The following is a 115,343-nucleotide window of genomic DNA, read 5'->3' as shown; positions in this document are numbered from 1 at the left end:
GAGGAACACCTCGATCGCGATCCGGGTGAAGCTCGCATCGGTCTTGTCGAAGGCCTCGTCGAGCACCACGGTGCCGAATGTCGGGATGCCCGATGACTGATCGGCCAGTTGATAGCGCAGGGCCGCCGCCAGGCAGAAGATGACGAGCTTCTGCCGCTGCCCGCCGGACAGGCCGGCCGAGGACTCGTAGATATCGGTCCGGTTGCCGGCCCCGTCTGACTCGATCGCCACGAAGGTGACGTGCCGGCGGGTGTCGAGCACGGCATCGCGCCATCTGCGGTTCTCGGCATCACCCAGGCGCGCGATCACCCGCTCCATCAACGCGAATTTCTCCTCGGCCGCCGGGCCGTCGAGTTGTTCGCCGTAGCCCCCGGCGATCTTCCCCAGGTCCCCGATGAAGGTCTTGACCTCGGTCGAGCGGACCTCGCGCGGTTCGATCCGCAGATACCGGTCGGTGTCGAACTGACTGCCCGCCAGCGATTCGTTGACCGGTTCGATGCGCTTGCGGATCTCGCCCGGCGCCCGGGTGATCTGATTGCGCAGTTGGCCGATCTGCTTCATCGACTGCTCCGCCAGCATCTCCTTGAACCTGGCTTCGAACACCGGCAGATTGTCGGTCACCAGCTGGGCGCGCAGGGCGGCGAACACGGCACGGTCCGCGACTTCGGCACCGGCCTCCGGCAGGGCCGCCGGCCACTGTTTCTGGAAGGAGGTCGCGCCCTGGGCGAATCCCGTCTCGGCCGACCCCTTGGCCTGCTGGGCCGTGGCGGAGCGGGCGAAGAGCTCATCGGCGACCTGTTTGGCGCGCGCGTCGAGCTCGTCGACCTCCAGCCGACGCTTCTGTGCGAACAGCAGACCACGGGCCTCCTGCGCCTCCTCGGCTGGCAGCTCACCGGCCACCTGGGCCCTGTCCCTGGCCCGCTGCAGGGTCCGTTTGAGTTCGCCCTGGCGCCGCACCAGGGTCTCGACCCCGACCTCGAGGTCCCTGGCCAGGGCACGGGCCTGCGCCAGCCTGGCCGTCAGTTCCGTCTCCCTGGCCTGCGCCTGAGCCAGCTCGGGGTTCTCCCGGCCCAGGGTGGCCAGCGAATCCTGCAGCCCGGCCATGGTCTCCTCGATCCCGGCCGCGTCGATGTGCTCCCAGTCCGTCTGGCGGATTTCGTCGGCGAAATTCAGGCGCTTGACCACCTCGCCCTCGAGCGCCACGAGGTCGGTGTAGCGGGCCTCGGCGGCCGCCAGCTCCTTGTCGATCCTGGCCAGTTCGGCACCCAGGCGCACGACCTTGTCATCGGCGGAGAAGCCCAGCAGCCAGCGCGCGGCATCGTCGATCCGGTACCGGTCGTCCTTGACGAAACGGTCCCCGCCGAACTTCACCTGGCCGGCCGCCGTGACGCCGCGGTCCACTGCATCAAGGGCATCGGCGTCGGCCACACAGCTGAAGTCGTAGCGTTCGGCCAGGGTCGCGGCCAACCAGCCGCGGTAGCGCTCATCGGCTTTCAGCTCGATCTTGTGGACCAGGGAGTCCGGATCGGCCACGGCACCGGGTGCCGCCCGCCCGGCGGAAACGACCTGCAATTCGATGCGCGCGCCCAGATGGTTGGCGTCCATCGCCCGGCGCACCGCCGAGGCCCGTTCAGGGCCGGTCAGCAGGGTCAGCGCCAGGGGCCGCAGCACGCGTTCCACCGCTCCGGTCCACTCCCGCTCCTGGGCGCGCACCTCCATCAGCTCGGCGGCGAACGGCAGGTCCACCGGCTCCAGGCCCGACTGCTCCGCAATGAGTTCACGCGCGGCGATCAGCCGACTGCCCAGGTTCGAGGAACTGGCCCTGGCCACATCGAGCTCGCGCTGCAGGCCCGCGCGCTGTTCGCGCAGATCACGGCGGGTCGCTGCGGCCTCGTTCGCGCGCTCGCGCCGGGCATCGCGGTCGGCCGCCAGGGCGGCATCGTCGAGCAGCCCCGCTTTGAGTTCCTCGTATTCGCCTTCGCTGGTCGGGAAGAACTCGATCCCGGCGGCCGCCGCATGACGGGCCAGCAGGGCCCACTGGCGCCCCGCGGTGTCCGCCTGCGCGCGCAGTGCCTCGATCCGGCCGGTCAGCACCTCGATCCGCGCGCCGCCCAGGTCCTGCATCTGCGCGTGCGCGGTATCGCGCTCCTCCTGCAGACGGGTCTCGTCACGGTCGGCCGCCACGCGCTCCTCGCGCCGGTCGTTGAGTTTCCGGGTGACCTCGGCCAGGTGGTCGGCGGCCAGCTCGGCCCTGACCACCTCGGTGATCGGGTCGAGTGCCGCGCGCAGGGATTCGAGCCGGGTCAGCTCGGCGCCCGCGGCCTCCCAGTCCTGGGCCAGGGTCTGCAGGGCCTCGAGGACCTCCAATTGTCTGCGGGCCTCGACCACGGAGCCGTGGGCCTCCGAGAGCGCGGAGAACTGGGCCACCGCGGCCTCGGCGATGGCGAAGGTCTTGGGGCGTTCGAGCATGAATTCGCGGAACAGCCCGTCGAGGCTCGCGAAGTTCTTCGCGGCCATGGTGCGGTGCCACAGTTCCACCGCCTCGTCGCGGTGCAGGCCCAGGGGCCGCAGCACGCGGGCGACGAAGGCCGAGTGCTTCTCCAACACCGCGGACTTGCCGTAGGCCTTGCGCAACGCGCGGATGTCGATGCCCGTGCGGGTGTATTCGGCGAAGTCGGTGATGTGCGCGTCCTCGCGCAGCAGGATCCCGACCTCCTTGATATCGCCGTTCGAACTGCCCGAGGCGGACAGGTGGAACAACTTGACCAGGGTCACCGGCGGTTGCCCGTCTGCGGTGTCGAAGCGCAACAGCAGGGCCGAGCGGGTCGCGCCGGGACGCAGGTACTCCGCGCCGATCTCCGCATCCGACTCCCCGCGCTTATAGGCTCCACGGATGTAGGAATAGAGTGACCGGTCGCTGCCGCGGCGCTCGGTGTCCTGGGCGGCGGCGTTGAAGCGCAGGCGCCCGCGCGGGACCAGCACGGTCGACACCGCGTCGAGCAGGCTGGATTTGCCGGATCCGGAGCGGCCGGTGATGACCAGGCCACCGCGCGGCACGTCGAGGGCGTGGACCAGGTCGCCGCCGAAGGTGCCCCAGTTGAGCACCTCGATGCGGGCCAGCCGATGCTGTTTGGCCAGTTCCCGGTCCAGCGCCCGTTCCGCCGCGTCCCGGGGCGCCGGGACCTCCGCCCCGGCGTGGACCAGGGCGTCGACCTGGCCGGCGTCCAGCAGGGACAGCTGCAGGGCCTCGCTCATGCCTGTGCCTCCCCGGCTTCGATGTCCGCACCCGCTGCGAGATCCGCGCCGTGTTCGTCGAGCAGGCGCTCGTACTCCGCGCGCAGCCGGCGCACCTCCTCCACGCCGAACAACAGCCGGATCACCGGGGACACCTCGAAGCGGCCCTCCTCTGCTGCCCGGTGCACGATCCCCGCCCGCTGCATCTCCGTCCACCCCGCGTTGAAGCGTTTGTCATAGGTCGAATCGTCCAGCCCCGAGGCCTTGCCGTAGGGTCGCACGGCGTCGCGGACCTCGTCGGCGCCCACGATCACAGGCGGCTCCCCCACGCTCATGAAGACCCGGCGCAGGTGCAGCAGGATGACCGACTGGATGAGCGTCAGCGCTCGCGAGCGCACCGTATAGTGCAGGGTCTCTCCGTCGACGCGGACATTGCGGACGTAGGCGATCTGGCCGCGCCGGTCGATCACCATCTCCAGGAACATATTCGCCAGCGCCTGGCGCAGGGCGGCCTCGTCGCGGTCGATGGCGCGCCACAGTTCTGGTGCCTTGACCCCTTCGATCTGTGGGCCGCGCAGCAGGGCGACCAGGGCCTTGCGGGAATCGCGGGCCAGGGTGCCGGTGTCCTCGGGCCACAGCTTCTGCAGGGACTCGGGCAACGACTCCGCTGCCCGGTCCTCCGCGTTCTCCTGGGCGACGTCCTCGTTACTCATATGTCCTTCCTCGGCTGAAAGCCCCGGCTGCCGGCCGGTGGCCGGGTGAAACGGGTCAGCGGGATCCGCGCACTCCGCCGGGTCCCTGCGATGGTCCGCCAGCTGACGGTTTCCTCCCCCGTGTCGGGGCCGGGGTCCCCGGCCAGGGACAGCAGGCCGATGATGCTGGCCACGCCCTGGGTGGCGGGCCGGTGGGCCAGCACCTGGCCCACGCTGATCCCGGCCGCCCGGCCCGCCGGGTCGGCGGCGGCGAAAGCGTCGGCGACGCTGCGGCGCAGTTCCTCGTAGTCGATGTCGGTCTCGCGCGAGCGGCGCAGCAACTCGGCCCAGTCCACGGCCTCGGGCTCCGGGGCGTCGACGATCTGGGAGTCGATCCGGGCATCGCCGGGATCGTAGAGCTGCCAGGCGCCGAGGGAGGAGATGTCGATGGCGGAGAGTTCGAAGTCGAAGCCGGTGTCCTGATAGGGCTGGACGTGGCGGAACAGTTCGAGGGCGGAGGCATTGGCCGCGCGGATCTCGTGGCCGAGCACCCGGTCGGTGCGGAACTCATCGGTTTGGACGAAGCGGCGCAGCGAGCGCGTCAGGTTCGTCATCACGGATTCGACCTCGGCGGACCGGTCCTGCATGAGTCCCATCAGGTCCTCGAGGAACCGGAGGTCCGACGCCGGCAGGGTGCGGGCGAAGGGCCGGTGGGCCAGCACCTCGATGTTGTCCTCGAATTCGGCCCCCAGCTCTGGGTCCATGATCAGGCCGTAGAACCCCTCGAAGCTGCGCCCGGCGTCCGATTCGGCCAGGTGGTCGACCCCGCGGAACACATCGGCGAGCACGGTGCCGCGTTGCCCGGAGGAGTCGATGAGCTTCTCGCGCAGGTTCCGGTTGATCTCCTCGAGCTGGGTGCGCACGCGGGTGAAGTCGCGTGGCAGGGCCTCGACCAGGCTGAGCACATCGCGGACGTCGTCGGCGGCGTGCCGGTCGTCCACCGGCGGCATCTCGCCGCGGCCCAGCCGTTGGATCTGTTGGTCGATGCGGGCGCGTTCGCGCTGCAGGGCGCGCATCCGGTTCATCACGTCCGGGTCGGTGTCGCGGACCACCTGGCGGATCCGCTGCTGGATCGTGGCCAGGCGCGACTGGTTGATCGACACGCGGGTGTCCTCGAGACCTGCGATGAAGGCGAAGGCGCTCAGCGCCGCCGGGGTCAGCTCATAGGTCTCCTCGCGGCTGTCGGGGATCACCCGGCGGGCCAGGATTCCGTTGCCGCGCCACAGATTGCAGTAGCCGGCGGCATCCCCGGTGACCTCGAAGCCCTCCTCGCGCATCGCGGCCAGATCCGCGTCGAGCAGTTCGAACAGGACCTCGGTGCGCAGCCTGGGTTCCTGGGCGCTCAGATGCTGGGGCAACAGGGCCGCGGCGAAGTACACGGTGTCGCTGCGCAGCAGGCGCCACGCAGGATCTTCCGCCATCAGCCGGTGCAGCCGATGGACCTCGCTCATCTGATTCACAACCCCCTAGCCTACCGAGCGCCACAGGGGTGTCGGCAACCACGATAAAATGCAGGACGTGAAGGTTCTTGTCATCGGGTCGGGCGCCCGCGAACACGCCCTCGTTGCAGCCTTGTCCCGCGATCCCGGAGTCGATGCGATCATCGCCGCCCCGGGCAACCCCGGCATCGCCGGAATGTGCGAAATCCGGAACGTTGAGGCCACCGATCCAGCGGCCGTCACCGCGCTGGCCGGAGACCTCGGGGCCGACCTGGTGGTCATCGGGCCAGAGGCCCCATTGGTCGCCGGGGTGGCCGACGCCCTGCGCGCCGCCGGCTTCCCCGTCTTCGGCCCCGATGCCGCGGCCGCCCGGCTGGAGGGCTCGAAGGCCTTCGCCAAGGAGGTGATGGCCGCCGCCGGCGTGCCGACCGCCGCCTCGGTCGCGGCGACCACCGTCGATCAGGCAAAAGCGGCCCTGACCGAGTTCGGCGCCCCACACGTGGTCAAGGCCGACGGCCTGGCCGCCGGCAAGGGCGTGGTCGTGACCGAGGATTTCGAGACAGCGCTGGCGCACGCCACCGACTGCCTCTCGGCCTCCGACCGGGTGGTCATCGAGGATTATCTGGCCGGGCCCGAGGTCTCCCTGTTCGTGCTGTGCGACGGCACCACCGCGGTGCCGCTGGCGCCCGCGCAGGACTTCAAGCGGATCGGCGACGGCGATACCGGCCCCAACACCGGCGGGATGGGCGCCTATTCGCCCTTGCCGTGGGCGCCGGCGGATGTGGCCGAGCAGATCACCCGGCTGGTGGCCCAGCCGGTGGTCGACGAAATGGCCAGGCGCGGCGCCCCGTTCACCGGCCTGCTGTACTGCGGCCTGGCCCTGACGAAGAAGGGCATCGAGGTCGTCGAGTTCAATGTGCGCTTCGGCGATCCGGAGACGCAGTCGGTGCTGGACCGGCTGCAGACCCCGTTGGGTCGGACCCTGCTGGCCGCCGCCCAGGGCCGGCTGGCCGAAATCGACCCGCTGGTCTGGTCCGAGCAGGCCTCGGTCACCCTGGTGCTGGCCGCCGCCGGCTACCCCGGCACCGTGCGCAAGGGCGATCCGATCACGGGACTGGACGAGGCCGCGGCCCTGCCCGGCGTCCTCGTCCTGCACGCGGGCACCGCACTGGGCGCCACTGGCGAGATCGTCACGGCCGGCGGGCGTGTCCTGTCCGTCGTGGCCTCCGGCGACACCCTGGCCGCCGCCCGCGATCTGGCCTACCGGGCCGCCGCGCTGATCGACTGGCCGGGCAAACAGAACCGTACCGATATCGCTCAAGCCGCGATCGACGGGCGCATCACCGTGCCCGCCGGGGCCTGAGCCGGAAAGGAATCCCCATGACGACGACACCTGCGGCCCCAGCGTACGATCTGCCCGGCTGGAAACACGCCTACGCCGGCAAGGTCCGCGAGATCTACATCCCGGAGGCCGCGGCGGACTTCGCCTCGGCCGATAAGATGTTGATGGTCGCGACCGACCGGATATCGGCCTACGACTTCATCCTCGACACCCCCATTCCGGACAAGGGCAAGGTGCTCACCGGCCTGTCCCTGTGGTGGTTCGACCAGCTGGCCGATGTGGTGGGCAACCACGTCCTGTCGACCGATGTGCCGTCGGCGGTGACCGGGCGGGCGATCATCTGCAAGCCCCTGCACATGTTCCCCGTCGAATGCGTGGCCCGTGGCTACCTGACCGGTTCGGGCCTGGCCGACTACACGACCTCGGGCATGGTGTGCGGCAATGCGCTGCCCGCGGGCCTGGGCGAGGCCGACCGGCTGACACCGGCGATCTTCACCCCCGCCTTCAAGGCCGAGCTGGGCGATCACGATGAGAACATCACCTTCGACAAGACCGTCGACCTGGTCGGAGCCGAGGACGCCGAGGCCCTGCGCGATCTGACCCTGCGCCTGTACACCCGCGCCGAGGAGATCGCCCGCGAGCGCGGCATCGTGCTGGCCGACACCAAGTTCGAGTTCGGCCGCGACGCCTCCGGTCAGATCGTGCTGGGCGATGAGGTCCTGACCCCGGACTCCTCCCGATTCTGGGACGCCGCGGACTATGCCCCCGGCAAGGTCCAGGCCAGCTTCGACAAGCAGTTCGTGCGCGACTGGCTGACCGGCCCGGATTCCAGCTGGGACCGCAATTCCGAGCTGCCGCCCCCGGCGCTGCCCGAACAGATCGTGGCGCGGACCAGGGCGCGCTACGTCGAGGCCTTCGAACGGCTGACGGGCACGACTTTCCCTGCGTGACCGGTGCAACCGGCCTGCGGGGCCCTGCATGAGTCGCGGGGCCCCGCACGCTTGCTAAACTTGTTTCAACTAATCCACCCCTATCTCACTGGGAGCATCATGGGACGTATCGTCGTCGAGGTCATGCCCAAGCCCGAAATCCTTGACCCGCAGGGCAAGGCCATCGGCACCAGCCTCCGGCACCTGGGCTTCGAGGGTTTCTCGGTCCGGCAGGGTAAGCGCTTCGAGCTGACCTTCGACGGAGAGCCCACGGACGAACTGCTCGCCAAAGTGCAGGAGGCCGCCGACACCCTGCTGTCGAACTCCGTGATCGAGAACGTCGTGTCCGTCGCCGCGGATGAGGACGCCTCTGCGAACGCCGAGGCCGCCAAGTGAGCGACCGGAGCACCCTGACCGCCGGCGGCCCGCTGATCGGTGCCGCAGCCTCGGAGGCCCCGCTGGCCGGCGCCCAGGACATCCGGGTGGGCGTTGTGACCTTCCCCGGCACCCTGGACGACCGGGACGCGGCCCGCGCCGTCACCCTCTCCGGCGCCACCGCTGTGCCGCTGTGGCACGCGGACGCCGACCTGCACGGTGTCGACGCTGTGGTCCTGCCCGGCGGCTTCAGCTATGGGGACTACCTGCGCTGCGGGGCGATCGCCAGCTTCGCCCCTGTGATGTCCAAGGTGATCGACGCCGCCAATGGCGGAATGCCGGTGCTGGGCATCTGCAATGGCTTCCAGGTGCTGTGCGAATCGCATCTGCTGCCCGGTGCCCTGGTGCGCAACGACCACCAGCACTTCATCTGCCGCGACCAGGTGCTGCGCGTGGAGAACACGCAGACCGCCTGGTCCAATCAGTTCACCACCGGCGAGGACATCGTCATCCCGCTGAAGAACGGCGAGGGCGGTTTCCAGGCCGAAGCGCACGTGCTCGAGGAGCTGGAGGAATCCGGCCGCGTGGTCTTCCGCTACCAGGGCGTCAACCCCAATGGTTCGCTCAACGACATCGCGGGTATCACGAACGAGCGCGGCAATGTGGTCGGCCTGATGCCCCATCCGGAGCACGCGGTGGAATCCGGCTTCGGCCCCGACACCGCCCGCGGACCGCGTACCGGCCTGGACGGCCAGGGCTTCTTCACCTCGGTGATCGCCGCCCTGGTCAACGCCTGATGGCCAAGAAGAGCCTGCCCCTCTCCCCTGCCCTGCAGGAACTGGTCGACCGAGCGGCGTTCCTGTCGACCGAGGTGCAGGCCCACTTCGGCCAGCTGGTCGGCGATGCCGACTGGGAGGTCGACTTCGGCGCTGCGGTCCCGGTGCTGGAGTTCGCCCGCGGCGAGGGCGAACCGCTGCGCCTGCGCGTTCATTTCATCGGCACGCAGGCCACAGCGCCGGCCACCTGGCACTCCGGTTGGGACAATGTCAACGAGTTCCCGGATGCCGTAGTGGACCTGACCGGTGCGCTGCGCGCCTACGGTGAGGCACACGAGGTCCCGGAACTGTCCGATGTGGAGTTCTCCGCCGATACGGAGCTGACCCATGCGGTGGCGCTGGCCGCGAAGCTCGTGACCGATCACTGGGCCCACTATCCCGCATCCACCGGGCCGCAGACCACCGCCTGGCTGCTAGTCGACGGGGCCGAACTGGCCCTGGACGCCCCGCAGATCAGACCCCTGGTCTTCGCCATCGCGGGCGCCCTGCAGCAGGGCCAGGTGAAGAACCACCGGGCCGCGCTGGAATCCTATGCGCGGCTGCGCGGCTTCGCCTGCGCCGCCCTGCCCGATGGCACCGTGCGGGTGCTCGCGGCCGACGGTTCGGCCGATATCACCTTCGATGAGCTGGACCGGTTGACCAACTGCCAGGTCGCCCAGCCCCTGACCGACGAGGCCGCGGCCCAGCTGGCGGCGGCCGGTGACGTGGCGCCCGCGGCGACACTGGAATGGGACCTCGGCCCGGTTGCGGCTGCGCAACAGGCCGCAGACGCCCCGGCCGTCGAGGAGCCGACGGTGGTCGAAGCGCCGGAGCCCGTCGTCGAGGAGCCCGCAGCGGCCCTGGAGACACCCGTGCAGGAGCCGGCACAGCCCCAGCCGGAACCTCGGCCGGAGCCGGTGGCACCCGCACAGGAGCAGGCGCCCGCGGAACCGCAGCCGGCGCAGGAGCAAACCCAGCCGGACGAGCCGAAGAAGAAGGGCTTCTTCCGCAAGCTGTTCGGCCGCTGATAGCACAACTTCGCTTGACAAGACAACTTGGTGTTGTACGACACGTGTACGCTACCGTGAGCTCGACGACATCAGCAAGGAATATTGTCAAGCGAGGTTGAGAACATGCACACCCGGACCAAACGGCGTGGCACACTACTCACGGCACTGGCGCTGGCCTGTGGCCTGGCGTTGAGCGGTTGCGGCGCCAGTAACTCCACCGATGACTCGGCGGCCGGCGGGGACGACTCCTCCGGCGGCAAGGACTGGGGCGACTGCACCCCGGCCGCCGATGCCAAGGACATGGGCAGCGAGAAGCCGGGCGACGGGGAGAAGACAGACCTGACGGTCGCAGCCTTCAACGGCTGGGACGAGACCATCGCCACCGCCTATCTGGCCAAGCACGTGCTGGGCGAATACGGCTACAACGTCACCGTGAAGAAGTTCGACCTGGCGCCGGGCTACGTTGCCACGAGCAACGCCGATGTCGACTGGATGTCATCGACCATGCTGCCGGTGACGCACAAGCCCTATATCGAGAAGTACGGCGACAAGCTCGAGGCCCAGGGCTGCTGGTACGACCAGGCGAAGAACACGATCGCAGTCGACAAGGACTCGCCGGCGAAGACCATCGAGGACCTGAAGTCGATGGGCGATCAGTACGGCAACAAGCTCTACGGCATCGAAGCCGGCTCCGGGCTGATGGATGCCACCAAGGACAAGGTCATCCCCGACTACGGCCTGGACAATATGAAGCTCATCGCCTCGTCCACCCCGGCGATGCTGACCCAGCTGCAGAAGTCCACCAGCGCGGGCGAGCACGTGGCCGTGACCCTGTGGCACCCGCACTGGGCCTACGACAAGTTCCCGGTGCGCGACCTCGAGGATCCCAAGAAGGCGCTGGGCGAGAACGAGAAGCTCTACACCATGTCGCGCACGGGCTTCACCGATGAGCACCCGCTGCCCGCCCAGATCCTGAAGAACCTGGCGCTGACGCCGAAGAACCTGGAGGGCCTGGAACGCGTCATGGCCGCCCCCGAGGAATTCGACGGGAAGAACCCGGAGAAGGCCGTGGCCAAGTGGGCCAAGGACAATCCGGACTTCATGCCCGATTGGAAGTCGGGCAAGCTCACCGCCAAGGAGTAATCCACGGTACCCATCTTCTGGCACGGCTACAGCCGGCTGCTCGCATGCGCGGCAGCCGGCGTTGTCGTGTCTCAGGGGATCGGCGCAGTACTCGTGTTCGACTGGAGTTATTCCATTGCCTGGTATGGGCTGGTCTTCCTCGTGGTCTTCGCGCTGTGCGCCCTGCTGGTGGCCGGGATCTGGCGGGTGTTCAGCCCCCGGCTGCACGAGGCCTCGGCCCTGGTCGGGACCCTGCTGCTCACCGCCGGGGTGCTGATCGGCAATCCGTGGTGGGTGCCCGGGTACAGCACTGAGACCCCGGAAGGCAGCTATTTACGCGGGGCCTTCATCGTCATGGTCCCGATCTTCTTCCTCACCGTGTTGGTCTTCTGCGGCTGGAAGATCTGCGCACTCATCACTATGCGGCGGGCGCGCAGTGGCCGCAGCTCGGGTGGGCGCCGGCGGCAGTACATGCCCGACAGCGCAGGAACTGCCGCCGGCAGGACTGATCGACGCAGTTGACGTAGTCGGCGGTCGGCTTGCCGCATTCCACGCAGGTTCCCAGTGACCGCGCGTTCGGCCCGAACTCCTGGTGCATGCGCTTGTCGAAGACGTAGAGCGAACCGTCCCACAGGCCGTCGGTGCCGCGGGCCTCGCCGTAGCGGACGATCCCGCCGTCGATCTGGTAGACCTCCTGGAAGCCGCGGTTCTTCATCAGCACACTCAAGACCTCGCAGCGGATCCCACCGGTGCAGTAGGTGATGACCGGCTTGTCCTTGAGCTCGTCGTACTTCCCCGATTCCAGTTCGGCGACGAAGTCCCTGGTGGCCTCGGTTTCGGGCACCACGGCGTCGGCGAAACGGCCGATCACCGCCTCCATCTCATTGCGGCCGTCGAAGAACACGACCTCACCGCCCTGGGAGGCAAGCCCCCGTTCGGCGACCAGTTCGTCGACCTGGGCCGGACTCAAGTGGACGCCGCCGCCGACCACACCCGATTCATCGACGACCACCTCCGCGGGATGGCCGAAGGTCACCAGCTCATCCCTGACCTTGACCGACAGCCGCGGGAAATCATCGCCCACGCCATCGGACCACTTCACATCGGCGGCCTTGAACGGCGCGTACTCCCGCATGGCGCGCACGTACCTCTTGACATCCGGCAGGTCCCCGCCCAGGGTTGCGTTGATGCCCTGGGCGGACACGATGACCCGGCCCCGCAGGTGCAGGGAATCCGCCAGGGTGTGCTGCCACAGGCGAATCGCCTCGGGATCGGGCAGCGGGGTGAAGACGTAGAAGAGCACGATTTTCGGAATCGACATGGACTCGATTCTAACGAGCGGGCCCACCTCCCTAGACTGTGAGTCCATGAGCTTCTACTTCACCCGCACCGGCGATGACGCCTATCGTGCAACGGAATTGGTCGCCGGGGCCTGGAACCCGGACGAACAGCACATCTCCCCCGTACTGGGCCTGCTGGTCCACCTGTTGGAGACCGACCACGCCGCCCGCCGGGAGGCCTCCGGTGCGCCCCGGCTGCAGCTGGGGCGGATCTCCGCCGACATCTTCGGCGTGGTCCCCGTCGACGAGTTCACCTACGACCTGCGCGTCCTGCGCCCGGGCCGCAGCATCGAACTGGCCGAGGCCGAACTGCGCTACGGAGGGCGCACGATCGTGCTGCTGCGCGCCTGGTTCGTCCAGGCCGCTGACACCACCGGCCTGGCCGGCTCCCCCTTCGCCCCGATACCCTCGGTCGACGAGACCCCGGAGTTCGATTCGACCACGGTCTGGCCGGGTGCCTATATCGCCAGTTTCGAGGCGCGCCGCACCCAGGTGGAACCGGGCCACGCCCATTTCTGGCTGCGCACCCCCGTGGATCTGGTCGACGATGCCCGGGCCTCGGCCCTGGCCAGGGCGGCCGGCCTGTTCGACACCGCCAACGGCATGACGGTGCGCCGTGATCCGCGCGAGGTGGCATTCCCCAATGTGGAGCTGACCGCATCGCTGTTCCGGCAGCCCTTCACACCCGCCGCTGGAACCGGCCCGGACGCGCAGAAACCCAGCCGGGAGAGCCCCTGGCTGGGTTTCAATACGCGCGTGTCCTTCGGGCCGACCGGGCTGGGTCTGACCAGCTCGGTCCTGCACGATCAGGACGGGCCCTTCGGAACCCTCAATCAGACCCTGACCGTGCGGCCCTGAGAGTTACTTCTCGGCGGCGTCCTTGTCCGCGTCCTCGGCCGAGGATTCGACCTGGGCGTCGACCGGGGCGTCCGCGTGGTGGGAGATCGAGATCTTCTTCGGCTGGACCTGCGCATAGGCCCCGGCCACCCGGACCGTCAGCACGCCGTTGACGTAGTCGGCCGTGATCGCGTCCTCGCCGACCTTCGCCGGCAGGGTCGCGGTGCGGCTGAAGGAGCCGTAGCGGACCTCGCGGACACCGTCGCCGCTGGTCTCATCGCGGCGTTCGCCGGAGACGGTCAGCGTGCGCCCGTGCAGTTCGATGTCGATGTCCTTCTCCGGGTCCATCCCCGGCAGGTCGACCCTGATGACCAGGTCCGCGCCGTTGCGTTCGGTTTCCAGTGCCGGAATGAAGCCCTGGGTACGGTCGGCCACGGCCACGCCCGGCAGGGAGCGCAGCACGTCGTCGATCACAGAGAACGGACGGAACGGATTGATACCGGTGTTTGCCATTTCCAACATCTCCTTGGAGTAGGTGAAATTCTTTCCGCCACCCCGGTGCCTGTATCACCTCGGTGGCTACATGAGGTGTAACCACTTGAGTGTCCACGGTATTCCAAAGTTGAGTGACTTTTTATCAACTTCTTTCCACGGCCTGGGCCGCTAGAATAGTGCCCATGCGCGTCGAAAGGACCCTCGCCTGACATGTCGAACACCCCCGAAGCCTCCGCGATGACTCCGGAATCCCAGACCAAGAAGGTCAAGGAAACAGTCGAATTCGCAGCCGCCCACCCGGACGTCGAACAGCCGTTCGCCGAACTCGGACTCAAGGCCAACGAATACGAAGAGATCAAGAAGATCCTGGGCCGGCGCCCCACCAGCGCGGAACTGGCGATGTATTCGGTCATGTGGTCGGAGCACTGCTCCTACAAGTCCTCCAAGGTCCACCTGGGCAAGTTCGGCGACCAGGTCACCGACGAGATGAAGGAACACCTGCTGGTGGGCATCGGCGAGAACGCCGGCGTCGTCGACATCGGCGACGGCTGGGCCGTGACCTTCAAGGTCGAATCCCACAACCACCCCTCCTATGTGGAGCCCTACCAGGGCGCCGCCACGGGCGTCGGCGGCATCGTGCGCGACATCATCTCGATGGGCGCGCGTCCGGTGGCCGTGATGGACCAGCTGCGCTTCGGCGCCATCGACCACCCCGACACGAACCGCGTGGTCTCCGGCGTGGTGGCCGGTGTGGGCGGCTACGGCAACTGCCTGGGCCTGCCCAATATCGGCGGAGAACTGGTCTTCGACGCCTGTTATCAGGGCAATCCCCTGGTCAACGCCCTGGCCGTGGGCGTGATGCGCCATGAGGACATCCGCCTGGCGAACGCATCCGGCGTGGGCAACAAGGTCGTGCTGTTCGGCGCCCGGACCGGCGGCGACGGGATCGGCGGCGCCTCGATCCTGGCCAGCGAGTCCTTCGACGACTCCAAGCCCTCGAAGCGCCCGGCCGTCCAGGTGGGCGACCCCTTCGCGGAGAAGGTCCTGATCGAATGCTGCCTGGAGCTCTTCCACGCCGGCGTCGTCGAGGGCATCCAGGACCTGGGCGCAGCCGGCATCAGCTGTGCCACCAGCGAACTGGCCTCCAACGGCGAGGGCGGTATGCGCATCGCCCTGGACGATGTGCTGCTGCGCGACCCCACGCTGACTCCCGAGGAGATCCTCATGAGTGAGTCGCAGGAGCGCATGATGGCCGTCGTCACCCCCGATAAGCTCGACACCTTCATGGAGATCGTGGACAAGTGGGAGGTCGAGACCTCCGTGCTCGGCGAGGTCACCGGCGACGGGCGCCTCGTCATCTCCTGGCACGGCGATGTCATCGTCGACGTGCCCCCGCGCTCGGTGGCCCATGACGGCCCGGTCTACCACCGCCCGTTCACCCAGCCGTCCTGGACGGAATCGACCGCCGCGGACACCACCCGTGCCGCAGGTCTGGAGCGCCCGGCCGACGACGCGGGCCTGGAACAGACGCTCAAGGACCTGCTGGCCAGCCCCAATCTGGCCGATCCGGAATGGGTGACCGACCAGTACGACCGCTACGTCCAGGGCAACACCGCCTTGGCCGCACCCGATGACGCCGGCGTGATCCGGGTCGACGAGTCCACCAACCGCGGCATCGCGATCGCCACGGACGCCAATGGCCGCTACGCCTATCTGGATCCGGCGCGCGGCGCCCAGCTGGCCCTGGCCGAGGCCTACCGCAACGTCGCGACCTCGGGCGCGCGCCCGATGGCCGTCACCGACTGCCTGAACTTCGGCTCCCCGGAGGACCCGGAGATCATGTGGCAGTTCGATCAGGCCACGACCGGCCTGGCCGCGGCGTGCAAGGACCTGGGCGTGCCGGTCACCGGTGGCAATGTGTCCCTGTACAACCAGACCGGCGGCGTGGCCATCCACCCGACCCCGGTGGTGGGCGTGCTGGGCGTGTTCGACGACGTCACCCGCGCCACCCCGGCCGGCTGGCGCGAACCAGGGCAGACCATCTACCTGCTGGGCACCACCGCCGACGAGCTCGACGGTTCCGCCTGGGCCGAGGTCGCCCACGACCACCTGGGCGGCGTGCCCCCGGAGTTCAAGCCCGAGGTCGAACGCGAACTCGCCGACATCCTCATCAACGCCTCGCGCGACGGCATGCTCGATGCCGCGCACGACGTCTCGGAGGGCGGCATCGCCGTGGCCGTGGCCGAGGCCTGCATGCGCTTCGGGACCGGCGCCCGGTTCTGGCTCGACGAGGTCTGCCGGCGCGACGGCGTGGACCTGTTCACCGCACTGTTCTCCGAATCGTCTGCCAGGGCCATCGTCTCGGTGGCCCGCAGCGAGGAGGTCCGATTCAAGGACATGTGCACCGCGCGCAACTTCCCCTTCGCCCGGATCGGCATAACCGACAACGGCGAAACGGGTGCCCCGACGTTGGAGCTGGCCGACCACTTCACCATCCCGGTCGCCGAACTCTCGCGGATCAACAAGGAGACCCTGCCGAAGTACTTCGGCTGACACCCGGAGGAATCCGGACACAGGGGCCAACCACACGGTTCCAAGCACGGGGGCCGGGGAGCGTACAGCGCTCCCCGGCCCCCGTCGCATCCGCCCGCCTATTCGGTCGTCAGGCGCAACAGCTGCGCAACGGAGTCGAGTGCCGCCTCGGCCGGAGCGGAGCCGGCCAGCACGAACTGCACGATGACGCCCTGGAGCATGGCGACGATGCCGGGGACCAGGGCCGCGGCGTCGGCCCGCGCCCGCTGCTGGGAGGCACCGCGGTGCTGGACGAACCAGCGCACCAGATAGGCGCCCAGCTGGGTCCGGATCCGGTCGAGCACCCCCGTGGCCAGGGCGCGGAAGGATTCGGACCTGGCGCCCTCGGCCCAGATCTGCACCACGATCGAGGGCATGCCATCGCGGACCAGCAGGCCGCGCACCAGATCGGGGACGATGCGCGCCGGCGGGTCCAGGACCTCGGCGCCCGTTGCCAGGTCCAGGGCTGCGAACCGGCTGTCGAGGACCTCGTGCGCGATGTCGATGGCCAGCTCCTCCTTGCCCGAGTAGTAGACGTACACTGCACCGGCGGATAGACCGGCCTCCCTGACGATATCGGCCATCGAGGCCCCGGCGAATCCGCTGCGCACGATGCACCGCTTGGCCGCGTCGCGGATCCGTGCGCGCATCGCGTCCTTGTGCTCCTGACTGACCTTGGGCATCGAGACCTCCGACTCACTTCCATAAAAACGAATGGTCATTCTTGACAGCCAGCTTACCCGGCCCAATAATGAACGAGTATTCGTTTTTTAGGATTCACGTCATCACAGATCCGAGGCTCCCATGTCAACTCCCACCCGGTCCACGGGCCGCTCCGCGCACTGGCTGCGCGCCTGCGGCATCGCCGTTCTGGCCGCCGCCATCGTCTCCCTCATCCTGCTGGCCTTCAGCTGGCCGACGGTGACATCGCAGGCGAAGAACCTGCCGGTGGCCGTCGTCGGCAACGCCGAGCAGCGGGCCCAGTTGGGCGCCCAGCTGCCCGCCGACACCTTCGAGGTGCACGGGGCGCAGAGCCGGGAGGAGGCCGTCGGCATGATCCAGCGGCGCGAGGTCTACGGCGCGGTGGTGCTCGGGACCGAACCCGAGGTGCTCATCGCAGGCGGCGGATCCCCCGCGGCCGGCACCGCACTGCGCACGCTGGCCACCCAGGTCCAGCTCCAGCTCGACCAGCGGGCACTGGCCGCGGGGACCCCGGCCGAGCGCGTCCCGCACATCACGACCACCGACGTCGCCCCGCTGAGCACCGACGACCCCACCGGCTCCGGGATGGCGATCACCGGCCTGCCGCTGGCCCTGGGCGGAGTGGTCGGCGGCGTGCTCATCAGCCTGCTGGTCACCGGCCGCAGGCGGCGCGCCGCCGCGGTCCTGGCCTATGGAGTGGTCGGGGGCCTGGCGCTGACGGCCATCCTGCAGAGCTGGTTCGGCATCCTGCAGGGCCCGTTCTGGCTCAATGCCCTGGCGATCGGGCTGACCGTCGCCGCGACCGCAGCGCTCATCAACGGACTCGTCTCCACCATCGGCACACCCGGCATCCTGCTGGGCGTGGTCATCACCGTGCTCATCGGCAATCCGATCTCCGGGACCAGCGCACCCCAGGAGTTCCTGCCCTGGCATTTCGGCGCGATCGGCCAGTACTTCGTCCCAGGGGCAGGCGGCAGCCTGTTGCGCAGCCTCGCGTACTTCCCCGACGCCCCTCGCGCCCGCGAATGGTGGGTGTTGACAGCCTGGCTGCTCGCCGGCGGTCTGCTCATCCTGATCGGACATCTGCGGGCCCATGCCGGGCAGCGGCGAACCGCGGCGGTGCACTGAGGGGCGGCCGGGTTCGCGTAACCGGGATTGTGACGCCGGCCGGCTGTCATAATCCCGGGCCTGTGCCATGCTGGGAGTCATGACTGAAATCCTGACGAGCCACGCCGGCTCCCTGCCCCGTAACGACGCCCTGCTGGCCGCGAACAGGGCCAAGAACGAGGGCACGGGCTCCCCCGCCGAATTCAACGCCCTGCTGGCCGAATCCGTCGACGAGATCGTCGCCAAGCAGAAGGCGCTGGGCATCGACATCGTCAACGACGGCGAATACGGCCACACCATGGCCGAACAGATCAACTTCGGTGCCTGGTGGCATTACTCATTCCAGCGCACAGGCGGACTGGGGCTGGCCACCGGCGGGGCGCGCGAGGCCGAACCGGCCCCCGCAGCACCGGGCAAACTGGCCCTGGCCACCTTCACCGAACGCCGCGATCGGCAGCTGTTCGCCCAGGCATACGCCGACGAAGAGGCCTCGATCCATCCACGCGCGGGCCTGCCCTTCCCCGTCATCACCGGCCCGCTGACCTATATCGGGCAGGAGGCGGTCGCCACCGACATTGCGAACCTCAAGGCCGGCCTGGCCGCCGCCGGGATCGACGAATCGCGCGGGTTCATCAACTCCCTTGCCCCTGGTTCGGCCGCCCGGATCGGCAACACGTACTACAAGACCGATGAAGAGGTCGTGTGGGCCTGGGCGGATGTGCTCCATGAGGAGTACAAGGCGATCACCGACGCCGGCCTGACCGTCCAGGTCGACGACCCCTCGATCGCCGAATCCTGGGACCAGATCGACCCCGAACCCGCGCTGTCCGACTATCGCGCCTTCATCCAGGTGCGCATCGACGCCCTGAACCACGCACTGCGCGGAATCGATCCGGCGCTGGTCCGCTTCCACACCTGTTGGGGCTCCTGGCACGGCCCGCACGTGACCGACCTGCCGTTCGCGGACTTCGTCGACCAGGTGCTCACGATCAACGCGAACGGACTGACCTTCGAGGCGGCCAATGCCCGCCACGAACACGAATGGACGATCTGGCGCGATGTGAAGCTGCCCGATGGCAAGTACCTGATCCCCGGCGTCGTATCGCATTCGACCAATGTGGTCGAACACCCGGAACTGGTCGCCCAGCGCATCGAGCGCCTCGCGAAGCTGGTGGGGCCGGAGAACGTCGTGGCCTCCACCGACTGCGGCCTGGGCGGACGCGTCCACCCGCAGATCGCCTTCGCCAAGCTGGAGTCCCTGGCTGCGGGAGCAGACATCGCCTCCCGCCGTCTGTGAACCCGAGACGTGACAAACGGTACGGGGCCGCGCAGGGTCTGCGCGGCCTCGGCCCCGGGGTTCGTCCGGTAAGCTAATATCATGTCCGCCGCCGTCTCCACCGACCCCCAGGGAAAAGCACAGGCCACAGCACAGGTCGCCTCCCAGCGGGGCAAGCGCATCGGCTTCGCCCGGCACCTGAAGCTCTACATCGATGCCGTCAAGCCCGGCATCGTGATGAGCAACACCCTGGTCACGGCGGCCGCCTACACCTTCGCGACCCGGCACTTCGATCCGGTGGTCTTCCTGGCGCTGATCCTGGGGACCGCCTGCATCATCGGTTCGGCGTGCGTGGTCAACAACCACTTCGACCGGGAAATCGACGCGCGGATGGCCCGGACCGCCGGCCGCGGCCAGGTCACCGGCTTCATCAGCCCCTTCGCCGCGACAGCCTACAGCTATGTACTGGGCATCGCCGGTGTGACGATTCTGGGCACCATGACCAATTCGCTCACCTGTGTCCTGGGCGTGATCGGCTGGGTCACCTACGCCCTGGTCTACACCTGGTCCAAGCACCACACCGTGCACTCGACTCTGATCGGCACCGTACCCGGCGCGATTCCGCCGGTTGCGGGCCTGACCGCAGGTGGGCTGGGCCTGGGCTGGGAGGCGCTGGCGCTGTTCCTGCTGCTGGTCGCCTGGCAGCTGGTGCACTTCTTCGCGATCTCGATCCGTCGGCGTGACGACTACGCCGCAGCCGGGGTGCCGGTGGCGGCCGTAGCGTACGGCGTCACCCCCACCAAGCGCCTGATCCTGGCCACCGCAATCCTCAACCTGGCGGCCAATGTCCTCATGGTCTTCGGCGCTCACATCTCCGTCTGGTGTTCGGCCGTCCTGCTGGTCTTCGCCGTCTACTGGCTGGTCGTGTGCGCACTGGGCCAGAGGGCCAAGACCGATGCGATCGCTTGGGCATCCCGCGTTTTCAAGATCTCCCTGCTCGACATCATGCTCATCTGCGCGGTCCTCGTCATCGAACCCTGGCTCCGCTAGTTTTCAGGTTCCACTACTTACCGAAATGTTGATATATCGGTAATTTCGACCAGATTTCGACATTTCGTCACGTAGTGGAACGTAACGACCGGAGGTCACAGGGCCGAGGTCCCACCACCCACCGCGACATCGTCGCTTGTGTACGGCTGAGCCCGTATCCACAGGACACCTTCAACGCCTGGCCTCCCGCTATCGCCTTCGTGATCATGCGGTCATGGAGACCATCCGACGCCCCTTCACGGGTCCGCTCAAGACGATCGAACTGCCACGGTTCATAACACACCGCGATGCGATTGCAGGGGGCCTCAGCGACTACGCTCTGCGCCGGATGCCCCGTGTCCGAGACGTACCCGGGGTCCTCCTGCACCCGACCCAAACGGACTCGGTCGAAGTCCCGGAATTCGCCGACCAGGACTGGGTCGAGACCTATTCTCACGCCAAAGCCGTTCAACTGTGGAGACCGCAGCTGCTCATCGATTCCATCAGCGCAGCCAGACTCTACGGCTTCCCCCTGCCCTACCGGCTGAAGGAACACGCAGGATTGCACATCGCCCTGCCCACGTGTTCCAACTACCCCAGACTCGGCGAGGTCCACTGCCGGATAACGCAGCTCTACGAGCCACAGCCCTGGTTCGGCCTCTGGGCCAATTCGAGTATCGGCGTCATCGTAGGTCTCGCGAACCACATGAGTGAGGACGAACTGGTGGCCGTCATCGACGGACTCGCCGGGCCCTTTCACGGCAGCCCGTGGATGCCGATTGCAGACATCATCGAGGGTCTGCGAACTGTGGACGGAGCCCGGAACATAGCCTTGGCCCGCAGGGCCGCAGCCAGGGCCCGCGACGGGGTGCGTTCCCCGATGGAAACGAAGTGGCGGCTGCTGATCGTGGCCGACGGGATGCCGGAGCCGACAGTGAACCTCCGGGTCAAAGTCACGCGCACCCAGGAGCGGGAGATCGACCTGGCCTTCGAGGATTTCAAGGTCTCCGTCGAATACCACGGCAGGGAATACCATTTGCGCACCGCCAAACAGATCGCCGAGGACAACCGCAGGCGTCTGGAACTGGAGCACGTGGGTTGGAAGGTCGTGGTGATCACAGGGGAGTTCCCAGCCGAGGACTATATGCCGGAGATCCGCCGGGAACTCCGGTCCCGCGGCTGGCGCGGCTAGACTTCACATTCCTGAGTTCCACTACTTGACGAAATGTTGAAATATCGACGTTTCAGCCCCGAAATCGACATTTCGGTAAGTAGTGGAACTCGAGCAGGATGAGAGGCGGAGCTTAGAAGTCGTCTTCCCAGTCGGTGATGATCTCGCGGTCCGGTTCCTCGTCCGGCTGGTCGTCGGCCAGACGCAGGAACTCCACATGGGACTCGTAATTGGCCAGCACATCGGCGATCAGCTGCTCCTCCGTGAAGCCCAGCACATCGCAGCCGCGCGAGCCCTCCGCTGTGAAGACCTCCACCCGGAAGTACTCCTCTGCCTGTGCCCGCCCGGAGCGCAGGGCGAAGCGGGGCACCTCGCAGGCCACCGGATAGAGCTGATAGGAGAACGGCTCACCATCGGGGAACTCGCGGACCAGCTGAACCTGGTGCAGGCCGCCGGGGGCGACCTCGGCCCGTTCGACCTGTGCGGTGGCCCCGGAATCCCGCAACTCGCCGGCGACCTTCTCCAGCGCCGAGGTGGCCGTCGTGTCGATGAACCGGGCGGTCGCCTGGGCACCGGGGTAGTTCGTCAGGCGCCGCAGGCGGGCGCGCCACGACATGCCCGAGGTCCCCGAGAGCTGGCCGGGCATCGAGACCAGGCGGCCGGCGGCGTGGCTGGCCTCCTGGCGCAGCGCCCGGTACAGGGCGATCATCACCAGATAGAGCACGATGGAGAACGGCAGCCCGATGATGAGCGTGGCCCCCTGCAGGGTGGACACCCCGTCGACGATGAGCATCGCCAGTGTCAGTACGCCGGTGAGCACCGACCAGAACACGCGCAGGCGCTTGCCCCCATCGGATTTCGGGTCGTGCAGGTGGCTGGAGAAGTTCGCCAGGACCAGGGCGCCGGAGTCCGCAGAGGTGACGTAGAACAGCAGGCCCACCACGGTCGCCAGGCCGATCACGAAGGGCGCTCCGGGATAGTGTTCCAGCAGCGCGTAGAAGGCCTGCTCGGGGGCATTGGCCGCGGTGTTCGCCAGGTCAAGGTCCCCGTCCATGATCAGGCGCAGAGCCGAATTGCCGAAGACCGAGATGAACACCGCGATGAAGACGAAGGGCACGACCAGCACGCCGAAGACGAACTGGCGGATGGTCCGGCCGCGGGAGATGCGCGCCAGGAACAGGCCCACGAAGGGCGCCCAGGCGATCCACCAGGCCCAGAAGAACAGCGTCCACTGGCTCATCCAGGCGCTGTGGTCGGTGAAGGGGAAGACGTTGAGCATGAGCTCGGGGAACTTCGCCACGTAGTCGCCCACATCGGTCACCAGGGCGTCGAACAGGAAGCCCGCCTGCCCGGTGGCGATGACGTAGACCATGAGGACCACGGCCAGGATGACATTGAGTTCGGACAGCCTGCGGATGCCCTTGTTGACGCCGGAGACGGTGGAGATCGTCGCCAGCAGGACGGACAGCGCGATGAGCACCGCCTGCCAGAGGATCGACTGGTCGATGCCGAACATCAGGTGCAGGCCCCAGTTCAGCTGGACCACACCGATGCCCAGGCTGGTCGCGATGCCGAAGATCGTGCCCAGCACGCTGAGCACCTCGATGCCGTTGCCCAGCCCGCCCCCGGCGTGGCGTCCCAGTACCCAGGACAGGATGGAGCGCATGCTCAGCGGCATCCCGCGCCGGTAGGCGAAGTAGGCGAAGGCCGCCCCCATCAGCGCATACATCGCCCAGCCGGTGATGCCGTAGTGGAACAGGGTCCACACGATCGCCATCCGCGCCCGGTCCCCCGGCGCCGTGGCGGGGTTCAGCGGGTCGTCGACATGGCCCTGGGGTGGGTCGAGGAACTGTGCTGCTGGTTCGGACACGGAGAAGAACATGAGGTCGATGCCGATGCCGGCGGCGAACAGCATCGACGTCCAGGTGAACATGTTGAACTGGGGCTTGGCGTGGTCCGGGCCCAGTTTGATCCGGCCCGAGGACGAGGCCGCGATGAACAGCACGAAGCCGATGACGATCGTGGCGGTGGCGATGTAGTACCAGCCGAAGGTCCGCGAGACCCAGTCGACGATGGTCGTGAGCACCGTGTGCGCACTGCCGGGCGCCGCAATCGCCCAGACGGCGATGGCGACGATGATGGCGGCCGAGGTCCCGAAGACCGGCCAGTTGACTTTGGGTGTGTGCGGTTCCGCTTCAAGCGGTCCGGCGGTCGTGGAAGACATCGGTTAACAAGCTTAATGACCTGCCCGCCCGATATCAGGGCAAACGGGAAGAAACCTTGTGAACGTGAGCAATCAAGCAGACACCGGCCACACCACCGCGGGCCTCACCGCTTCCGCGCGCGCCAGCGGCCCACGCCCGTGTAGACCAGGGCGGCCAACAGGATCACGTAGAGGACGACCGCGATGGGCGACTGGAAGAAGACCGCCAGGCTGCCATCGGAGGACAGCAGGGCGTCGCGCATATTCGTCTCCGCCAGGGGCCCCAGCACCATGCCGATCATCAGCGGCGCCAGCGGCACCCCGTAGCGGCGCAGGATGAAGCCCAGAATGCCGATGCCCAGCAGCATGCACAGATCGAACACCGAGGCGCTGGTCGCGTAGATGCCCAGCCCACAGAACACCGCGATCCCCGCGTACAGATACGGCCTGGGGATGAGCAGCAGCTTGGCCCACAGCGGTGCGAAGGGCAGGTTGATGACCAGCAGCACGATCATCGCGATGAAGAAGCTGGCCAGCAGGCCCCACACCAGGTCGGGCGCCCGGTCGAACAGCAGGGGCCCGGGCTGCAGGCCGTACTGGCGGAAGGCCGCCAACATGATCGCAGCCGTCGACGAGATCGGCAGGCCCAGGGCCAACAGGGCGCCCATGGCGGTGCCGGTGGTCGCATTGCCGGCGGCCTCGGGGGCGGCCAGACCGCGAATCGCGCCCTTGCCGAACTGCGGGTCCTTCCGGCGCGTATCCAGCTTGCGCTCCAGGCCGTAGGCCATGAAGGTCGGCACATCGGCACCGCCCACCGGGATGACGCCGAAGGGCAGGCCGATCGCGGTGCCGCGCAGCCACGCTGGGGTCGCCTCGCGGAACTCGGACTTCGACAGGAAGGGCCTGCCAGAGGCCCGGATCTCCGCGCGGTTGGGATCGCGGCGGATCCGGCTGGCGATGAAGAAGACCTCGCCCAGGGCCAGCACTGCCACGGTCACGGTGACCAGCGAGATCCCGTCGAACAGGTTCTGCACGCTGAAGGTGAAGCGTTCGGTGCCGGAGACGGAGTCGATTCCGATGACCGAGATCCCGATGCCCAGCACCAGCGCCACCAGGCCCTTGAGCACGGAGTCCGCGACGACCGAGGAGGTTGCGGCGAAGGCGAACAGCGCCAGGGCGAAATACTCGGCCGGGCCGAAACTGGCCGACAGGTCCGCAAGCACCGGTGCCAGGAAGACCACGACGACACAGGAGATGAACCCGCCGATGAACGCACCGATCGCCGAGGTCGCCAGGGCCTGCGGGGCGCGCCCGCTCAGCGCCATCTTGTGGCCCTCGAAGGTCGAGGCGATGGCCGATGACTGGCCGGGCGTGTTCATCAGGATCGCCATGGTGGAATCGCCGAACAGCCCGCCGAAGTACACGCCGGCGAACATGATGAATGCGCCGGTGGGGTCCAGGGCGAAGGTCAGGGGCAGCAGCAGGGCCACCGCCATCGAGGAACCCAGGCCGGGCAACACGCCCACCGCGGTGCCCAGCAGACAGCCGACCAGCACCCACAACAGGTTCATCGGGGTGAAGGCGTGGCCGAAGCCGTCCATCAAGTGCATGAGCGCATCCATCAGATGCCACCTCCCAGGATGCCGGTGGGCAGATTGAGCCCCAGCAGGGTGTCGAAGGCCAGGTAGACCAGGGATGAGAAGGTCAGTGCCAGGGTCAGGTCGAACAATGGCCTGCGCGATCCCATCGAGCGGGCCACGCACCAGAACAGGGCGGCGGCGGAGATGATCCAGCCGGCGGGCACGATCAACGCCGCGAAGATCGCGAACCCGGCCACCGCCCAGGCCAGGGCTGCGAAGTCCGAATGGGTCCGGTGCTTGACGTCCTTCCTGGCCGCCTCGTACTGGGCACTGCGCTCATCCGCCGAGGCCCCCGCCGGTTCCAGCCGGGAGGCGGCGACCGCGGAACTTCCCGGGTCGGCGAAGGCGCGGGCGGTCTCCTCGGCCCGTTCCGCCCTGGCCGCGGCGAGCGCGGGCGAGGCGTCGTCGGTTGCGGCCATCGCATCGTCAGGGGTGTCGTCGACCGTCTCGGGGTGGCGGATGATCGCCACGGCCAACAGAACGGCCAGGATGTAGCAGGCGATCATGATGAGCATCGGGAAGAAGGTGGGACCGGGCCAGTCCGTGTCCTCGGCCACGTCCATGGTCAGGATGCCGATGAGCAGATAGGTGGCGAAGGCCGCGACGATGAGCGGGACGAGCAGACCGGAGCGGCCCTCCCACCAGGTGCCCTTGCCCCACCGGTGGGCTGTGATGAACGTGCTCATAGTCCCAGCTCCTTAAGGATCTCGTCGGTCTGTTTCTGATCTGCTGCGATGAAGGATTCGAATTCCGGGCCGGTCAGCCAGACGTCCGTCCACTGATTGCGTTTGAGGGCGTCCTGCCAGGCCTCGGACTTCCTGGTCGCATCGAGGATGTCGATGAGCTGGGCCCTCTCGTCCTCGCTGATGCCCGGGGCGCCCAGATAACCGCGCCAGTTGGTCATCGTGACCTTGTGGCCCTGTTCGGTCATGGTGGGGATGTCGATTCCGGCGATCCGCTTGGGTGCGGCCAGTCCGAGGGCCCGCACGCGCCCGGCCTCGACCTGGTCGGAGACCTCGTTGTAGCCCGTGCAGGCGAAGTCGGTGGTGTGCGAGAGCAGGGTCGCGATGGCCTCACCGCCACCGGATTTGGGGATGTAGGTGATGGTGCCGGGGTCGATGTCGTTGACCCGGGCGATCTGGGCGACGGTCAGATGGTCGATGGAACCGGCCGAGCCACCGGTCCATTTGAACTTCTTGCCCGACTTCCAGTCGCCGACCAGCTGGTCCATGGACTGGTACGGGGAGTCGTTGGCGGTGATGAGGACGTCGTAGTCCTCGGCCACCCGGGCCAGCAGGGTCGCATCCTTGTAGCCCACAGGCGACTTGTTCAAGGCGATGCCGCCTGTCATGGCCGAACCGGTGGCCAGGACCGTATCGGCCCGCCCGTCCATGGTGGCGAACTTGCCCAGGCCGATCGTGCCGCCGGCGCCGGGGATGTTGAGCACCTGCGCATTGTTCGTCACCCCCGACAGGCGCATGGCCTGCTGGGTCTCCCTGGCGAAGCCGTCCCAGCCGCCGCCGGCTCCGGCGGGTGCGATCAGGGTCAGATTGGCCGACAGGTCGCCGGCGGCGGCACCCTTCTTGATCGAGAAGCCCGTTGCCGTGGACACCGCGGCCACTGCCAGCACGCCATAGGCGAGATAGCCGAACCGACGGCGGGTCAGATGCGAATCCTGGGTCATCATTGGTCCATTCATCCTGATGAAATTGCGACTGCGTCAGTCTATGCACACAGGATTCTCTAAGACAACCCGAATCAACGGCAGTCGCGGGCTGCGATGACTGCGAAGGCGAACCCGAACATCAGCACGAACAGTTCGCAGGCCACCGCGACGCTGAACACCATGAGGCCAGCACCGGCGCCCAGCCAGATCCAACCGGGCACGCCCAACACCAGGGCCGCCGCGATGATCCACGGCATCGATTTCACATAGATCATCGCGGCGGTGTGCCCGTGCTGCCAGGCCTCATCGGACTTACACGTCGCCTGGGTGCGCAAGCCGCCCCGCCCGTCACGCCTCAGGCGCCCGACGGCGGCGCTGCGCACCGGCAGGTAGACGCCCAGGCCCAGGGCTACGGTGACCAGGGCGAAGACCGCGGCGCCCACATCGAGGATCATCGCGGACCCGCCTGGGGCCACGCCCCGGGCTGCGGCGGGGCCCCGCCCCGGTCGAACAGCCGGGCGAAGTAGAGCAGCGCAATGTACCAGGCTGTGGCGCCCACCGACAGTGCGGTGTTCAGCCAGGGGGCCCAGGTGTATTCGCGCAGGCCGACGGTGATGCCACTGCTCAGGGCCTGGACCACGCCCATGACGACCGCGGCCACCACACAACCGCAGACCACCACGGCATAGGACACGATCCCCCGGTTGCGGACCACCGGCCAGGCGCACAGGAACAGGCAGGTCGCCACAGTGGAACTGAGCAGGAGGATCAGGCTGTATCCGCGCACGGCGCCGGCCCCTCCACCGGTGAGGACGGAGCCCATGAGCACGCTCACCACCATCGGCACGATGAGGCGCAGACCCTCCGCGCACACCACCAGGGCCCCTGCGATCACGCGCCGCACCGTCACCGTGCCCGGCACGGTGCACACCGCTACGAGCGCCAGGATCAGGCAGATGAACACCACCAGGAGGTTCAGGGCTCTCAAGGCCTGCGATAGGACCGTGAGCCGGCCGGGGTCGGCCAGTGAGTAGACCACGGACGTGGCCAGCGAATACACGACGGGCAGGGCCAGCGCAATGCAGAACAGAACGCGTGCGGTGCGGATGGGCATGGTCAGACTCCTAATACGCTTAGCTGCCAAGCGTAATCGAAGGCGATCTCGCGCCAGGCGTCGTAACGTCCGGAGACGCCCCCGTGACCGGCCACCATCTCGGTTTTCAGCAACACATCCGCTCCGACCTCGCGCAGCCGGGCCGTCCACTTCGCCGGCTCCACGTAAAGCACTCTGGTGTCATTGAGACTGGTCAGCGCCAGGATCTGCGGGTACGGGTGGTCTCCCACGTTCTCATAGGGCGAATAGGACTTCATATAGGCGTAGACCTCCGCATCATGGAGTGGATCACCCCATTCGTCCCATTCGATGACGGTCAACGGCAGTTCGGGCATGAGGATCGAGGTCAGGGGGTCGACGAAGGGCACGTGCGCGCTGATCCCGGCGAATCGGTCATAACCGATATTGGCCACGGCCCCCATCAAAAGGCCGCCGGCCGAACCACCGGTGGCGACCAGCCGTTGTGGGACGGTCAGTCCCTTGTGGATCAGGTGATCCGCCGCCGCGACGAAGTCGGTGAAGGTGTTCCGCTTGCTCAGGGTCTTGCCCTGGTCGTACCAGGCCCGGCCCATCTCCCCACCGCCGCGGATATGGGCCACCGCATAGACGACCCCCCGGTCCAGCAGGGACAGCCGGGCGATCGAGAAGTACGGATCCATACTGGCCTCATAGGATCCGTATCCGTAGAGCACAGTGGGTGCGGGGTAGGACACCACCCGGTCGGCGCGCCAGACGATCGATACGGGAATCAGCGTGCCGTCGGACGCGGGAGCCCATTCCAGACGCTGGCTGTAACTGGCCAGATCAGCCCCGCGCACCGCCTGCTGCTTGCGCACCGTGGCCTGATCCGTGAGCACGTCGTAGTCGAGCACCTGGCGCGGAGTGATCCAGGAGGTATAGCCCAGGCGCAGCAGTTCCTGCCCCCATTCGGGGTTGCCGGCAACACCCAGTGTGCCGATCTCCTGGCCCGTGGGGATCTCCCGCAGCTGTGGGTAGGTGAAGGTGTCGTTGCCCAGGACCTGGGCCGCGATCGGCTTCTCGCCCTCTTCCATCTCCCGGCCCACGCCCAGGTCGATCACACCGACCCGGGCGAATCCGCCCTCGCGGTAGGAGATCGCCAGGAACCCGGCGAAGGCGTCGACGCCCTCGATCCGTTTGCCCTCGAGCACCTCCGGCGCCAGTACGGGACGCACCGGGTCCGCGCCGATTTGCTCGAGCACCGGCACGTCGACGATTTCGAAGTCCGCGCGATTCTCATTGTGCGTGATGAGGAAGCGGCTCTCGCCGCCGATCACGGCGTGTTCGACATTGTATTCGACGCCGTCGACCATAGGCCGCACCCGCACCGGATCCTCCAACGGCGCCGAGGTGTCCAGATAGGACCAGTCCGAGGTCACCTTGGATTCGCTGACGAGGAAGATGTACTTCTTCGAACGGCTGATCGCCAGCCCCACGAAGTAGCGCTCATCGGACTGGTGGAACACCTGCACGTCCTCGGCCGCCGGAGTTCCGATCCGGTGGCGCCAGACGGTATCCGGCCGCCAGGCGGCGTCCACGGTCGTATAGAAGAGGTATTCGCCCCTGCGGTCGAAGAACACGGGGCCCACGGTGTCGGGGATCTGATCGGCCAGGTCCTTGCCCGTGTGCAGATCGCGCAGGCGCAGCAGATAGCGTTCGTCCCCGGTGGTGTCGACCGAGTAGGCCAACATCCGGCCGTGGGCGGACAGGGAGAAGGTGCCCAGGGAGAAGAACTCCGCCCCTGCGGCCAACGCATTGAGGTCGAGCACCACGTGTTCGCCGCTCAGCTTGCCGGTCCCGACCACCGGGGGTTCCCAGGCGTCGTCGGCGGTTGCCGGCACGGCGGTGGCACGGCACTGCACCGGATAGTCCTTGCCCTCATAGGTACGGGCGAAGTACCAGTAGCCGCCGATGCGCACCGGCACCGACATATCGGTTTCCTGCGTATGGTCCTTGATCTCGGAGAAAATGGCCTGGCGCAGATCCTCCTGGCCGGCGGTCCGCGCGGCGGTATAGGCGTTCTCCGCCTTCAGGTGCGCGATCACCTGCGGATCGTCCTTATCGCGCAGCCATTCGTACTGATCGATGAACGTGTCCCCGTGGTGGGTGCGGGTGTGCGGTACCTGCTTCGCCTGTGGCGGGGTCACGTTTTCAGTCATGGTGTCACCCTATCGGACGGGGCGGACACGGCCGGGATTCGCCGATAGGGACGACATGGAAAGCCCCTTGACACGTTCGGCCGACGTGTAAAGAAATCGTCGAAGACTTTACACGTCGGCCGAATGATACGGGGCCGGGCGACCCTCTCAGTTCAACGAGCAGCTCAGTCCAACAGGCTGTGGCGCACGATCGACTGTTCGCGATCCGGGCCAACGCCGATCACCGACATCCGGCAGCCGGACAGGCGCTCCAGTGCGAGCACGTAGTCCTGGGCATTGCGCGGCAGGTCCTCGAAGCTGCGCGCCGAGGTGATGTCCTCTTTCCACCCGGGGAAGGTCTCGTAGACCGGGGTGGCGTGGTGGAAGTCCGACTGGCTCGTGGGCATCTCGTCCAGGCGCACCCCGTCGACGTCATAGCCCACGCATACCGGGATCTCCTCGATCCCGGAGAGCACGTCCAGTTTGGTCAGCACATAGTCGGTGAAGCCGTTGACGCGCGCGGCGTAGCGGGCCACGACCGCGTCGTACCAGCCGCAGCGGCGCGGCCGGCCGGTGTTCACGCCGTACTCCCCGCCCGTCTTCTGCAGGTACAGGCCCATATCGTCGAACAGTTCCGTGGGGAAGGGGCCCGCGCCCACGCGGGTCGTGTACGCCTTGATGATGCCCACCGACCGGGTGATCCGGGTGGGCCCGATGCCAGAGCCGACGCAGGCTCCGCCGGCGGTCGGGTTCGAGCTGGTGACGAAGGGGTAGGTGCCGTGGTCCACATCGAGCATGGTCGCCTGGCCGCCCTCCATCACGACGACCTTGCCGGCGTCCAGGGCCTGGTTGAGCAGTAGTTCGGTGTCGGCGACCATGGGGCGCAGGCGCTCGGCGAACTGCAGCAGGTAATCCACGGTCTCGTCGACGTCCACGGCGCGGCGGTTGTAGATCTTGACCAGCAGTTCGTTCTTCTGTTTGAGCGATCCCTCGACCTTCTGGCGCAGGATCGATTCGTCGAACAGGTCCTGGATGCGAATGCCCAGGCGCGATGCCTTATCGGAGTAGGCCGGGCCGATGCCGCGGCCGGTGGTGCCGATGGCCCGCTTGCCCAGGAAGCGCTCCGTGACCTTGTCCAGCGTCTGGTGGAAGGGCACGACCACATGGGCATTGGCGGAGATCTTCAGATGATCGGTGCGGGCACCGCGGGCCTGAAGCGCGTCGATCTCCGTGAACAGGGCCTCGAGGTTGACGACCACGCCGTTGCCGATGACCGGGGTGACGTTCGGGGACAGGATGCCGGCGGGCAGAAGCTTGAGCTCGTACTTCTCACCGCCGACGACGACGGTGTGCCCGGCGTTGTTCCCGCCGTTGGGCTTGACCACGTAATCCACGCGGGTACCCAGGATGTCGGTAGTCTTTCCCTTACCCTCGTCGCCCCACTGGGCTCCGACGACCACAATTGCCGGCATAAGTCATCACAACTTTCACACACTAGGAATCCGCGGTCGGTGTAGATCCGGCCGCGGATGTACCTGCCCATTCTACCGAACGGGCGGGTGCGAGCGGAGGTCGGCGCTCAGAGCGCTTCGATCTGGGCCACTGCGCTGGGGTCGGAGTCGGTGAGGAACTTCCGCACCCGCTGTGCCTCCTCTTCCTCCCCGATCGAGGCCGCCGCACGGCCCAGCGCGTACAGCGCCCGCAGGAAGCCCTGGTTGACCGGATGGCTGAACGGGATGGGGCCCGTGCCCCGCCAGCCGGCGCCGCGCAGGGCGTCCAGGCCGCGGTGATAGCCCACCCGGGCGTAGGCGTAGGAGTCGACCCGACGTCCCTCTTCGAAGGCCTCGTCGGCCAGCAGGGCCCAGGCCAGGCAGCTGGCCGGCAGGTCGTGGGCCACATCGATGGGCTCCTCGCCGCCCTCCAGGCGCTTGGCGGCCTCGACGTCCGGATGGTCGTCGGGCAGGTAGGTGGGCTGGGGGCCCAGCTGCTTGGCGTCCAGGTCGCCGATCAGCGACGGATGGGAGATGTGTTCGCTCATGGTGTCCTCGGTATTCCTCGGGTGGTCCGTTGGGATCTGGCTCCCAGCGTAGTCGGCACCCTCGCACACCCGGCACGCGCCCCGGGCCACCCGCCGTTTAAGAAGCGGCTCATCCGGCGCGGGTACCATGACGGCAGCCGTAGAAATCCCAAGGAGAATGGAAGAACATGACGACTTTGAGCGTGATCGGTGTCGGATACCTGGGCGCCGTCCATGCCGTGTGCATGGCCGAACTGGGACACACCGTGATCGGCCTGGACGTCGATTCCGAGCGCGTCGCCTCGCTCAACGCCGGGCGCGCGCCGTTCTTCGAACCCGGCTTCCAGGAGCTGCTGGACCGCTCGCTGGCCTCCGGACGGCTGCGCTTCACCACCGACTACGCGGATCTGGCCGAGGCCGAGGTGCACTTCCTGGCCCTGGGCACGCCCCAGCGGGCGGATTCCCACGCCGCCGATCTGAGCTTCCTGCAGGCGGCCGTGGCATCCCTGGCCGGCGTGCTGGCGGACCGGGAGCAGCCGGCCGTATTGGTGGGCAAGTCGACGGTCCCGGTGGGCACCGCGCGCACCCTGGCCCGGCAGCTGCGCAACCTGGAGCACCTCGAGCTGATCTGGAACCCGGAGTTCCTGCGCGAGGGCCACGCGGTGGCCGACACCCTGCACCCGGACCGGCTGATCTACGGCACCGCCGATGGCACCGAGGACCCCACCCAGGTGGCCATCCTCGACCGGGTCTACGCGCCCCTGTTGGCCTCGGACATCCCCCGCCTGGTGTTCAACTTCGAAACCGCCGAACTGGTCAAGGTCAGCGCGAATTCGCTGCTGGCCACGAAGATCAGTTTCATCAACGCCATCGCCGAGGTCTGTGAGGCCTCCGGTGCCGACGTCACCCAGGTTGCCCGGGCAATCGGCCTGGACCCGCGGATCGGGCCGGCCTTCCTGGCCGCCGGCGTCGGCTTCGGCGGGGGCTGCCTGCCCAAGGACATCCGCGCCTTCTCCGCCCGGTCCGCCGAATTGGGCGCAACCGGCGCCGTCGGGCTGCTCGAGCAGGTCGACGCGATCAACCTGGGCCGCCGCCAGCGGGTCATCGACCTCGTCGCCGAGGCCCTGCCCGGCGCTGCGGGAGCGGCACCGGCCGTGACCGTGCTGGGGGCGGCCTTCAAACCCAATAGCGACGATGTCAGGGACTCCCCCGCCCTGGACATCGCCTGCCGCCTCCGGGCGGCCGGCTATGACGTGACGGTCCACGATCCGCAGGCCCTTGCCAATGTGCGGCGCCGGTTTCCCGATCTGCGGGCCGTCGACGATCTCGACGAGGCCCTGGCCGGGGCCCGGGTCGTGCTGCTGCTGACCGAATGGCAGGACTACCGCCCCGGCCACCTGGCCGCGTCCCGCGCCGCCGGGCTCATGGCCCCGGCGCCCGTGGTGATCGATGGGCGCAATGCGCTCGACCGGGATGAGTGGGAGGCCGCCGGCTTCACCTTCCACGGCCTGGGCAGGTAAGGCGGGCAACGGCGGGACCGCACCGGTGCGGTCCCGCCGCCCAGAGCTCAGTCGGTCTTGACCGCCGAGGGCTGGATGGCGAAGGGATTGTGCGCCAGCGCGCCGAACACGCCCGCGCCGGCCAGGGAGTCCAAACGGTTCTTATCGGGCACACCCGTGACCCAGACCTTCAACCCCGCATCCGTCCAGGACTTCAGGTCATCCGCTCCCGCGGGCACCGCGACCATCGTCACCCCGGCCCGCTTGAGATCCTCCGGTGTCTGTGCGCCGTCGCCCGCTGCGGCCGACGCGTCCCGCCCGTCGAGCTCGGCCAGCTCGGCGGCCTTCTTCACCGCAGCGTCCGGCGCCGCCTGCGCATGGGCGGCGGGCTGTTCGTAGAGAGTGGCGATCGCGCCCTTGGACCCCTGGGAAACGGCCCGCAGCACCTGCAGGCTGTTCGAGCGCACGATGAGTCCATCGGCGCGACCGGCCGAATCGACATCGGCCAGGAACGGTTCGACCACGTCCACGGAGTCGATCTGCACGTTGAAGACCGTGGCCTTGCCCAACTCGTCCAGGGCCTGGTGCCAGGTCAGCGGAGTACCCTGTTTGGCGTTCTGCGCACCGTCGAATGGTGTGATCTTCGCCGCCAGGAAGTCCTTGGTGCCAGTCCGGGCGACCGGCTGGGCCAGGCCCATCCGCTTCTGCGCCGTCGCCGCATCGGCCACCACCACGTCCTTATCGGCGGTCAGCGCCAGCTGGGGTGCCGGCAGATATCCGAAGCGGGCGTTCTCCGTCAGCGCCTCCTTGGAATTCGGGGCGTAGAGCGCATCGCCTGCGCCAAGCGCAGCCACCGCCGGGGAGTTCAGCGCGTCCACGGTGAGGACCTTGCCCGGTTTGAGCACGCTGTAGGCCACCAGCACGATCACCGCGAGCACGACGATGGCCCCGGCGATCAGCGGGGCATTGAACTTCTTGCGCTCCCCGGTCTCCAGCCGATCGATCCGGGCCTGGCGCTTGGCGTCCTTGGCCGCGCGCTCCAGTGCCGCTGCGTCCGGGGCCTGCTTCCCCTGCTTGCCGGGCCGAACGGACCCGGATGCTGCGGATTTCCTCTTCCGCGCGCTCACCGTGCTTCGTCCCCGGCCGTCTCAGTGGCGGTCAACAGGGTGCCACGGCTGCGATCGGTCACTCCGGTCGCCCCGGTGACCAGGCCGCGCAGGAATCCCGCGCCCCAGGTGATGTGCATGGTCGGCAGGATGAGCATGAACCACGCCCGCTCCAACGCTCCGGCGTCCTCGGCCCGCAGACCCGCGCGCAGTACCAGGCCGGCATAGGCCAGGCTGGGCACGTGCACCAGGGAGGTGAACCGGCGCAGCGGCTTCGGCCAGTGGCCGGTGATCCCGCAGACCTGCAACAGCGCTTCGAGCAGCGCGGCCGAGACCCCCAGCACCAGCAGGGGCGGGGCGAAATAGCGCAGGGACGCCCTGCGCGGATAGCGCCGGGTGATCTCCGCACGCCAGATGCCGGTGGCGTAGAACTGCTGGGCGATCCGCTTGTACGAGGTGCGTGGCCGGTATACGACCTGCAGCTCGGGAGCGAACCGGATCCGCCCGCCGGCGGCGCGGATGCGCAGATTGAGTTCCCAGTCCTGGCCGCGCCGCAGCTCCTCGTCGAAGCCGCCCAACACCTCGAAGACCTCGCGGCGGAAAATGCCCAGATAGGCGCTTTCCGCATCCTGTGCCTCGTCCCCGGCGTGATAGGCCGGCCCGCCCAGACCCAGCGGGCTCATATACGCCCTGGCCACCGCCCGCTGGAACGCCCCGGTGCCGCGGGCGAGCATCAGGCCGCCGCAGTTGGCGGCGCCGGTGGACCGCAGCACCTCGACCCCGCGGCGGGCGTAGTCGGGGGTCAGTTCCGAGTGCGCATCGACCCGGATGATGACGGGCATGCTGGTCTGGGCGACGGCCAGGTTCAGACTGGTCGGGGTGTCACCGGCGGGATTGTGCACGATCTTCACCCGTCGATCGGTCGCCGCGATATCGGTGACGATCTCCGTCGTATCGTCGGTTGAGGGCCCCAGCGCCACCACGATCTCGATCTCGTCGTCGTAGTCCTGGGCCAGGATCGTCGCGATCGCCGCCGCGATGGTCTGGGCCTCGTTGAGCACCGGCATGATGAAGGACACGCCGGGATGGGCCGGCAGTTCGGGCAGGGCCTGGGGCGCCAGCGCGCCGACCGGGGAATGTGTCACTTGTGCTTCTCGTATTCCTTCACGACGTCTGCGGTGGGCCCATCGGCGCGCAGATCGCCCTTCTCGATCCAGATGGTGCGGTTACAGGTATCGCGGATCGATCGCATCGAATGCGACACCAGGAAGACGGTTCCGGCATTCTCGCGGATATCGCGGATGCGTTTCTCGGAGCGCTGCTGGAACTGCTTGTCACCCACGGACAGGGCCTCGTCGACGATCAGGATCTCGTAGTCCCTGGCCGTGGCAATCGCGAATTTCAGGCGCGCGGTCATACCGGAGGAATAGGTGCGCATCGGCAGGTCGATGAACTTCTCCAGCCCGGCGAACTTCACGATGTCGTCGTACTTCGATTCGATGTCCTCCCGGCTCATGCCCATCGCCAGGCCGCCCAGGATGACGTTCTGGGAGCCCGACAGGTCCCGGATCAGCGCCGCGCCGACGCCCAGCAGATTGGGCCTGCTGTTGGCGTAGACGGCACCGCGGGTGGGCGGGATCAGCCCGGTCAGGGTGCGCATCAGGGTCGACTTGCCCGAACCGTTGGAGCCGATGACGCCGATCGATTCGTTCGCGTGTGCGACGAAGGAGATGCCCTTGAGCGCGTGCACGGTCTTCATCGAGCGGCCGCCACTGCGCTTGAGCATGCCGGCCAGGTCGTTGCCCGCGACCCGTTTGCCGGTGGCCAGGGTCTTGAACTCGATGTGCAGATCGTCGCAGATGACGATCGGTTGGTCCTTCTCCGGCTGTGCGGTGATCACACCGAGGCTGCCGGTGGTGGGGCGCGGTTCGCGGAACGGGCGCTCCTTGACCTGCACGGGGACGGGCGTGGGCTGGGCAGCCGGCTCCGGGTTGCGGGCGCGCGCGGCCTCCAGGGCCTGCGCCTGCCACGCCTCGTCCGCCCGAATCGCGGCGACCCGCGCGGAGCGGGGCCGCGGCAGCTCACTCTGCGCGTCCTCGGCCCCCGCCGGCACGGGAACCGGGCGGTCGGCCGGGCGGACACCCGTCAGGATGTACTCCCAGTCCTCTTCCCAATCGTCATTCGCGCCCATATCGCTCCTCGGCCTTCCAGAAGTACACGGTGCCGACGACCAGCATGACGACGGACCAGATGGCCAACATCCACCACATCGAGGGGTCGTAGGGATGGTCGGCCGGCAGCAGGATGCCGCGGGCGATCGACAGCACCTCGTTGAGTGGATGCCAGGGGTAGATCGCCTCCAGCACGGGGTGGCCCGCGACGATCCGCTGCGGGTCGAAGAACACGCCGGAGGTGTAGAAGATCATCCGGGAGATGAAGGGGGTGACCTGGCTCAGATCGTGGAAGTGCACTGTCAGACGGGCGAAGATGAGCGCCACGCCCATGTTGAACATCGTGAACAGGACGATCAACCCGATCATGGCGAACCAGGACCAGCTGGGCCTGGCCCCGAAGATCATCGCGACGATGACCATGAGCAACAGGGTCGGGATGAAGTTCAGCAGGTTCTGCGCCACCTGCGCGATCACCAGCACCATGCGGGGGAAGGGCAGGGTCTGGACCAGGGAGGTGTTCTTGATGATCGACTTCGAGCCGCCGGTCATCGAGGAGTTGAAGAACTCCAGCATGAACACGCCGACGACCACATAGGGCACGAAGTTCGGGGGCCTCGAGCCGCCCAGGATCAATCCGAAAATGCAGCCGTACATGATGGCCGAGAGGATGGGGCGCAGCAGTACCCACGCCATCCCCAAACGGTTGCGCTCGTTCTCGCTCTTGATCCGGTACTTGGCGAGCGAGAGTGTGAAGTCACGGCGCTTCCACACCTCGCGCAAATACGCGAAGAGGTTCGGACGCGCACCGACACGCGAGAGCCCGTACTGGGCCGCCAGTTCAGCACTGGTCGTCATAGGCAGCTGCACACTTCCTTCGGCAAAGATAACCCTCTTAGTGTAGTCAGACCCACGGTTTTGGCCTAAGCCCCTGGATTGTGGCGTTGCTCAACGTGGCCTGTGGGCCGAATGTGGGTTCCTTCGGAAAGACCGGGCTTGCGCATTCGGTCGGACTTGCGCGCTTTGAGCGCCTTCTTCAACTCGAAGCCGTCGGCAGCTGCTTCCGCCCGGGTGATCCGCTCATCGCCGGCGAGCGCCAGGGCCTTCTTGGCGGCATTGTGCGCCGCCGGCGCTCCCAGGGTCTCGACCCCGGTCAGAGGCGCGTGCGGGTCCGCACCGCCGAACAGCAGCACCTGGCCGGCACCGGAGCCGAGGTCGCCCAGGACGATCGGCACGGCAGCGGTTTCCGCCGTGCCGCCCGGCTCCCCCACCGTGAAGAGCCGCAGTGGGCCCTGGAAGCTCCAATGCCAGCCGAGCTCGTGCCAGGCGGCCGCCGTGCTCGCGGGCTGCGCACGTTCTGCCAGGCGTGTGCCCAACCAGGCGCCCTGGCCGTTGGCCAGCGACTCCGAACCGTATGCGGGCTCCGGACCGTCGCTCAACCGGGCGATATCACCGATCGCATAGACCTCGCCGCCGGCCCCGGCCACGCGCAGCCGCCGGTCGACCAGCAGGTGGCCCTGAGGCGTGCGCTGCCATTCGTCGGGCAGACCAGGGGGCAGGGCGGGCACGGCCCCGGTGGCGACCAGCCACAGCGCGTGGGCGCCGGCCGCGGGGGCCGGATCGTGTGCGGCGAAGGCGACACCGGCGGCACTGTGCAGCTCGCGCAGGGCCAGGCGCATGGGGGTGCTCAGGCTCGTCACGGGCAGCTGCCCGCGCAGGTGGACAGTGGGGTGCGCACCGGCCTCGGCGGCGGCCCTGGCCATTTCCAGGGCCAGATAGCCCGAGCCGAGGACGCCGATATCGCGCACGGGCACCACGTGGCCCGGCCCCAGTCCGAGGGCTGCGCGGGCGGCGAGCGCGGAGTCCGCGTCGAAGATCCGCAGTGCCCGCACGCCGTCCAGTGCCGCCGGTACCGGGCGCGGGCGCATCCCGGTGGCCAGGACCAGGACGTCATAGGTCACGGTGGTGCCGTCGTCCAGGTGGATGGCGCCGGCCGCCGGTCTGTCCGGAGCCGCGCCTGGCAGGGCCGGTTCGGGCAGAGCCTCGTCGATCCGGGTCACCGTGCCGGTGCGTCGGCGCACGCGGGGCGCGCCGTCCTGCGTTCCGTCGGCCAAGCCCCCCGGCCGGTCAGCGGGCCACAGTCGGGCGGGCTCCGCCCCGGGGTCGAACAGGGATTTCGACAGGGGAGGGAGCTCCACGGGGTCCGCCCGTGAGTCGATGAGGGTCAGGTGTCCCGTCCGGGGGCCGGCCGCAGCCCAAGCGCGGGCCAGTGCGGTGCCTGCGGCACCCGCGCCCACCACCACCGTGTTCGGGGACGAATCGTTCTGCTCGGAGTTCGATTCCGGATCGACGCGTGCTGCCATACGGCCCACCCTAGCCGGTGGACTAGACTGCTTGGAATGAAGAAGCCTGTCTTCACGTTCACCGGCGGCAATGTCTCCAAACTGCTCGCCATCCCCAAATACGCGGGTTCCTTTCTGCTCTCGAAGTTCGTCCCGCGCAAGAGCGACCGTTGGGTGTTCGGCTCGGGCATCGGCGTGGGCGAGGGTGCCCTGGTCGTCGCCCGGCGCCTCAAGCGCGAGGACGCGCACGCGCAGATCAGCTGGCTGACCGCCGATGCCGACCAGGACCGCGCCGCTGCGGCAGAGGGCTTCGCCCCCGTGCGCCGGAAGTCGGCCGCCGGGTACTGGGCCACGCTGCGCGCCGGCCAGATCGTCATCACCCACGGCTTCGGCGACGCCAACCGCTACGGAGTCTTCGGCGGCTACGTCGTCCAACTGTGGCATGGCGTGCCCCTGAAACTGCTGCACCTGGACTCCCCCTCCGTGACCAGTCTGCCGGGCGCCGCGGGGCGCCTGGCCCACCTGCTGGGACCCGCGCAGAAGATCCTGGCCCAGATGTACTCCTATGGCGATCAGCAGATCTCCCTGTTCGTCGCCGGCGCCCCGGAGACCGCCAGGCGCCTGCGCTCGGCCTTCCGACTGGATCCCGGGAGGGTCCGCGTGCTGGGCGATCCGCGCGTGGACGAACTGGCCGCCCAGGCGGAGAGTCCGGCCAAAGCAGCCGCTGCCCGCGCGCGGATCCTCACGGTGCTGGGCCTGCCGGCGGAGACCTCGGGCCCGCTGGTGATCTACGCGCCCACCTGGCGCAACGGCGATGAGGACCCGGCGGTGCCCACCGATGCCGAGGTCGCCGAACTGCGCGCGGTGCTCGAGCGCATCGACGGGCATCTGGCGATCCGGCCGCACCGCCTGGGCTTCGGCCCCTATGAACGGGTCGCCTCCGGGCGCATCCACCTGTTGGGCTCGGACCTGATGCCCGAGGTGACCGGCGATCTGGGCGCCTTCGACGCGCTCATCACCGACTACTCCTCGATCGCGATCGACTACTCGGTGCTGGGCCGGCCGATCATCTGGTTCGCCCCCGACCTCGAGGTCTACGCCGCGACCCGCGGGCTCTACGAGCCCCTGGAGGACACGGTGGGCCCCGACGGCTCGGTGTTCCACACCTGGGGCACCACGCTGAACTATCTGGAACAGGCGCTCAGCTCCGGATCCACCGCCGGCCGGTTCGCCCACGCCGCCGCCGTGGACCTGTCCTATCGGTTCCACAGCTTCCCCAAGGGAGCCTCGGCGGCCCGGGTGCTGCGCCAGATCCGCCATGACCGGCTGCCGGAGTCACAGCTGGTGGAATCCGGCGGCGTGTTCTTCGAGAGCTTCTACGGCCGCCAGGTCTCGGACAATCCCCTGGCCATCGACGCCGAGGTGGCCCGCCGGTTCCCGGCCCTGCCCCGGTACTGGTCGGTCACCGACGAGGACGAACAGGTGCCCCAGGGGGCACAGGCCGTCCTGGTGGGCAGCCCCGAATGGTTCGCCGCCCGTCGGCGCTCACGCCTGCTGGTGGTCAACGACTGGCTGCGCTACGGCTTCCGGGCCCGCCGCGGCCAGCACGTGCTGCAGACCTGGCACGGCACGATGTTGAAGAAACTGGCGATCGCCAAGCCGGACGCCACCCTGCGTTCGAAATTCGCAGCCGCCAGGGAGTCGGGCCGCTGGGACCTGTTGTTGAGCCAGAACCCGCATTCGACCGCCGAATTCCGCCGCTGTTATGCCTACCGCGGTCCGATCCTGGAGACCGGTTATCCGCGCGACGACCGGTTGGTACACGCCCTGGACGAAACGGGCCGGCCCACCTGGCAGGCGCGCAGTGCTGCGGCCCGCGTGCTCGGCGCGGATCCGGAGACCCGCATCCTGGTCTACGTGCCGACCTGGCGTTACGAGGGGACCCGGCCGGTGGAGCTGCTGGATCCGCAGTGGCTGGCCGAACGCCTGGGCGCCGACTGGACGATCGTGGTGCGCGGGCACACCAGGGCCGCCGGCGGTGCCACCGCCCGTTCCACCCTGCGCGAGGTCGATTCCGAATCGGCCGAGCTCGAACCGGCCGGGCCGGCGCCGGCGGCCACCGTCGCCGAGGTCATCGACGCCTCCGCCCACCCGGATGTCGCAGATCTGTTCCTGGCCGCCGATCTGCTCATCACGGATTACTCCTCGGTCATGTTCGATGCGGCGATCACGGGCGTGCCAATGCTCTTCTTCGCCCCTGACAAGGACAGGTACGACGGGGAGCGCGGCTTCACCTTCGACTTCGACGCCGCAGCCCCCGGACCGGTTCTGACCGACCGGGAAGCACTCATCGGCCTGGTCGAGGCGCTGAGCGCCCAGGGATCCGATGCCGGCTGGGTGCGCGATTACGCCGAACGGGCCGCCGCCTGGCGGGAGCGCTTCATCGTCCACGACGACGGCCACGCGGCCGCCAGGGTGGTCGACGACCTGGTCGAGCGCGGCTGGCTGGGCTGAGCCGTTGGCCGGTCTGAACCGTTAGGGTGGGGGCATGTTACCCACCGTGATGTTCGTGTGCACCGGCAACACCTGCCGTTCCCCCGTGGCCGAGCGCCTGGCCGCCCTGCTCGATCCCGACACCCGCTTCGTCTCCACCGGAACCTATGCGATCTTCCCGTCGATCGATGCGGATATGGCGGCCCAGTTACGTCGCCTGGGCGGTGACGACACCGGTTTCAGCGGCACCCAGCTCAGCGCGGCCAATGCCGCCGCGGCCGATCTGATCGTGGCGCTGACCCGCGAACACCGGCGCTTCATCGTCGAGTCCCTGCCGGGTGCGGCCGAGCGCACCGTGATGCTCAAGCCCTATGCCAGGGCGGTCGCCGCAGGCCAGGCCACGGCCTGGAATCCACCGGCGGACCTCGCGGCCGGGGTCAACGGCGACTCCTCCGACGATGTGGCCGATCCCTACCGGCTGGGCTGGAACGAGGCGGAGCGCGCCGCGGATGAGATCCACGACGCGCTCCGGACGATCCTGCGCCTCTAGTCCGGCGCAACCGGGGTGGGACGGAAGCCGTCCCGCCCCGGCGACACCGACCGTAGGTCACTTCATGGCGTTGCCGGCCGAACCCAGTTGGCCGGCGGCCAGGGTGATGCGCGCGGCCATACCGGCCTCGCCCGCCTTGCCCCAGGCACGCGGGTCGTAGGCCTTCTTGTTCCCGACCTCGCCGTCGATCTTGAGCACGCCGTCGTAGTTCTTCAGGATGAAGTCGGCCACGGGACGCGTGAAGGCGTACTGGGTGTCGGTGTCGATGTTCATCTTCACCACACCGTAGGACACGGCCGCCGCGATCTCCTCGGCCGAGGAGCCGGAACCACCGTGGAACACCAGGTCGAAGGGCCGGTCCACACCGAACTTCGCACCCAGCTCGGCCTGGATGTCTTTCAGGATCTCCGGGCGCAGCTTGACGTGGCCGGGCTTATAGGACCCGTGCACATTGCCGAAGGTCAGGGCGGTCAGATAGCGGCCCTTCTCCCCCAGGCCCAGCTTCTCGATCGTCGCCAGACCGTCGGCGGCGGTGGTGTAGAGCTTCTCGTTGATCTCACCGGTCACGCCGTCCTCTTCGCCGCCCACGGCACCCACCTCGATCTCCAGGATCTGGTGGGCTGCATGGGTCAGTTCCAGCAGGTCGGCTGCGATGTCGAGGTTCTCCGGGACCTCGATCGCCGAGCCGTCCCACATGTGCGACTGGAACAGCGGGTCCTGGCCGCGGTCGACCCGCTCCTGGGAGATCGCGATGAGCGGCTTAACCCAGGTGTCGACCTTGTCCTTCTGGCAGTGGTCGGTGTGCAGCGCCACCTTCACGGGGTAGTTCTTGGCAACGGTCGCTGCATACTCGGCCAGGGCGACCGAACCGGTGATGCGGTCCTTGATGGTCGAGCCGGAGGCGTACTCCGCACCGCCGAAGGACAGCTGGAGGATGCCGTCGGATTCCGCCTCGGCGAAACCGCGCAGGGCTGCGGTGACCGTCTGCGAGGAGGTCACGTTGATGGCCGGGTAGGCGAAACCGCCCTCCTTGGCTCGATCGATCATTGCCGCGTATTCGTCGGGACTTGCGACGGGCATGGGTTCTCCTTAGTTCGGTGGGGCCGGATACTGCTCCCCATCTTTTCAAATGAGCCCCACCATGTCACGCCACCGGCCCCTGCGATCCGCTCAGCGGAGCCGATCGGCCGCCGCGTGAACCGCCCGCGAACCGGCGTGGGCGACCCGCCCCGGGGTGTGCGCGATCCGGGAGCCCGCAGCCCGCAGCCGGTCGCGCTTGCGCACGCGCACGACCTCGGACCCGTCCAGATCGAGCACCTGGCGCGAGGGCGAGGCCCCGGACAGCTTGCGCGCCACCAGCAGGACGGCCACGCCCAGGCAGATGAAGACCACGCCCAGCAGGGCCGGCGCGCGGTAGCCCAGACCCGCCGAGATCAGCACCCCGCCCAGGAAGGCGCCCAGGGCGTTGGACATGTTGAATGCCGAGTGGTTCAGCGCCGCCGACAGGCTGGGGGCGTCATAGGCGTCGCGGAACAGCCGGGCCTGCAGCGAGGTGGCGAACAGATTGCCGCCGGCGGCCAGCAGGAACAGCCCGGGCAGCACCACGACGGCGTGGCCCATGAACAGTCCCAGACACACCAGCACGAGGGCCAGGCCACCGAGCGCCCAGAAGGCCGCCCGGTCGATCGACTTGTCGATCAGGGGGCCCGCCACGAAGGCACCACAGGTCATGCCGACGCCGTAGAGCGCCAGGACCCAGGGCAGGACGGCAGGCGGCAGGCCCGCGACATCGGTCACAATGGGCGAGACGTAGGTGTAGACGGCGAACTGTCCCATGTTCCCGATCGAGCCGGCCACCAGGGCCAGCCAGACGGCGGGCCGTTTCAGGGTCGCGAACTCGCGGCGCACCCCTGCCGGGGTGTAGGCGATGTGTTCGGGCAGGCAGGCCTTGAGCGCCACCAGGGTGAACACTGCGACCACGACGACCAGTCCGTAGGCCGCCCGCCAGCCCAGGTTCGCCCCCAGCCAGGCCGCGATCGGCACGCCCACGATGTTCGCCACGGTCATGCCCATCCCCACCCGGGCCATCGCCCGGCCGCGCCGTTGCGGTTCGACCAGCGAGGCAGCGACGACCGCGGCAGGGCCCAGGTAGCCGCCGTGGGGCAGCCCGGAAAGGAAGCGGGCACCCAACAGCACCTCCATGTTCGGCGCCAGCAGTGCCACCACATTGCCCGCGGCGAACAGGCCGATGAGCGCCAACAACAGCGGTTTGCGCGGCAGCCGGGTGGTCAGCGAGGCCAGTAGAGGTGCGCCCACCACAACGCCAAGGGCGTATGCGGTGACGGCACGGCCCGCCTGCGGGATGCTCGCGCCCAGATCGTCGGCCAGCAGGGGCAGCACGCCCATGGTGGCGAATTCGGTGGTGCCGATGCCGAAGCCACCCAGGGCCAGGGCGGTCAGCGCCAGCACCAGGCGGCGGTCGGTGGAAGTGGAAATGGCCAAAGCGCTCCTTCTGGGCCGGTGGCGGTCGGGATCCGAGATCTGTGATGACTGTGCGGATGACTGTGCACTCCGGGCAACACGGATAGACCCTGGGAACGCGCCGGGGCGCACTCGTGGCAGGGTCTGCAGCATTGCGGGAGGTGGTCCGATTGGACCGATGAATCAATTCTCCACCCCGCCGGGGCGGTCTGTGAAGGGGTTTCCGGTGGTTTTCGAGCCTGCTTCCCTGTGCAATCGGGCACACGGTCTGCGCGCCGATCCCCACGAGTGCGCATGGGTTGTCGAGAGGGCCCAGAATAAGACCATGACAGACACCGACTCGACCGGCGCCGACTTCCTCATCATCGGCGAGGCCGTCATCGACATCGTCCGCCCGGCCCACCATCCCGACGGCTCCCACGATGTGGAACACGTGGGCGGTTCCCCGGCCAATGTCGCCCTGGGCCTGGCCCGGCTGGGCCACCGGGTCCGCTTGGCCACCGCGCTGGGCGCGGTTGCGGGGACCGGCCCCGATCGGCACGCCCGCCGGATCGCCGAAAGGCTGGAGGCATCCGGAGTGAACATCGACGCGGGATCCCATCGGCTGGCGCGCACGCCCACCGCGCTGGCCACCCTGGACGAGGCGGGATCCGCACAGTACCGCTTCGACCTGGCCTGGGAGTTCGACCCCGCCGCCCACCCAGCGCCCACCGGCCACGTCCACACGGGTTCCATCGCGACCTTCCTGGAGCCCGGCGCCACCGCCCTGGTGGACTACCTGCGCGGGCTGCGCACAGGATCCGACGGGATTGCCGCCGCCCACGGCACGCACCCCAGCATCAGCTTCGATCCGAACATCCGGCCCACCCTGGTGGGATCGCGGGAGGAGGCCAGGGCCCGGACCGAGGAGATCTGCGCGCTGGCCGATGTCGTCAAGGCCAGCGATGAGGACCTGGCCTTCCTCTACCCCGGGGTGCCACTGACACGGGTCATGCGCGACTGGGCCGGGCTGGGCCCGGCCCTGGTGGTCATCACCCGTGGCGGTGCCGGGGCCCTAGCCTGCACCGGCGGTCGGGTCGTCGAACTGCCCGCCTCCCCCACCGCGGTCGTCGACACGGTCGGCGCGGGCGATTCCTTCATGGCGGGATTGCTCTCGGGCCTGGCCGATGCAGGCGCCCTGGGTCCGTGGGGCCCCGAGCGCACGCGGCGCCGGCTCGATCCGGCCGACTGCCTGCCGGCCCTGCAGCGGGCGCTGGCCGCGGCCTCGGTCACGGTCGGGCGCGCCGGCGCCGATCTGCCCCTGCGGTGCGAATTAGGGGCCTGAAGCTCCCGTTGCCTTCGAGAGCATAAGCGGCTTAGACTCGGAGATGTCTAAACTGAACGAACGATCGAGGAAGTTCCATGGATAATCTCCTGAACAAGGAAGAACTCGAATTCGCAGAGCACATGCGCGAGTTCTATCGCACCGAAATCCCAGAGGACATCCGGTACCGCCAGGCCATCGGCAGCGAAGAGGGCACCCACGACGATGTGGTCGCCACGCAGCGGATCCTCAACAAGCACGGATACGCCGTGCCCAACTGGTCCGTCGCCTCCGGCGGTCAGGACTGGACCCCGGTCCAGCGCCACATCTGGCTCAACGAGATGCAGCTGGCCTGCGTGCCCCAGCCCCTGGCCTTCAACGCCTCCATGGTCGGCCCGGTCATCGACACCTTCGGCTCGCAGGAGATCAAGGACCGTTTCCTGCCAGCGACGGCGAACATCGACATCTGGTGGTCGCAGGGCTTCTCGGAGCCCAATGCGGGTTCCGACCTGGCCTCGCTGAAGACCTCGGCTGTCAAGCAGGGCGATAAGTACATCGTCAACGGCCAGAAGACCTGGACCACGCTGGGCCAGTACGGCGACTGGATCTTCACCCTGGTCCGCACCGACCCGAACGTCAAGAAGCAGGCCGGCATCTCCTTCCTGCTCATCGACATGAAGTCCCCGGGCCTGACCGTGCGCCCGATCCAGCTGATCGACGGCGGCCACGAGGTCAACGAGGTCTTCTTCGACAATGTCGAGGTACCCGTCGAGAACCTGGTGGGCGAGGAGAACAAGGGCTGGACCTACGCCAAGTTCCTGCTGGGCAATGAGCGCACCGGCATCGCCCGGGTGGGCGAGTCCCAGGTCAAGCTGGCCCGCGCCAAGGCCTATGCCGCCGCCACCAAGACCGCCAAGGGCTCCCTGCTGAACGACCCGGCCTTCTCCGCGCGCATCACCACAATCGAAGCCGAACTCAAGGCCCTCGAGTTCACACAGCTGCGCATCCTGTCGACCCAGGTCGCCGGGGCCGACAAGCCCGACCCCCGGTCCTCGATTCTGAAGCTGCGCGGTTCGCGCCTGCAGCAGGACATCACGGAACTGCTCACCGACATCGTCGGCCCGCAGGGACTCGACTTCGTCGACTCCCGCGAGGTCCGCACCAAGTTCACGACCCTGCCCCACGGCGCGGCCGATGCGCTCAAGACGTACTTCAACTACCGCAAGGTGTCGATCTACGGCGGCTCGTCCGAGGTACAGCTCGGCATCATCTCGAAGGCCCTGCTGGGCCTGTGACGGCCCGACGTTAAGAGGAGGAACACATTTCATGGATCTTGAACTCACCGACATCCAGCAGGAACTGGGCGCGACCGTTGCCCGCCTGCTCAAGGACAAGTACGACGCGTCCGCCCGTGAGGCCATCCTGGCCAGCGAGCTGGGCTACAGCGAGGAGATCTGGCAGCAGTTCGCCGAACTGGGCCTGACCTCGCTGACCATCCCCGAGGAATTCGGCGGAGCCGGCATGGGCTTCGGCGAGGTCGCCGTGGTGATGGAGGAATTCGGCAAGGCGCTCGTGCTCGAGCCCTACGTCCCCACCGTCATCCTGGGCGCCGGCCTGGTCGAGGCGCTGGGCACCGACGCCCAGAAGGAGGAGATCCTCCCCGCCGTGGCCGAGGGCGCGAAGAAGCTGGCGTTCGCCGGCTATGAGCCGCTGGCCCGCTACGAGCTGGCCAGCCCGTCCACCACCTTCGCCGACGGTGTGCTCAACGGCGAGAAGGTATCGGTGTGGGGCGGCGACGCAGCCGACACCTTCATCGTCTCGGCGAACAACGACGGGGTGCTGTCCCTGTTCCTCGTCGATGCCGCTGCTGCGGGCGTCACCGTGGACCCGCGCCGCCAGGCCGACGGCCTGGGCAGCGCAGCGGTGCTCTTCGAGAACGCCCCTGCCACCCCGCTGGGCGCGGGCGACCCGAGCGCCGCACTGGAGTACGTCATCGACACCGCCAATGCGGCGCTGGCCGCCGAAGCGGTGGGTGCGATGGAGTCCGCATTGGCCATGACCGCGGACTATCTGAAGACCCGCGAGCAGTTCGGCGTGGCGATCGGCACCTTCCAGTCGCTGCAGTTCCGCGCCTCGGAGTGCTACGCCCTGCTCGAGGACGCCAGGTCGATGGCCCTGTACGCGAAGCTGGCGATCGTCCAGGACCCCGATGGCACCTCCAAGGAACGCCACCGCGATGTGCTGGCGGCCAAGCTCGTCATCGACAGCTCCTCGCGCCACATCATGCAGGAGTCGATCCAGCTACACGGCGGCATCGGCATGACGATGGAGTACCCGATCGGACACTACGCCAAGCGCCTGACCGTCATCCCGCGCACCTTCGACGAGCAGGGCACGGTCAACCAGGAGCTGGCCGATCTGGGCGGCCTGGTGGAGCCGGCAGCAGCCGATCTGTAACATCCGCTGCGCCGTACCCCGGCCGCACACCTCACTGGGGCCGATGAATCACGCTGATTCCTCGGCCCCAGTGGCGTATCGGCACACGGACGCATCCACCACACCCGGCAAAGGAGAATCGAGAACCATGAGCACCAAGAATCAACGCTTCATCCTGGCGGCCCGCCCGCAGGGCCTGCCCGGCCGCGAACACCTCCACTTGGAGGAGACCGAGGTCCCGGTCCCCCGCGATGGCCAGGCCCTGCTGCGCACCTTGTACCTGAGCCTGGACCCGTATATGCGCGGACGCATGTCCGACGCCCGGTCGTATGCCAAACCGGTTGAGATCGGCCAGACGATGGTCGGCGCCACCGTCGCCGAGGTCGTCGAATCCCGATCCACCGCGGTCAGGGCCGGCGACATCGTGCTGGCCTACGGCGGCTGGCAGACCTTCTCCGTACAGCCCGCAGACACGCTGCGCGTCCTCGATGCCTCCGTGGCACCTGTGACCACGGCACTGGGCGTACTGGGCATGCCCGGTTTCACCGCCTACTCCGGCCTGCTGGCCATCGGCCGCCCGCAGCCCGGTGAGACCGTGGCGGTGGCCGCCGCCACCGGCCCGGTGGGCCTGACGGTGGGCCAGATCGCCCGTCTCAAGGGCGCCAGGGCGATCGGCATCGCCGGTGGGCCCAAGAAGACCGCGCTGTTGGAACAGGTCGGCTTCGATGCGGCCCTGGACCACCGGGAACCCGATCTGCGGGGACGGCTCAAGGCCGCCGCGCCCCAGGGCATCGACGTGTACTTCGAGAACGTCGCCGGCCCCGTCTGGTGGGATGCTGTGCTGCCGCGTTTGAACACCTTTGCGCGCGTTCCCGTGTGCGGCCTGGCAGCACAGTACAACGGCGTGGACCACCCCACCCCGGCCGGCACCGGGGAACGGCTGATGAACGCGGTCCTCACGCGCAGTCTGACCCTCCGCGGGTTCATCCAGAGTGAGTTCGTCGAATCGATGGAGGCGGACTTCCTGCGCGAGATGACCGAGTGGGTGGCAAGCGGCCGGGTGAAGTACCACGAGGACATCACGGACGGCTTCGAGCACACCCCCGAAGTCTTCGCTGGGATGCTGCAGGGCAAGAACTTCGGCAAGACGATCATCCACGTCGCCGACTGACCCCCTTCGGCAGTGGCTCCACACTGGCACCTGTGGCTCGATAACTCACGACTTATCGAGCCACAGGCCCCTTTGTGGAGCCACCGGCAAGGCGCGGGCACTTACCCGAGGGCGCCCGACTCGCGAGGCCCCCGATGGGGTTGCTGCGGGGTCAGTTCACCCGCTGGCCGAATTCGTGCCTGCGGATCCAGGCGTGCATCGCGATCGCGGCCGCCGCTGCCGCATTCATCGACCGGGTCGACCCGTACTGCTCGATCGACAGCACGGCCCGGCATGCCGCATGGGCCTCGGGGGTCAGCCCCGGACCCTCCTGCCCGAACAGCAGCACGCACCGCTCGGGCAGCTCATAGGTCTCCAGCTGCTGGGAGTCGGGGAAATTGTCGATCCCGATCAGGGCCAGCCCGTTCTCCTCACACCAGGCGGCGAACTCCTCGACGCTGCCATGGTGGTGCACGTGTTGGTACCGATCGGTCACCATCGCCCCGCGCCGGTTCCAACGGCGCCTGCCCACGATGTGCACAGCCGCCGCGTTGAAGGCGTTGGCGGTGCGCACCACGGATCCGATGTTCAGATCGTGCTGCCAGTTCTCGACGGCCACGTGGAAGCCGTGGCGCCGCGTGTCCAGGTCCGCGATGATCGCGTCCATCGTCCAGTAACGGTAGCCGTCGAGCACATTGCGGCGGTCGCCCGTGCGCAGCAGTTCCGGATCGTAGCGCTCGTCGTCGGGCCAGGGGCCCTCCCAGGGGCCGAGGCCGACCTCCGGTGTCGTGCCCCCGGGCACCTCTGGGGTCGGAGCCGTCGTGGCGGGGGCCCCGGGCCCCGGAACCGGGGTCGCCCCGGCGTCCGCGCTCACTTGGCCTCGGGCTCCTCGGCAGCGGCGTCCGCTGCGTCATCGGCCGCGGACTCCTTGGCCGCCGCACCCGTGCGGTCCTTGGCGGTGGCCGTGAGCTTCTTGCTCTTGCGGGCCCTGGCCAGCTTGCCGGACCGGCCGGTGCCTGCCAGCAGATTCTTCTCATAGGCCGCCGAGGCCATGGCGCGCAGCACCAGCCCCACCACGACCGCGATGACCAGGGACACCAGGCCGACCCACCAGTCGGTCTGACCGCTGAGGTACAGCTTGGGAATGGCCACGGGCGCTGTCAGCGGGATGTAGCCCAGCACCTTCAGAACCAGTGAGTTCGCTGCGAAGAACATCGGCAGGAACGCACCCACCACGACCAGTACACCCGTGACCAGGTAGAACACCTTCGTGGAGCGGCGGCCCGACAGGCTGCCGGCCCACAGATACAGCGAGGGGAACACCAGGGCGGCGGCCAGGTAGACGGTCAGTCCCCAACCAAGGCCCGGCAGCATCTTGACCACCGGCTGGCTATAACCCAGGATCGACATGCCCAACAGCAGGATGACATAGGCCAGCAGGATGTAGATGAGGGCCGGGGTGAGTGCCCCGGTGACCCGGCCGCGCGCGATCGAGCGCACGGGCACTGCGGCGGCCATCACCTCGGAGATCCGACTGCGCTTCTCCAGCCGCAGAGTCTGGTAAACCGCCTGGCCCAGGCTCAGGAAGGCGATGATCGTCAGCGCCACCAGGCCCCACAGCACCGGAGTGGCCAGCTTCTGCGATACGGCCGGGGCGTTGAGCAGGGTGACACTGGGCTTGGGCGAGAGCTTGTCGATGATGTCGGAGGGCTCCTGGTCCAGGGCGATGAACGAGGAGGTCCCCGTCGTCTGGTCCTGGATATAGGCGGCGTCGGCCTTGCCCTCGCGCACAGCGTCCTGAGCGGCCTGGACCGATTCGACGTCGAGCACCTTCATGCCGAGCTGCTGCTCGGCCATCTGCTCCTGGCCCTTGACGCCCATCATCGCCAGCGTCTTCTCCGACGCATCGCCACCACCGGATGACGCCTTCGCCTGGTTGAAGCCGACGATCAGGGCCGCCAGCACGCCCAGCGCGATGACGAGCACCGCGACGATGAACAGTGGGCTCTTGGCCACCGCCTGGGTGTCCCTGTTGCCCACCAGCCAGGCGGCCTGACTCGGTTTGAGTTCGCGGAACTCGCTGACCAGACCGGTCGCGGGTTCGTCACCGGTGAGCACCAGATCGGCCAGCTCCTCCGGTACCTCTTCGCCGGGGAAGGTCTGCAGGGGCGCATCGCCCACGGCAGCTCCCAGGTCCTCGGGATCGTTCGCTCCGGCGCCGGGCGCCTTATCGTCTTTTTCACTCACTCAGATCAGCTCCCCGAACATCTCGTCCATTCCCGGTCGGTGGGGACCGAAGGCGCGTAGCCCCGGCAACCCGGCGACCGCCTCGCTCGCCTGTTCTGCGGTCTGCGCCGCGAACTGGATCGTGGCGCCGATCGCGGCGACCTCGGTGATCCCCCGCGCACCCTCCAAACGGGTCACGGCCCGTTCCGCCTGTCGCTCGGCGCTCAATTCCACCCGGTACCCGGCCTGCTCGGCCTGCAGCTCGGCCAGCGTGCCCGCGGCCACCACCTTGCCGGCCGACAGCACCACCAGATCGTCCGCGACCCGGCCGGCGCCGGCGGCGTCGCTCGTGGTGAAGATGACGGGCACGCCCGAGGCCGCATGATCGCGCAGCAGGGAGAACACCAGGTCCAGGCTCTCCTCGTCGAGCCCGGAGAAGGGCTCGTCGAGCACCACCACGTCCGGATCGGCGGCCAGCGCGCCGGCCACATCGACGCGTGCGGCCTCGGCCCCGGTCAGCTGGTGCAACGGGGCGTAGGCGCGGTCGGACAGTTCGAGGCGCGAGAGCAGGGCGATCGCATTGTGTTCGGCCGCACCCAGGGTCATCCCGTGCAGGCGGGCGAAGAACACGATCTGGTCGAGCACCTTCATATCCGGATAGCCGCCGCGCTCGCCGGGCAGATAACCGAAGTTCTGCCGATCGCCGTAGCCCAGTTCCGTGCCCTCGAGGCTGATCGTGCCCTCGAAGTCGAGCAGGCCCATGATCGCGCGGGCCAGTTCCGTCCGTCCCGAACCGCGCCGCACGAGAACCCCGGTGATGCGGCCGGGGGCCGCCTGCAGGGAGACGTCGTCGAGCCAGGTCTTCCGGCCGGATTTCACCGTGATACCAGATAGTTCAAGCAAAGCCGTTCCTTCGTTGGTGTTGTTGGGCCCGCCCCGGACTCAGTCCAGTCCGAGGTCCGCGGTCGTCAGCGCCGACAGGTAGGGAATCCTCTGGGCCTCGACGCGTTCCTTGGCGCCGGTGTTGCGGTCCATGACCACGACCACCGCGACGACCTGCGCGCCCGCCTCCTGCAGGGCCTCGACCGCGGTGAGCACCGAACCTCCGGTCGTCGAGGTGTCCTCCACCGCGATGACCTTGCGGCCGGCCACATCCGGTCCTTCGACCCGACGCCCCATGCCGTGCTTCTTGGCCTCCTTGCGGACCACGAAGGCGTCCAGTGGGGTACCGCGGACCACCGAGCGGTGCATCACCGCGGTGCCCACCGGATCGGCGCCCATGGTCAGACCGCCCACGGCGTCGACCCGATCGAGTAGGTCGTTCTCCGCCAGCACGTCGAGCACGATGTCGCCGACCAGCGGGGCCGAACGGTGGTCCAGCGTGACCCGCCGCAGGTCCAGATAGTAATCGGCCTCCCGTCCCGAGGACAGGGTGACCTTCCCGCGGACAACCGCGAGTTCGTCGATGAGGGCGAGGAGTTGAGAGCGCGTATCCGCCGCGTGGTTCTGTGCCATGGTGCCCATTCTATTTGGATGGGGATCCCCGTGTGCGCAGGCGGGACTCAGACTCGCCGCCCGGACCGAGTCCGGAAGAGTCCCCTGAACAGTGTTCATGACCTAAGTTGACGCAGTCCTGAACGGTGTTCAATAGTGTGGGCATGACACTCACACGACAAGCGCACACACCATCGGCCCCGGGCGATTCCCCGGACCTCGAGGCCATCGCCACCCGCGCCATTCAGGGCTCCCCCGCCACTGCCGACGAGGCCCTGGACATTCTGGGACTACCCGATTCCGCCCTACTCGACGCAGTCCACGCGGCCGGGCGCGTCCGCCGGGCCTTCTTCGCCAACCTGGTCAAGGTCAACTATCTGGTCAACCTCAAGTCCGGCCTGTGCCCGGAGGACTGCGGCTACTGCTCCCAGCGCCTGAACTCCGGTGCCGGGGTTCTCAAGTACTCATGGCTGAAGCCCACGGAGGCAGCCAGGCAGGCGGGCTTCGGGCTGGCCGGAGGGGCCAGCCGGGTCTGCCTGGTCGCCTCGGGGCGCGGGCCGACGGATCGCGACGTCAACCGGGTCGCCGATATGGTCGGTGTGATCAAGGAGGAGAATCCCTCGGTCGAGGTCTGCGCCTGCCTGGGACTACTCAAGGACGGACAGGCCGAACGCCTTGCCGCAGCGGGGGTCGACGCCTACAACCACAACCTCAATACAGCGCGCTCGCACTACCCCGACATCTGCTCCACACATTCATACGATGACAGGGTGGACACCGTGGACCGCGCCAGGGACGCCGGGCTCTCTCCGTGTTCGGGCCTGATCGTGGGCATGGGCGAAACCGATGAACAGCTCGTCGAGGCGATTACGGCACTGCGCGCGATCGAATCCGATTCGATCCCGGTGAACTTCCTCATCCCCTTCGACGGCACACCCCTGGCCGGAACGAACGAGCTCGATCCCCGCCGCAGCCTGTTGATCCTGGCGGTTGTGCGCCTCATGTGCCCTGATCGGGAACTGCGGATCGCCGGCGGCCGTGAGCTCCACCTGCGCAGCCTGCAGCCGCTGAGCCTGCACGTGGCGAACTCCCTGTTCCTGGGCGATTACCTGACCAGCGAGGGCCAGGACGCGCAGGCCGACCTCGACATGATCGTCGACGGTGGATTCGAGGTCGTGGGCCAGACCGATACCCCGGGCCTGCGCGCCGAACTGGCGGCGCACCGGGCAGCCCACGCGGCCGCGACCGAACCCGGTGAGGCCGCACAAGGACCGGCCCGACCCGCGGACGAAACCGGAAACACGCACTCCCCGATGCCGTGCGGCAGGCCGGTGCCCAACGGCCCAGGGGCGACCCGTGCAACCGGGGACGGACGCGTATTGATTCCTGCGATCCGCACCCGTGGCGCCGGGACCGAGGCGCCACCCAATTCCTGAGGCGCCGTCCCGTTCCCGGCGTCGACGCCCCGAGCAGCGAAAAGACCGATGAATGAAAAGCGACCCCGGGGAGCGCAATGCTCAACCCGGGGTCGCAATCGGCACTCCCCTCGAGTACCTTGGACGCATCCCCACACGTCCATGGTCCATTCGATCCCCACCAAATGAACCGGTATAACCATAACCCGAACAGTCGTCCGATGACAAGTGGCCAAAAGGTAATTTAATTCGTTCAATAACCTTTTGACCTGGAAAAACATCGTATGTGAGCGCTCAGCACCCGAGTCGAACCAGAATACTCAAGAAACTCACATTCTGTTCCGAGTCGAATCCCATAGGCGATTCACCTGAATGTCATCGCCGCCATACATTCCCGTCATCCGCGGCCGCATCCGAGGGCCACTGCCCGGCCGGCCCCGCGCCCCATCCCGGACGGTCCGACCGCCAGTAGACTGGATGGATGCGAATAGCGACGTGGAATGTGAACTCCGTCAGGGCCAGAGCCGAACGGATCGGGGCCTTCCTCGACCGTTCCGAGGTCGACGTTCTGGCGATCCAGGAACTCAAGTGCAAGGACGAGCAGTTCCCCGAAGAGGTCTTCACCTCCCGCGGCTACCAAGTGGCCTTCCACGGGCTCAACCAGTGGAACGGCGTGGCCGTGGCCTCCCGGGTGGGTTTGGAGGACCCGCAGATCGGGTTCGCCGATATGCCGGGCTTCGGCCCGGAGGGCTGGGGGCCCGATGCCCCTGCGGAGGCGCGGGCGATCTCCGCCGTCTGCGACGGAGTACGCGTGTATTCCCTCTACGTACCCAACGGCCGGGAACTGACCCACCCGCACTACGCCTACAAACTCGACTGGCTGGCCCGACTCCGCGATGTCTGTGCCACCACCCTGCGGACCGATCCCACCGCACAGTTCTGCCTGGTCGGCGATTTCAATGTCGCGCCCTTGGACATGGATGTCTGGGACATGGCCGAATTCGACGGCGCCACCCACGTCTCCGAACCCGAACGCCGGGCCTTCCAAGAACTGCTGGACACCGGCCTGCGCGAGGTCACCCGTCCCTTCACGCCCGGTCCCGGCGTCTATACCTTCTGGGACTACAAGGGCCTGAGTTTCCCCAAGAAGAAGGGGATGCGCATCGACTTCGAGCTGGCCAGCCCCGCCCTGGCCGAACGTGCCACCGCCGCGCTGATCGACCGCGACGAGCGCAAGGGCAAAGGCGCCTCGGACCATGCGCCCGTCATCGTCGACTACGCGGACTGATCCGGCGGGCCCGTCCGCCCAGAATGCACGGGACACACACGTCCGGACACACGGCGGCCCCGGGAACCGGAAGGTTCCCGGGGCCGCCGTGTGTCCGGACGACCGACTCGGTCCGCCCGATCAGCCCTCCACGTGCTCGGCCGTGATCGTCAGGCCGTCGAACTCATTGGGCCGGTCCACCACCACGGTATCGCCGTCGCGCACGGTCCCCGAGAGGATCTCGCGGGCCAGCTTGTCGCCGATCTCGCGCTGGACCAGGCGCCGCAGCGGACGCGCGCCGTACGCAGGGTCATAGCCCTCCAGTGCCAGCCATTCACTGGCAGCGGGGCTGACCTGCAGAGTCAGCCTGCGCTCGGACAGCCGTGCCTGCATCGAGGCGATCTGCAGATCGACGATGCGGGCCAGTTCGTCCGTGGACAGCGCGTCGAACATCACCACATCGTCGAGCCGGTTGAGGAACTCCGGCTTGAACGAGCGGTTGACGACCTCCATGACCGCCTTGTGCTGTTCTTCGGCGCTCAGGGACTGATCGACCAGGAACTGCGAGCCCAGGTTCGACGTCAGGATCAGAATCGTGTTCCTGAAGTCAACCGTGCGCCCCTGCCCATCGGTCAGTCGACCGTCGTCGAGGACCTGCAGCAGGATGTCGAAGACGTCCGGATGGGCCTTCTCGACCTCATCGAGCAGCACCACCGAATACGGCCTGCGCCGCACGGCCTCGGTCAGCTGGCCGCCCTCTTCGTAGCCGACGTATCCCGGGGGCGCACCGACCAGGCGGGACACGGAGTGCTTCTCCCCGTACTCGCTCATATCGATGCGCACCAGCGAGCGCTCGTCTTCGAACAGGAAGTCCGCCAGGGACTTCGCCAGCTCGGTCTTGCCCACGCCCGTGGGACCCAGGAACAGGAACGAACCCGTGGGACGATCGGGATCGGACACCCCGGCACGCGACCGGCGGATCGCATCGGAGACGGCCGCCACCGCAGCGGACTGGCCGATCAGCCGACGCCCGATGATCTCCTCGGCGTGCAGCAGCTTCTCGCGCTCGCCCTGCAACAGGCGCCCGGCGGGAATGCCGGTCCAGGCTGAGACGACTTCGGCGATGTCGTCGGGCCCGACCTGTTCATTGACCATCCGGGACCCGGTCCCCTCGCCCTGTGCGTCCTCGGCCTCGGCCGCGGCGATCTCCTTCTCCACAGCGGGGATCTCGCCGTAGAGCAGACGGCTGGCGGTCTCCAGGTCGGTGTCGCGGCGCGCGATTTCGGCCTGTCCGCGGAGATCGTCGAGCTTCTTCTTCAGATCACCGACCCGATTCAGCCCGGCCCGCTGGGTCTCCCAGGTGGCGTTGAGCCCGGCGAGCTCCTCCTGCTTGTCCGCCAGATCGGTCCGCAGTGCGGCCAGGCGTTCCCTGGAGGCCTCGTCGGTCTCCTTCGACAGCGCCATCTCCTCCATCTTCAACCGATCCACGGAACGGCGCAGCTGATCGATCTCCACCGGGGCGGAGTCGATCTCCATGCGCAGACGGCTGGCGGCCTCGTCGACCAGGTCGATAGCCTTATCCGGCAGCTGCCGATCGGTGATATAGCGATTGGACAGGCTGGCGGCTGCGACCAATGCGGAGTCCGAGATCGTCACCTTGTGGTGGGCCTCGTAGCGCTCCTTGAGCCCGCGCAGGATGGCCACGGTGTCCTCGACACTGGGCTCGCCCACGAAGACCTGCTGGAACCGGCGCTCCAGGGCGGGGTCCTTTTCGATGTTCTCGCGGTATTCGTCCAGGGTCGTCGCACCCACCAGGCGCAGCTCGCCCCTGGCCAGCATGGGCTTGAGCATATTGCCGGCGTCCATGGAGCCATCGCCCGTGGCACCGGCGCCGACCACCGTGTGGATCTCGTCGATGAAGGTCACGACCTGGCCGTCGGAGTTCTTGATCTCCTCGAGCACTGCCTTGAGGCGCTCCTCGAATTCGCCACGGTACTTCGCACCGGCGACCATCGAACCCAGGTCGAGGCTGATGAGCGTCTTATCGCGCAGGGACTCGGGGACGTCGCCGGCGACGATCCGCTGGGCCAGTCCTTCGACCACCGCGGTCTTGCCCACACCGGGCTCGCCGATCAGCACCGGGTTGTTCTTGGTCCGGCGGCTGAGCACCTGGACCACCCGGCGGATCTCCGAGTCGCGGCCGATCACGGGGTCCAGCTTGCCCTCGCGGGCGGCGGCCGTCAGATCCGTGCCGTACTTCTCCAGGGCCTGGAAGGTCTCCTCCGGGTTCTCGCTGGTGACCTTGCGGCCCCCGCGGATGCCGGGCAGGGCCTCGAGCAGGCCATCGCGGGTGACTCCGGCCGCACGCAGCAGCTCGCCCACCCCGCCCTGGTCCGCGGTCGCCGCGATGAGCAGGTGTTCGGTGGAGACGAACTGGTCGCCCAGCCCCTGCATCTCCTTCTCCGCGTTCTGGATCAGCAGCAGGGTGTTGCGCCCCATCTGCGGATTGTTCACCGTGGCGCCCGAGGCCGCGGGCAGTTCCGCGACCAGTTCACCCGACCGCGCCGCCAGGGCACGGGGATCGGCCCCCAGGTGCTCGATCAGCGATGCCGCGATCGAGCCCTCCTGTTCCAGTAGTGCGCGCAGCAGGTGTTCCGGCTGCAGCTGGGCATTGCCACGCGTTGTGGCGTCCTGTACGGCGGTCTGCAGTGCCTCCTGCGACTTCGTCGTGAGTTTGGCGTCCATCTGGACTCCCCCTTCCAGGTTCTGAACCTCGTGAGTTCTATCGTCTCTGATTGTCTCAGTCTGCTCAGTCCAACGCCAGAAAAGTTGAGTCTATTCCGCTCAACCCACTATTTCTCGCCCGCCGGTCCCCTCGGCGCGGCCTTGGGATCCTTCGTCGCATCCGCCGGGGGCGCGGCCTTGGCAGCCGCCTTGCGCGCTGCGGGACGCGGGCGGACCAGCGGCAGTGTCATGGTGGGAGTGGAGTCGCCCAACAGCACCGTTTGCAGGTCCAGCCGGCGCATCACCTGGTCGGCCGCCTCGGGGTCGACTCCGCGCTCCCCACGGCACCGCAGCACCTCGGCGCGGGCCGCATTGAGCGACAGCGTCTGGTACTTGGCGAAGACCGCGTTGTGCTTCTGGATCTTCTTCAGGGTGGCCTCGCGTTCGACCCCCTCATCGCCGCCGGCCAGTTGGATCTGCAGGGTGCGCAGACGGGCGCGCAGCTCCTCGCGGATCTCCTCCGGCACGTCATCTGCGTGTTTGAGCGCGTTGAGCGAGGCGCGCCTGGCCCTGGCCGCGATCATCTGCTCCTGTTTGTGTTCGTTCTTCGCGACCACGCTGAGCTTGCGGACGGCAGCGGGGAAACTCAGCCCCGCACCCAGCAGGGTCACGCCCAGGACCATGACCACGACCATCAGCATCGCATCGCGGCCGGGGAAGGGTGATCCGTCCGCCGTGGTCATCGGCAGCGACAGCGCCAGCGCCAGGGTCGCCAGTCCCCTCATCCCGCCCCAGGTCATGATCGTCACGCCCTTGAGGTAGTTCTTCAGGCCGAACTGCTTCTGCGCCTTGCGGTCGACCAGGAGCATGACCACGCCGATCCACAGGAAGCGCAGGATGATCATGAACAGTGAGATGACCAGGCCCGCGCGTGCGGCCTCCCACAGATTGACGTTCGTATCCATGATCGTCGCACGCAGCTCGATGCCGATCAGCCCGAAGGCCACACCCGTGATGAGCATCTCCAGGACACTCCACGTCGCCTCCTGCATCACGCGCTCCTCCGCGCGTTCTGCCACATCCTGGCGTCGCGTCTCCAGTGCGGCGACGACGACGGCGATGACCCCGGAAGCACCCACGTGTTCGGCCACCAGGTACACGGCGAAGGGCATGACCAACTGCGCAGTGGACCGGGCGACCGTATTGTGCGAGAACTTCATGAGCCACTTGACCAGGAAGGCCATGACGAAGCCCACCACCACGGCCAGCACAGCGGAGATCACGAATCGCGCGGTCAGCCAGCCGAAGTTCAGTTTCTCCCCTGCGACGGTCGCCGACACCGCCAGCTGGAAGATCACCAGGGCGGCCGCATCGTTGAACAGCCCCTCGCTCTGGAACACCTGCTGGATCTTGCGCGGCAGCGGAGCCGAGGCCGAAACCGCCTCGACCGCCACCGGGTCGGGTGGGGAGACCATGGCGCCCAGCGCGATCGCGGCCGTCACGCCGATGCCCGGTATCAGCCAGACCGCCGAGGCGCCCACGATCGCCACCGTCGCCGCCACCAGGCCGACGGCCAGGAACAGGATGAAACGCCAGGTGGAGCGGAAGAGCATCCACGAGGTCCGCTGCGCGGTGGCGTACAACAGGGGCGGCAGGAAGATCGGGAGGATGAGCTCCGATTCGATGTGAACCTTCTCCATCCCCGGGATCAGTGCGATGGCCGTCCCCAGAAAGACCATAAGGGCCGGCCACGGCAGCGACAGGCGTTCGCCGACCCCGACGACTATCACCGTGCCCATCCCCAGCAGAATCAGCAGGACGATCATCGACATACAGCTCTCCCCTTCCCCCGACTACCCGTGTCCTCCGGCGCCCGCACGCGACGAACCGGCAGAACGGACGTCACGGGGCGCAAAAAATCCTATAAGTACAAGTCACTCGGCTCCTGATTCATTCCATCAGACGAACATTTCCGTTGTTTTTCCCACCGCCTATACTGAGATATCGAATGTCCACAGTCGGTACCCGTGTGCCGACTCATCCGAATCGACAAGGAGTCACCATGGCGCAAGTCGGCGCTTACAAGGGCAACCACAACACCTGGATCACCATCATCGGCGTCGTGCTAATGGCGGTCTTCCTCCTCCTCTCCTTCTACCTCTTCGGCGGGATCGCGGGACAGGGCGACGACCCCCTGGAGGCCTGGTACCTCACCGGCGGTCTGCTCAGCTTCTGCCTGGCACTGTTCACCGGCGTGGAGTTCATCCCGTGGATGGAGCGCCACCTCGGCAAGTGAGCCCTGAATCCCCAGACGACGGTCCCCCTGGTGCGCGCACCAGGGGGACCGTCGTCTGGGAGGCGAACTAAGATGATACCCATGGGCACAGAGACATCCGATCAGACCGACGATTTACACCTTGACCAGCAGCTTTGCTTCCCCATCACGGTGGCATCGCGCCTCCTGGTGCAGGCGTACAAGGGGCCGCTGGAGCCGCTGGGCCTGACGCATCCGCAGTACCTCGTAATGCTGGCCCTGTGGGACCACTGGCAGGACAATCCCTCGGCCGCCGGCACCGGGGACTCCGGCATTTCGGCCTCCGACCTGGCCAAGCTGCTCAACTTCGAGATGGCCACCCTGACCCTGCTGCTGCGCCGGCTGGAGAAGCGCGATCTGGTCACCCGCGTGCCCGACCCCAACGACGAGCGCCGCCGCTACATCCACCTGACCCGCGCCGGCATCGAGCTGCGCGCAACCGCCAAGGACGTCCCCACCCAGATGCGCGCGCGCCTGGGGCTGGATTCTGCGGAACTGGAGGCGATCACCCGCGCATCGCAGAAACTGGTCGACGCCCTGACCCACGACGACCTCCAGCGCCCGGCCGAGCACGTCCACCGGGGAACCAAGCAGGTCCGGGTCCGCCCCAAGGGGTGAGCCCTGCGGACACTCCGCCGGGTTCGTGACAGACTATGACCATGACCGATGAGCAGACACCCCAGCCCACGGACGCATCCGCGCTCGTCCTCCTCGACGTCACGGGACCGATTGCGACCGTCACCCTCAACGACCCGGCCACGCGCAATGCGCTGAGCCTACAGATGATGAACAGCCTCAGCTCCACCTTCCGGGCGCTGGGCAAGCGCACCGATGTGCGCGTCATCATCCTGCAGTCGACCGGACACGTTTTCTCCTCCGGCCACGACCTCAAGCAGATCCGTGGTGCCGCCCACCCGCAGCAGCAGGAGCTGTTCTACACCTGCTCCGCCCTGATGCAGCTCATCCAGCACATCCCCCAGCCCGTAATCGCCAAGGTCCAGGGCGTGGCCACCGCCGCCGGGTGCCAGCTGGCGGCGACCGCAGACCTGGCAGTCGCCTCGGAAGCGGCCAGGTTCGCCACCCCCGGCGTCAACATCGGCCTGTTCTGTTCGACCCCGATGGTCGCCCTGTCCCGTGCGGTGCCGCGCAAGCAGGCCATGCGGATGCTGCTGACCGGTGAGATGATCTCCGCCGAGCAGGCCTACCAGTTCGGTCTGGTCTCGCACTTGGCCGCTGCAACCGAACTCGACGAGGTCACCCTGGAGCTGGCCAGGACCATCTCCGAGGCCTCGAGTGCGACCGTGAGCATCGGCAAGCGGGCCTTCTACGATCAGATCTCCCTGTCGACCACGGAGGCCTACGCCCAGACCGTCCAGGTGATGGCCGACAACGCCATCGAGCACGACGCCCAGGAGGGCATCGACGCCTTCCTGAGCAAGCGCGAGCCGGTCTGGGAACACCGCGGGGCATGAACGTCGTCGTCACCGGCGCCTCCGGATTTCTGGGGGGCCTGATCGCCCGCGCCCTGGTCTCCCGGGGCCACCTGGTCACCAGTGTGGGCCGCACCGACCCCGGCATCGCGGGAATCACCCATGTGGACTGGGATCTGACCGGCCCCGCCCCCGCGGCGATCCGGTCCCTGGCAGAGCGCCGGCCGGCCGTGGTGCACGCTGCCGCCCTGACCCCGCGGGTGCCCGGTACGCCCGAACCCGCGCCCGAGTCCTTCCACGCCGTCAACGTCACCGGCACCCGCGCGGTGGTCGACGCCTTCGCAGCCAGTCGCCTGATCCACTTGTCGACGACCGCCGTCTACGATCCGCAGGTCCCACACGAGGAACTGTTCGAAGAGGCCGGCCCGGTCGAACAGGTGCGGTATCTGAGCCCCTATCAGGCCTCGAAGGCGCAGGCCGAGGCGGTCATCTCCCGGGTTCACCGCGATTCCCTCATCCTGCGCCCGGCGCCGGTCTACGCGCCCTGGGATCACAGCGATCCCTATCTGGTGCCATTCATCGGTGCCCATACGCACAAGGACGTGCTGGCACTGCCCGGTGGCGGGCGGGAACCGGTGAGCCTGTGCGCTCCGGAGAACCTGGTGTCCGCCGTCCTGGCGGGCCTGGAACATCCGGAGGTCACCGGCCCGGTCAACGTCGCCGACCCCAGCGCCTACCTACCCGAGCACGTGGTCAACCCCCTGATGGCCAGGGCCGGCCTGGAGCCGGTGAAGGTGGACGCCCAACCGGCGGATCTGGCCAGGGTCAAGGCAAGGGCGGCCCAGCGCGGGCTGGCCTGGGGCAAGCGGGCGCACCGCTGGCCACTGCCGGCGGTCGTCTGGATCACCGCCTCGCGCACCTACGAGCTGACCCGGCTGGGCCGCCTGCTCTTCGTCGATCCCGTCGACGGCCTGAGCGCGGCACTGGACTGAGCGCGCAGCGCCGGTTACCCTACTTCCCGGATCCGTCCGAGCCAGGCCGCGGCATCGCCGAAGGCCTGCGCCGTGGTGCGCGCGTCGACTGTGACCTTGGCCCCGTCGGCGGCCGGATACGAACCCAGGAACTGCACGTTCCGGGCGAACCGGTAGACCCCGCCCAGGGCCTCGGCCATCCGGGGTTCGGCCACGTGGCCGGCCGCGTCGATCGAGAACTGGTAGAGCCCCAGGCCGTCGCCGGTGGGACGCGACTCGATCCGCGAGAGGTTCACCCCGCGGGCCGAGAACTGTTCGAGCATCTCCAACAGGGCGCCCGCCCGGTCGCTGGCCAGGGCCACGACCGCCGTCGTCTTGTCCGAGCCCGTGGGCGCCGGCAGATGGCCCGCCGGACGGACCAAGACGAAACGGGTGACGGTGTCGGTGCGGTCCCCGATGTTCTCGCCCAGGACTTCCAGACCGTAGGACTGCGCGGCCAGCGCCGGGCAGATGGCGGCCTGATATTCGAGTTCGCCTGCGGCGTCTGCGCCCAGGTCCATGGCCGCCGCCGCGGTCGAGGTCGCGGGCAGGTACTGCGCGGCCGGCAGGTGCGCGGCGATCCAGGAGCGGGTCTGGGCCTCGGCGTGCGGATGAGTCGAGAACGACGTCACGTCCGCCAGTGCCACCCCGGGCCGTGCCGCAATGACGAATTGCACGGCGACCAGGGTCTCTGCGGTGATGCGCAGCTGCTCGAACCGGGCCAGTGAATCGAGGGTGGCGGGCACCCCGCCCTCCAGGGAGTTCTCGATGGGCACCACAGCACCGTCCAGAGTGCCCGCGGCCACGGCCTCGAGAGCGTCCTGCTGGGAGCGCATCGGGACCCGCACCGCATCCTCGATGCCGGCCGCGGCCAGGACCTGCAGCAGGGCGGCCTCGGTGAAGGTCGCCTCCGGCCCCAGGTAGCCCAGCCGCGGCCGGTGCGCTGCGGCCTCCATCAGCGGATCGTCAGCTGCCGGGAAACGACTCCGGCGCGGGCGCGGCGCTCATCTGCGCTCAGCGGTTCGTCCGAGGCGATCGCAGCGGACAGGGACTCGGCGAAGGCCGGCAGCACCGCGTCGACGTCGTCGGGCTGCTGGGCGTCTCCTTCGAGTTCCCAGACGGGGATCGCGATGCCGTGGGCGCGGAAGCAGCCCAGGTACTTGCCCAGGCCGCCCAGGGTGTCGGTGCCGGCGGCGTGCAGGCGGGCCAGCCCGTCCATGACCCTGTCCTCGTCTTCCAGCCGGGCCCAGCGGACGTAGCGGCGCCCGGCCATCTCCGTCCAGTAGGCCCCGGACGCGCCCGCCAGCTTCTCGGTCGGCGCGATGCCCTCATTGGCCTGTTCGAGCGCGGCCTTGACGTCCTCGTCCTGCTGGGATTCGTCGGCCGGCAGCCAGTAGTCGAAGGTCGACTGCACGGACACGGTGAAGGGCACGCTGGTGTCCAGGATGTCCTGCAGGCGGGGGCCGGCACCGGGCTGCCCGTCGGCCTCGATGAAGGTGCCGGGCTCGGCGTCCTTGGCCGCCAGGATGCCGGCGGCCACGTCACGCGAGGGGTCGGGGCTGGTCACGGGGACCTGCAGGCCGGCCAACAGTACGCCGTCGGCACGGTGCAGGGCCTGCCAGGCCCCTGGCAGCAGCGAGGCGAAAGTCACCTCGTCACCGCCGTATTCCTCCGTCAGCTTGGCCGTGGCGGTGGCCGCCGGCACGAGTTCGCGCAGGCTGATGATGTCGAGTTCGCCCGGCAGGCCCTGGAACGGGCGGGCGACGAAGGCGGAGGCCTGCGCCTTGGCCAGGCGCTTGGCGATGATGTCTGCTGTTGATTTCTTGGACTTCTTACCCATGCGCTCAAGTCTATAGGCTGGGGGTATGTCTGTTATGTTCCCAGGGCTCAGCCCGGAAGCCGTCCGCAAGCGCCACCTCCGCTACGCCCAGGCGCTGGCCGACGACGGCGTCGAATTCGAGCTGTTGGCCGGCCCGCACCGGCCGGCGGTCGAGGCCCTGCTCAACGCCTCCCTGGCCGAGGCCGCGCAGGCCGCCGGCGTCGACTCCTTCGTCCCAGCGCTGGGCGCCTTCGCCCCTGCCGCTGATTCGACCGGGGGCGATGTACCCATCGACACGGCCCACGGCGCTTCCGGGGCAGGCGACGCCGAGGACGCGGCTGGGCAGGCCCTGCCCGAGGCCGCACAGCCGGCCGACCGGCCCGACGGGCTGACCCTGCTGCCCCAGGATTCGGGGATCGTGGTCCACCGAGCGGGCACGGTGTTGGCGGCCGCAGTGGTCTCCGCCCTGCAGTTCGACGGGGACGAGACCCGCACCGCGGTGTTCCTGCGCGGGCTGGGCACGCATATGCCCTACCGCGGCAGGGGCATCGCAACCGTGGCCCTGGGACTGATCCCGCAGGTGCTCAGCAGCGCGGGTCTGCCCACCAAATCGCAGGTCATCACCCGGATCCCCACGGTTCGCGCCTCGTTCTTCCACCGGGCGGGCTATATGGTCGAGGGCGCCGAGGCCCAGGTGCCCGAGCCGATCGCCGAGCTGGCGCAGGGGCTGTTGCCGGACTTCGGTGCCGAATCCCGCTGGGCACATCAGAGCCTGGTCTGAGGATGACGCGTCAGGACTCTCCCCTGTAAGCTGACCGAACAATCGTTCAATCAGGTTTCAAAGGAGATAACCATGTCGCAACGCTTCGCCGGCAAGGTCGCAATCGTCACGGGCGCCTCCCGTGGCATCGGCCTGGCCATCGCCCGCCGTCTGGTCGACGAGGGGGCCAGGGTGGCCATCACGGCCCGCGGCCAGGAGGCCCTCGACGCGGCGGCGGCGGAACTCGGCGGCCCGTCCAAGGTCGTGGCGGTCGCAGGCAAGGGCGACGACCCGGAGCACCAGGACGAGGTCATCGCCCGGGTCACCGAGGCCTTCGGCCCGGTCGACTTGCTGGTCAACAACACCGGAATCAACCCCGCCTACGGCCCGATGATCGAGTTGGAGGACCGCGCCGCCCGCAAGATCTTCGAGGTCAACGACCTCGCCAGCCTGCGCTGGATCCAGAAGCTCTACCGCGCGTCCTTCGCCGAACGCGGTGGCTCCGTGGTCAACATCGCGTCGGTCGCCGGGCTGAAGCCGCCGGCGGGCATCGGCTTCTACGGTTCGTCCAAGGCCATGCTGATCCAGATCACCGAGCAGCTGGCCGTCGAGCTGGGCCCCAAGGTCCGCGTCAACGCAGTGGCCCCGGCCGTGGTCAAGACGCGCTTCGCGGAGAAGCTGGTGGAGTCCGGCGAGGACACCGTCGCCGCCCAGTACCCGCTCAAGCGCCTGGGCGAGCCGGAGGACATCGCGAACGCGGTCACCTTCCTGCTGTCCGACGAGGCGTCCTGGATCACCGGGCAGTGCCTGGCCCTGGATGGCGGCGTCACCCTGACCGGCGGCGTCTGAGCAGAGTTCAGCCGCGCAGCCAGGAGCGGATAGCGTCCCCGTCGGCGTCGAGCGCCGGCGGGGCGCTGTCGTATGACGCCGGAGTCTCCGACAGGCGGATGGGATTGGCGATCGAACGCATTCCGTCGATGTCCACCAGCGGTTCCAGGCCGATCGAGGCTGCATAATCGACCCCGCCGGCCACATCGTTGATCGGCGCGCACGGCACACCAGCCGCGCTCAGCGGCTCGTACCAGTCGCCGGCACTGCGGGCCGCCAGCGCCGCCACCAACACGGGCCGCAGCTTCGCGCGGTTGGCGGTGCGCCCGGGATTGTGGACGAAACGCTCATCGTCGAGCAGCTCTTCACAGCCCAGCACCGAGCACAGTGCGGCGAACTGCCGATCATTGCCCACCGCCAGGATGAGTTCCCCGGCTCCGGTGGGGAACGGCGCGTAGGGGTACAGGCTGGGGTGCTCATTGCCCATCCGCGTGGGCACCACTCCGGCCGCCGCATAGGCCCCCGTCTGATTGGCCATGCCCGACAGCGCCGAGGACAGCAGATTCGTTTCGACGTGCTGGCCCTGTCCGGTCAGATCGCGGTGGCGCAGCGCCGTCACGATGCCCAGGGCCGTGTGCAGTCCGGTGACGACGTCGAACACCGCGAAGCCGGACTTGGTCGGTTCCCCGTCCGGTTCCCCGTTCAGGCTCATATAGCCGGACAGCCCCTGAATCAGCAGATCGTAGCCGGGACGCTTGAAGGACGGCCCGAACCCGGTCAGCGAGGCGTAAACGACGTTCGGATTGTCCTGGACCACCGAATCGTAATCCAGGCCGAACTTGGCCAGTCCCCCGACCTTGAAGTTCTCCACCACCACATCGGCCCGCCGAGCCAGCTCCCGGGCCATGGCCAGATCCTCCGGATCGGCGAAGTCCAGGACCACATCGAGTTTGTTGCGGTTGATCGACATGTAGTAGGTCGACACGCCCTCGTGTTCCGGCGGGCGCCAGGAACGGGTCTCGTCTCCTACTGGGCCCTCCACCTTGATCACGGTGGCACCCATATCGGCCAGCAGCATCGTGGCATAGGGCCCGGCCAGCACCCGGGAGAAATCTGCGACCAACACCCCGGCCAGAGGGCCGGTGCCTCCGCGTTCCCGCAGTCCTGCCAGGCGGTCCGGTTCCGGGGTCACGGCTTCGTTCACTTCGCTACGTCCTCTTTCGCTCTCCGGGCCCCCAGTGGGCCCCGTCACCAAGCTTGTCATGCCCGCCATCCGCCCGAGGCCGCGGCCCGGATCCCGGGACGCCTGCACGGGTACTGCCGCCCCGTGCATAAGATGGGACACACGACACTTTCCCCGGCCGTCCCCGGCCGGTCCACGCGCGTTCCAGGAGGCCCCATGACGAAAGCCAGTACTCCCGTCCACGATCAGGACATCGTGGTCTGCCAGCCCCTGCGCACCGGAGTCGGCGCCTTTGGCGGACAGTTCAGGGGGATCGCCCCGCAGACCCTGGGCGCCACCGTGGTGCGCGCGGTCATCGAACGTTCCGGCCTGTCCCCCGACGCCATCGACGATGTGGTCTTCGGCCAGGCCTACGCCTCCTCCGAGGCCCCCAACCTGGGCCGCATCATCGCCCTGGACGCCGGCCTGCCCATCACGGTGCCGGGGATGCAGCTGGAGCGCCGCTGTGGTTCCGGCCTGCAGTCCATCATCACCGCGGCAGGGGCGATCGCCACCGGTGGGGCTGACCTCATCATCGCCGGCGGCGCCGAATCGATGAGCTCCGCGCCGATCTACGATGTGACGTCCCGGTGGGGCTTCAAGGCCGGCGATCTGACCCTGCACGACTCCCTGGCCCGTGGACGCCAGACCGCCGGCGGCCAGTTCTACCCCGTGGCCGGCGGCATGATCGAGACGGCGGAGAACCTGCGCGAGGACTACAACATCGGCAGGGAGGAACAGGATGCCTTCGCCGTCGAATCGCATCGTCGGGCCGCCGCCGCGACTCAGGAGGGCAAGTTCGCCGACGAGATCGTCCCGGTGACCATTCCCGCCACCCGCAAGACCCCGGAGGCCCAGATCACCCGCGATGAGCACATCCGGGCGGATTCCACCCTGGAGAAGCTCGCGAAGCTCAAACCGATGCGCGCAGGCGTCGACCCGGCGGCCACCGTGACCGCGGGAAATGCCTCGGGCCAGAACGACGGGGCCGCGGCCACGATCGTCACGACCCGCGCACACGCGCAGAAGCTCGGGCTGGTCCCCGTCCTCAAGCTGGTCAGCTGGGCTGTGGCAGGGGTGGAGCCGCGGATCATGGGCATCGGGCCGGTGCCGGCCAGCGACAAGGCTCTGACCCGTGCGGGTCTGAGCCTTGCCGATATGGACCTGATCGAACTCAACGAGGCCTTCGCCGCCCAGGCGCTGGCCGTCACCCGGGCATGGGACCTGGGCAAGGACGACTTCGCACGTCTCAACGTCAACGGCTCCGGCATCTCGCTGGGCCATCCCGTGGGCGCCACGGGCGCCAGGATCCTGGCGACCCTGGCCCATGAGATGCGCCGCCGCGAGTCCCGCTTCGGCCTGGAGACGATGTGCATCGGCGGCGGCCAGGGTTTGGCCGCCGTCTGGGAGCGCGTGGCTTTGTAGGGCCGCGCGGGTCCCGCCCGCCGGGCGCGCCGCTAAGGCCGCCCTGACAAACCACTGAACGATTGATAAGCTGATAGGGCACGATGCGTCCGCCACTTGCAGGAGCGGTCCATCAGGCCACGGTTTCTCAGGAAGGATGAAAACCCCACATGAGGATTGTCACTTTTGTCAAGTACGTCCCGGACGCAGCCGGCGACCGTACCTTCGAATCCGATAACACCGTCGACCGCAGCGTCGACGGGCTGCTGTCCGAGCTGGACGAGTACGCGGTCGAAGAAGCCCTCAAGATCACCGGCGGCGACAAGTCAGCCGAGGTCATCGCACTGACCGTCGGCGGCGACGACGCCAAGGACGCGGTCAAGAAGGCTCTGCAGATGGGCGCCACCAAGGGCGTGCACGTCAACGACGATGCGCTCGACGCCTCGGACGCGATCGGCACCGCCCGGGTCCTGGCCGCAGCTCTCAAGCAGGTCGCCGAGGACGAGGGCCCCATCGATCTGGTCCTCACCGGCTTCGCCTCGACCGATGCCGGCATGTCCGTCGTCCCGACCCTGGTCGCCGAACTCTCCGGCCTGCCCGCACTCACCCAGGTTTCCCAGGTGACCGTCTCCGGGACCACCGTGAACGCCCGTCGCGACGGCGACACCTCCTCGCAGTTCCTCGAGGCGGCGCTGCCGGCCCTGGTCTCGGTCACCGACCAGACCAATGAACCACGCTACCCCTCCTTCAAGGGCATCCTCGGCGCCAAGCGCAAGAAGATCGCGGAATACGATCTGTCCGATCTGGGCGTCGCCGCCTCCGAGGTCGGCCGTGCCGGTGCCACGACGCAGGTTGTCGAGGTCGCGGAGCGCCCGGCCCGCACCGCCGGTGAGATCATCACCGACGAGGGCGATGGCGGCACCAAGCTGGTCGAATGGCTGGCCGCGAAGAAGCTGGTCTGAGGAAGTAGCGAAAGAGGTATATGACAATGTCTGAAGTTCTCGTTCTGGTCGAACACTCCGGCGACGCCGTCGCCAAGTCCGCTTTCGAGCTGCTCACCGCCGCCGCAGGCATCGGCGAACCCGTTGCCGTCTTCCTGGGCGCCGGCGACGCCACCGCCGCAGCCGCCGAACTGGGCAAGTACGGTGCGGCGAAGGTCCTGGTCAACCAGGATCCCGCCTTCGACGAATTCCTCGTCTCCCCCAAGGGCGAGGCCCTGGCCGCGCTGATCGAGGCCCGGCAGCCCGCCGCCGTCCTGGTCCCCTCCACCGCCGAGGGTAAGGAAGTGGGTGCCCTGGCCGCCGTCAAGACCGGCTCCGGCATCATCACCGACGCCGTCGAACTGGGCGCCGACCTGGTCGCCACCCAGTCCGTGTTCGCCGGTTCCTACACGGTCAAGGGCAAGGTCGTCAAGGGCACGCCCGTCGTGGCCATCAAGGGCAACGCCGTCGCCCCGGTCGAGGCCGCCGGCGCCGCCGCGCTCGAAGAGGTCGACATCACCGTCAGCGATGCCGCCAAGTCCGTGACGATCGTCAACGTCGAGGAGAAGCCGGCCTCGGGCCGTCCGAACCTGCTCGACGCGCAGATCATCGTCTCCGGCGGCCGCGGCACCGGTGGCGACTTCTCCCCCGTCGAGGCCTTCGCGGACTCACTGGGTGCTGCCGTCGGCGCATCGCGCGCCGCGGTGGACGCCGGCTGGTACCCGCACTCGAACCAGGTGGGGCAGACCGGCAAGGTCGTCTCCCCGCAGCTGTACGTGGCAGCCGGTATCTCCGGTGCCATCCAGCACCGGGCGGGCATGCAGACTTCGAAGAACATCGTCGCCGTGAACAAGGACGAGGACGCGCCGATGTTCGAGCTGGCCGACTTCGGCGTGGTCGGCGATCTGTTCGCCGTCCTGCCGCAGGCCACGGAAGCGGTCAACGCCCGCAAGTGAGTCTGTAACGTTGGGCGTGGGCACGCAAGTTGGGTGCCCGCGCCTGACGGTGGCTCCACACTTACGTGAGTGGCTCGAAAACTCGTGAGTTTTCGGGCCACTCGTGCATTTGTGGAGCCACCGCCGGGTTGAGGGCACATAGACTGTGGTGGTGAAGGAGAGACGTAGCGCCCGGTTGCTGACGCATGCCGAGCACCCTCCGCTGAGTGCCGAGGCGATGGAGGCAAGGGCCGAGGCCGCACTGCCGGGACCCGTCGGCGCCTCGGTCAGGGACCGGACCAGGCAGCGCATCAGCGACTTCACCACGCCAGGGCCCCGGCTGACTCCCCTGGCCAGGTTCTACGCCCTGGGCCGGACCAGTCAGCGCTTCATCGACGAGCGCCGGGTCGATTCCTCCGCCACCCTGTCCTTCTACCTGCTCCTGGCCGTCATCCCCACCGGCGGCGTCATCGTCTCGACCTTCAGCCTGTTCGGCCGCGGCGAATCATCGGTGGCCAATGTGCTCAGCTGGCTGGTGCGCGTGACCGGCAACCCCGAGGTGATGCGGCTGGCCGAGCCGGTGAACTCCCTGGCCCGTTCCCACGCCGACCTGGTAATCTTCATCGTCGGCCTGGTCCTGTCCCTGTGGTCGGCGGGCAAATACGTCGCCGCCTTCGGCACCTTCGTCAACCAGGCCTACGGCATCACCGAGGGCCGGGGCTTCTGGACCCGGCGGTCTCAGGGCTTCATCCTGACCCTGGTGATCCTGCCACTGTTGGTCGCCGTCATCACCCTCATCATCGCCAAGGGCGACTTCCTGGCACGCGCCGGGGTCACGCCCGGACTGGTCCTGACCTGGCAGATCCTGCGCTTCCCCGGTGCCGCGGCCTGCATGTTCATCATCATCGCGGTGCTCTACGCCGGCAGTTCCAATGTCCGCCAGTCACGGCTGATCCCGGTCACCGGCGGCACCCTGATATCCATGGTCGGCTGGTTGATCATCAGCGTCGGGCTGCTGGTGTCCATTGTGGAATTCCACCTGTTCACCACCGCCTATGGGTCCCTGGCTGCGATTATGGTGCTGCTCATGTGGGTCTGGCTGTCGAATTCCTGCCTGGTCTTCGGGGCGCTTTACGATGCGGAACTGGTGCGCGCCAAACAGCTGCTGGGCGGGGTCCCGGCCGAATCGCGGATCTGGGTTTCAACCCGGGCACAGAAGCGGCAGCTGAACCACAATCAGCGCGAATCGACGTTCTCGACCATGGGCGCCTCCCTGCGCGCCAGTTCGGGCACCTCGGTCGGCCGGGTCCGGATCCGCGACTTCTGGGCCAGGGGCCGGGATGCCGACCGGCGCCCGCGCCCCGACCGCTAGGGCCCTGGCGCACCCCTCACAACAGCGAACTGGCCAACCGTGACACGTTCTCCAGGCTCTTCTTCCACACCGAGCGCCTGCGCCATCGGGCCAGGTCCAGTTCCGTGGACCGCGTGCGCAGCTCGGCCTCTTCGAAGGCGTAGAGCTCGGCGGTGAAATCGTGGCTGACGACGAAGGTGGAGACCTCCAGGCACAGGGCGAAGGAGCGCTGATCCATATTCGACGAGCCGATCACTGTGACCTCGTCGTCGACCAGCAGGAACTTCGCGTGCAGCACGGTGGGCGCCGGGTAGCGCATGATGTGCACGCCGGCCTCGGCCAGTTCCTCGTAATAGGATTCCTGGGCCCGCTGCACGATCCCGTGATTACTCGACTCCCCCACGTAGATGCGCACGTCCGTGCCGGAATGGGCCTCGGTGATGAGTGCCGACAGCAGCGATTCGTCCGGCACGAAATAGGGCGAGCAGATGACGATCCGGTGGTTCGCGTTGTAGATCAAGTGGTTGAACAGCCGCAGGTTGTTCTCCAGGGGGAAGTCCGGCCCGCTGGGCACCACCTGGGCGAGCACCCCCTGGCCCTGCTGTCCACCGACCACGGACAGTTGCAGGTCCTCGGTCAGGATCTCGCCGGTCTCCGAATACCAGTCGGAGCCGAACACGGTGTCCAGTTCCACCACCACCGGACCGGTGGCCTCGATCATCAGGTCCTTCCACACGAAGCCCGCCCGCAGGTTCCTGCGCAGGTTGTAGGTGTGGTCGATGATGTTCTGACTGCCGGTGACGGCCACCCGGTCGTCGACGACCAGGATCTTGCGGTGATTGCGCAGATCGGGGCGTTGGTATTCGCCCAGCCAGGGGCGCACCGGCAGTGCCCTGCGCCAGCGAATGCCCTCGGCGTCGAGCCGGCGGACCAGCCGCCGATACCCCGGGTAGCCCAGCGAGCCGATGTGGTCGATGAGCATCCGCACCCGCACGCCGCGGCGGTGGGCGGCGACCAGCTCGTCGATCAACGGCTCGCTGGTCGAGTCCTCGGCCACGATGTAGAAGCAGAAGTGGACATAGGCGGTGGCCCCGCGGACCAGTTCGGCCATCCGGCCGATCGCCGCGTTGTTGTCCGTGAGCAGCCGGAAATCATTGCCGTGGGTCATCGGCAGGGCGCCCAGCGAGTAATTCAGCTGTGCGGCGGTGGCCAGATGCTCGGGCAGCCCGTGCTCGCCGATGATCGCGGTGCCCTGGGTCTGCGCACGGGTCAGTTCGGTGATGGTGCGCTGCCGATCCCGCCGCTTGTGCGGCAGATGGGTCGAGCCCATGAACAGGAAGGTCAAAATGCCGATATAGGGGATGAGGAAGATCGCCATCAGCCATCCCAGTGCCACACTGGGCTTACGGCGGTAGGGCAGCCAGGCCAGGGCCACAACGCGGATGACCAGATCGGGCAGCACCAGGGTCGCGATCACCAGCGGCGACCACTCCGGGGAGAAGGGCAACAGGGTCCAGATGTCCATACTGAACCCAGTCTATGCAGTCGCCCCGGCAGACGGCCGCCGCACAGGGCGGTCGTCTGCCGGGACACGCCTCACATGTAGCGGCCGCCGGTGATCTCCGTGACCGAACCGGTCAGGTAGCTGGCCAGATCACTGACCAGGAACAGCACGACCGAGGCGACCTCTTCGGGTTCGCCGGGGCGGCCCATCGGGATCTCCGCGAGCTTCTTCTCGATCACATGTTCTGGCATCGCGGCGGTCATCGCGGTGTTGATGAAGCCGGGCTGGATCGCGTTGACGCGCACGTTCTTGAACGCGACTTCCTTGGCCACGGCCTTGGTCATGCCGACGATGCCGGCCTTGGCGGCCGAGTAGTTCGACTGGCCCAGATTACCGACCTTGCCGGAGATCGAGCTGAGGTTGACGATCGCTCCGCCGGTGTGGGTGCCCGCGTCGACCTGGGCGCGCATGATGCCGGTGGCGACCTTGAGGCCGTTCCAGGTGCCGCGCAGGTGCACGGAGATGACCTGGTCGAACTGCTCCTCGGTCATCTTGCGGATCGTGGCGTCGCGGGTGATGCCTGCGTTGTTGATCCAGATGTCGATGCCGCCGAAGGCCTCCTGCGCGGTGTCGGCCAGGGCCTGCACGGCGGCCAGGTCGACCACATTGCACACCGCGCCGACCGCGACGGAGTCCCCGCCCAGTTCGGTGGCGGCGGCCGCCACGCCCTCGGCGTTCATATCGCCGAGGACCACCTTGGCCCCGGAGTTCACCAGGGTCTTGGCGATCGCCAGGCCCAGGCCCTGTGCGCCGCCGGTGATGACGGCGACCTTGCCGCCCAGCAGGTCCTTGATTCCGATGGGTGCGCTCATATTGTCTCCTCCAAATGGTTCGTTCGTGGGGTGGGTGTCACAGGGGTTCGGTGAGTCAGAGTCCGAGCACGGGCTTGTGCGCGCCCTTGCCCAGCTGCCGGGCGATCACCGTGCGCTGGACCTCCGAGGTGCCCTCGTAGATGCGGAACAGGCGGGCGTGGCGGTAGAAGCGCTCGACCGTGGTCTCGCGCATATAGCCCATCCCGCCGTGGACCTGCACGCCGGCATCCGCCACTCGGCCCAGGGCCTCGGAGGCGAACAGCTTGGCCGAGGACGGGCCCAGTTTGCGGTCCGTCTCCTCGTCCCAGCGTTGGGCTGCGGCGAGCACCAGGGCACGGGCGGCCGCGGTGTCGGTGTACATATCGGCCAGCATCCCCTGGACCAGTTCGAAGCGGGCGATCGACTTGCCGCCCTGCTTGGCGTCCTGGGCGTAGGTGACGGTCTCGTCGAGGATCCGCTGGGCCTGGCCCACGCAGATCGCGCCGATGTGCAGACGGCCCTTGTTCAGCGAGGCCATGGCCGCGTAGAAGCCCTTCTCCTCTTCCCCGCCGATCAGATTGGCCTCCGGCACGACGACGTCGTCGAAGAAGATCTCCGAGGTCCAGGCTCCGGCCTGGCCCATCTTGTGATCGTGCGGGCCCACAGTCACGCCGGGGGTCTTGGTGGGCACGAGGAACACGGAAATGCCCTTGGACCCGGCCGCGTTCGGATCGGTGCGGGCGAAGACCATGAGCACATCGGAGGATTCCGCGTTCGTGATGAAGCGCTTGGAACCGTTGATGACGTATTCGGAACCGCCGTCTGTGGCGGTGCGCTTAACGGCGGCGGTGCGCAGGCCCGAGGGGTCGGAGCCGGCTTCCGGTTCGGTCAGCGCGAAGCTGGCCACGACCTCGCCCGAGGCCAGCCGGGGCAGCCACTGCTCCTTCTGTTCCGGGGTGCCGTAGTTGACCAGCACCTGCCCTGCGATGCCGTTGTTGGTGCCGAACAGGGAGCGGAAGGAGGGCGTCGTGTAGCCCAGTTCGAAGGCCAGCTGCGCGTCCTGGACCGCGTTCATCCCCAGGCCGCCGTATTCCTCCGGCAGGGCCCAACCGAACAGGCCGAGTTCGGCGGATTCGTCGATGATCTCCTGTGGGAACGCATCGTCTTCTTCGATCTGCAATTCCAGTGGCACGATCTTCTCACGGACGAAGGCGCGGACCGTGGCCAGGACGTCGTCGAGTTCTGTTGCATCCATCTGGGCTCCCTCTCCTGGACCGTCGTTGGCCCTGGTTCGACTCACCACCGTTTCATGTGCAGTTCGCATAAGTGGCGATGTGATTTATGCTTTATCGGTAAGCATACCGTGATTGCGATCGTACGACCAGTGCGTTCCGAGGTCATAACAGCAGGTTATCGACCAGTCATCGTGGTTATTTGCCCCCGCCACACGACGCCCCTAACGTTGCGCCAGTCACGAACCGCCCCACGCAATCGCGCAATGAAGCATTAAGGGCACTGCCGCCCGAAAAGAGGATTCCATGGCAACGGCTCCATCAACTCCGGCGATACCGGAGAACGACCAGGCCAAGAAGGCCAGACGCGCAGGTATCGCGGCCTTCATCGGCACTACCATCGAATGGTACGACTTCTACATCTACGGCACCGCCTCCGCGCTGGTGTTCGGCAAGCTCTTCTTCCCCGACTCCCTGCCCGACGGCGTCGGCACCCTGTTGTCCTTCGTCACGCTGTGGGCCGGTTTCATCTCCCGCCCCCTGGGCGGGATCATCTTCGGGCACTTCGGGGACAAGTACGGCCGCAAGGCCACACTGATCGTCACCCTGATGATCATGGGCATCTCCTCGACGGTGGTCGGTCTACTGCCCGGCTATGCGCAGATCGGCATCCTGGCCCCGATCCTGCTGACCTGCCTGCGGGTCATCCAGGGCGTGGCAGTGGGAGGCGAATGGGGCGGCGCCGTCCTCATCGCCAGCGAGAACGCGCCCAAGGGCAAGGGAATCCTGTACTCGGCATTCGCCCAGCAGGGCTCACCGGCGGGTAATCTGCTGTCCTCGGCGGTGTTCTTCTTCCTGGCCTTCCTGCCCACCCCGCAATTCGTCATGATGGGCTGGCGCTACGCCTTCCTGGCATCCGTGGTGCTGGTCATCGTGGGCCTGGTGATCCGACTCAAGCTGGAGGAGTCGGAGACCATGCAGGCGGTCAAGGAACAGGACGATACCGTCAAGATCCCCCTGTTCGAAGTCATCCGCAAGCACTGGGTGCTGGTTCTGCTGGGCGCCGGCGCCATGCCGCTGGTCCAGGTCACCTACCTCAAGACCACCTTCGCCACCTCCTGGGCGACGAGCAGCGCGCACAGCTGGGCCTTCGACAAGTCGACGTTCCTCGGAGTGGTCACCCTGGGCCTGATCGTGCAGTTCATGGTCCAGCCCTTCGGCGCCGTGATCGTCAGCCGGGTCAAGGACATGCGCAAGGCGATCTTCTGGATGGTCGTCCCCGAATTCATCCTCATGCCGCTGATGTTCTTCGCGATCGAGACCGGCAAGTTCGGACTGGCCCTGCTGGGCATGTGCCTGGCGACGATCCCCCATTCGCTGTTCTATGCGGCAATCGGCGGAATCGTGGCCCGCGCCTTCCCCACCCGGGTGCGCTATTCGGCCATCTCGCTGTCCTACCAGCTGTGCTCGATGACGATCGGCGGCGGCACCCCGGCGATCGCCCAGTGGCTCTTCACCTCCACCGGCAGCATTGTGCCGGTGGCAGTGCTCTCCGCCGTCTACGCGCTGGTATCGCTGATCTGCACGATCATCCTGTTGCGCCTGACCGGCTGGAACGCAGCCGAGTCCTCGAAGGCCGAGCTGGCCGACGAGGCCGAGCTGCAGGCCTCCTGACCCCTCCCCGAATTGCCCGCCCCGGCCCCATCGAGCCGGGGCGGAGCGGTCTACCGGGCCAGGGTGGGCAGGACCTCGGCGGCCACGTCGAGCACCGTGGCCAGGGCGGGCTCGACCCGCTCGCGCGGATGCGCCAGGTAGAGCAGATTCGCCTCGGACTCATCGTCGATGGGCACCGTGACCATATCCGGTTCACGGCTGCCGGTCACCACCGAATCCGAGGTGATCGTCACCCCCAATCCCGCCGAGACCAGTGCGGTGACGGTCTGGGAATCGGGTGCCTCCTGCACCACGTGCGGGGAGAACCCGGCTTTCAGGCACAGCCGCAGGGCGGTTTCGCGCAGGCTCGAGTTCGGATGGGCCGGGAGCATCACGAAGTCCTCATCGGCCAGCTCGGCGATGCGCAGACTCTTCCGCCCCGCCAGCCTGTGCCCGGTGGGCAGGGCCACCGCCGGGTGTTCGACGAGCACGGGGCGCCCAGAGACGCCGGGCGGCTGTGCAGCCCAGCGCACCAGCGCCAGGTCCAGCCCCCCGGAGATCAGTTCGGCCACCCCCTCCTCAGCGAAGACTGTGGAGTGCAGTTCGAACTCGATCCCCGGATACCGCAGCCGCACCTGGGCCACCAGGCGGGCAGCCAGGGACTTCGAGGAGACATTTGAGAAGCCGAACCGGACGAACCCGGCCTGACCACTGGTGGCCCTGCGCACCACCTCCCTGGCCTCCCGCTCATCGTCCAGCAGGCGCCGGGCCGGGTCCAGCAGGGCGTATCCGGTGGAGGTCAGCGCGACACTGCGGGTGGTCCGGGCGAACAGAGAGCAGCCCAGATCCTCCTCCAATGCCCGGATGGTCCGCGATAGCAGGGGCTGCGCCATACCCAGTCGTTCGGCGGCTCGGCCGAAGTGCAGTTCCTGGGCAACAGTCAGGAAGGCACGGGCCTGTTGAACTTCCATGACACATATTGTTGCATATTAGGAATGAATTCCCCTTTGTTTACTTCCAAAAATAGGTTTAATCTGTACCAAGACGACGAGGTCTTGAAAATCGATCCGAGGGAAACCCATGCATGACGACAAAGTAGTCGATCTGACTACGGCCATCCGCACCCATGTCCAACCGGGGTCCAGCATCGCGCTCGAGGGGTTCAGCCATCTGATCCCCTTCGCCGCCGGCCACGAGATCATCCGCCAGGGCATCACCGACCTCGAACTGTGCCGGATGACCCCCGACCTGCTCAGCGACATGCTAGTCGCAGCGGGCGCGGTCTCCTCGATGGTCTGCTCGTTCTTCGCCTCCGGTTCGGCCGGCAGCCTGTACGAACTGCGCCGCCGGATCGAACACCACGACCCGGCCCCGCTGCCGGTATCCGAATACTCCCACCACGCGATGGTGCTGCGCTACCATGCCGGGGCCGCGGGCCTGCCCTTCGTGCCGATCCGCTCCTTCACCGGCTCGGACATCCCGAAGATCAACCCGGAGATCCGGTCGGTGCCCGATCCGTACTCCGGCGGCCGCGCCTACGTCGTGCCGCCCCTGAACCCGGACGTCACCATCATCCACGCCCAGCGTGCCGACCGCCGCGGCAATGCCCAGATCTGGGGCATCACCGGCGCCCAACAGGAGGCCGCCTACGCCGGCCGGAAGACGATCGTCACCGTCGAAGAGGTCGTCGACGACGAGGTGATCCGCGCCGACCCCAACCGCACGCTGATCCCCGCGCACGCCGTCGATGCCGTATGCGAAGTGCCCACCGGCGCCCACCCCTCGTATGTGCAGGGCTCCTATGACCGCGACAACGCCTTCTACCGCGAATGGACTCCGATCTCCAAGGACCCGGAGGCCCTGCACGCCTGGTTGGACCGGTACGTCCGCGGCACCGGCGACCACGCGGAGTACCTGGCGGCGATCGGCGCCGAGCGCCTGGCCGGGCTGCGAATGGCGCCGCGCCCCTCGGGCAGCGTCGACTACGGCCGCCGGATGACCGCCGCACCCTCGAAGCGAAAGGACGCCTGAGATGACCGCTCCCGAAACCACCCCGGCCGCCGACTACTCGCAGACCGAACTCATCGTCTGCGCCGCGGCGAAGATGCTGCGCGGACGCAACACCGTCTTCGCCGGGGTGGGACTGCCCACCCTGGCCGTCGATCTGGCCGCCCGGACCGTCAACCCCGATGTCGAGCTGATCTACGAATCCGGTGTATCCGGTGCCCATCCGGAGGCCATGGCCGAGGGCATCGCGGACTCCGTGGTCGTCTCCGGCGCCGAGGCCGTGCTGAGCATGCAGGGCCTGTTCGGCTATGTGCTGCAGGGCGGCAATGTGGACGTGGGCTTCCTGGGCGCGGCCCAGATCGACCGCCACGGCTCGCTGAACACCTCGTTCATCGGCTCCTGGGACAAGCCGACGGTCCGCCTGCCGGGCTCCGGCGGGGCGGCCGACATCATGGCCAACGCCGGCGAGGTCTTCGTCATCATGCGCCGCCACGACCCGGCCGCCCTGCCCGCGCAGCTGGACTTCGTCACCTCGCCCTCGCCGGTGGCCGCGGCCGCGGACCCCGACGGCATCCCGCCGGTGGGCTACGGGGTCAGCACCGTCATCACCCCGCTGGGGATCCTGCAACGGCCGGACCGGATGGCGGAACTCGAACTCACCCACGTCCACCCCGGCGTGAGCGTCGACGAGGTCCTGGCCCAGACCGGCTGGGACCTGCGGGTCGCCGAGAACCTGAGCCGGACCCAGGAGCCCACCGCGCACGAGGTCCACCTGCTGCGCGACGAAATCGACACCGTGCGCCTCTACCTGCGCTGAAAGGAACAGCATCCATGGAAATCGTCATCTGCGAACCCCTGCGCTCCCCCGTCGGAGCCTTCGGCGGACAGTTCAAGGACGTCCCCGTCCAAGAACTCGGCCGGCAGGTCCTCACCGGTCTGCTGGAGCGCACCGGCCTGCCGCCTGCCGTCGTCGACGATGTGATCTTCGGCCACTGCTATCCCCAGATGGAGGCCCCGGCCCTGGGCCGCGTGGTCGCCCTTGACGCGGGCATGCCGGTGACGGTCCCCGGCCGGCAGGTGGACCGCCGCTGCGGTTCCGGCCTGCAGGCGGTCGCCGACGCCTACGCGATGATCAATGCGGGCTTCGCCGAGGTCGTCATCGCCGGCGGAGCCGAATCCATGAGCCGCGCGCCCTTCTTCAACGAGGAGATGCGCTGGGGCATCCGCCAGGGCAATGTCACGATGAAGGACAGCCTGGTGCGCGGACGCCTGACCGCGGGCGGCTCGGACTACCCGGTGCCCGGCGGGATGATCGAAACCGCCGAGAACCTGCGCGTCGAATACTCGATCGGCCGCGAGGAACAGGACCGCTACGCTGCCGCCTCCCACCGCAAGGCCGCAGCCGCCACCGCAGCGGGTCGGTTCGCCGATGAGATGGTGCCCATCATCCTGCCGGCCACCCGCAAACAGCCGGAACAGCGGGTCGTCCTCGACGAGCACATCCGCCCCGACTCCACCGAGGAGAAGCTCGCCCGTCTGAAGCCGCTGCGGCGCGGGGTCGACCCGGAGGCCACCGTGACCGCCGGCAACGCCTCGGGCCAGAACGACGGCGCCTCGGCCTGCATCGTGACGACCAGGGACCGTGCCGAGGCCCTGGGGTTGAAGGCCTATGCCAAGGTCGTGGGCTTCTGCGTGGCCGGCGTGCCGCCGCGCACCATGGGAATCGGACCGGTCCCGGCGACCGCTGCCGCCCTGGAGCGCGCGGGTCTGAGCCTGGGCGATATCGACCTGATCGAACTCAACGAGGCCTTCGCCGCACAGGTGCTGGCCTGCACTAGGGAATGGGAACTGAGCGAGGCCGATATGGCCGAGCGCCTCAACGTCAACGGTTCCGGCATCTCCCTGGGCCACCCCGTGGGCGCCACGGGCGGCCGGATCCTGGCGACCCTGCTCCACGAGATGGACCGACGCGGGTCCCGCTATGGCCTGGAGACCATGTGCATCGGCGGCGGCCAGGGCATCGCCGCGGTCTTCGAGCGGCTGGAGGCCTGAACCATGGGCGAAGCGCAGACACCGAAAGGCCGGACCGCGGCCGGGACGCCGCCGGAGGGGACCCTGCCCCTGGCCGGGACCACCATCGTGGAGAACGCCTCCTTCGTGGCCGCCCCCACCGCCTGCCTACACCTGGCCAAGCTGGGCGCCAGGGTGATCCGGATCGATCCACTCGGCGGTGGGCCCGACTTCGGCCGCTGGCCGCTGGCCGATAGCGGGGACTCCCTGTTCTGGCACACGGCCAACCGGGCCAAGGAATCGGTCGCGCTCAATATGCGCGACCCCCGCGGCAAGGAATTGGCGCAGGCACTCATCACCGCCCCCGGCGACGATCGCGGCGTGTTCGTGGAGAACAGCGTGGGCCGCGCCTTCCTCGACGATGCGGTGCTGCGCGCGAACCGACCCGATCTGATCCACGTCAAGGTGTTGGGTTCCACCGACGGCGGACCCGCGGTGGACTACACGGTCAACGCGGAATCCGGTATCCCCACCATCACGGGACCGGCCGCGGACCCCCGCCCCACCAGCCACGCCCTGCCGGCCTGGGACCTGCTGTGCGGGCAGATGGCCGCGACCGCCGTGGTCACCGGACTGCTGCAGCGGGCCACCACGGGCCGCGGCGTGTTCGAGGAGATCTCGCTGGAGGACGTGGCCCGCACCTCGGTGGCCGACCTGGGCTGGTACTCCGAGACGCTGCGGGCAGCCGGCGGCCGCCCCAAGGTGGGCAACCACGTCTACGGCACCTTCGGTCAGGATTTCGCCACCCGCGACGGCAGGATCATCGTCGTGGGCATCACCAAGCGCCAGTGGGCCGCACTGCAGAAGGTGACGGGCACCGAAGAGGTGTTCGCCGCCCTGGCGCAGAGCCTGGACGTGGACTTCGCCGACGAGGGCGTGCGCTACACCCAGCGCGAGCTCATCGTCGCAGTGGTCTCCGGCTGGTTCACCGCCCACACCACTGACGAGGCGCTCGCGGCCCTGCGCGCCGCCGGCGGCCTGGCAGCGGCCTACCGCACCCCGACCCAGGTGGCGGCGGCTGTCGGCACGGCGCCCGCCGCCGGACTGTACCGGACCGCTGGGGGCCAACTCGGCGATCTGGTGGTCGGGACCTCGGCCATCCGGGTCGACGGATACGCGCCGCGGGCGGACCGGCCCGTAGTCTTCGGCGCCGACACCCAGCGCGTACTGGCCGAGGATTTGGGCATGAACGACAAGGAGATCGCCGGTCTGCGCGACCGCGGGATCATCTGAAGAAGGGATCAACCATGACGCACAAGCCACGCCCCCGTCCGGGAACACCGCACTATATGACCGAGGACCGCGTCGAACTCCAGGCCATGGCCAGGCAGTTCTCCGACGAAGTCGTCCGGCCCATCGCCAACGAACTTGACCCCGTTGAGGGCCAGTTCCCGGAAGAACTCGTCGCCCAGATGGGCGAGCTCGGATTCTTCGGCATCATGATCCCGGAAGAATACGGGGGCCTCGGCCTGGGCGTCTTCGAATACTGCCTCGTGGCCGAGGAACTCTCCCGGAACTGGATGTCGGTGGCCGGCCTGCTGGCCCGCGGCAATGGCATGGGCGGGGGGTTCACCCCCGCACAGGAGGCCCGCCTCCTGCCGAAGGTGGCCACCGGCGAATACCTGGGCGCCTACGCCCTGTCCGAGGCGGAAGCGGGCTCCGACGTCGCCAACATCCAGTGCAAGGCAGAACGCGACGGCGACGAATGGGTCATCAACGGCACCAAGATGTGGTGTACCTACGCCGACATGGCAGACTACCTCGTCCTCTTCGCCCGCACCTCGGTCGACCCCGACCCGAGCAAACGCCACCGCGGCATCTCCTGCTTCCTCGTCGAGAAGGAGCGCGGGAAGTTCCCCAAGGGCATCAGCGGCAACCCCGTGAAGAAGATCGGCTACTTCGGCTGGCATACCTGGGAGCTGTCCTTCGATGACTTCCGGCTGCCCGCCGATGCGCTGCTGGGCGAAGAGGACCGCGGCTTCTACCTGGCCGTCTCCGGCTTGGAAGTCGGCCGCGCCCACACCGCTGCGCGCTCCATCGGCCTGGCCCAGGCCGCCCTGGACGCCGCGATCGACTATGTGCACGTGCGCAGCCAGTTCGGCCACGAACTGGCCGACTTCCAGCACCTGCGCTTCAAAATCGCCGATATGGCCGCCAGGATCGAGGCCTGCCGCCAACTCATGTACTCCGTGGCCAGCGATATCGACACGGGCAACCGCTGCGACAAAGAAGCGGCCATGGTGAAGTACCTGGCCGGTGAGATGAGCGAGTACGTCACCAGCCAGGCGCTCCAGATCCACGGCGGCGCCGGCTATACGAAGGACTTCCCGGTGGAGCGCTACTGGCGCGATGCCCGCCTGACGAAGATCTTCGAGGGCTCCTCGGAAATCCAGATGCGCATTATCAGCGATCAACTGTTGGGCCGCTGACCCCACCCACAGCACCGACCCGTCACATATGTGGGTTCTCCGGGTGGAGGACCCACATATGTGACGGGTCGGCGTGCTCAGCGGGCCTGTTCGGCCGCCGGGTGCCGGTAGGTCGCCGGGGTGCGCGTCAGTTTGATCGGCGAGGCCACCTGGCGGGACCCGTCGTCGAACTCGACGATCATCCCCCTGTGCGCGGTGTGCGGGTGCTGCACCACCTGGGCCGCGTTCAGGATCGGACCGGCGGGCACGCCGATGGCCATGAGTTCCGCCGCGACCTCCTGCGCATCGTGGTCGGCCAGCAGCCCCTCGAGGGCCTCGCGCAGTTCCGCCCGATGGCCCAGTCGGGCCGCGTTATCACAGAACCGCGGATCGGCGGCGAGGTCAGCGGCCCCCAGGAACTCGACCAGCCGGGCGAACTGCCCGTCATTGCCCGCCGTGATGTAGACCGGGCCCGTACCCGTGAGGTAGGCGGAGTAGGGCGCGATGTTCGGATGGTCGTTGCCCGTCAACCGGGGTTCGGCCCCCGAAGCGAAGTAATTGGGCAGATGCGGGTGCATCACGGAAAGCCCGGAGTCGAACAGCGTGGCCTCGACCCGCTGGCCCGACCCGCTGCGCTGCCTTTCCTGCAGGGCCATGAGGATCCCCAGCGCGGCATTCATACCGGTCACCATGTCCACAGCCGGCATCCCGATGCGCGTCGGCCCCGAATCCTGCGTGCCGTTGACCGACATGAGTCCGGACATCGCCTGGATGATCGCATCGTAGCCGGGCAGTCCGCCCAATGGACCGTCGTCACCGAAGCCGGTGATGCTGCAGTGGACCAGCCGCGGGAACCGCTCGGGAAGCACCGTGACCGGGTCCAGCCCCCACTTCGCCAGGGTGCCGGTCTTGAAGTTCTCCACCAACACATCCGCGCCGGCCAGCAGCTCCTCCAGCTGTGCGATCCCGCCGGGCGTGCGCAGATCGAGGGTGATGCAGTCCTTGTTCCGGTTGATCCCGGCGAAGTAGGCCGACACCCCTTCTCTGATGAACGGCGGGCCCCAGCTACGGGTGTCATCGCCTGACGGCGGCTCGACCTTGACCACGGTGGCGCCGTGATCGGCCAGGATCTGTGTGCAGTAGGGCCCACCCAGGATCCGCGAGAGGTCGACGACGACAATGCCCTCAAGCGCCCCGCTCATCGGGTCCCCGCCAGGATCGATTCGACGGCCGCCCGGGCCCGTTCCCGGTCGAACGGAACGCCCGCGACCAGGTCGTCGATCACCTCGGCGTCGTCGGCGGCGGGTTCCAGCGGATCCTGCGGCAGCAGTTTGTGGCGCACCACCAGGGCCGCCAGGACCAGGCGCGTCCAGTCCCCGGACCGCTGCCCGACGTGGGCGCCCTCCCAGGTCAGGACGATGGCGCTAACCAGGTGGTAGGTCGCCGAGGCCGCCTGCCGGACCCGCTCCTGCTCCGTTCCCATGGGCAGCAGTTCGAGCAGGTGCATGATGCGCCCGGTCAACTCCTCCAGATGCCCGTGCAGCACCGCCGGCACGCTGCCGGCGGGCGCGCCATCACCGGCGGCTCCGGTGCCTGCGGCCTCGGCCAGCAGGTCCTGCAGATGGCCGATCAGCGGTTTGAGCGATTCGGACCGGTGGGCCGCCCTGATCACGTCCAGGGCCACGATGTTCGAAGTGCCCTCCCAGATCGAGCCGAGCTGGGCATCGCGGAAGACACGGGCGTCGCCGAACTCCTCGATGTAGCCCACTCCCCCACGCACCTCCATCGCATCCGCGGTGACCTTGCGCGCGTCGCGGGTCGTGCGGAACTTCAGCAGGGGTGTGAGGATCCGCAGCACCGCGGTGGCACGGGAGTCCCCGGCCTCGGATTTCGCATAGACGTCGGCGGTATGCAAGACCATGGACAGGCCCTGCTCGGTCGGCAGCAGCAGCTTCGCCAGCTGTCGGCGCTGCAGCGGCAGCTTGTTCAGGGTGCTACCGAAGGCCTCGCGGTTGGCGCACACATAACGGGCCTCGGCGAAGGCGCGGCGCATCAGCCCGGCCGAGCGGACCCCGTTGGACAGGCGCGAGGGGTTGATCATATCGGTCATCTGCTTGAAGCCCTGGCCCAGCTCCCCCACCAGATAGGCCGTGGCACCGTCCAGGCTGACCTCGCCCGACGGCATCGAACGGGTCCCCAGTTTGTCCTTGAGCCTGACGATCCGCTGGGCGTTCTGCGTGCCGTCGGGCAGGTGGCGCGGCAGCAAGAACAAGCCGATGCCCTTGATGCCCTCGCCGGCCCCGGCCGGGCGGGCCAGGACCATGGAGAGTTCGGCGTCGACGTTCGAACAGAACCACTTCTGCCCGTGCAACGACCAGGTGCCGTCACCGTTGTCCACAGCACTCGTCTCGATCCGGCCGGTGTCGGAGCCCGCACCCTGCTCGGTCATGAACATCGCGCCCTGGAGCAGGGTGTCCAGATCGGTGCTGGTCAGCCCTGGCAGATAGCGCTCCTGCAGCTGCTGCGAGCCGAACTTCCGCAGCACCCGGGTCAGCGAATCGGTCATGGACACAGGGCATTCCAGTCCGAACTCCGCCTGTGCGAAGAGGTAGAAGAACAGGTATTTGACCACCGGGGGCATCACCTCGGGCCAGCCCAGGACGCCGGGCCGGTGGCTCATCGCCGCCATCCCCAGATCTCCGTATGCCACCTGCTGCAGGGCGCGGTAGGCGGGGTGGACCTCGACGGATTCGAGGTCCTGGCCGGTTCTGGTGCGCGGGCGCAGCACCGGCGGATTGCGGTCGGCGATCCCGGCCAGCTCATCGAGCTCGCCGCCCAGCCGCGGGCCCAGCGCTGTCAGGGTCGGGCGCAGATGTTCCAGCAGCCGGTCGTCGATGTAGAGGGGCAGCAGGCTGCGCAACGAGGTGTCGTCGGCGAACCGGTCGATCCCGAAGCTGTCCGGCACCACCGACGTATCGTCGGCCACGGTCGTATCCACCATAATCTCCTTTGATAGGTTGAAATCAAGCTATCGCGTGGGAGACCGCGGAAACAAAGAGGTTGTGACTATGGGATATAAGCAATGGCTATCGTCGAGCCCAGCCTGAAACGCCTCCGATACTTCGTGGCGCTGGCCGAATACGGCAAGTTCCAGGCGGCCGCCGACGAGGTGGGGATTTCGCAGCCGGCGCTCAGCGCCGAACTCAAACGGCTCGAGGACTTCGTCGGCACGCCGCTGTTCCATCGGGCGCCCGCGACCGTACTGACCGCAGCAGGCGCGGCACTCCTGCCGTACGCCAAGGCGGCGGTGGGCGCCGCCCAGGATTTCAACGCGCGCGCACTGCAGCTGCGCACGGGGGCGGCTTCGACCCTGACCGTCGGAACCGTGATGACCTTCGTCCACCGCGGGCTGCCCGAGGCGATCAGGAACTTCACCCGGCACAATCCGGGAATCATCGTCAAGACGGTTGAGGCGTCCTCGGCCGCGCAGAGCGATATGCTGCTGGGCCACGAGATCGATGTGGCCTGCGGGCACATGCCGCTGGATTCGCCCCTGGTCGACTGCCGTGAGGCCTCGCAGGAGGGATTCTGGCTGTGCACGGGGGCGACCGAGACGGTCACGACCGTCGCGCAGACCGCTAGCCTGCCCTATGTCATCTTCCGGCGCAGCGCCTCTCCCCTGTACTACGAGCACGTGGTGGGGATCTGCCGGGCCGCGGGCTTCGAGCCGCGGATCGAACACGAGACGACCAGCTGGGCCGCCGCCGTCGAGATGGTGGCACACGGGCTGGGCGTATCCCTGGTACCGGGGCCGGTCGCCGGCAGTTACCGCACCGACGCCCGGCTGCGCCTGCACCGGATCGACCGAGGCGCCGAGGCCCCACAGGCCTGGGTTTCCGTGCGCCGGGAGGCGGCCGGGACGCCGGCCGACCGGCTGGCGCGCGGCATCATCCGCGCCGCCGGCCGTGCTGCGGAGTCGGTTACTCCTCGACCATGACGGTGACCGATTCCGCCACGCAGGCGGGACGTTCGGCGCCCTCGATGGCGATCGTGTGTTCCATCACCACCTGGATGCCGGAGGGCTTCCGGTTGACCTCCTTGAGCACGATCGTGTCCTGGACCTTCGAGCCCACCGGCACGGGGCTGGGGAAGCGGACCTTGTTGCAGCCGTAGTTGATGGCCATCTTCATACCGGTGACCTTCTGCACCTGGGCGCCCAGGACGGGCAGCAGGGACAGGGTCAGGAAACCGTGGGCGATCGTCGTGCCGAAGGGGCCGTTCTTCGCCTTCTCCTGGTCGATGTGGATCCACTGGTGGTCGCCGGTGGCATCGGCGAACATGTTGACACGCTCCTGCGTGACCTCGAACCAGTCGCTCTTGCCCAGCTCCTGGCCGACCAGTTCCATCAGGCCGTCATAGCCCTTGATCTCGCGCACCATAATGGTCTCCTTCGTCCTCGTGCGAATCATTGTCGAATCATCGTGCGGATCGTCGTATCGATCCATTGCGTCGATCCTGCCGCGGGTTCCAAGACCCGCTAGTGAGCGTTCGTTCAGCGCTCGACATCATCCTAACCAGTCCCACCAGACGATTCCAAGATGTGGCCGGTGGCGACTTCTGGCACTCTGGGGAATGACCATCCCCTTTGAAGGAGCCCCCTTGTCCTCCCAGATCTTCCTGTACACGGCACTGGGCCTGTACTTCGCCGCCATGCTGTTCATCGGGTACCTCGGCTGGCGCAGGACCAGCGACCACGAGGACTACATGCTGGGCGGGCGGAATCTGCCGCCGTGGGTCGCAGCGATCTCCGCCGGGGCCTCCGATATGTCCGGCTGGCTCATCATGGGACTGCCCGGTGCCATCTACGCGACCGGCCTGATCGAGGCCTGGATCGCCGTCGGTCTGCTCATCGGCTCGTACCTGAACTGGCGGATCGTCGCGCCCCGGCTGCGCTCCTACACCTACATCGCGAACAATTCGATCACCCTGCCCAGCTTCTTCGAGAACCGACTGCGCGATAGGTCCCGGCTGCTGCGCACCGTCTCCAGCATCATCATCCTGGTCTTCTTCACGCTCTACGCCTCTTCCGGAATGGTTGCCGGCGGCAAGTTCTTCGAGAGCTCCTTCGGCGGGGACTACATGTTCGGCATGCTGCTGGTCACCGTCATCACCCTGGCCTATACGCTCTTCGGCGGCTTCCTGGGGGCCTCCATGACGGACGTGGCCCAGGGGCTGATGATGGTCGTCGCCCTGGTCGCGGTGCCCATCGTCGCCATTGTGACAATCGGCGGGTTCTCCCAGACCGCGACGATCGTGGAGACGGTCAGCCCGGCGAACCTGTCCTGGTTGGGCGCCGGCCACTTCGATGCCACCACCGTCGTCATCACCATCGCATCGGGCCTGGCCTGGGGCCTGGGCTACTTCGGCCAGCCGCACATCGTCGTGCGCTTCATGGCGCTGCGCTCGTCCGCCGAGGCCGCCTCGGCCCGCCGCATCGCCACCGGCTGGCAATTCCTGTCCCTGGCCGGCGCCGTGGTTGCGGGCTTCGTCGGCATCGCCTACTTCCAGAAGTTCGGGTCGGCCCCGGCCGACCCGGAGACCGTCGTCCTATTGCTCAGCCAGGTGCTGCTGCACCCCTTCGTGGCGGGCCTGGTGCTGGCGGCCGTGCTCGCGGCCATCATGTCGACCCTGTCCAGCCAGCTCATCGTGTGCTCCTCGGCCCTGGTCGAGGACATCTATCGGGCCTTCCGGCGGACCCCGCCATCGGGCCGGACACTGGTGGTGCTGGGTCGTGTCGGGGTGCTGGTGATCGCGCTGATCGCCATGCTCATGTCGATCAGCCCCAATGACACGATCCTGGGCCTGGTCAGCTTCGCCTGGGCGGGCTTCGGCGCGGCCTTCGGCCCGGTCGTCCTGCTCAGCCTGTTCTGGCCGAAGCTGACGAACTGGGGCGCCCTGGCCGCGATGCTCACCGGCACCGTGGTTGTCTTCGTCTGGCACTATCTGCCCGGGACCCTCTTCGAGCTCTACGAGCTGCTGCCGGCCTTCATCCTGGCCACGGCAGTGGGTATGGTCGTCAGCATGTGCACCCATCGCCACGATCCCGAGATCCACGCGGAGTTCACGGCCGCCGCGGCCGAGGCCTCATCCAAGAGGAGTGCAGCATGAACGTCCCGACCGGTACACCCGTCCCGATCCGTCCGGCCGTCAGCGTCCTGGTCGTGCGCGACGGTTCCTCCGGCCCCGAGGTCTTCGTCCAGCACCGCGTGCAGACGATGGACTTCGCCGCCGGCGCGGTGGTCTTCCCCGGCGGCCGCGTTGATCCGGTCGACTACGCCAGGGCCCAGGCCAGGGCCGCCGAGCAGGGGTTCGACTCCGCACGGTTCGCAGCGCACGAGCGGGCCTGGGCCGCCACCGATATGGCGGCTGTGCCGCTGCACCCTGCCGTGCTGCTGGCCTGCGGCAGGCGCGAGGTGGAGGAGGAGACCGGTTCCCTGTTGCCGAGCGACTGCCTGCTCCCCTGGGCCAACTGGGTCACCCCGCCCGGACCACCGCGGCGCTTCGACACGTACTTCTACGTCGCCCCGGCCTCGGCCGCCGGGCTGCTGCGCAACACCACGACCGAGGCCAAGCGCTCGGAGTGGCTGCCCGCGGCGGTCCTGCTGGAGCGCGGGGGTGCCGGCGAACTGCTGCTCATGCGCCCGACCCGCACGCTGCTCGAAGAACTGGTGGACCTGGGCGGCTGGGATGCGGTGCGGGCTGCGAGCGCGCACCGGTCCATCGTCCCGGTGCGCAATGACCGGCCCCAGGTCTAACCGGCGGGCTCTCAGCCCTTGCGGGCTTTCAGCTGGGCCATCCGGCGGGCCACCACCCGTTCCTGTTCGGCGCCGCCGATGAGCTCGCCGATGGCATCCTGTTCCCTGGCGAAACCGGTCTCCAGGGTCGCGGAGGGGTCGACCGCCAGATTCGTCAGCTCCTTGGCGTAGACCAGCGCCGGACGTGAGCCGGCGGCCAGTTCCCCCGCCAACTCCAGTGCCCGCTGGGCCGCCTGCTCGGCCAGTTCTTCGACCAGGCCCAGGCTCAGGGCCTCGCTGCCCAGCACGGTCCGCCCCGTCATGATGAGGTGCTTGGCCCGGCCCAGGCCCACCAACGGCGGGAGCAGCTGGGTGCCGCACATATCGGGGACCAGGCCCCAGTTGATCTCCATCATCGACAGCTTGGCGTTCGGCTGGGCCACGCGGATGTCCGCCGCCAGTGCCAGCTGCAGGCCCCCACCCATCGCCACGGTGTCGATGCCGGCTACCACGGGGACCTCCAACAACTGCCAGACGTAGACGGCCTGCTGGGCCAGGGCCTTGACCGGTCCCAGGGGCGCGAGGTCCTGCACCAGGTGAGCGGTTCCGTCGACCATTTTGGAGAACTCCCCCATGTCCAGCCCGGAGCAGAAGCCGCGGCCTGTGCCGGTCAGCGCCACGGCGCGCACCTCGGCCCGGCCCCGCAGCCCGGTGCCGGCCTCGACCAGGTCGGCGAAGACCTCGGCGGTCAGCGAATTGAGGCTGTCGGGCCTGTTCAACCGCACATGGGCCACCCCGTCCTCGCGCAGGGTGGTCACGACGGTGCCGTGGGTGGCCGTGGTGGTCTGTTCGTTCATGATGCTCCTTTGCATGGACTGAATCGGCTGCAGGGTCCGCAGCCGTGCGCAGTCGCGCGGCCGGACCATCCACAGCTTAACAAGCGTTCAGCCAGGGGTTCGACTCACCAGGGATTCGGCTCAAGCGGTTCAGGCCAGCAAGAAGACGCCGCGTACGATCGTCACGACCCCGCCCAGGCCGGCCAGGACCACGGCGGTGCCGCGGGCAGTACCCATGGTGACGACCTTCGCCACGGCCCCGCCGATCCACATCCCCACCAGCACGGTGGCCACGATGATCGGCAGGATCCACCAGGGCGGCAGCTGTGCGGTGGTCACCGTGCCGGTGAGCAGTTTGACCGTCACGGAGAAGATGCCCATTGTCATGAAGGTCGGCTGCATGGTCGCGGCGAAGGACCGCTGGTTCCAGCGGGCGAACTTCGAGTAGATCACCATCGCAGGGGCCGCGACTCCCGCCGTGGTGTTGAGGAAGCCACCGATGATCCCGGCCGCGCCGGTGAGTGCGGAGGACGACAGATGCGGCAGGCGGGGTACCCCGAAGGTCAGCAGCAGGCCGATGACCACGATGACGCCGATGATGATGTCGAGCCAGGCGGGGTCCGTGTGCCCCACCAGCGCCGCGGCGGGAAAGGCGCCCACCAGGGCGGCGGGCGCGATGATGAGGTAGCGCTTCCAGTCGACCTCGTGGAAGACCGCCAACATGATCAGGAAGCCTGACACGATGGTCGCGGTGTTCGTCACGAACACGCCCAGTGCGGGCCCCAGCAGCAGGGTCAGCACGGGTGCGACGACCAGTCCCACTCCGGTGCCCGAGAGCCGCTGCAGGATCACCCCGATGAGCACCGCCACAATGATGAATGGCAGCAACGGCACAAAGGACACGTGCCTTCCCCCTTCTCCCCGACTCCGCATCGTCCATCCGACCGCGGAACAGTCCCACCCTGGACCTTCTCATTCTTACATCAGCCCGGCGCGCTCACATCAGCCCACCGGGTCCTTCCCCCGGCCGGGACCGCACCTGTAGGCTGGGCCACATGTCCACCGTCGTACTGTTCCACTCCGCCCTGGGACTGAACCCGGGTCTGCGCGAGATGGCCGAGCGCCTGCGCACAGCCGGCCACACCGTCCACACCCCCGATTACTACTCCGGCCATGTCTTCACCGACACCGCCGCCGGGATCGCCTACCGTGACGAGGCGACCTTCCCCGAATTAGCGCGCCGGGCCGCGGCCGAGGTCGAAGCCCTGCTCGCCGATGTCCCCGAACGCTCCGTGGTGTTCGGCGGCTTCTCCCTGGGGGCGGCGATGGCCCAGTCGATGGGCAAGCGCAATCCGAAGGCCGCGGGCGCACTGCTGTTCCATGCCGGCGGGGCGCCCAAGGCCACCTCTTGGCCGGCCGAGGTCCCCCTCCAGATCCATCACAGCGTCGACGATCCGTGGGTCGAATCGAGCCAGGTGGCGACCCTGGTGGACTCGGTCGCGGGGGCGGGCGCGCAGGCCTCCCACTTCGTCTATCCAGGGTCGGGGCACCTGTTCGCCGACCCCACGACGCCCGACTACGATGCGGCCCTGGCCGAACTCATGTGGGGCAGGGTGCTGCGCTTCCTCGACGCCGAGGTGTGACCCGCCGGTGACACCACGGGGAGAACCACCGGCACGGCCGCGGACGTCACCGCCTCGGATGTAGCGGCCCTCACGGGGTGGATCAGCAGACGTTCAGGGGTGTCGCGCTAGGATTGTTTACAGACTTTTTCAGGCTGTCCGGTCACAGCGCTCACAAATTACGAACGGATGCTTTTGAACGGCAACACGACATTCCGGCACTCAAACGTGGCTCTTCTCTCGGTCGTGGAGGTCACGGCCCCCAATGAAGTGACATCCGATTCGTTCGACGAGGAGCTGGCCTCCACGCTCGAACACCTGCACCTGCCCAAGCGCCTGCTGCAGCGGGTGGCCGGGGTGAACGCGCGCCGCAACTGGGACGATCCGCATGATTTCATCGCCGGTGCCGCCCAGGCCGGCCGCGATGCGCTGGCCCGGTCGGGGGTCCCGGCCGAGTCGATCGGCCTGATGATCAACACCTCGGTGACCCGCGAGTCCCTGGAGCCCTCCGTCGCGGTATCGGTCCACCACGGGATCGGGCTGCCCACCTCGGCGATGAACTTCGATATCGCCAATGCCTGCCTGGGCTTCGTCAACGGCATGACGCTGGCCGCGACGATGATCGATTCGGGACAGATCGACTATGCGCTCATCGTGGCCGGCGAGGACGCCTCCCGGGTGCAGCGCGCCACGATCAACCGGCTCTCCCGCGACGGCATCACGCGCGAGGAGTACCTCAACGAGTTCGCCTCCCTGACCCTGGGCTCGGGCGCCGCGGGCGCTGTGCTGGGCCGGGCAGACCGGCACCCGGAGGGCCACCGGATCCTAGGCGGGGTGACACGGGCGGCCACGTGGAACCACGGACTGTGCGTAGGCGACCACAACGGCATGTTCACCGATACCCAGGGCCTGCTGTCCAATGGCATGGAACTGGTCACCGCGGCCTGGCACGAGGCCCAGGCCAACGGCTGGGACTGGTCCGATATGGACCGCTACGTCACCCACCAGGTGTCCAACGTCCACTCCAACGCCATTTCCCGCGCGGTCGACCTGGATCCGGCGAAGATGCCCAAGACCTATCCCGTGCTGGGCAATGTGGGCCCGGCCTCCCTGCCCATCACCCTGGCCCGACAGGTCGACTCCCTGTCCGCCGGCGACCGGGTGCTGGCCATGGGCGTGGGCTCCGGTCTGAACACCGCGATGACGGAGATCATCTGGTGAGGCTTCCCGCACGGCCCGCCACCACAGTCGACGGCCTGCCCGAATGGGACGCGCGCTGGTCGCGGATCCTGACGGTGCGCACGGCCGATGGCCCCCACACCTTCCACCTGCTCGACACCCTGCCGGCGCTGCGCGAGGCCGGGATCGAACCGACCGGCACCATCGTGGCGGTGCACGGGAATCCGACCTGGTCCTATATGTGGCGCCGGCTGGCCGCCGAGTCCCTGCGCCGTGCGGGCACAGGGACATCGGGCAGCACCGGTGCCGAGGCGAACGCCGGCGCCTGGCGCGTGGTCGCGGTGGACCAGCTGGAGATGGGGTACTCCGAGCGCCTCGAACACGACGCCCTGCCCTCTCCCCGGGGCGAGGGCTACCGCCGGCTGGCCGAGCGGGTGGGCGACTTGGACGCCGTGGTCCACGCGATCCTGCCCGAAGCGCCCTCCACCCAGCGGCTCGTGACGATCGGCCACGACTGGGGCGGGGTCATCAGCCTGGGCTGGGCAACCCGCAATACGGACCTGATCGACGCGGTCATCAGCTGCAATACCGCAGTGCACCAGCCGGAGTCGGCCCCGGTGCCCGCTCCCCTGCAGGCGGCCCTGGCCGGCGGCCTGCTACCCACCTCGACCGTGCTGACCGACGCTTTCCTGCGGGTGAGCCTGTCGCTGTCGGAATCCATGGACCGGACCACTCGCAGGGCCTTCCGCTCGCCGTATCGACATCCGCGCGATCGCGGTGGGATCGGCGCCTTCGTCGCCGACATCCCGGTGGACGCCTCGCACCCCTCCGATGCCGAACTCCAGCGGATCGGTGCGGACATCGCCGCCTATGAGGGTCCCGCGCTGCTGCTGTGGGGGCCGAAGGACCCGGTTTTCTTGGAACGCTATCTGCGGGATTTGCGCCAGCGCCTGCCGCAGGCTGACCTGCACCGCTTCGAGAAGTTCAACCACCTGTTCACCGAGGACGTCCCCTATGCCGGGCTCGTCTTCGACTGGTTGGAACAGCACGTCCCCCACGCGGACACCCCTGCCGGCACTGCATCCGGTACCGGCGCCGCGGCCGGAGCCGGAGCCGAGGCGCCGGACCAGGACGGTACAGGCGCCCGGTCCGATGCGGCCTCGGCCCCGGCGGGGGCCGCTGCGGCCGATACCGACCCCGAGGCCGACGATCCGCCCTTCATCTTCGACGCGCTGGCCGCCCGCGGCGCCGAACGCGCCGTGGCCAGCGTCGATATGACCAAGCGGCCGGCCCAGGCGATCAGCTGGGCCCACCTGGCCGGCGTGGTCGATGCCATCGCCAAGGGCCTGGGGCAGCTGGGCCTGCAGAAGGGCGACCGGGTCAGCCTGCTGGTGACCCCCGGCAACAATCTGACGGCCGCGGCCTATGCCGTGCTCAAGGCCGGCGGCGTGGCCGTCGTCGCCGACGCCGGCCTGGGCCCGGCGGGGATGACCAGGGCGATCAAGTCCGCCGACCCACAGTGGATCATCGGCGAGGCCCCCGGCCTGGCCCTGGCACGCGGCGGCAATTGGCCGGGCCGCCGGATCTCCGTGAGCCCCATGGGCCTGCTGGCCCGCAAGGGCCTGCGCGTGGAGACCAGCCTGACCGAACTGTCCCGTACCCCGGTACCCCGCCAGGATATGAAGGCACCGGGCCGCAGTGCCGCCGCGCTGGTGGGCGAGCAGGCTCCGGGACTCGACGACGACGCCGCGATCCTCTTCACCTCCGGCTCCACGGGCCCGGCCAAGGGCGTGCGCTATACGCACCGCAGGCTCGGCGAACTGATCCGTCTGCTGGGCTCGCGGTTCCACGTGGAACGCGGATCCGGCCTGGTGGCGGGCTTCGCGCCCTTCGCACTGTTCGGACCCGGTCTGGGCGCCACCAGCGTCACCCCGGACATGTCGGTGACCAAGCCGCGCACCCTGAGGGCCGCGGCCCTGGCCGATGCGATCTCCGCGGCCGACTGCACCATGGCCTTCGCGTCCCCCGCCGCCTGGACGAACGTCGTGGCCACCGCCGATGAACTCGACGCCGAACAGCTCGAGGCCTTCGGGCGCATCGATCTGGTGCTCTCCGCCGGCGCCCCCGTACCGCTATCGCTGATGGACGAGCTGACCCACTGGTTCCCACGCGCGCAAATCCATTCGCCCTACGGAATGACCGAGGGCCTGCTGCTGACCGACATCGATCGCGACGGAGTGGCCGCGGCAGCCGCCGACCAGGACGATCACGGGGTCTGCGTCGGCACTCCGATCCCCGGTGTGCACCTGGCCCTGGCACCGCTGGACTCTCAGGGCGTGCCCGCCGAGGAGCTGCTCCTGGATCGGGAAGCCCACGGCAAGCTGGGCGAATTCGTCGTCAGCGCCCCGCACATCAAGGCCGGCTACGACAATCTGTGGAAGACCGATGAGCAGTCCAAGCGCGATACCGCCCTGGGGCTGACCTGGCACCGCACCAATGACATCGGCCATATCGACACCTCCGGGCGGGTCTGGCTGGAAGGACGCGTCCAGCACGTCATCACCGCGCCGGCGGGCCCCGTGGGCCCCGGCGGGATCGAGGCAGTGGTCGACGAACTGCACGGGGTCACCCGTTGTGCCGCGGTGGGCGTCGGGCCGGTGGGCACCCAGGCGATCGTCGTGGTGCTCGAACCCACCGCCGAGATGCCGGAGCCGGGCCAGGCTCCCCTGGAGATCACCGAGCAGGTCCGCTACACGGCGCAGCGGGTCCTGGGCCTGGACGTGGCAGCCGTACTGGTCCCGCCGAAATTCCCCACGGACATCCGCCACAACTCCAAGATCGACCGCTCGGCACTGGCCGACTGGGCGGCCTCAGTGCTGGCGGGCGGTCCGGTGAGGAAGTTCTGATGCGCGTCCTGGTGACGGGGGCCTCGGGCCTGCTGGGCTCTTCGGTGGCACGCGCCCTGGTGGCAGCCGGGCATACGGTGACCACCCTGCAGCGGCGGCCCTCCGGGGTGGACGGCGCACACGATGTGTTGGGCTCCACCACCGATTCCGAGGCGGTGGCCAGAGCCATGGCCGGCGCCGCCGCTCCGGGCCCGAGGGCCGGCCAGGACGGTGCTGCGCAGAGCGCCGCCGACGTGCCGGGTGCCGGCCAGGACGCCGTGGTGCACCTGGCGGCCAAGGTGTCCATGGCCGGTGACCCGGCCGATTTCGATCGGGTCAACATCGACGGCACCCGCAATGTCGTCACAGCCGCGCGGGAAGTCGGAGTGCCGCGCTTCGTGCACATCTCCTCGCCCTCGGTGGCCCATGCCGGGACCTCGATCGTGGGCGAGGGCGCGGGACCGGCGGATCCGCAGCGGGCCCGCGGCGACTACGCCAGGACCAAGGCCGCCGGCGAACTCATCGCCCTGGGCGCCGACGCAGATGACTTCCGGGTGCTGGTGCTGCGGCCCCATCTGATGTGGGGTCCCGGCGATGCCCAGTTGACGGAGCGGATCATCGACCGCGCCAAGGCGGGCAGTCTGCCGATCCTGGGCAGCGGGGCGATGCTGGTCGACACCCTGTTCGTCACGAACGCCGTGGACGCGATCGTTGCCGGACTGACCGCGGTGGACCGGGCGCACGGTCAATCCCTGGTGGTGACCAATGGGCAGCCCCGGCCGATCGGCGAACTGCTGCGGCGCATCGCGATCGCCGGAGGTGCGGCCGAACCGCACCTGCGGGTGCCCGCCGCGGTGGGACGGGCCGCGGGAACGGCGGTGGAACGGGTCTGGAACCTAAGCGAACACGACGACGAACCGCCGCTGACGCACTTCCTGGCAGAACAGCTGTCGACAGCGCACTGGTTCGACCAGCGCCGCACCCGTGAGGTCCTGGACTGGACGCCGGCGGTGTCGATCGAGCAGGGGCTGGAGCTGGTGGCCCGGGCATACGCCTGAAACCGGAACACGTCGTTTCCCCGCCGACACGGCCCTACAGTGGCGTGTTCATGGGCAAACGACGTGTTCCGACGTCCGGGCCCCTATTCCCGGGTGGCGCGGCGCAGCAGCTGTGCCTGCTGGGTGCGCACCGAGTCGCGCATCGAGTCCGCGCTGCGGCGCACCCTGGTGTCGCGGTCCCCGCCGCGGATCGCAATGTGCAGCCACTCCATCTGCCCGTCGAGCCGGCCGGCGGACTCCGCAGCATCGCGCAGGCCCTCCAGTAGGTTTTCCGGAACCTCGCGGTCGTACTTGTAGTAGATCTTGTGCTCCAGGCTCGCCCAGAAGTCCATTGCGATGGTGCGCAGCTGGATCTCGACCACGGTGTCGACCTGGCCGGTGGACAGAAAGACCGGTACCTTGACGATAAGGTGCAGGCTGCGGTAGCCGTTGGGCTTGGGCCGGGCGATGTAGTCCTTGACCTGCAGAATCTGGATGTCGTCCTGCCCGCTGAGCAGTTCGAACACATGGTAGACATCTGTCACGAAGCTGCAGACCACGCGCACTCCGGCGATATCGGTCAGATTCTCCCGCAGTTCATCCAGGTCCCCCGACAGGCCACGGCGCCTGATCTTGTCCATGATGGATTCCGGGGACTTCAACCGGGAGCTGATGTGCTCGATCGGGTTGTACTCGCCCAGTTCTTCGAATTCCTCGACCAGATTGTTCAACTTGGTCGTGACCGTGTCGATGCCGAACTTATAGGGAAGCAGGAACCGGGTGACCTCGGATTTGAGATCCTGGAACCGACCGCGCAGTTCCTCCCGCCCGTCTTCGGTCAGGGCCGGCGCGCTACCGCCGTCCAGGGCGCGGCCCAGCATTCGGCCGAGTTCGCTCAGGACCTTGCGTTCGCGCGGGGTTATGTCGGGGGTCATCTCACTCACGTGAGCAACCCTAGTGCCGGAAATTGAAACCTGGCTGGGTCTTGCGGGGGTCTGCGTTCCCCGCACGGGCCGGCACGTTGAACCGACCGGCGGTGCGCGCAGGCGTACCAGCTCGGACGCGGTACCGCCAGTTTCCGTGATGCAACGCACGTCGGCTACTGTGGGCGCTACAGACAATCCCCAGCCCATCGAGGAGGATCGGCACCCCATGTCAACGACACCGAATCCCTATGAAGTGGCCGCAGCGCGCGCCGCAACCGACCCGGAGTCCTTCTGGCTCGAAGCCGCAGACCTGATCTCGTGGACCAAGAAGCCCACCAAAGCGGTCGACGACAGCCGTGCGCCCATCTACCGCTGGTTCCCCGACGGCGAACTCAATGTCGCCTACAACGCACTGGACCGCCACGTCGAGGCCGGCCGCGGCGCCGACGCGGCCCTGATCTACGACTCGCCGGTCACCGGCACCAAGCGCACCTACAGCTATGCGGAACTGACGGACTTGGTCGCCCGCTTCGCCCAGGGCCTGGCCGATCACGGCGTGGTCAAGGGTGACCGGGTCGTCATCTACATGCCGATGATCCCCGAAGCGGTCATCGCCATGCTGGCCTGCGCCCGGCTGGGAGCGATCCACTCGGTGGTATTCGGGGGCTTCTCCGCGGCGGAACTGGCCGTGCGCATCGACGACACCGCCCCCAAGGCGATCGTGGCGGCCAGCTGCGGCGTGGAGCCCAAGCGCATCGTCGACTACAAACCGCTGCTGGACCAGGCGATCGAGCTGGCGGCCGCGAAGCCGGAGTTCGTCGTCGTCAAGCAGCGCGAGCAGCAGCCGGGCGACCTCGTCGCCGGCCGCGATCTGGACTTCGACGAGCTGCTGGAGGCCACGCAGAAGCAGGCGCCGTGCACCCCGGTGAAGGCCACCGACGAGCTCTACGTGCTCTACACCTCGGGCACCACGGGCAAGCCCAAGGGGATCGTGCGCGACTCCGGCGGCTATGCCACCGCGCTGGCCTGGTCGATGCCCAACCTGTTCGACCTGCACCCGGGCGACACGATGTTCACCGCCTCCGATGTTGGCTGGGTCGTGGGCCACAGCTACATCGTCTATGCTCCCCTGCTGGCCGGAGTCACCACGGTGCTGTTCGAGGGCAAGCCGATCGGCACGCCCGATGCCGGCACCTTCTTCCGCGTGGTCAGCGAACACAAGGCCAATGTCTTCTTCGCCGCGCCCACCGCCATGCGCGTCATCCGCAAGGAGGACCCGGAGGGCGAACTCATGAAGAAGTACGACATGGACCAGCTGCACGCCTGGTACATGGCCGGCGAGCGCCTGGACCCGGACACCTACGAGTGGACCACGGAGAAGCTCAAGGAGGCCACGGGCCGCGATATCCCGGTCATCGACAACTGGTGGCAGACGGAGACCGGCTGGCCCATCGCGACGAATCCGATCGGCCTACACAAGTACCCGCTCAAGGCCGGCTCTCCCACCCTGCCGACCCCCGGCTACCAGGTGGAGATCCTCGACGCCGCGGGCAACCGGGTGCCGGCGGGCCAGGACGGCCTGGTGGTCGTCAAGCTGCCGCTGCCGCCGGGCACCATGGCCACGGTGTGGGGCGATGACGAGCGGTTCATCTCCTCCTATCTGTCTGCCTTCGACGGCTACTACCTGACCGGTGACGGCGGCTATCTGGACGAGGACGGCTACGTCTACGTCATGGGCCGCACCGACGATGTCATCAATGTGGCCGGCCACCGCCTGTCCACCGGTGTGCTCGAGGCCGCGATCGCCGCGCATCCGGCCGTGGCCGAGTGCGCCGTGATCGGCGTGTACGACGAGACCAAGGGCCAGGTTCCGCGCGCATTCGTGGTGTTGAAGAATCTGCCAGACGGTGTGCCCCAGGACATCCGGGATTCGCTGGTCAAGCAGGTGCGCACCGAGGTGGGCCCGGTTGCGGCGCTGAAACAGGTCGACATCGTCGATGCCCTGCCCAAGACCCGCTCGGGCAAGATTCTGCGCAAGACGATGCGCGAGATCGCCGACGGCAAGGCGAATGTCGTGGTGCCCTCGACGATCGAGGACGCGGGCGTATTGGACAACCTGCGCGGGGCCCTGTCGGGCAACTGACGCGCAGTCCTGCACCGTTCCACACGGATGCCCCGGAAGCGGGGTGATGACCAGGTATACCGGGTCATCACCCCGCTTCCGGGGCATCCGTGGTCGTCTGTGGTGTGGAGCGTGCCCGTCAGTCGTTGGCGATGTCGAAGGGGTCGGTGACATCCGACCGGCCCAGGGCACGGGCGGCTGCCAGGAAACCGGTGCGGATGTGATCGGCCATCAGTGCGCCGGCACCCTCGGCGTCGACGGCATGGGCCGCGTCCAGCAGTTCGGCGTGTTCATCGGTGGATTCGCCCGTGCGCACATCGTCGTCGAGGGTCAGGTCCCATGGGAAGGCGTCCCATTTGTTCGCGATCTCCGCGGCGAGGCCCGGTGAACCGGCGCGCTCGTAGAAGAAGAAGTGGAAGTCCCGGGTGAGTTTGTTACGGCCGGGTCCGTCACCGGCGGCCACCGCCGCGCGCAGATCTGCCAGGATGCGCTGGGCGCCCTGGAGTTCGAACCGGGAGATCCGCAACACCGCCCTGCGCATCGCATAGGGTTCGAGCAGCATCCGGATCTGGTAGAGGCCGGTCACCCAGCCGAAGTCCACCCCGGCCACCCGTACTCCACGGTGCGCCTCGGAAATCACCAGGCCGTCGGACTCCAGGCGTTGCAGGGCCTCGCGCACGGGGGTGATCGAGGCGTCGAACCAGTGTGCCACCTGGTCCTGGCGCAATCGCACCCCGCGTTCCAGCTCGCCGGAGAGGATTCGCCGGCGCAGTGCCTCTGCGATGATGTCGCGTTTCGTCTGCATCGGGGACTCCTTGTTCGTCGCGGCATATCATGCATTATCCTTAAGAAAATATATCAACGAAGATACGCGCCGTCGTGCGCCTGGGAGGAGTTCCGTGATCAGCGAAGAAGAACAGGCCATGGTCGACACCGTCGCGGCCTGGATCGACGCCGAGGTCAAACCGACCGTGGGCGAATTCGAGAAGTCGGGACAGTACCCCACCGACTGGATCGAGCAGATGAAGGAGATGGGGATCTTCGGCCTGGCGATCGCGGAGCCCTGGGGCTACGGCGGAGTCTCCGGCGAGGCCTACGCCATGATCGCCGCCGAGCTGGCCCGCGGCTGGATGACCCTGGCCGGCGCCATGGGCGGGCACACCGTCGTGGCCAAGCTGCTCCAACTCTACGGCACACGCGAACAGCAGGACAAGTACCTGCCGGGGATGGCCACCGGCGAGATCCGCGCGACCATGGCACTGACCGAACCCGGCGGCGGATCCGACCTGCAGGCCATGACGACCCACGCCGACTTCGACGAGGCCGCCGGTGAGTACGTCATCAACGGCGCCAAGACCTGGATCACCAATGCCAGGAAGGCCGACGTCACCGCCCTGCTGCTCAAAACCGACCCGAGCGCGCAGCCGCGCCACTCGGGGATCTCGATCCTGCTGGTGGAGAAGGTCCCCGGCTTCGAAGTCTCCCGCGATCTGCCCAAACTGGGCTACAAGGGCATCGAGAGCTGCGAACTGTCCTTCGCCGACGCCCGTGTGCCGGCCGATGCCCTGCTGGGCGGGGTCGAGGGCAAGGGCTTCGCGCAGATGATGAAGGGCCTGGAGACCGGCCGGCTCAACGTCGCCGCGCGCTCGGTCGGGGTGGCCCAGGCCGCACTGGACGACGCGGTGCGCTACGCCCAGGAACGCGAGTCCATGGGCAAACCGATCTGGAAGCACCAGGCGGTGGGCAATCTGCTGGCGACAATGGCCACCAAGACCGAGGCAGCCCGCCAGCTGCTGCTGCACGCCGCGCGCACCTACGACGCCGGCGGCCGGGTGGACATGGAGGCCGGGATGGCCAAGCTCTACGCCTCCGAGGTGGCCGCCGAGGTGGCACTGGACGCGATCCGGGTGCACGGCGGATACGGCTACTCCACGGAGTACAGCCCGGAGCGCTACTACCGTGACGCGCCACTGATGATCGTGGGCGAGGGCACCAACGAGATCCAGAAGAACGTCATCGCCGGCCAGCTCATCAAGCGCAACAAGATCTGAACGCACTACGTCCGAACGCACCACAATCCGAATGCACGACAACCCGAAGGAGACCAATATGACCACGCACTTCGGCTGGCAGGGCCGCTACTTCGAGGACTTCACCATCGGCGACGTCTTCGAACACCCCCTGGGCCGGACCATCACGAGCACCGACAACACCTGGTTCACGCTGCTGACCCAGAACACCGCGCCCGTGCACTTCGACCACGAATACGCCAAGCGCACCGAATTCGGCAAACCCCTGGTGAACTCGACCCTGACGGTGGCCCTGATCACCGGGCAGAGCGTCACCGATGTCTCGCAGAACGTATTCGCCAACCTGGCCTGGGACAAGATCGTCCTGCCCCACCCCCTGTTCGAGGGCGACACCCTGCGCTCGCGCTCCACGGTGACGGCCACCAGGGAGTCCAAGTCCCGGCCGAACATCGGGATCGTCACGGTGCACTCTGAGGGCTACAACCAGCACGGGGACGTGGTGTGCGCCTTCGAGCGCACCGTCATGGTCTACCGCCGCGGCCACGGCCCCAATGCCGAGCGGGTCGCCGAACTCGAGGGCTGAGCAAGGCAGTCCGGTCGCCCGGCACTGGCGGTGCAAGCCGCGCAGGCAGTGCGTGCTACACAAGCAGTGCGTGCCGCGCAGGCAGTGCAGGGCGACCAAGCTCACGCCGAATATTACGATTTGGTCACAGCGTCCGTTCGGGTTCGGCTCCTACACTGGGAGACATGCTCTCGACGAACTCGACTAGAAGGCGTCCCGCGCGCCGCCGAGGCGCCGGTGCGACGGGCGCTCGTGCAACCTCGCGCGCAGCGGCCCGACAGAAGCGATCGGGAAGGGCCGGGCACAGGGCCACCGCGATCGCGGCATCGGTCATGGTCGTGCTCATGGTCGCAGTCGGCGGCATCGTCTGGGCCGGCAATGTCCTCAGCTCCCCGCATGCCCCGCAGACGGTGCGCAGCCTGCATCTGACGGCCGATAACCTGACGTCTGCGCAGTCGACGAACGCGCAGACGATCATCGGCGTGGGCAAGACCGCCAAGGTGGGCGAGGACGGGATCGTCGTAGCGCTGATGACTGCGCTCCAGGAGAGCACTCTGTACAACCTGGATCACGGAGACAGAGATTCCAGGGGCCTGTTCCAGCAGCGCCCCAGCCAGCAATGGGGCACCGACGAGCAGGTGCAGGATCCGGTCTACTCCGCCCGTGCCTTCTACGGGATCAACCCGCAGTGCCCCAATGTGGGACTCAAACAGGTCAAGGGCTGGAAGACCATGAAGAAGAACGACGCGGCCCAGACCGTGCAGGCCTCCGGCTACCCCGAGGCCTACGCCAAATGGGAGCAGACCGCCTATGACATCCTGTCCAAGTACGGCGACTCTCCGGCGATCTGAACGCACTGTTCAGCCCCAAGTTCTCACAGTCCCAGCGGCAACGACCCCGGTGACAGGTTCGGGCTGCTCAGGGACGGGTTCGGGGGCGGCTGCTGTATTCGCGGCGGCCTCGACTAGAATCCGGTGACGTGGACAACTCTTCAGCGCATACGCACCAAGTCGACGCCCAGCTGCCGGAAAAGGTGGCCCCGGGCGCCCTGGAGCATGCGGCCGAGGTCTTCAAGGCCCTGTCCACCACCTCGCGACTGCGCATCCTGCTGACCCTGACCGCCCGCAGCGCCTCGGTGTCCGAGATCGTCGACGAGACCGGCTTGTCCCAGCCGTTGGTATCCCAGCACCTCAAGCTGCTGCGCGGCCTACACCTGGTGACGGTGGAGCGCGTGGGGCGCGAGGCCATCTACTCCCTCGCAGACGACCACGTCAGCCACGTCATCATCGACGCACTGGCACACGTGGAGGAGTAGGGCGGATGCGGGCCGAACGGAGATACTCGCCCGGCCCCACCCCGGCGCATCACCCAGCCTGATAGCCCCGCTGGAACGCCTTGATCCGCTCCAGGGCCTCGGCCACGGCCTCGGGTCCGGCCGCCAAGGACAGGCGCACGGCGGAATTGCCCTCGATCGTGTCGAAGTCGGTGCCCGGTGACAGCGCGACAGCCTGCTGGTCCATCAACGCAGAGCAGTACTCGGTGGCGTTGGCATAGGGGCCCAGGATGTTGTCGACCTTCGCGTACATGTAGAAGGCGCCATCGGCCGGGGCCACGTCATACCAGCCCAGTTCCGGAATCGCGTCGAGCACCATCTGCCGGGCCTTGGCGAAACCGTTGAGGGCCTCGAAACCCTCCTGGTAGGACCGCTCGGTGAAGGCCTCGACCGCTGCGACCTGGCTGGGCACGGGCGGGCACAGCGTGAAGTTGCCTGCCAGGCCGGACATGGCCGAGGCGACGTTCTCCGGCACGATCGCCCAGCCCAGACGCCAGCCGGTCATACCCCAGAACTTGGAGAAACTGGAGATGACGATGGCGTCGGGGTTGATTTCGGCGGCCGTCACGCCCAGCGCATCGGGGGCGGACAAGTCGGTGGCGAAGGTCAGGCCCTGGTAGATCTCATCGGAGACCAGGCGGACGCCGTTGGCCGCGCACCAGCCGGAGATCTCGGTCAGCTGGGCGCGGTCGAGCATCGTGCCCGTCGGATTCGCGGGGCTGGCGATGACCAGGCCGGACAGCGGCGACTTCGCGTGTTCGGCCGCCAGTTGGGCGACCGTGGGCTGGTAGCGTTCGGCCGGGCCGCAGTCGAGTTCCACGACCTCCAAGCCGAGGCCGGCCAGAATGTTCTTGTACGCCGCATAACCGGGCCGGGCCAGGGCAACGCGCTGGCCCACATCGAACACGGCCAGGAACCCCAGGGTGAAGGCACCGGACGATCCGGTGGTCACGAAGACCCGATCAGGGTCCAGCTCGAGGCCGTACCAGCGCTTGTAGTGCCCGGCGATGGCCTGGCGCAGCACGGGAATGCCGTTGACCGGGGAATAGCCCAGGTTCGTCCCATCGGTGAAGACCTTGGCGGCGCGTTCGCGCACATCGGTGGGCGCGCCCTGACTGGGCTCCCCCACGCATAGGGAGATGACATGTCGGCCCTCGGCAGCCATCTTGGCAGCACGGGCGACGATGTCCATGACAAAGAACGGGCTGACTGCGCTGCGTTCGGAGACTCCGAGGCGGGGAACGGTGTTTTCGGTCATATCCTCACACTAACGCGTCCACCGGACCCGGCCGACAGGATACCCCGATTCGTTCGCCGGCTATCGGTGGTCGTCCATCGGGCATCGTCTATCGGGCATCACCCGAACAGGTGTCCTTTGAGGTGGGCACCGCTTAGGCCGCTCAGGTTGAGTCCCAGCGTCTTTTCGGTGGTACTCGCCAAGTGGGTGCCGGTTGGGTTGGGTGCCCGAGCCTTGCCGGTGGTACTCGCGGGTTGGGTGTTCCTCGGGTGGGGTTCCGGCGCCTTTCGGTGGTACTCGCGAGTTGGATGCTAGTCGGGTTGAGTTCCTGCGCCTTGTCTGTCGTGTCAGATGCGCGCGCATACCCTGCCACCCAGCGCATCTGCTACCACCGAAACAGACAACCATTACTCGGCAAACATCGGAAACCAGTTTCGAATAAACCCTTCCCATTATGAGTGGCCTGCGCTACACTTGAAGTAGGTCAGGAAACCCGATTCGGACAGTGAAGTCCCCTTCGGTTTTACGGCTCGTCTTCCCCGACATTCATCAAGCACGCACGCGTGTAGCCAGTTCGGCCGGCGTCTCGGTCGGGATACAGGAGGAGGGAAGAAGTCATGACCATCGATTCCACCCTCCCACGTGCTGGTTCCCCCGATCCGGATGAACCCGTAGGCTCGTCCGGAAACCGTCAGGATTCTGTAGGCGGCAGTCCTGGCCATCTTCCGGACTCGGCTGATGGTGCCAGGGTCTTCGCCCGCCCGGCGGACCCCTTTTTGACTTCTGAAGATTGGGAGCGTCTACAGGAGATCGCTCCGGAACTCGCTGTTGCGGCTGAGTCACTCGCTGGTCTGGGTGCCGGTGTGGGCACGGATCCCAGTCTCGACGCTTCCGACCTGCTCCTGGTGCTCAAGGGAATCGAACACCTGTCCCGCGTGACCGCCTCAACGGAGGCTGTTGTTCTGGCGCGGGCCGAATACGAGGTGCCCACTGTTGATTATGGTGCGAAGACTCTTCCGGCCCTGGTGACTCGCCTGTTGAGGATTGATGGGGCGGCCGCGAGGCGGCGGGTGCGGTTCGCACACGCGATCGGTGCCGGCCGGTCTCTAACGGGTGTGCGTCTGGAGCCGGCCTACCCTGAAGTTGCCCACGCGGTGGCTGGTGGGGGTGTGTCGGTGGATCAGGCGCAGGCGGTAATCCGCGAAATCGAGAAGATCCCCACCCAAGTGCGACACGTCCACCACGCCACGGCCGAGAGACTGTTGGTTCAGACGGTGCCGAGTGTTGATGTGGACCAGGTTCGTGTGTTGGGTTCTCGGATCCGGGACTACCTGGATCCTGATGGACGCTTCGCCGAGGTTCCACCGTTGGTTGATGAGTATCACGTGACCGTGACGCCGCGGAGGAATGGTGCGTGGAATCTCACGGGTCTACTGGATCCGGTGACGGGTGGGAAGTTGCATGGGCTCTTGACGAATCGGCAGGAACCCGGACAGGACACGACGGGAGTGGACGCCGGGGATACCACCGCGTCCGGCAGGCCGGACATGAACTCCAAGGAGACTCCGGGAGAGGGCACCGGTGTGCCCGGTGACGGGGCTGACCCCGCTATGGCCGACGCGCCGCCTAGTGGCCTTCCAGCCAGCGCGGTGACGGTCGATGGGCAGACTACGACTAAAGCCGACCACCCGTTCGGGTATCGGGATCGGCCCGATGGCGCGCGGCGGCATGACATGTTCGCCACGCTCATCGACCGGGCTGCCGCGTCGGGTCCGCAGGGTGCGGGGATGGCCCTGGTGGTCACGGCGACTGCTGAAGAGTATGCGCAGGACAAGGCGGAGGTCGAGTCCACGGCAGGCCCGATCGGGTTGCAGGATCTGGAATCCCTGTCTCCGGGTGCCCTCGTGTACTTCCAAGCCACACAGCCAGGTACCCGGGAAGTCACCGTGCACAGTGCTAGTCGGTTTGCTACGCGGCGGCAGGTTGAGTTGATCGCCGCTCGTGATCGGGGGTGCACGTTCCCGGGGTGTGATATGCCGGTGGGGTGGTGCGATGCCCACCATATGATCCCCTGGTCCTCTGGTGGACCCACGACGGTGGCGAATCTGACCTTGGCGTGCCGGTTCCATCACACGTGGCATGACCAGCATGGGTGGAGGGCCGAGTTGATCGGTGGTTTGCCTGCCTGGATTCCTCCCCGGCATGTGGATCTGGAGCAGCGGCCGGTGTTTCATTCCCGGTTCGCGGCTGCCCTGGTGGATGTGAGTGCTGCGCGGAACGCTGCGGGTTTGCCGCCGGTGTGGGTGCCGGAGGATTTCTCCCCACCTGACTGGAACGCAGAATCGGACCTGTCGGATTCACCCGATCCACCAGGCCCGCCAGACTCGTCTAAGACTTCGGGTTCACCGGGTTCATCCACGACATCGGGGACCGGCACTCCGCCTGCCACAGGTGCTCCGGGTGCCTGCACATCCGGCACCGGTCCTCCGGACCCCGGCACGCCGTGGGGCACTCATGGGTCCTACACCGGGGATGCGGGCATCGACCCCGATGCCGATGACACGGATCTCCCACCCTTCTGAACCACGGTAGGGTCTACTCCAGGCCGGCCACGGCCAGGACCTCAACGTGCCCTCGTCCGACGTCCCATCCGTAGTACTCCAGGAACGGCGTCAACAGCATTCGCTGCAGTGTCCTAACTCACCTCCACATGATTTGTAATTTCCCCCGGCCCCCCGTAGAGTTATACCTGTTGACGCGGGGTGGAGCAGTTCGGTAGCTCGCCGGGCTCATAACCCGGAGGTCGTAGGTTCAAATCCTGCCCCCGCCACGGAAACCCTGGTTGCACCAGGTTGCTGAAAGCCCCGAAGTTCTCACTTCGGGGCTTTTCCCATGTCTGGCCGAGAAAACCCGTAATCCACGCCAGCCGCCCGAGCCCGGCGGAAGACCGGCCCCACCTCTCAGGGGATAACATCCGCCAGGTGCACCCCATACCTCTAATCGAACGTCTAACGACGCTCTCGAGCGCCCGCACTCCGTGGCAGAATCGAGCCATGGTCACACTCACCGTTGAGCTCGGAGACATCACCACCTACCCCGTCGATGCGATCGTCAACGCGGCGAACAATGCCATGCGCGGAGGTGGCGGCGTCGACGGGGCGATCCACAGGGCGGGCGGACCCGCAGTTCTTGCCGACTGCATCGCCCGTTTCCCCCAGGGCCTGGCCACCGGCGATGCCGGCTGGACCACCGCTGGCGAACTGCCGGCCCGCTGGATCATCCACACCGTGGGCCCGAATCACAATGCCGGACAGCGCGACCGCGGTCTGCTCACCTCCTGCTACCGTCGTTGTCTCGAGGTCGCCGACGACCTGGGCGCTGCGAGCATCGCCTTCCCCCTCATCAGCGCCGGAGTCTACGGCTGGCCCAAGGACGATGCGATCGCGGCGGCAGTGGGCACGATCCTGGACTCCCCCACCCGGGTGGAACGCGCTCTGCTCATCGCCTTCGACCAAGCCACCCACGACAGGATCCGGCGCGCCCTGGACCAGCGCACCGGGCCCACCGTCTGAGGCGCCGACCATGCCCCGCGGCCCCGTATCCTCAGGACCCACAGGCTGGAGGAGTCCGCGCGTCCTGCGCCCAGCCCTCATCGCGCTCTGGTGCCTCGATGGGCTCATCGCCTGCGTCCTCGGCTGGATCACGCCGGCGGCCCTTGACGCAAGCACCGTCGTGAACTTCGGCAGCGCCGTCTACGGCTTCCTCCCGGCAGACAGTCCTCTCGGCGCGCTGACCACCGGCGCCGCCCTCGCCGTCGGAGTGCTGGGCCTGGTGGGATTGGCCGGGCAGGGGGTCTACGGAAACGCGACCGGCACCGGCACCGCCTGGGGCGCGGCGAATCTGTTCGGAGTGCCCATGCTGGGGGCGGGAGCCGCAGCGGCCCTCAACCTCGGCCTGAACAGGGCGAACCCCGGCACGGTACTCACCGCCGGCGCGATCGCGCTGTGCGGGTTGGTCCTCGTCTGTCTCCCGATCCTGGCCCGGCGCGGGGTCGCCCGCCTGGAAAGGCTGCGGGAACATACCAAGGACATCGGCACTCGCACCACCGCCCGGGTAGCGAAGGCCACGCGTGTGACACTCAACGACGTCGATCGGTGGAAGATCTGGTTGGAGTACCAGGATGCGCAGGGACAGGCCTGGCACATCACCCACGTCCTGCCGATCGGATCGTCAGACCGGCCCCAGGCGGGCCACTTGTACTCCCTCACCTACGATCCTGCACACCCCGGCAGCAAATCCCGCACCTTCGTCCACGGTCCGGTAGGACGCCGGATCCCGGGAACGGGGAGGAACCGGCGGCCGGGCAGGCTACCCTGAACCACCCGCGCGTTCCCGCAGGCCGGGAGCCCCATAGGATTGATGGGGACAGGCCCCAACGCAGCACCGTGGCAACGTAAGGAGACCCATGTCCATCTCACTGGTGACCGGCGGCGGCATCGCCCTGGTCGTCCTCGTCATCCTGGTGGTGGCAGCCCTCTTCGGCTACATCACCTTCCGCCGCGCATATCGGGTCGCGGCGCCCAATGAGGCACTCATCATCACCGGCGGCAAGGCCAAGAAGGCCAAGGGCGATATCGACCTGGAGTCCGCAACCCGGATCGTGGTCGGCGGCCGGGTCTTCGTGCGCCCTCTGCTCGACCGCGCCTACTCCATGGATCTGTCCTCACGCCAGATCGGCGTGCAGATCGAGGCCATGAGCTCGAATTCGATCCCGCTGGTCCTCGAGGGCGTCGCTCAGATCAAGGTCGGCGAGGACATCGCCGATATCCGCCGTGCCGCCCAGCGCTTCCTGGATCAGCAGGACGATATCGACAAATACTCCAGGGAACTGCTCTCGGGCACGATGCGTTCGGCCGTCGGTACGCTGACCGTCGAACAGATTCTGCGCGATCGCGCGACCTTCGCGGAGAAGATCCGCGAGGATGCACTGGAATCGATGAACAACCAGGGTCTGGTGCTCGATACCTTCCAGATCATCTCGATCGAGGACCGCGACGGCACCTACCTGCGCGATCTGGGCCGACCCGAGGCCGCGGCCGCCGCCAAACGTGCCTCGATCGCCGAATCCGAGGCCAACCGCGAGGCCACCGAGGCACAGAACCGCAACGCCCAGCTGATCGCAGACTCGCAGAAGGAACTGGAACTGCGGCAGGCCGCGATCCAGCAGGAGACGGCCAGCCAGAAGGCCGAAGCCGAGGCCGCCGAACAGCTGGCCAAGGCCGAACAGCAGCAGCGGATCCTGGCAGAACAGCAGAAGATCGCCGAGGCGAACAACGATCTGAAGGAACGCCAGCTGGTCGCCGAGGTCCGCAAGCCGGCGGACGCGAAGAAGTACGAGTCCCAGCAGACCGCCGATGCCCAGCGCTATGCGCGCGAGCAGGCCGCGGAAGCCGAACTGACCGAATCGCAGCGCCGCGCAGACGCAGCCCAGGCCAAGGGCCGTGCCGATGCCGCGATCGTCCAGCAGCGGGCGGAAGCCGAAGCCTCCGCGACCCGTGCCAAGGGCGAGGCAGAAGCACTGGCGGTCGAGGCAAGGGGCCGGGCCGAGGCCTCGGCCGCTGCGGAGAAGGGCCGGGCGGAAGCCGAGTCGATTGCGGCCGCCGCGGACGCCTACGCCAAGTACACCGACGCCGCGCGCCTGTCCGAGGTCCTCAAGGTTCTCCCGGAGATCGCAGGTCGCCTGGTGGAGCCCTACGGCAATATCGAGAAGCTCTCGGTGATCTCCACCGATGGGGAATCGAAGCTGACGCAGAATGCTGCGGTCAACCTCGAGAAGACCATCGACATGGTCTCCTCGACGACCGGCTTGGACGTCCACGGGCTGCTCGGATCGCTCATGGACAGGTCCGCGGGAACAGATCCGGCGGCTACCCCGCGGACCCGCACACGGAACGAGGCGCCCGGCGCCCCCGCAGGGACTCCGGACGCCTCGGATGAAGCCGCGCAGAAGCGGGACGAGCCTACTTCTTGACCTTCTTCACGACCTTCTTGTCACCGGCGACGATGAACAGCAGTCCGCCGATGATGGCCGCGTTCTTGGAGAACTGAACGATATCGCCCGGCCGGGCATCCGCGTCCTTCTCCCAGAAGGAGTGCCCGGCCAGGGTGGTGGGCACCAGCGTGGCGGCCAGGCCCAGGGCGGAGACCCGCGGCAGGAGGCCCAGTGACAGGGTTGCACCGAACAGAGCCTGGGCAGCACCGTTGAGCCGCACAGCGGTCTCATCGTCGAACGGCAGGGGGACGACTCCGCGGATCTGATCCAGCGTCTTCTTGGCGACCTCGGGCCGCTGCCCCGGGTTCAGGGCCGCCTGCGCGCCCAGATAGGCGATGCCACCGCCCAGCAGGGTACGAGCGCCGGACTTGAGAAGCTTCTTCACAATCATGATTCCCCTTTGGTATCACCGTTGGTCTGCATCTCCAGCCTAGCCGTGCCGTGGGCTGCCTGCCACTGGCGCACCCAGGACCTGCCGTAATCGTTTCCATTGGGCACCCGCATGACCGTGTGCACATGGAACCGCTGCGGGAAGTCGTAGTCGAGGAAGACACCGCAATGGTGGTCGAGTTCGACGATGAGCACCGGGGACTGAAACCGGTAGTAGAAGACATCGCCCACCTGGTGCCCGCCGATCCAGCTGAAGTGCGCCTCGTCGAGGTGGTCGGCGACCTCACGCAGTTTGGCCGCCCGGGGGCCTGCGGGCAGGCTGATGAGGAAGGTCCCCACCAGGTCGAGCACCGCCTGTTTGGCCACATCGTCCAGTTCTGCCACCGGCACGCCCTCGTAGGGGATGACCCGATTGTCCTGGAAGGCTCCGGCCAGGTGGCGCTCATCGCCCGGGTGGACGCGTCCTTCGGGCATCGCCGGGTCGACGATCTGCTCATAGGTCACGGCGCGCTCCAGCTGTTCCGGGCTCAGCAGTGCCATCAGGTCCGTGCCGGCATCCACCCGGTCGTCGAAGGAGCGCAGGCCTGCGTCCGGACCGGCGTCGATCTCATTGGGTTCGGCCCCGTGGAACACCGGGCCCAGGGTCATCCGACCCTCCACCACCAGGCAGTTGACCGCGCAGTGGTGGCCGTAGAGCTGCCAGCCCCAGGGCGCGATGGGATCGGGTGTGCCGTAGACGGCGAAGTTGTAGCTGAAGTCGCCCAGGATCGCAGGCAGGCCCACGACCTCGCCCAGGAAGCCGTGGATCCGCATCATCGCCCTGGTCAGCTCATAGCCCTCGGGGCTCAGGCTGGCGCGCACCAACTCCAGAGCCGCCTCTCGGACCGCCTGCGAGGCGAATTCCAACCGCACACCCGTGTCGAACTGCATGAACTCCGGGTTCGCCCAGGTCTGCCACTGCGCGGCATCGACCTCGTAGCGCAGCTTGTCCCTCTCCTCCGGGGTGCAGACTTCGAACAGGGCCGAGGCCGTGGTCCAGCAAGAGGGCGGAGAGTTCCACTTCCCTGCCGAGGGGGCTTCGGCAGAGCCCAGGCGGAACTGGACCTGGTCGTCGTGGGACCGCCCCCTGACACCCCGGACGGGCGCTGAGGCCCATCGACGCACATCATCACGCTCGCATTCCCTCAGCCGGCGAAGTCTCACCTCTGCTGGTGGTGGCTCCACACACGCGCCGGTGGCAGCAAAACCCACGAGGTTTGCTGCCACCGGTGCACGTGTCGAGCCACTCCCCCAGAACACCCCCCCAAGCACTCCCCGAGGGATCCAGGCGGATGCGTCCACTGGGTGGTCCTCAACACCCACAAAAAGAAGAGAGCCCGCGTGCGAGCCCCACCCCCTACAGGGCGGCTCAAGCACACAGGCTCCCTCATATACAAAAAATTGCGGCGGTGACCTACTCTCCCACACACTCCCGCATGCAGTACCATCAGCGCAATCGGGCTTAGCTTCCGGGTTCGGAAAGGGACCGGGCGTTTCCCCAACGCTCTCACCACCGCAAAAC

General features: G+C 67.8%; 99 protein-coding genes, 1 tRNA gene and 1 rRNA gene (1 of these 101 running past the window's edge). 55 read left to right on the top strand and 46 right to left on the bottom strand.

The window, feature by feature from the left end:
* The 3 genes in view from NQ036_RS07515 to NQ036_RS07505 are tightly spaced (each overlapping or abutting the next) and all read right to left on the bottom strand, a layout consistent with a single transcriptional unit that may run on beyond the window.
* Positions 1-3,255, bottom strand: partial view of an ATP-binding protein gene (locus tag NQ036_RS07515; RefSeq protein WP_257058047.1) — the 5' portion only. The gene continues 183 nt to the left of window position 1, outside the view; only the first 3,255 of its 3,438 coding nucleotides appear in the window; it begins with the start codon at positions 3,253-3,255; its stop codon lies off the left edge, out of view.
* Positions 3,252-3,947, bottom strand: a complete 696-nt coding sequence (locus tag NQ036_RS07510; RefSeq protein WP_257058045.1) for a DUF4194 domain-containing protein — start codon at positions 3,945-3,947, stop codon at positions 3,252-3,254. Before NQ036_RS07510 ends, NQ036_RS07515 begins: the two co-directional genes overlap by 4 nt.
* Positions 3,944-5,437 carry a DUF3375 domain-containing protein gene (locus NQ036_RS07505; protein ID WP_257058103.1) on the bottom strand — a complete coding sequence of 498 codons (1,494 nt, stop codon included), beginning with the start codon at positions 5,435-5,437 and terminating at the stop codon, positions 3,944-3,946. Before NQ036_RS07505 ends, NQ036_RS07510 begins: the two co-directional genes overlap by 4 nt.
* A gap of 67 nt (positions 5,438-5,504) precedes the next feature.
* Between NQ036_RS07505 and purD the strand changes: the two genes are divergently transcribed.
* From purD to NQ036_RS07470, 7 genes are all read left to right on the top strand, one after another.
* Complete coding sequence (purD, locus tag NQ036_RS07500) at positions 5,505-6,788, top strand: phosphoribosylamine--glycine ligase (protein ID WP_257058042.1); 1,284 nt, start codon at positions 5,505-5,507, stop codon at positions 6,786-6,788.
* A 17-nt stretch (positions 6,789-6,805) separates the two neighbouring features.
* The gene (locus NQ036_RS07495; RefSeq protein WP_257058041.1) at positions 6,806-7,717 is read left to right on the top strand and encodes a phosphoribosylaminoimidazolesuccinocarboxamide synthase; all 912 of its coding nucleotides are present in this window, start codon (positions 6,806-6,808) and stop codon (positions 7,715-7,717) included.
* A gap of 99 nt (positions 7,718-7,816) precedes the next feature.
* Entirely contained in the window at positions 7,817-8,092 is a 276-nt protein-coding gene (gene purS / locus NQ036_RS07490) for a phosphoribosylformylglycinamidine synthase subunit PurS (protein WP_257047882.1), read from the top strand.
* Positions 8,093-8,124: 32 nt separating this feature from the next.
* Positions 8,125-8,868: a phosphoribosylformylglycinamidine synthase subunit PurQ gene (gene purQ, locus NQ036_RS07485; RefSeq protein ID WP_306427882.1), complete on the top strand. Its 744-nt coding sequence runs from the start codon at positions 8,125-8,127 to the stop codon at positions 8,866-8,868.
* The gene (locus NQ036_RS07480) at positions 8,868-9,914 is read left to right on the top strand and encodes a DUF6882 domain-containing protein (protein WP_257047881.1); all 1,047 of its coding nucleotides are present in this window, start codon (positions 8,868-8,870) and stop codon (positions 9,912-9,914) included. The genes purQ and NQ036_RS07480 overlap by 1 nt, the downstream gene beginning before the upstream one ends.
* Positions 9,915-10,019: 105 nt before the next feature.
* Positions 10,020-11,039: a glycine betaine ABC transporter substrate-binding protein gene (locus tag NQ036_RS07475; protein ID WP_257047879.1), complete on the top strand. Its 1,020-nt coding sequence runs from the start codon at positions 10,020-10,022 to the stop codon at positions 11,037-11,039.
* A gap of 66 nt (positions 11,040-11,105) precedes the next feature.
* Positions 11,106-11,540 carry a hypothetical protein gene (locus NQ036_RS07470; RefSeq protein WP_257047878.1) on the top strand — a complete coding sequence of 145 codons (435 nt, stop codon included), beginning with the start codon at positions 11,106-11,108 and terminating at the stop codon, positions 11,538-11,540.
* Here NQ036_RS07470 and NQ036_RS07465 read toward each other — a convergent pair.
* On the bottom strand, positions 11,437-12,339 hold the full coding sequence (locus NQ036_RS07465) for a rhodanese-related sulfurtransferase (protein ID WP_257058040.1): 903 nt from the start codon (positions 12,337-12,339) through the stop codon (positions 11,437-11,439). The genes NQ036_RS07470 and NQ036_RS07465 overlap by 104 nt on opposite strands.
* A 46-nt stretch (positions 12,340-12,385) precedes the next feature.
* On the opposite strand from NQ036_RS07465, the gene NQ036_RS07460 reads away from it, so the two are divergent.
* Positions 12,386-13,216, top strand: coding sequence for a thioesterase family protein (locus NQ036_RS07460; RefSeq protein WP_257058039.1), 831 nt, complete (start codon positions 12,386-12,388; stop codon positions 13,214-13,216).
* Positions 13,217-13,219: 3 nt separating this feature from the next.
* Here NQ036_RS07460 and NQ036_RS07455 read toward each other — a convergent pair whose 3' ends face one another.
* Positions 13,220-13,708, bottom strand: coding sequence for an Hsp20/alpha crystallin family protein (locus tag NQ036_RS07455; protein ID WP_257047875.1), 489 nt, complete (start codon positions 13,706-13,708; stop codon positions 13,220-13,222).
* Between the two features lie 192 nt (positions 13,709-13,900).
* Here NQ036_RS07455 and purL point away from each other — a divergent pair, with 192 nt between their 5' ends.
* On the top strand, positions 13,901-16,243 hold the full coding sequence (gene purL / locus NQ036_RS07450; RefSeq protein WP_257058038.1) for a phosphoribosylformylglycinamidine synthase subunit PurL: 2,343 nt from the start codon (positions 13,901-13,903) through the stop codon (positions 16,241-16,243).
* Between the two features lie 98 nt (positions 16,244-16,341).
* On the opposite strand, the gene NQ036_RS07445 is transcribed toward purL, so the two are convergent.
* The gene (locus tag NQ036_RS07445; RefSeq protein ID WP_257047873.1) at positions 16,342-16,944 is read right to left on the bottom strand and encodes a TetR/AcrR family transcriptional regulator; all 603 of its coding nucleotides are present in this window, start codon (positions 16,942-16,944) and stop codon (positions 16,342-16,344) included.
* Between the two features lie 121 nt (positions 16,945-17,065).
* Between NQ036_RS07445 and NQ036_RS07440 the strand changes: the two genes are divergently transcribed.
* The 4 genes from NQ036_RS07440 (at position 17,066) to NQ036_RS07425 (ending at position 21,567) form a co-directional block, all read left to right on the top strand.
* Positions 17,066-18,091: an ABC transporter permease gene (locus NQ036_RS07440; RefSeq protein WP_257058037.1), complete on the top strand. Its 1,026-nt coding sequence runs from the start codon at positions 17,066-17,068 to the stop codon at positions 18,089-18,091.
* Positions 18,092-18,170: 79 nt separating this feature from the next.
* Positions 18,171-19,367 (top strand): cobalamin-independent methionine synthase II family protein, encoded by a 1,197-nt coding sequence (locus NQ036_RS07435; protein ID WP_257058036.1) that lies wholly within the window; start codon positions 18,171-18,173, stop codon positions 19,365-19,367.
* 81 nt (positions 19,368-19,448) lie between these two features.
* On the top strand, positions 19,449-20,396 hold the full coding sequence (gene cyoE, locus NQ036_RS07430; RefSeq protein ID WP_257047870.1) for a heme o synthase: 948 nt from the start codon (positions 19,449-19,451) through the stop codon (positions 20,394-20,396).
* 214 nt (positions 20,397-20,610) lie between these two features.
* Positions 20,611-21,567 (top strand): hypothetical protein, encoded by a 957-nt coding sequence (locus NQ036_RS07425; protein ID WP_257058035.1) that lies wholly within the window; start codon positions 20,611-20,613, stop codon positions 21,565-21,567.
* A gap of 112 nt (positions 21,568-21,679) precedes the next feature.
* Here the strand turns inward: NQ036_RS07425 and betT are convergent, their stop codons facing one another.
* From betT to NQ036_RS07380, 9 genes are all read right to left on the bottom strand, one after another.
* Positions 21,680-23,770 (bottom strand): choline BCCT transporter BetT, encoded by a 2,091-nt coding sequence (gene betT, locus NQ036_RS07420; protein WP_257058034.1) that lies wholly within the window; start codon positions 23,768-23,770, stop codon positions 21,680-21,682.
* A 104-nt stretch (positions 23,771-23,874) separates the two neighbouring features.
* On the bottom strand, positions 23,875-25,371 hold the full coding sequence (locus NQ036_RS07415; RefSeq protein WP_257058031.1) for a tripartite tricarboxylate transporter permease: 1,497 nt from the start codon (positions 25,369-25,371) through the stop codon (positions 23,875-23,877).
* Entirely contained in the window at positions 25,371-26,075 is a 705-nt protein-coding gene (locus tag NQ036_RS07410) for a tripartite tricarboxylate transporter TctB family protein (protein ID WP_257058029.1), read from the bottom strand. Before NQ036_RS07410 ends, NQ036_RS07415 begins: the two co-directional genes overlap by 1 nt.
* The gene (locus NQ036_RS07405) at positions 26,072-27,076 is read right to left on the bottom strand and encodes a tripartite tricarboxylate transporter substrate binding protein (protein WP_257058025.1); all 1,005 of its coding nucleotides are present in this window, start codon (positions 27,074-27,076) and stop codon (positions 26,072-26,074) included. Before NQ036_RS07405 ends, NQ036_RS07410 begins: the two co-directional genes overlap by 4 nt.
* A 71-nt stretch (positions 27,077-27,147) precedes the next feature.
* Positions 27,148-27,510, bottom strand: coding sequence for a hypothetical protein (locus NQ036_RS07400; RefSeq protein WP_257047863.1), 363 nt, complete (start codon positions 27,508-27,510; stop codon positions 27,148-27,150).
* The gene (locus NQ036_RS07395; protein ID WP_257047861.1) at positions 27,507-28,169 is read right to left on the bottom strand and encodes a hypothetical protein; all 663 of its coding nucleotides are present in this window, start codon (positions 28,167-28,169) and stop codon (positions 27,507-27,509) included. Before NQ036_RS07395 ends, NQ036_RS07400 begins: the two co-directional genes overlap by 4 nt.
* A gap of 2 nt (positions 28,170-28,171) precedes the next feature.
* Positions 28,172-30,346, bottom strand: a complete 2,175-nt coding sequence (locus tag NQ036_RS07390) for a S9 family peptidase (RefSeq protein ID WP_257047859.1) — start codon at positions 30,344-30,346, stop codon at positions 28,172-28,174.
* A gap of 164 nt (positions 30,347-30,510) precedes the next feature.
* Positions 30,511-31,797 carry an adenylosuccinate synthase gene (locus NQ036_RS07385; RefSeq protein WP_257058023.1) on the bottom strand — a complete coding sequence of 429 codons (1,287 nt, stop codon included), beginning with the start codon at positions 31,795-31,797 and terminating at the stop codon, positions 30,511-30,513.
* Positions 31,798-31,904: 107 nt separating this feature from the next.
* Positions 31,905-32,363: a DUF3151 domain-containing protein gene (locus NQ036_RS07380; protein WP_257047857.1), complete on the bottom strand. Its 459-nt coding sequence runs from the start codon at positions 32,361-32,363 to the stop codon at positions 31,905-31,907.
* Positions 32,364-32,530: 167 nt separating this feature from the next.
* Between NQ036_RS07380 and NQ036_RS07375 the strand changes: the two genes are divergently transcribed.
* On the top strand, positions 32,531-33,862 hold the full coding sequence (locus NQ036_RS07375; protein ID WP_257047856.1) for a UDP-glucose/GDP-mannose dehydrogenase family protein: 1,332 nt from the start codon (positions 32,531-32,533) through the stop codon (positions 33,860-33,862).
* A gap of 47 nt (positions 33,863-33,909) precedes the next feature.
* On the opposite strand, the gene NQ036_RS07370 is transcribed toward NQ036_RS07375, so the two are convergent.
* From NQ036_RS07370 to NQ036_RS07350, 5 genes are all read right to left on the bottom strand, one after another.
* On the bottom strand, positions 33,910-34,968 hold the full coding sequence (locus tag NQ036_RS07370; RefSeq protein WP_257058020.1) for a hypothetical protein: 1,059 nt from the start codon (positions 34,966-34,968) through the stop codon (positions 33,910-33,912).
* Positions 34,965-36,092 (bottom strand): glycosyltransferase family 2 protein, encoded by a 1,128-nt coding sequence (locus tag NQ036_RS07365; protein ID WP_257058018.1) that lies wholly within the window; start codon positions 36,090-36,092, stop codon positions 34,965-34,967. The genes NQ036_RS07370 and NQ036_RS07365 overlap by 4 nt, the downstream gene beginning before the upstream one ends.
* On the bottom strand, positions 36,089-37,138 hold the full coding sequence (locus NQ036_RS07360) for an ATP-binding cassette domain-containing protein (protein WP_373456798.1): 1,050 nt from the start codon (positions 37,136-37,138) through the stop codon (positions 36,089-36,091). The genes NQ036_RS07365 and NQ036_RS07360 overlap by 4 nt, the downstream gene beginning before the upstream one ends.
* Positions 37,125-37,976, bottom strand: coding sequence for an ABC transporter permease (locus tag NQ036_RS07355; RefSeq protein WP_257058015.1), 852 nt, complete (start codon positions 37,974-37,976; stop codon positions 37,125-37,127). Before NQ036_RS07355 ends, NQ036_RS07360 begins: the two co-directional genes overlap by 14 nt.
* Positions 37,977-38,041: 65 nt before the next feature.
* Positions 38,042-39,481: an FAD-dependent oxidoreductase gene (locus NQ036_RS07350; protein ID WP_257058013.1), complete on the bottom strand. Its 1,440-nt coding sequence runs from the start codon at positions 39,479-39,481 to the stop codon at positions 38,042-38,044.
* Positions 39,482-39,517: 36 nt separating this feature from the next.
* Here NQ036_RS07350 and NQ036_RS07345 point away from each other — a divergent pair, with 36 nt between their 5' ends.
* Entirely contained in the window at positions 39,518-41,974 is a 2,457-nt protein-coding gene (locus NQ036_RS07345) for a CDP-glycerol glycerophosphotransferase family protein (protein ID WP_257058011.1), read from the top strand.
* Positions 41,975-42,008: 34 nt separating this feature from the next.
* The gene (locus NQ036_RS07340; protein ID WP_257047850.1) at positions 42,009-42,503 is read left to right on the top strand and encodes a low molecular weight phosphatase family protein; all 495 of its coding nucleotides are present in this window, start codon (positions 42,009-42,011) and stop codon (positions 42,501-42,503) included.
* 57 nt (positions 42,504-42,560) lie between these two features.
* Here the strand turns inward: NQ036_RS07340 and fbaA are convergent, their stop codons facing one another.
* Entirely contained in the window at positions 42,561-43,583 is a 1,023-nt protein-coding gene (gene fbaA / locus NQ036_RS07335) for a class II fructose-bisphosphate aldolase (RefSeq protein ID WP_257058009.1), read from the bottom strand.
* 90 nt (positions 43,584-43,673) lie between these two features.
* Complete coding sequence (locus NQ036_RS07330) at positions 43,674-45,005, bottom strand: MFS transporter (RefSeq protein ID WP_257058008.1); 1,332 nt, start codon at positions 45,003-45,005, stop codon at positions 43,674-43,676.
* 304 nt (positions 45,006-45,309) lie between these two features.
* On the opposite strand from NQ036_RS07330, the gene NQ036_RS07325 reads away from it, so the two are divergent.
* The 4 genes from NQ036_RS07325 (at position 45,310) to NQ036_RS07310 (ending at position 49,894) form a co-directional block, all read left to right on the top strand.
* Positions 45,310-46,308: a carbohydrate kinase gene (locus tag NQ036_RS07325; RefSeq protein ID WP_257047843.1), complete on the top strand. Its 999-nt coding sequence runs from the start codon at positions 45,310-45,312 to the stop codon at positions 46,306-46,308.
* Positions 46,309-46,385: 77 nt separating this feature from the next.
* Complete coding sequence (locus tag NQ036_RS07320) at positions 46,386-47,582, top strand: acyl-CoA dehydrogenase family protein (RefSeq protein WP_257047842.1); 1,197 nt, start codon at positions 46,386-46,388, stop codon at positions 47,580-47,582.
* Positions 47,583-47,613: 31 nt separating this feature from the next.
* Positions 47,614-48,744 carry an acyl-CoA dehydrogenase family protein gene (locus NQ036_RS07315; RefSeq protein ID WP_257058005.1) on the top strand — a complete coding sequence of 377 codons (1,131 nt, stop codon included), beginning with the start codon at positions 47,614-47,616 and terminating at the stop codon, positions 48,742-48,744.
* A 127-nt stretch (positions 48,745-48,871) separates the two neighbouring features.
* Entirely contained in the window at positions 48,872-49,894 is a 1,023-nt protein-coding gene (locus NQ036_RS07310; RefSeq protein ID WP_257047838.1) for an NADP-dependent oxidoreductase, read from the top strand.
* 151 nt (positions 49,895-50,045) lie between these two features.
* On the opposite strand, the gene NQ036_RS07305 is transcribed toward NQ036_RS07310, so the two are convergent.
* From NQ036_RS07305 to pyrE, 4 genes are all read right to left on the bottom strand, one after another.
* Positions 50,046-50,675 carry a TrmH family RNA methyltransferase gene (locus NQ036_RS07305; protein ID WP_257058101.1) on the bottom strand — a complete coding sequence of 210 codons (630 nt, stop codon included), beginning with the start codon at positions 50,673-50,675 and terminating at the stop codon, positions 50,046-50,048.
* 68 nt (positions 50,676-50,743) lie between these two features.
* Entirely contained in the window at positions 50,744-52,120 is a 1,377-nt protein-coding gene (locus NQ036_RS07300; protein WP_257047837.1) for an ABC transporter permease, read from the bottom strand.
* On the bottom strand, positions 52,121-53,002 hold the full coding sequence (locus NQ036_RS07295; RefSeq protein ID WP_257047836.1) for an ABC transporter ATP-binding protein: 882 nt from the start codon (positions 53,000-53,002) through the stop codon (positions 52,121-52,123). It abuts the gene before it with no gap.
* Between the two features lie 39 nt (positions 53,003-53,041).
* Positions 53,042-53,614 carry an orotate phosphoribosyltransferase gene (gene pyrE / locus NQ036_RS07290; protein WP_257058003.1) on the bottom strand — a complete coding sequence of 191 codons (573 nt, stop codon included), beginning with the start codon at positions 53,612-53,614 and terminating at the stop codon, positions 53,042-53,044.
* 143 nt (positions 53,615-53,757) lie between these two features.
* Between pyrE and bioB the strand changes: the two genes are divergently transcribed.
* Positions 53,758-55,029 carry a biotin synthase BioB gene (gene bioB, locus NQ036_RS07285; RefSeq protein ID WP_257057998.1) on the top strand — a complete coding sequence of 424 codons (1,272 nt, stop codon included), beginning with the start codon at positions 53,758-53,760 and terminating at the stop codon, positions 55,027-55,029.
* A gap of 460 nt (positions 55,030-55,489) precedes the next feature.
* Complete coding sequence (locus tag NQ036_RS07280; protein ID WP_257047833.1) at positions 55,490-56,296, top strand: exodeoxyribonuclease III; 807 nt, start codon at positions 55,490-55,492, stop codon at positions 56,294-56,296.
* A 120-nt stretch (positions 56,297-56,416) separates the two neighbouring features.
* Here NQ036_RS07280 and clpB read toward each other — a convergent pair whose 3' ends face one another.
* Both clpB and NQ036_RS07270 read right to left on the bottom strand, forming a co-directional pair.
* Positions 56,417-59,020 (bottom strand): ATP-dependent chaperone ClpB, encoded by a 2,604-nt coding sequence (gene clpB / locus NQ036_RS07275; RefSeq protein WP_257047832.1) that lies wholly within the window; start codon positions 59,018-59,020, stop codon positions 56,417-56,419.
* A 107-nt stretch (positions 59,021-59,127) separates the two neighbouring features.
* Positions 59,128-60,831: a Na+/H+ antiporter gene (locus NQ036_RS07270; protein WP_257057996.1), complete on the bottom strand. Its 1,704-nt coding sequence runs from the start codon at positions 60,829-60,831 to the stop codon at positions 59,128-59,130.
* A 230-nt stretch (positions 60,832-61,061) separates the two neighbouring features.
* Between NQ036_RS07270 and NQ036_RS07265 the strand changes: the two genes are divergently transcribed.
* From NQ036_RS07265 to NQ036_RS07250, 4 genes are all read left to right on the top strand, one after another.
* Positions 61,062-61,295 (top strand): hypothetical protein, encoded by a 234-nt coding sequence (locus tag NQ036_RS07265; protein ID WP_257057994.1) that lies wholly within the window; start codon positions 61,062-61,064, stop codon positions 61,293-61,295.
* Positions 61,296-61,376: 81 nt separating this feature from the next.
* Positions 61,377-61,931 carry a MarR family winged helix-turn-helix transcriptional regulator gene (locus tag NQ036_RS07260; RefSeq protein ID WP_257047828.1) on the top strand — a complete coding sequence of 185 codons (555 nt, stop codon included), beginning with the start codon at positions 61,377-61,379 and terminating at the stop codon, positions 61,929-61,931.
* A gap of 41 nt (positions 61,932-61,972) precedes the next feature.
* On the top strand, positions 61,973-62,785 hold the full coding sequence (locus NQ036_RS07255; RefSeq protein WP_257047827.1) for an enoyl-CoA hydratase: 813 nt from the start codon (positions 61,973-61,975) through the stop codon (positions 62,783-62,785).
* On the top strand, positions 62,782-63,735 hold the full coding sequence (locus NQ036_RS07250) for an NAD(P)-dependent oxidoreductase (protein ID WP_257057992.1): 954 nt from the start codon (positions 62,782-62,784) through the stop codon (positions 63,733-63,735). The genes NQ036_RS07255 and NQ036_RS07250 overlap by 4 nt, the downstream gene beginning before the upstream one ends.
* A 14-nt stretch (positions 63,736-63,749) precedes the next feature.
* Here the strand turns inward: NQ036_RS07250 and pheA are convergent, their stop codons facing one another.
* Both pheA and NQ036_RS07240 read right to left on the bottom strand, forming a co-directional pair.
* On the bottom strand, positions 63,750-64,709 hold the full coding sequence (gene pheA / locus NQ036_RS07245; RefSeq protein ID WP_257057989.1) for a prephenate dehydratase: 960 nt from the start codon (positions 64,707-64,709) through the stop codon (positions 63,750-63,752).
* Entirely contained in the window at positions 64,709-65,593 is an 885-nt protein-coding gene (locus NQ036_RS07240) for a DUF5926 family protein (RefSeq protein WP_257047824.1), read from the bottom strand. The genes pheA and NQ036_RS07240 overlap by 1 nt, the downstream gene beginning before the upstream one ends.
* A 25-nt stretch (positions 65,594-65,618) precedes the next feature.
* Between NQ036_RS07240 and NQ036_RS07235 the strand changes: the two genes are divergently transcribed.
* A complete protein-coding gene (locus NQ036_RS07235; protein ID WP_257057987.1) occupies positions 65,619-66,353 on the top strand; it encodes a hypothetical protein in 735 nt (244 codons plus the stop codon).
* A 72-nt stretch (positions 66,354-66,425) separates the two neighbouring features.
* On the top strand, positions 66,426-67,181 hold the full coding sequence (locus NQ036_RS07230) for an SDR family oxidoreductase (RefSeq protein ID WP_257047822.1): 756 nt from the start codon (positions 66,426-66,428) through the stop codon (positions 67,179-67,181).
* A gap of 7 nt (positions 67,182-67,188) precedes the next feature.
* Here the strand turns inward: NQ036_RS07230 and NQ036_RS07225 are convergent, their stop codons facing one another.
* Positions 67,189-68,364 (bottom strand): CoA transferase, encoded by a 1,176-nt coding sequence (locus NQ036_RS07225; protein ID WP_257057984.1) that lies wholly within the window; start codon positions 68,362-68,364, stop codon positions 67,189-67,191.
* A gap of 195 nt (positions 68,365-68,559) precedes the next feature.
* On the opposite strand from NQ036_RS07225, the gene NQ036_RS07220 reads away from it, so the two are divergent.
* From NQ036_RS07220 to NQ036_RS07205, 4 genes are all read left to right on the top strand, one after another.
* Positions 68,560-69,807, top strand: coding sequence for an acetyl-CoA C-acetyltransferase (locus NQ036_RS07220; protein ID WP_257057981.1), 1,248 nt, complete (start codon positions 68,560-68,562; stop codon positions 69,805-69,807).
* 149 nt (positions 69,808-69,956) lie between these two features.
* Positions 69,957-70,748, top strand: coding sequence for an electron transfer flavoprotein subunit beta/FixA family protein (locus tag NQ036_RS07215; RefSeq protein WP_257047817.1), 792 nt, complete (start codon positions 69,957-69,959; stop codon positions 70,746-70,748).
* Between the two features lie 26 nt (positions 70,749-70,774).
* Positions 70,775-71,722, top strand: a complete 948-nt coding sequence (locus NQ036_RS07210) for an electron transfer flavoprotein subunit alpha/FixB family protein (protein ID WP_257047816.1) — start codon at positions 70,775-70,777, stop codon at positions 71,720-71,722.
* A 151-nt stretch (positions 71,723-71,873) separates the two neighbouring features.
* A complete protein-coding gene (locus NQ036_RS07205; RefSeq protein WP_257047815.1) occupies positions 71,874-73,073 on the top strand; it encodes a YihY/virulence factor BrkB family protein in 1,200 nt (399 codons plus the stop codon).
* A 16-nt stretch (positions 73,074-73,089) separates the two neighbouring features.
* On the opposite strand, the gene cls is transcribed toward NQ036_RS07205, so the two are convergent.
* From cls to NQ036_RS07190, 3 genes are all read right to left on the bottom strand, one after another.
* Positions 73,090-74,577, bottom strand: a complete 1,488-nt coding sequence (gene cls, locus NQ036_RS07200; RefSeq protein ID WP_257047814.1) for a cardiolipin synthase — start codon at positions 74,575-74,577, stop codon at positions 73,090-73,092.
* Positions 74,578-74,648: 71 nt separating this feature from the next.
* Positions 74,649-75,428, bottom strand: coding sequence for a 3-oxoacyl-ACP reductase FabG (gene fabG / locus NQ036_RS07195; protein ID WP_257047813.1), 780 nt, complete (start codon positions 75,426-75,428; stop codon positions 74,649-74,651).
* Between the two features lie 55 nt (positions 75,429-75,483).
* Positions 75,484-76,662, bottom strand: coding sequence for an acyl-CoA dehydrogenase family protein (locus tag NQ036_RS07190; protein WP_257047812.1), 1,179 nt, complete (start codon positions 76,660-76,662; stop codon positions 75,484-75,486).
* Positions 76,663-76,945: 283 nt separating this feature from the next.
* Here NQ036_RS07190 and NQ036_RS07185 point away from each other — a divergent pair, with 283 nt between their 5' ends.
* Entirely contained in the window at positions 76,946-78,313 is a 1,368-nt protein-coding gene (locus NQ036_RS07185) for an MFS transporter (RefSeq protein ID WP_257047811.1), read from the top strand.
* A 50-nt stretch (positions 78,314-78,363) separates the two neighbouring features.
* Here NQ036_RS07185 and NQ036_RS07180 read toward each other — a convergent pair whose 3' ends face one another.
* Positions 78,364-79,263: a LysR substrate-binding domain-containing protein gene (locus tag NQ036_RS07180; RefSeq protein WP_257047810.1), complete on the bottom strand. Its 900-nt coding sequence runs from the start codon at positions 79,261-79,263 to the stop codon at positions 78,364-78,366.
* Between the two features lie 109 nt (positions 79,264-79,372).
* Here NQ036_RS07180 and NQ036_RS07175 point away from each other — a divergent pair, with 109 nt between their 5' ends.
* Genes NQ036_RS07175 through NQ036_RS07155 form a run of 5 tightly spaced genes read left to right on the top strand, consistent with a single transcriptional unit; the run spans position 79,373 to position 84,798 of the window.
* Positions 79,373-80,323: a CoA transferase subunit A gene (locus NQ036_RS07175; RefSeq protein ID WP_257047809.1), complete on the top strand. Its 951-nt coding sequence runs from the start codon at positions 79,373-79,375 to the stop codon at positions 80,321-80,323.
* A 1-nt stretch (position 80,324) separates the two neighbouring features.
* Positions 80,325-81,116, top strand: coding sequence for a CoA-transferase subunit beta (locus tag NQ036_RS07170; RefSeq protein WP_257047808.1), 792 nt, complete (start codon positions 80,325-80,327; stop codon positions 81,114-81,116).
* Between the two features lie 14 nt (positions 81,117-81,130).
* Entirely contained in the window at positions 81,131-82,351 is a 1,221-nt protein-coding gene (locus NQ036_RS07165) for an acetyl-CoA C-acetyltransferase (protein WP_257057978.1), read from the top strand.
* Between the two features lie 3 nt (positions 82,352-82,354).
* Positions 82,355-83,602 (top strand): CoA transferase, encoded by a 1,248-nt coding sequence (locus tag NQ036_RS07160; protein WP_257057976.1) that lies wholly within the window; start codon positions 82,355-82,357, stop codon positions 83,600-83,602.
* Positions 83,603-83,616: 14 nt separating this feature from the next.
* On the top strand, positions 83,617-84,798 hold the full coding sequence (locus NQ036_RS07155; RefSeq protein WP_257057974.1) for an acyl-CoA dehydrogenase family protein: 1,182 nt from the start codon (positions 83,617-83,619) through the stop codon (positions 84,796-84,798).
* Between the two features lie 77 nt (positions 84,799-84,875).
* Here NQ036_RS07155 and NQ036_RS07150 read toward each other — a convergent pair whose 3' ends face one another.
* Entirely contained in the window at positions 84,876-85,979 is a 1,104-nt protein-coding gene (locus tag NQ036_RS07150) for a CaiB/BaiF CoA-transferase family protein (protein WP_257057972.1), read from the bottom strand.
* A complete protein-coding gene (locus NQ036_RS07145; protein WP_257057969.1) occupies positions 85,976-87,775 on the bottom strand; it encodes an acyl-CoA dehydrogenase family protein in 1,800 nt (599 codons plus the stop codon). The genes NQ036_RS07150 and NQ036_RS07145 overlap by 4 nt, the downstream gene beginning before the upstream one ends.
* An 84-nt stretch (positions 87,776-87,859) precedes the next feature.
* Between NQ036_RS07145 and NQ036_RS07140 the strand changes: the two genes are divergently transcribed.
* Complete coding sequence (locus NQ036_RS07140; RefSeq protein WP_257057967.1) at positions 87,860-88,774, top strand: LysR family transcriptional regulator; 915 nt, start codon at positions 87,860-87,862, stop codon at positions 88,772-88,774.
* Here NQ036_RS07140 and NQ036_RS07135 read toward each other — a convergent pair.
* Entirely contained in the window at positions 88,758-89,246 is a 489-nt protein-coding gene (locus NQ036_RS07135) for a MaoC family dehydratase (protein WP_306427869.1), read from the bottom strand. The two genes, NQ036_RS07140 and NQ036_RS07135, sit on opposite strands and share 17 nt — an antisense overlap.
* A 190-nt stretch (positions 89,247-89,436) precedes the next feature.
* Between NQ036_RS07135 and putP the strand changes: the two genes are divergently transcribed.
* Positions 89,437-90,945, top strand: a complete 1,509-nt coding sequence (putP, locus tag NQ036_RS07130) for a sodium/proline symporter PutP (protein WP_257047799.1) — start codon at positions 89,437-89,439, stop codon at positions 90,943-90,945.
* Positions 90,942-91,592, top strand: coding sequence for an NUDIX domain-containing protein (locus tag NQ036_RS07125; protein ID WP_257047798.1), 651 nt, complete (start codon positions 90,942-90,944; stop codon positions 91,590-91,592). Before putP ends, NQ036_RS07125 begins: the two co-directional genes overlap by 4 nt.
* Before the next feature lie 11 nt (positions 91,593-91,603).
* Here the strand turns inward: NQ036_RS07125 and NQ036_RS07120 are convergent, their stop codons facing one another.
* Together NQ036_RS07120 and NQ036_RS07115 are read right to left on the bottom strand one after the other, a co-directional pair.
* Positions 91,604-92,428, bottom strand: coding sequence for an enoyl-CoA hydratase-related protein (locus tag NQ036_RS07120; protein WP_257057966.1), 825 nt, complete (start codon positions 92,426-92,428; stop codon positions 91,604-91,606).
* Positions 92,429-92,557: 129 nt separating this feature from the next.
* Positions 92,558-93,310 carry a sulfite exporter TauE/SafE family protein gene (locus NQ036_RS07115; protein ID WP_257047796.1) on the bottom strand — a complete coding sequence of 251 codons (753 nt, stop codon included), beginning with the start codon at positions 93,308-93,310 and terminating at the stop codon, positions 92,558-92,560.
* Between the two features lie 152 nt (positions 93,311-93,462).
* On the opposite strand from NQ036_RS07115, the gene NQ036_RS07110 reads away from it, so the two are divergent.
* From NQ036_RS07110 to NQ036_RS07095, 4 genes are all read left to right on the top strand, one after another.
* Positions 93,463-94,050 (top strand): dienelactone hydrolase family protein, encoded by a 588-nt coding sequence (locus NQ036_RS07110; protein WP_257047795.1) that lies wholly within the window; start codon positions 93,463-93,465, stop codon positions 94,048-94,050.
* Positions 94,051-94,218: 168 nt separating this feature from the next.
* Positions 94,219-95,250 (top strand): 3-oxoacyl-ACP synthase III, encoded by a 1,032-nt coding sequence (locus tag NQ036_RS07105; RefSeq protein WP_257047792.1) that lies wholly within the window; start codon positions 94,219-94,221, stop codon positions 95,248-95,250.
* Positions 95,247-98,114: an alpha/beta fold hydrolase gene (locus NQ036_RS07100; protein WP_257057964.1), complete on the top strand. Its 2,868-nt coding sequence runs from the start codon at positions 95,247-95,249 to the stop codon at positions 98,112-98,114. Before NQ036_RS07105 ends, NQ036_RS07100 begins: the two co-directional genes overlap by 4 nt.
* Positions 98,114-99,151, top strand: coding sequence for an NAD(P)-dependent oxidoreductase (locus tag NQ036_RS07095; protein ID WP_257057963.1), 1,038 nt, complete (start codon positions 98,114-98,116; stop codon positions 99,149-99,151). The genes NQ036_RS07100 and NQ036_RS07095 overlap by 1 nt, the downstream gene beginning before the upstream one ends.
* An 83-nt stretch (positions 99,152-99,234) precedes the next feature.
* Here NQ036_RS07095 and NQ036_RS07090 read toward each other — a convergent pair whose 3' ends face one another.
* Entirely contained in the window at positions 99,235-100,065 is an 831-nt protein-coding gene (locus NQ036_RS07090; protein ID WP_306427876.1) for a GTP pyrophosphokinase family protein, read from the bottom strand.
* 217 nt (positions 100,066-100,282) lie between these two features.
* On the opposite strand from NQ036_RS07090, the gene NQ036_RS07085 reads away from it, so the two are divergent.
* Positions 100,283-102,199: an acetate--CoA ligase gene (locus tag NQ036_RS07085; protein WP_257047788.1), complete on the top strand. Its 1,917-nt coding sequence runs from the start codon at positions 100,283-100,285 to the stop codon at positions 102,197-102,199.
* Between the two features lie 118 nt (positions 102,200-102,317).
* Here the strand turns inward: NQ036_RS07085 and NQ036_RS07080 are convergent, their stop codons facing one another.
* Complete coding sequence (locus NQ036_RS07080) at positions 102,318-102,983, bottom strand: GntR family transcriptional regulator (protein WP_257047787.1); 666 nt, start codon at positions 102,981-102,983, stop codon at positions 102,318-102,320.
* 94 nt (positions 102,984-103,077) lie between these two features.
* Between NQ036_RS07080 and NQ036_RS07075 the strand changes: the two genes are divergently transcribed.
* The 4 genes from NQ036_RS07075 to NQ036_RS07060 all read left to right on the top strand — a co-directional run bounded on the left by NQ036_RS07075 (position 103,078) and on the right by NQ036_RS07060 (position 106,085).
* Positions 103,078-104,229 carry an acyl-CoA dehydrogenase family protein gene (locus NQ036_RS07075; RefSeq protein WP_257057961.1) on the top strand — a complete coding sequence of 384 codons (1,152 nt, stop codon included), beginning with the start codon at positions 103,078-103,080 and terminating at the stop codon, positions 104,227-104,229.
* 58 nt (positions 104,230-104,287) lie between these two features.
* Positions 104,288-104,791 carry a MaoC family dehydratase gene (locus NQ036_RS07070; RefSeq protein ID WP_257047785.1) on the top strand — a complete coding sequence of 168 codons (504 nt, stop codon included), beginning with the start codon at positions 104,288-104,290 and terminating at the stop codon, positions 104,789-104,791.
* 164 nt (positions 104,792-104,955) lie between these two features.
* A complete protein-coding gene (locus NQ036_RS07065; protein ID WP_257057959.1) occupies positions 104,956-105,621 on the top strand; it encodes a peptidoglycan-binding protein in 666 nt (221 codons plus the stop codon).
* A 182-nt stretch (positions 105,622-105,803) separates the two neighbouring features.
* Positions 105,804-106,085: a metalloregulator ArsR/SmtB family transcription factor gene (locus NQ036_RS07060; protein ID WP_257047909.1), complete on the top strand. Its 282-nt coding sequence runs from the start codon at positions 105,804-105,806 to the stop codon at positions 106,083-106,085.
* 49 nt (positions 106,086-106,134) lie between these two features.
* Here NQ036_RS07060 and NQ036_RS07055 read toward each other — a convergent pair whose 3' ends face one another.
* On the bottom strand, positions 106,135-107,361 hold the full coding sequence (locus tag NQ036_RS07055; RefSeq protein ID WP_257057957.1) for a pyridoxal phosphate-dependent aminotransferase: 1,227 nt from the start codon (positions 107,359-107,361) through the stop codon (positions 106,135-106,137).
* A gap of 755 nt (positions 107,362-108,116) precedes the next feature.
* On the opposite strand from NQ036_RS07055, the gene NQ036_RS07050 reads away from it, so the two are divergent.
* The 5 genes from NQ036_RS07050 to NQ036_RS07030 all read left to right on the top strand — a co-directional run bounded on the left by NQ036_RS07050 (position 108,117) and on the right by NQ036_RS07030 (position 113,371).
* Positions 108,117-109,922, top strand: a complete 1,806-nt coding sequence (locus tag NQ036_RS07050) for an HNH endonuclease signature motif containing protein (protein ID WP_257057954.1) — start codon at positions 108,117-108,119, stop codon at positions 109,920-109,922.
* 174 nt (positions 109,923-110,096) lie between these two features.
* Positions 110,097-110,170: transfer RNA gene (locus NQ036_RS07045), tRNA-Met, on the top strand.
* A gap of 223 nt (positions 110,171-110,393) precedes the next feature.
* Entirely contained in the window at positions 110,394-110,912 is a 519-nt protein-coding gene (locus NQ036_RS07040; protein ID WP_257050000.1) for an O-acetyl-ADP-ribose deacetylase, read from the top strand.
* Positions 110,913-110,922: 10 nt separating this feature from the next.
* On the top strand, positions 110,923-111,717 hold the full coding sequence (locus NQ036_RS07035; RefSeq protein ID WP_257049999.1) for a hypothetical protein: 795 nt from the start codon (positions 110,923-110,925) through the stop codon (positions 111,715-111,717).
* A gap of 88 nt (positions 111,718-111,805) precedes the next feature.
* Positions 111,806-113,371 (top strand): flotillin family protein, encoded by a 1,566-nt coding sequence (locus NQ036_RS07030; RefSeq protein WP_257049998.1) that lies wholly within the window; start codon positions 111,806-111,808, stop codon positions 113,369-113,371.
* Here the strand turns inward: NQ036_RS07030 and NQ036_RS07025 are convergent.
* The 3 genes from NQ036_RS07025 to rrf form a co-directional block, all read right to left on the bottom strand.
* Complete coding sequence (locus tag NQ036_RS07025) at positions 113,361-113,783, bottom strand: DoxX family membrane protein (protein WP_257049997.1); 423 nt, start codon at positions 113,781-113,783, stop codon at positions 113,361-113,363. The genes NQ036_RS07030 and NQ036_RS07025 overlap by 11 nt on opposite strands.
* Positions 113,780-114,946 (bottom strand): DUF3500 domain-containing protein, encoded by a 1,167-nt coding sequence (locus NQ036_RS07020; RefSeq protein WP_257057952.1) that lies wholly within the window; start codon positions 114,944-114,946, stop codon positions 113,780-113,782. Before NQ036_RS07020 ends, NQ036_RS07025 begins: the two co-directional genes overlap by 4 nt.
* 276 nt (positions 114,947-115,222) lie before the next feature.
* Positions 115,223-115,339 (bottom strand): 5S ribosomal RNA (gene rrf, locus NQ036_RS07015).
* Positions 115,340-115,343: the final 4 nt, after the last annotated feature.

Origin of the sequence: Brevibacterium sp. 91QC2O2 (assembly GCF_024580695.1) — a bacterium.
GTDB lineage: Bacteria > Actinomycetota > Actinomycetes > Actinomycetales > Brevibacteriaceae > Brevibacterium > Brevibacterium moorei.
The sequence above is the reverse complement of the archived record's forward strand: the minus strand, read 5'-3'. Positions and strand labels throughout refer to the sequence as shown.

Coding starts and splice junctions, on each gene's coding strand:
- NQ036_RS07510 (WP_257058045.1), bottom strand. CDS start 3,947: ATGAGTAACGAGGACGTCGCCCAGGAGAACGCGGAGGACCGGGCAGCG.
- NQ036_RS07505 (WP_257058103.1), bottom strand. CDS start 5,437: ATGAGCGAGGTCCATCGGCTGCACCGGCTGATGGCGGAAGATCCTGCG.
- NQ036_RS07495 (WP_257058041.1), top strand. CDS start 6,806: ATGACGACGACACCTGCGGCCCCAGCGTACGATCTGCCCGGCTGGAAA.
- purS (WP_257047882.1), top strand. CDS start 7,817: ATGGGACGTATCGTCGTCGAGGTCATGCCCAAGCCCGAAATCCTTGAC.
- NQ036_RS07480 (WP_257047881.1), top strand. CDS start 8,868: ATGGCCAAGAAGAGCCTGCCCCTCTCCCCTGCCCTGCAGGAACTGGTC.
- NQ036_RS07475 (WP_257047879.1), top strand. CDS start 10,020: ATGCACACCCGGACCAAACGGCGTGGCACACTACTCACGGCACTGGCG.
- NQ036_RS07465 (WP_257058040.1), bottom strand. CDS start 12,339: ATGTCGATTCCGAAAATCGTGCTCTTCTACGTCTTCACCCCGCTGCCC.
- NQ036_RS07460 (WP_257058039.1), top strand. CDS start 12,386: ATGAGCTTCTACTTCACCCGCACCGGCGATGACGCCTATCGTGCAACG.
- NQ036_RS07455 (WP_257047875.1), bottom strand. CDS start 13,708: ATGGCAAACACCGGTATCAATCCGTTCCGTCCGTTCTCTGTGATCGAC.
- purL (WP_257058038.1), top strand. CDS start 13,901: ATGTCGAACACCCCCGAAGCCTCCGCGATGACTCCGGAATCCCAGACC.
- NQ036_RS07445 (WP_257047873.1), bottom strand. CDS start 16,944: ATGCCCAAGGTCAGTCAGGAGCACAAGGACGCGATGCGCGCACGGATC.
- NQ036_RS07440 (WP_257058037.1), top strand. CDS start 17,066: ATGTCAACTCCCACCCGGTCCACGGGCCGCTCCGCGCACTGGCTGCGC.
- NQ036_RS07435 (WP_257058036.1), top strand. CDS start 18,171: ATGACTGAAATCCTGACGAGCCACGCCGGCTCCCTGCCCCGTAACGAC.
- cyoE (WP_257047870.1), top strand. CDS start 19,449: ATGTCCGCCGCCGTCTCCACCGACCCCCAGGGAAAAGCACAGGCCACA.
- NQ036_RS07425 (WP_257058035.1), top strand. CDS start 20,611: ATGGAGACCATCCGACGCCCCTTCACGGGTCCGCTCAAGACGATCGAA.
- betT (WP_257058034.1), bottom strand. CDS start 23,770: ATGTCTTCCACGACCGCCGGACCGCTTGAAGCGGAACCGCACACACCC.
- NQ036_RS07415 (WP_257058031.1), bottom strand. CDS start 25,371: ATGGATGCGCTCATGCACTTGATGGACGGCTTCGGCCACGCCTTCACC.
- NQ036_RS07410 (WP_257058029.1), bottom strand. CDS start 26,075: ATGAGCACGTTCATCACAGCCCACCGGTGGGGCAAGGGCACCTGGTGG.
- NQ036_RS07405 (WP_257058025.1), bottom strand. CDS start 27,076: ATGATGACCCAGGATTCGCATCTGACCCGCCGTCGGTTCGGCTATCTC.
- NQ036_RS07400 (WP_257047863.1), bottom strand. CDS start 27,510: ATGATCCTCGATGTGGGCGCCGCGGTCTTCGCCCTGGTCACCGTAGCC.
- NQ036_RS07395 (WP_257047861.1), bottom strand. CDS start 28,169: ATGCCCATCCGCACCGCACGCGTTCTGTTCTGCATTGCGCTGGCCCTG.
- NQ036_RS07390 (WP_257047859.1), bottom strand. CDS start 30,346: ATGACTGAAAACGTGACCCCGCCACAGGCGAAGCAGGTACCGCACACC.
- NQ036_RS07385 (WP_257058023.1), bottom strand. CDS start 31,797: ATGCCGGCAATTGTGGTCGTCGGAGCCCAGTGGGGCGACGAGGGTAAG.
- NQ036_RS07380 (WP_257047857.1), bottom strand. CDS start 32,363: ATGAGCGAACACATCTCCCATCCGTCGCTGATCGGCGACCTGGACGCC.
- NQ036_RS07375 (WP_257047856.1), top strand. CDS start 32,531: ATGACGACTTTGAGCGTGATCGGTGTCGGATACCTGGGCGCCGTCCAT.
- NQ036_RS07360 (WP_373456798.1), bottom strand. CDS start 37,138: ATGGGCGCGAATGACGATTGGGAAGAGGACTGGGAGTACATCCTGACG.
- NQ036_RS07355 (WP_257058015.1), bottom strand. CDS start 37,976: ATGACGACCAGTGCTGAACTGGCGGCCCAGTACGGGCTCTCGCGTGTC.
- NQ036_RS07350 (WP_257058013.1), bottom strand. CDS start 39,481: ATGGCAGCACGCGTCGATCCGGAATCGAACTCCGAGCAGAACGATTCG.
- NQ036_RS07345 (WP_257058011.1), top strand. CDS start 39,518: ATGAAGAAGCCTGTCTTCACGTTCACCGGCGGCAATGTCTCCAAACTG.
- NQ036_RS07340 (WP_257047850.1), top strand. CDS start 42,009: ATGTTACCCACCGTGATGTTCGTGTGCACCGGCAACACCTGCCGTTCC.
- fbaA (WP_257058009.1), bottom strand. CDS start 43,583: ATGCCCGTCGCAAGTCCCGACGAATACGCGGCAATGATCGATCGAGCC.
- NQ036_RS07325 (WP_257047843.1), top strand. CDS start 45,310: ATGACAGACACCGACTCGACCGGCGCCGACTTCCTCATCATCGGCGAG.
- NQ036_RS07320 (WP_257047842.1), top strand. CDS start 46,386: ATGGATAATCTCCTGAACAAGGAAGAACTCGAATTCGCAGAGCACATG.
- NQ036_RS07315 (WP_257058005.1), top strand. CDS start 47,614: ATGGATCTTGAACTCACCGACATCCAGCAGGAACTGGGCGCGACCGTT.
- NQ036_RS07310 (WP_257047838.1), top strand. CDS start 48,872: ATGAGCACCAAGAATCAACGCTTCATCCTGGCGGCCCGCCCGCAGGGC.
- pyrE (WP_257058003.1), bottom strand. CDS start 53,614: ATGGCACAGAACCACGCGGCGGATACGCGCTCTCAACTCCTCGCCCTC.
- bioB (WP_257057998.1), top strand. CDS start 53,758: ATGACACTCACACGACAAGCGCACACACCATCGGCCCCGGGCGATTCC.
- NQ036_RS07280 (WP_257047833.1), top strand. CDS start 55,490: ATGCGAATAGCGACGTGGAATGTGAACTCCGTCAGGGCCAGAGCCGAA.
- clpB (WP_257047832.1), bottom strand. CDS start 59,020: ATGGACGCCAAACTCACGACGAAGTCGCAGGAGGCACTGCAGACCGCC.
- NQ036_RS07270 (WP_257057996.1), bottom strand. CDS start 60,831: ATGTCGATGATCGTCCTGCTGATTCTGCTGGGGATGGGCACGGTGATA.
- NQ036_RS07265 (WP_257057994.1), top strand. CDS start 61,062: ATGGCGCAAGTCGGCGCTTACAAGGGCAACCACAACACCTGGATCACC.
- NQ036_RS07260 (WP_257047828.1), top strand. CDS start 61,377: ATGGGCACAGAGACATCCGATCAGACCGACGATTTACACCTTGACCAG.
- NQ036_RS07255 (WP_257047827.1), top strand. CDS start 61,973: ATGACCGATGAGCAGACACCCCAGCCCACGGACGCATCCGCGCTCGTC.
- NQ036_RS07250 (WP_257057992.1), top strand. CDS start 62,782: ATGAACGTCGTCGTCACCGGCGCCTCCGGATTTCTGGGGGGCCTGATC.
- pheA (WP_257057989.1), bottom strand. CDS start 64,709: ATGGAGGCCGCAGCGCACCGGCCGCGGCTGGGCTACCTGGGGCCGGAG.
- NQ036_RS07240 (WP_257047824.1), bottom strand. CDS start 65,593: ATGGGTAAGAAGTCCAAGAAATCAACAGCAGACATCATCGCCAAGCGC.
- NQ036_RS07235 (WP_257057987.1), top strand. CDS start 65,619: ATGTCTGTTATGTTCCCAGGGCTCAGCCCGGAAGCCGTCCGCAAGCGC.
- NQ036_RS07230 (WP_257047822.1), top strand. CDS start 66,426: ATGTCGCAACGCTTCGCCGGCAAGGTCGCAATCGTCACGGGCGCCTCC.
- NQ036_RS07220 (WP_257057981.1), top strand. CDS start 68,560: ATGACGAAAGCCAGTACTCCCGTCCACGATCAGGACATCGTGGTCTGC.
- NQ036_RS07215 (WP_257047817.1), top strand. CDS start 69,957: ATGAGGATTGTCACTTTTGTCAAGTACGTCCCGGACGCAGCCGGCGAC.
- NQ036_RS07210 (WP_257047816.1), top strand. CDS start 70,775: ATGTCTGAAGTTCTCGTTCTGGTCGAACACTCCGGCGACGCCGTCGCC.
- cls (WP_257047814.1), bottom strand. CDS start 74,577: ATGGACATCTGGACCCTGTTGCCCTTCTCCCCGGAGTGGTCGCCGCTG.
- fabG (WP_257047813.1), bottom strand. CDS start 75,428: ATGAGCGCACCCATCGGAATCAAGGACCTGCTGGGCGGCAAGGTCGCC.
- NQ036_RS07190 (WP_257047812.1), bottom strand. CDS start 76,662: ATGGATGCAACAGAACTCGACGACGTCCTGGCCACGGTCCGCGCCTTC.
- NQ036_RS07185 (WP_257047811.1), top strand. CDS start 76,946: ATGGCAACGGCTCCATCAACTCCGGCGATACCGGAGAACGACCAGGCC.
- NQ036_RS07180 (WP_257047810.1), bottom strand. CDS start 79,263: ATGGAAGTTCAACAGGCCCGTGCCTTCCTGACTGTTGCCCAGGAACTG.
- NQ036_RS07175 (WP_257047809.1), top strand. CDS start 79,373: ATGCATGACGACAAAGTAGTCGATCTGACTACGGCCATCCGCACCCAT.
- NQ036_RS07170 (WP_257047808.1), top strand. CDS start 80,325: ATGACCGCTCCCGAAACCACCCCGGCCGCCGACTACTCGCAGACCGAA.
- NQ036_RS07165 (WP_257057978.1), top strand. CDS start 81,131: ATGGAAATCGTCATCTGCGAACCCCTGCGCTCCCCCGTCGGAGCCTTC.
- NQ036_RS07160 (WP_257057976.1), top strand. CDS start 82,355: ATGGGCGAAGCGCAGACACCGAAAGGCCGGACCGCGGCCGGGACGCCG.
- NQ036_RS07155 (WP_257057974.1), top strand. CDS start 83,617: ATGACGCACAAGCCACGCCCCCGTCCGGGAACACCGCACTATATGACC.
- NQ036_RS07150 (WP_257057972.1), bottom strand. CDS start 85,979: ATGAGCGGGGCGCTTGAGGGCATTGTCGTCGTCGACCTCTCGCGGATC.
- NQ036_RS07140 (WP_257057967.1), top strand. CDS start 87,860: ATGGCTATCGTCGAGCCCAGCCTGAAACGCCTCCGATACTTCGTGGCG.
- NQ036_RS07135 (WP_306427869.1), bottom strand. CDS start 89,246: ATGATTCGCACGAGGACGAAGGAGACCATTATGGTGCGCGAGATCAAG.
- NQ036_RS07125 (WP_257047798.1), top strand. CDS start 90,942: ATGAACGTCCCGACCGGTACACCCGTCCCGATCCGTCCGGCCGTCAGC.
- NQ036_RS07120 (WP_257057966.1), bottom strand. CDS start 92,428: ATGAACGAACAGACCACCACGGCCACCCACGGCACCGTCGTGACCACC.
- NQ036_RS07110 (WP_257047795.1), top strand. CDS start 93,463: ATGTCCACCGTCGTACTGTTCCACTCCGCCCTGGGACTGAACCCGGGT.
- NQ036_RS07105 (WP_257047792.1), top strand. CDS start 94,219: ATGCTTTTGAACGGCAACACGACATTCCGGCACTCAAACGTGGCTCTT.
- NQ036_RS07095 (WP_257057963.1), top strand. CDS start 98,114: ATGCGCGTCCTGGTGACGGGGGCCTCGGGCCTGCTGGGCTCTTCGGTG.
- NQ036_RS07090 (WP_306427876.1), bottom strand. CDS start 100,065: ATGACCCCCGACATAACCCCGCGCGAACGCAAGGTCCTGAGCGAACTC.
- NQ036_RS07085 (WP_257047788.1), top strand. CDS start 100,283: ATGTCAACGACACCGAATCCCTATGAAGTGGCCGCAGCGCGCGCCGCA.
- NQ036_RS07080 (WP_257047787.1), bottom strand. CDS start 102,983: ATGCAGACGAAACGCGACATCATCGCAGAGGCACTGCGCCGGCGAATC.
- NQ036_RS07070 (WP_257047785.1), top strand. CDS start 104,288: ATGACCACGCACTTCGGCTGGCAGGGCCGCTACTTCGAGGACTTCACC.
- NQ036_RS07065 (WP_257057959.1), top strand. CDS start 104,956: ATGCTCTCGACGAACTCGACTAGAAGGCGTCCCGCGCGCCGCCGAGGC.
- NQ036_RS07055 (WP_257057957.1), bottom strand. CDS start 107,361: ATGACCGAAAACACCGTTCCCCGCCTCGGAGTCTCCGAACGCAGCGCA.
- NQ036_RS07040 (WP_257050000.1), top strand. CDS start 110,394: ATGGTCACACTCACCGTTGAGCTCGGAGACATCACCACCTACCCCGTC.
- NQ036_RS07035 (WP_257049999.1), top strand. CDS start 110,923: ATGCCCCGCGGCCCCGTATCCTCAGGACCCACAGGCTGGAGGAGTCCG.
- NQ036_RS07030 (WP_257049998.1), top strand. CDS start 111,806: ATGTCCATCTCACTGGTGACCGGCGGCGGCATCGCCCTGGTCGTCCTC.
- NQ036_RS07025 (WP_257049997.1), bottom strand. CDS start 113,783: ATGATTGTGAAGAAGCTTCTCAAGTCCGGCGCTCGTACCCTGCTGGGC.